Annotated in this window: 115 protein-coding genes and 3 tRNA genes (1 of these 118 running past the window's edge); 35 read left to right on the forward strand and 83 right to left on the reverse strand. The window is 43.5% G+C overall.

The genetic code is table 11. The features are described from left to right. Both DM09_RS11640 and DM09_RS00700 read right to left on the reverse strand, forming a co-directional pair. A partial coding sequence (locus tag DM09_RS11640; protein WP_198401633.1) for a type IV pilus modification PilV family protein occupies positions 1-518 on the reverse strand: 518 nt, incomplete at its 3' end. Positions 519-553: 35 nt separating this feature from the next. Then, a complete protein-coding gene (locus DM09_RS00700; protein ID WP_038246755.1) occupies positions 554-1,138 on the reverse strand; it encodes a prepilin-type N-terminal cleavage/methylation domain-containing protein in 585 nt (194 codons plus the stop codon). Here DM09_RS00700 and DM09_RS00705 point away from each other — a divergent pair. The 4 genes from DM09_RS00705 (at position 1,119) to DM09_RS00720 (ending at position 7,640) form a co-directional block, all read left to right on the forward strand. Beyond that, a complete protein-coding gene (locus DM09_RS00705; protein WP_051937861.1) occupies positions 1,119-3,488 on the forward strand; it encodes a penicillin-binding protein 1A in 2,370 nt (789 codons plus the stop codon). The genes DM09_RS00700 and DM09_RS00705 overlap by 20 nt on opposite strands. 10 nt (positions 3,489-3,498) lie before the next feature. Next, on the forward strand, positions 3,499-3,810 hold the full coding sequence (locus DM09_RS00710) for a pyrimidine/purine nucleoside phosphorylase (RefSeq protein ID WP_038246758.1): 312 nt from the start codon (positions 3,499-3,501) through the stop codon (positions 3,808-3,810). Positions 3,811-3,834: 24 nt separating this feature from the next. Beyond that, positions 3,835-6,648: an excinuclease ABC subunit UvrA gene (gene uvrA / locus DM09_RS00715; RefSeq protein ID WP_038247337.1), complete on the forward strand. Its 2,814-nt coding sequence runs from the start codon at positions 3,835-3,837 to the stop codon at positions 6,646-6,648. Between the two features lie 224 nt (positions 6,649-6,872). Continuing rightward, on the forward strand, positions 6,873-7,640 hold the full coding sequence (locus DM09_RS00720; protein ID WP_038246760.1) for an inositol monophosphatase family protein: 768 nt from the start codon (positions 6,873-6,875) through the stop codon (positions 7,638-7,640). A 1-nt stretch (position 7,641) separates the two neighbouring features. On the opposite strand, the gene mog is transcribed toward DM09_RS00720, so the two are convergent. The 18 genes from mog to nirB form a co-directional block, all read right to left on the reverse strand. Further along, positions 7,642-8,172, reverse strand: coding sequence for a molybdopterin adenylyltransferase (gene mog, locus DM09_RS00725; protein WP_038246762.1), 531 nt, complete (start codon positions 8,170-8,172; stop codon positions 7,642-7,644). Between the two features lie 264 nt (positions 8,173-8,436). Then, positions 8,437-9,681: a molybdopterin molybdotransferase MoeA gene (locus DM09_RS00730; RefSeq protein ID WP_038246764.1), complete on the reverse strand. Its 1,245-nt coding sequence runs from the start codon at positions 9,679-9,681 to the stop codon at positions 8,437-8,439. Next, positions 9,678-10,256 (reverse strand): molybdenum cofactor guanylyltransferase, encoded by a 579-nt coding sequence (gene mobA, locus DM09_RS00735; RefSeq protein WP_038246766.1) that lies wholly within the window; start codon positions 10,254-10,256, stop codon positions 9,678-9,680. Before mobA ends, DM09_RS00730 begins: the two co-directional genes overlap by 4 nt. After that, positions 10,249-10,746 carry a molybdopterin-guanine dinucleotide biosynthesis protein B gene (mobB, locus tag DM09_RS00740; protein WP_038246768.1) on the reverse strand — a complete coding sequence of 166 codons (498 nt, stop codon included), beginning with the start codon at positions 10,744-10,746 and terminating at the stop codon, positions 10,249-10,251. Before mobB ends, mobA begins: the two co-directional genes overlap by 8 nt. 39 nt (positions 10,747-10,785) lie before the next feature. Then, entirely contained in the window at positions 10,786-11,265 is a 480-nt protein-coding gene (locus DM09_RS00745; protein WP_051937966.1) for a molybdenum cofactor biosynthesis protein MoaE, read from the reverse strand. A 113-nt stretch (positions 11,266-11,378) separates the two neighbouring features. Then, positions 11,379-11,516, reverse strand: a complete 138-nt coding sequence (locus DM09_RS11495; protein WP_157753575.1) for a hypothetical protein — start codon at positions 11,514-11,516, stop codon at positions 11,379-11,381. Positions 11,517-11,545: 29 nt separating this feature from the next. Next, positions 11,546-11,767: a MoaD/ThiS family protein gene (locus DM09_RS00750; protein ID WP_038246769.1), complete on the reverse strand. Its 222-nt coding sequence runs from the start codon at positions 11,765-11,767 to the stop codon at positions 11,546-11,548. Next, positions 11,760-11,981, reverse strand: coding sequence for a hypothetical protein (locus DM09_RS11500; RefSeq protein WP_157753576.1), 222 nt, complete (start codon positions 11,979-11,981; stop codon positions 11,760-11,762). The genes DM09_RS00750 and DM09_RS11500 overlap by 8 nt, the downstream gene beginning before the upstream one ends. A 68-nt stretch (positions 11,982-12,049) precedes the next feature. Continuing rightward, positions 12,050-12,430, reverse strand: a complete 381-nt coding sequence (locus DM09_RS00755) for a type II toxin-antitoxin system VapC family toxin (RefSeq protein WP_038246771.1) — start codon at positions 12,428-12,430, stop codon at positions 12,050-12,052. Further along, entirely contained in the window at positions 12,430-12,657 is a 228-nt protein-coding gene (locus DM09_RS00760) for a type II toxin-antitoxin system Phd/YefM family antitoxin (RefSeq protein ID WP_038246774.1), read from the reverse strand. Before DM09_RS00760 ends, DM09_RS00755 begins: the two co-directional genes overlap by 1 nt. 77 nt (positions 12,658-12,734) lie before the next feature. Beyond that, positions 12,735-13,214, reverse strand: coding sequence for a cyclic pyranopterin monophosphate synthase MoaC (gene moaC, locus DM09_RS00765; protein WP_038247344.1), 480 nt, complete (start codon positions 13,212-13,214; stop codon positions 12,735-12,737). Next, positions 13,214-13,891 (reverse strand): ATP-binding cassette domain-containing protein, encoded by a 678-nt coding sequence (locus tag DM09_RS00770; RefSeq protein ID WP_081881028.1) that lies wholly within the window; start codon positions 13,889-13,891, stop codon positions 13,214-13,216. Before DM09_RS00770 ends, moaC begins: the two co-directional genes overlap by 1 nt. Next, the gene (modB, locus tag DM09_RS00775) at positions 13,888-14,553 is read right to left on the reverse strand and encodes a molybdate ABC transporter permease subunit (protein WP_038246777.1); all 666 of its coding nucleotides are present in this window, start codon (positions 14,551-14,553) and stop codon (positions 13,888-13,890) included. Before modB ends, DM09_RS00770 begins: the two co-directional genes overlap by 4 nt. Then, positions 14,546-15,238: a molybdate ABC transporter substrate-binding protein gene (gene modA / locus DM09_RS00780; protein ID WP_232507710.1), complete on the reverse strand. Its 693-nt coding sequence runs from the start codon at positions 15,236-15,238 to the stop codon at positions 14,546-14,548. The genes modB and modA overlap by 8 nt, the downstream gene beginning before the upstream one ends. A gap of 2 nt (positions 15,239-15,240) precedes the next feature. Then, positions 15,241-16,266 carry a GTP 3',8-cyclase MoaA gene (gene moaA / locus DM09_RS00785; RefSeq protein WP_038246780.1) on the reverse strand — a complete coding sequence of 342 codons (1,026 nt, stop codon included), beginning with the start codon at positions 16,264-16,266 and terminating at the stop codon, positions 15,241-15,243. Next, positions 16,263-18,947 carry a nitrate reductase gene (locus tag DM09_RS00790; RefSeq protein ID WP_081881029.1) on the reverse strand — a complete coding sequence of 895 codons (2,685 nt, stop codon included), beginning with the start codon at positions 18,945-18,947 and terminating at the stop codon, positions 16,263-16,265. Before DM09_RS00790 ends, moaA begins: the two co-directional genes overlap by 4 nt. A gap of 6 nt (positions 18,948-18,953) precedes the next feature. After that, the gene (gene nirD, locus DM09_RS00795; RefSeq protein WP_038246784.1) at positions 18,954-19,283 is read right to left on the reverse strand and encodes a nitrite reductase small subunit NirD; all 330 of its coding nucleotides are present in this window, start codon (positions 19,281-19,283) and stop codon (positions 18,954-18,956) included. Beyond that, positions 19,283-21,742, reverse strand: a complete 2,460-nt coding sequence (nirB, locus tag DM09_RS00800) for a nitrite reductase large subunit NirB (protein ID WP_038246787.1) — start codon at positions 21,740-21,742, stop codon at positions 19,283-19,285. Before nirB ends, nirD begins: the two co-directional genes overlap by 1 nt. Positions 21,743-22,044: 302 nt before the next feature. Between nirB and DM09_RS00805 the strand changes: the two genes are divergently transcribed. Together DM09_RS00805 and DM09_RS00810 are read left to right on the forward strand one after the other, a co-directional pair. Continuing rightward, positions 22,045-23,556: a NarK family nitrate/nitrite MFS transporter gene (locus DM09_RS00805; protein WP_038246789.1), complete on the forward strand. Its 1,512-nt coding sequence runs from the start codon at positions 22,045-22,047 to the stop codon at positions 23,554-23,556. A gap of 26 nt (positions 23,557-23,582) precedes the next feature. Then, complete coding sequence (locus DM09_RS00810) at positions 23,583-25,277, forward strand: bifunctional protein-serine/threonine kinase/phosphatase (RefSeq protein WP_038246792.1); 1,695 nt, start codon at positions 23,583-23,585, stop codon at positions 25,275-25,277. Positions 25,278-25,548: 271 nt separating this feature from the next. On the opposite strand, the gene DM09_RS00815 is transcribed toward DM09_RS00810, so the two are convergent. The 5 genes from DM09_RS00815 to DM09_RS00835 all read right to left on the reverse strand — a co-directional run bounded on the left by DM09_RS00815 (position 25,549) and on the right by DM09_RS00835 (position 29,413). After that, the gene (locus DM09_RS00815) at positions 25,549-26,238 is read right to left on the reverse strand and encodes an HPP family protein (protein ID WP_051937865.1); all 690 of its coding nucleotides are present in this window, start codon (positions 26,236-26,238) and stop codon (positions 25,549-25,551) included. Between the two features lie 30 nt (positions 26,239-26,268). Then, positions 26,269-26,754, reverse strand: coding sequence for a hypothetical protein (locus tag DM09_RS00820; RefSeq protein ID WP_051937867.1), 486 nt, complete (start codon positions 26,752-26,754; stop codon positions 26,269-26,271). A 107-nt stretch (positions 26,755-26,861) separates the two neighbouring features. Next, positions 26,862-27,461, reverse strand: a complete 600-nt coding sequence (locus DM09_RS00825) for an SCO family protein (RefSeq protein ID WP_038246797.1) — start codon at positions 27,459-27,461, stop codon at positions 26,862-26,864. A 1-nt stretch (position 27,462) separates the two neighbouring features. Continuing rightward, positions 27,463-28,902, reverse strand: a complete 1,440-nt coding sequence (locus DM09_RS00830) for a cbb3-type cytochrome c oxidase subunit I (protein WP_038246800.1) — start codon at positions 28,900-28,902, stop codon at positions 27,463-27,465. After that, entirely contained in the window at positions 28,889-29,413 is a 525-nt protein-coding gene (locus tag DM09_RS00835) for a cupredoxin domain-containing protein (RefSeq protein WP_038246803.1), read from the reverse strand. The genes DM09_RS00830 and DM09_RS00835 overlap by 14 nt, the downstream gene beginning before the upstream one ends. Before the next feature lie 149 nt (positions 29,414-29,562). Between DM09_RS00835 and DM09_RS00840 the strand changes: the two genes are divergently transcribed. The 4 genes from DM09_RS00840 (at position 29,563) to tatA (ending at position 33,229) form a co-directional block, all read left to right on the forward strand. Beyond that, on the forward strand, positions 29,563-29,958 hold the full coding sequence (locus DM09_RS00840; protein ID WP_038246806.1) for an RrF2 family transcriptional regulator: 396 nt from the start codon (positions 29,563-29,565) through the stop codon (positions 29,956-29,958). Positions 29,959-30,277: 319 nt separating this feature from the next. Next, entirely contained in the window at positions 30,278-32,206 is a 1,929-nt protein-coding gene (locus DM09_RS00850; RefSeq protein ID WP_038246812.1) for a tyrosine-type recombinase/integrase, read from the forward strand. Between the two features lie 126 nt (positions 32,207-32,332). After that, the gene (locus tag DM09_RS00855; protein ID WP_038246816.1) at positions 32,333-33,043 is read left to right on the forward strand and encodes a sulfite exporter TauE/SafE family protein; all 711 of its coding nucleotides are present in this window, start codon (positions 32,333-32,335) and stop codon (positions 33,041-33,043) included. A gap of 9 nt (positions 33,044-33,052) precedes the next feature. Further along, complete coding sequence (tatA, locus tag DM09_RS11265; protein ID WP_081881030.1) at positions 33,053-33,229, forward strand: twin-arginine translocase TatA/TatE family subunit; 177 nt, start codon at positions 33,053-33,055, stop codon at positions 33,227-33,229. Between the two features lie 56 nt (positions 33,230-33,285). On the opposite strand, the gene hypF is transcribed toward tatA, so the two are convergent. The 26 genes from hypF to DM09_RS00985 all read right to left on the reverse strand — a co-directional run bounded on the left by hypF (position 33,286) and on the right by DM09_RS00985 (position 58,681). After that, positions 33,286-35,598, reverse strand: coding sequence for a carbamoyltransferase HypF (gene hypF, locus DM09_RS00860; RefSeq protein WP_038246819.1), 2,313 nt, complete (start codon positions 35,596-35,598; stop codon positions 33,286-33,288). Beyond that, a complete protein-coding gene (locus DM09_RS00865; RefSeq protein WP_038246822.1) occupies positions 35,599-37,050 on the reverse strand; it encodes a nickel-dependent hydrogenase large subunit in 1,452 nt (483 codons plus the stop codon). Positions 37,051-37,057: 7 nt separating this feature from the next. Then, positions 37,058-38,065 carry an NADH-quinone oxidoreductase subunit B family protein gene (locus DM09_RS00870; protein ID WP_038246825.1) on the reverse strand — a complete coding sequence of 336 codons (1,008 nt, stop codon included), beginning with the start codon at positions 38,063-38,065 and terminating at the stop codon, positions 37,058-37,060. After that, entirely contained in the window at positions 38,062-39,408 is a 1,347-nt protein-coding gene (locus tag DM09_RS00875) for an ATP-binding protein (protein ID WP_038246828.1), read from the reverse strand. Before DM09_RS00875 ends, DM09_RS00870 begins: the two co-directional genes overlap by 4 nt. A gap of 13 nt (positions 39,409-39,421) precedes the next feature. Continuing rightward, the gene (locus DM09_RS00880; protein WP_038246831.1) at positions 39,422-40,915 is read right to left on the reverse strand and encodes a sigma-54-dependent transcriptional regulator; all 1,494 of its coding nucleotides are present in this window, start codon (positions 40,913-40,915) and stop codon (positions 39,422-39,424) included. Continuing rightward, positions 40,912-42,615 carry a hydrogenase maturation protein gene (locus DM09_RS00885; RefSeq protein WP_038246834.1) on the reverse strand — a complete coding sequence of 568 codons (1,704 nt, stop codon included), beginning with the start codon at positions 42,613-42,615 and terminating at the stop codon, positions 40,912-40,914. Before DM09_RS00885 ends, DM09_RS00880 begins: the two co-directional genes overlap by 4 nt. 6 nt (positions 42,616-42,621) lie before the next feature. Then, complete coding sequence (hypE, locus tag DM09_RS00890; RefSeq protein WP_038246837.1) at positions 42,622-43,665, reverse strand: hydrogenase expression/formation protein HypE; 1,044 nt, start codon at positions 43,663-43,665, stop codon at positions 42,622-42,624. A gap of 2 nt (positions 43,666-43,667) precedes the next feature. Then, a complete protein-coding gene (hypD, locus tag DM09_RS00895; RefSeq protein ID WP_038246839.1) occupies positions 43,668-44,837 on the reverse strand; it encodes a hydrogenase formation protein HypD in 1,170 nt (389 codons plus the stop codon). Next, positions 44,834-45,091: a HypC/HybG/HupF family hydrogenase formation chaperone gene (locus DM09_RS00900; protein WP_038246842.1), complete on the reverse strand. Its 258-nt coding sequence runs from the start codon at positions 45,089-45,091 to the stop codon at positions 44,834-44,836. The genes hypD and DM09_RS00900 overlap by 4 nt, the downstream gene beginning before the upstream one ends. 12 nt (positions 45,092-45,103) lie before the next feature. After that, positions 45,104-46,045: a hydrogenase nickel incorporation protein HypB gene (gene hypB, locus DM09_RS00905; RefSeq protein WP_038246845.1), complete on the reverse strand. Its 942-nt coding sequence runs from the start codon at positions 46,043-46,045 to the stop codon at positions 45,104-45,106. Then, positions 46,045-46,386 (reverse strand): hydrogenase maturation nickel metallochaperone HypA, encoded by a 342-nt coding sequence (gene hypA / locus DM09_RS00910; protein WP_038246847.1) that lies wholly within the window; start codon positions 46,384-46,386, stop codon positions 46,045-46,047. Before hypA ends, hypB begins: the two co-directional genes overlap by 1 nt. After that, positions 46,379-47,557 carry a nickel-dependent hydrogenase large subunit gene (locus DM09_RS00915; RefSeq protein ID WP_038246850.1) on the reverse strand — a complete coding sequence of 393 codons (1,179 nt, stop codon included), beginning with the start codon at positions 47,555-47,557 and terminating at the stop codon, positions 46,379-46,381. The genes hypA and DM09_RS00915 overlap by 8 nt, the downstream gene beginning before the upstream one ends. A 3-nt stretch (positions 47,558-47,560) precedes the next feature. Next, positions 47,561-48,310: a hypothetical protein gene (locus DM09_RS00920; RefSeq protein WP_038246851.1), complete on the reverse strand. Its 750-nt coding sequence runs from the start codon at positions 48,308-48,310 to the stop codon at positions 47,561-47,563. Positions 48,311-48,326: 16 nt separating this feature from the next. Continuing rightward, the gene (gene hybE, locus DM09_RS00925; RefSeq protein WP_051937869.1) at positions 48,327-48,935 is read right to left on the reverse strand and encodes a [NiFe]-hydrogenase assembly chaperone HybE; all 609 of its coding nucleotides are present in this window, start codon (positions 48,933-48,935) and stop codon (positions 48,327-48,329) included. Between the two features lies 1 nt (position 48,936). After that, entirely contained in the window at positions 48,937-49,164 is a 228-nt protein-coding gene (locus DM09_RS00930; RefSeq protein WP_038246854.1) for a rubredoxin, read from the reverse strand. After that, positions 49,157-50,023: a hydrogenase expression/formation protein gene (locus DM09_RS00935; protein WP_038246856.1), complete on the reverse strand. Its 867-nt coding sequence runs from the start codon at positions 50,021-50,023 to the stop codon at positions 49,157-49,159. Before DM09_RS00935 ends, DM09_RS00930 begins: the two co-directional genes overlap by 8 nt. A 10-nt stretch (positions 50,024-50,033) precedes the next feature. Further along, the gene (locus tag DM09_RS00940) at positions 50,034-50,465 is read right to left on the reverse strand and encodes a thioredoxin domain-containing protein (RefSeq protein ID WP_038246859.1); all 432 of its coding nucleotides are present in this window, start codon (positions 50,463-50,465) and stop codon (positions 50,034-50,036) included. A 5-nt stretch (positions 50,466-50,470) separates the two neighbouring features. Further along, positions 50,471-50,788: a HypC/HybG/HupF family hydrogenase formation chaperone gene (locus DM09_RS00945; protein WP_038246861.1), complete on the reverse strand. Its 318-nt coding sequence runs from the start codon at positions 50,786-50,788 to the stop codon at positions 50,471-50,473. Beyond that, positions 50,788-51,495, reverse strand: coding sequence for a HyaD/HybD family hydrogenase maturation endopeptidase (locus tag DM09_RS00950; protein WP_038246864.1), 708 nt, complete (start codon positions 51,493-51,495; stop codon positions 50,788-50,790). Before DM09_RS00950 ends, DM09_RS00945 begins: the two co-directional genes overlap by 1 nt. Before the next feature lie 251 nt (positions 51,496-51,746). Continuing rightward, on the reverse strand, positions 51,747-52,706 hold the full coding sequence (locus DM09_RS11465) for a DUF1186 domain-containing protein (RefSeq protein WP_038246866.1): 960 nt from the start codon (positions 52,704-52,706) through the stop codon (positions 51,747-51,749). A gap of 102 nt (positions 52,707-52,808) precedes the next feature. Beyond that, entirely contained in the window at positions 52,809-53,525 is a 717-nt protein-coding gene (cybH, locus tag DM09_RS00960) for a Ni/Fe-hydrogenase, b-type cytochrome subunit (RefSeq protein WP_051937872.1), read from the reverse strand. Positions 53,526-53,590: 65 nt separating this feature from the next. Then, positions 53,591-55,402: a nickel-dependent hydrogenase large subunit gene (locus DM09_RS00965; protein WP_038246869.1), complete on the reverse strand. Its 1,812-nt coding sequence runs from the start codon at positions 55,400-55,402 to the stop codon at positions 53,591-53,593. Continuing rightward, on the reverse strand, positions 55,402-56,481 hold the full coding sequence (locus DM09_RS00970) for a hydrogenase small subunit (protein WP_038247362.1): 1,080 nt from the start codon (positions 56,479-56,481) through the stop codon (positions 55,402-55,404). The genes DM09_RS00965 and DM09_RS00970 overlap by 1 nt, the downstream gene beginning before the upstream one ends. Before the next feature lie 479 nt (positions 56,482-56,960). Then, positions 56,961-57,278 (reverse strand): hypothetical protein, encoded by a 318-nt coding sequence (locus tag DM09_RS00975; protein WP_038246871.1) that lies wholly within the window; start codon positions 57,276-57,278, stop codon positions 56,961-56,963. Next, on the reverse strand, positions 57,271-58,452 hold the full coding sequence (locus DM09_RS00980; RefSeq protein WP_038246874.1) for a site-specific integrase: 1,182 nt from the start codon (positions 58,450-58,452) through the stop codon (positions 57,271-57,273). The genes DM09_RS00975 and DM09_RS00980 overlap by 8 nt, the downstream gene beginning before the upstream one ends. Beyond that, on the reverse strand, positions 58,445-58,681 hold the full coding sequence (locus DM09_RS00985) for a hypothetical protein (protein WP_038246877.1): 237 nt from the start codon (positions 58,679-58,681) through the stop codon (positions 58,445-58,447). The genes DM09_RS00980 and DM09_RS00985 overlap by 8 nt, the downstream gene beginning before the upstream one ends. A 190-nt stretch (positions 58,682-58,871) precedes the next feature. Between DM09_RS00985 and DM09_RS11830 the strand changes: the two genes are divergently transcribed. Next, on the forward strand, positions 58,872-59,078 hold the full coding sequence (locus tag DM09_RS11830; RefSeq protein WP_232507727.1) for a helix-turn-helix domain-containing protein: 207 nt from the start codon (positions 58,872-58,874) through the stop codon (positions 59,076-59,078). Between the two features lie 211 nt (positions 59,079-59,289). On the opposite strand, the gene DM09_RS00995 is transcribed toward DM09_RS11830, so the two are convergent. From DM09_RS00995 to DM09_RS01005, 3 genes are all read right to left on the reverse strand, one after another. Further along, positions 59,290-59,365: transfer RNA gene (locus tag DM09_RS00995), tRNA-His, on the reverse strand. A 25-nt stretch (positions 59,366-59,390) separates the two neighbouring features. Next, positions 59,391-59,467: transfer RNA gene (locus DM09_RS01000), tRNA-Arg, on the reverse strand. A 31-nt stretch (positions 59,468-59,498) separates the two neighbouring features. Beyond that, positions 59,499-59,575: transfer RNA gene (locus tag DM09_RS01005), tRNA-Pro, on the reverse strand. Between the two features lie 141 nt (positions 59,576-59,716). On the opposite strand from DM09_RS01005, the gene folK reads away from it, so the two are divergent. The 3 genes from folK to DM09_RS01020 all read left to right on the forward strand — a co-directional run bounded on the left by folK (position 59,717) and on the right by DM09_RS01020 (position 63,451). Beyond that, positions 59,717-60,226 carry a 2-amino-4-hydroxy-6-hydroxymethyldihydropteridine diphosphokinase gene (folK, locus tag DM09_RS01010; RefSeq protein WP_038246883.1) on the forward strand — a complete coding sequence of 170 codons (510 nt, stop codon included), beginning with the start codon at positions 59,717-59,719 and terminating at the stop codon, positions 60,224-60,226. Further along, a complete protein-coding gene (locus tag DM09_RS01015; RefSeq protein WP_038246886.1) occupies positions 60,208-60,858 on the forward strand; it encodes a deoxynucleoside kinase in 651 nt (216 codons plus the stop codon). Before folK ends, DM09_RS01015 begins: the two co-directional genes overlap by 19 nt. A 100-nt stretch (positions 60,859-60,958) precedes the next feature. Continuing rightward, entirely contained in the window at positions 60,959-63,451 is a 2,493-nt protein-coding gene (locus tag DM09_RS01020) for a glycogen/starch/alpha-glucan phosphorylase (protein ID WP_038246889.1), read from the forward strand. Positions 63,452-63,497: 46 nt separating this feature from the next. Here DM09_RS01020 and DM09_RS01025 read toward each other — a convergent pair whose 3' ends face one another. From DM09_RS01025 to glgA, 5 genes are all read right to left on the reverse strand, one after another. Continuing rightward, entirely contained in the window at positions 63,498-63,707 is a 210-nt protein-coding gene (locus tag DM09_RS01025; RefSeq protein WP_038246893.1) for a GDCCVxC domain-containing (seleno)protein, read from the reverse strand. Further along, positions 63,685-63,849, reverse strand: a complete 165-nt coding sequence (locus DM09_RS11505) for a mercury resistance system transport protein MerF (protein WP_157753577.1) — start codon at positions 63,847-63,849, stop codon at positions 63,685-63,687. Before DM09_RS11505 ends, DM09_RS01025 begins: the two co-directional genes overlap by 23 nt. A gap of 202 nt (positions 63,850-64,051) precedes the next feature. Then, entirely contained in the window at positions 64,052-64,447 is a 396-nt protein-coding gene (locus tag DM09_RS01030) for a heavy metal-responsive transcriptional regulator (protein WP_038246896.1), read from the reverse strand. A 47-nt stretch (positions 64,448-64,494) separates the two neighbouring features. Then, a complete protein-coding gene (locus DM09_RS01035; RefSeq protein ID WP_038246898.1) occupies positions 64,495-65,430 on the reverse strand; it encodes an ROK family protein in 936 nt (311 codons plus the stop codon). Then, positions 65,423-66,880, reverse strand: a complete 1,458-nt coding sequence (gene glgA, locus DM09_RS01040) for a glycogen synthase GlgA (protein WP_038246901.1) — start codon at positions 66,878-66,880, stop codon at positions 65,423-65,425. Before glgA ends, DM09_RS01035 begins: the two co-directional genes overlap by 8 nt. A 163-nt stretch (positions 66,881-67,043) precedes the next feature. On the opposite strand from glgA, the gene pgi reads away from it, so the two are divergent. The 3 genes from pgi (at position 67,044) to DM09_RS01055 (ending at position 69,390) form a co-directional block, all read left to right on the forward strand. Next, a complete protein-coding gene (pgi, locus tag DM09_RS01045; protein WP_038246904.1) occupies positions 67,044-68,687 on the forward strand; it encodes a glucose-6-phosphate isomerase in 1,644 nt (547 codons plus the stop codon). Between the two features lie 101 nt (positions 68,688-68,788). After that, complete coding sequence (locus DM09_RS01050; protein ID WP_157753578.1) at positions 68,789-69,034, forward strand: DUF6364 family protein; 246 nt, start codon at positions 68,789-68,791, stop codon at positions 69,032-69,034. Next, positions 69,031-69,390 carry a PIN domain-containing protein gene (locus tag DM09_RS01055; protein WP_051937873.1) on the forward strand — a complete coding sequence of 120 codons (360 nt, stop codon included), beginning with the start codon at positions 69,031-69,033 and terminating at the stop codon, positions 69,388-69,390. The genes DM09_RS01050 and DM09_RS01055 overlap by 4 nt, the downstream gene beginning before the upstream one ends. Before the next feature lie 57 nt (positions 69,391-69,447). Here DM09_RS01055 and malQ read toward each other — a convergent pair whose 3' ends face one another. The 5 genes from malQ to glgC form a co-directional block, all read right to left on the reverse strand. Then, on the reverse strand, positions 69,448-70,938 hold the full coding sequence (gene malQ, locus DM09_RS01060; RefSeq protein ID WP_232507712.1) for a 4-alpha-glucanotransferase: 1,491 nt from the start codon (positions 70,936-70,938) through the stop codon (positions 69,448-69,450). Next, on the reverse strand, positions 70,935-72,629 hold the full coding sequence (locus DM09_RS01065; protein WP_038246910.1) for a glycoside hydrolase family 57 protein: 1,695 nt from the start codon (positions 72,627-72,629) through the stop codon (positions 70,935-70,937). Before DM09_RS01065 ends, malQ begins: the two co-directional genes overlap by 4 nt. Before the next feature lie 111 nt (positions 72,630-72,740). Then, positions 72,741-75,122, reverse strand: a complete 2,382-nt coding sequence (locus tag DM09_RS10940; RefSeq protein WP_051937875.1) for a hybrid sensor histidine kinase/response regulator — start codon at positions 75,120-75,122, stop codon at positions 72,741-72,743. A gap of 7 nt (positions 75,123-75,129) precedes the next feature. Continuing rightward, positions 75,130-75,723: a cysteine hydrolase family protein gene (locus tag DM09_RS01075; protein ID WP_038246913.1), complete on the reverse strand. Its 594-nt coding sequence runs from the start codon at positions 75,721-75,723 to the stop codon at positions 75,130-75,132. A 115-nt stretch (positions 75,724-75,838) separates the two neighbouring features. Then, positions 75,839-77,116: a glucose-1-phosphate adenylyltransferase gene (glgC, locus tag DM09_RS01080; protein ID WP_038246917.1), complete on the reverse strand. Its 1,278-nt coding sequence runs from the start codon at positions 77,114-77,116 to the stop codon at positions 75,839-75,841. A gap of 156 nt (positions 77,117-77,272) precedes the next feature. Between glgC and DM09_RS01085 the strand changes: the two genes are divergently transcribed. After that, the gene (locus DM09_RS01085; protein ID WP_038246920.1) at positions 77,273-78,904 is read left to right on the forward strand and encodes an alpha-D-glucose phosphate-specific phosphoglucomutase; all 1,632 of its coding nucleotides are present in this window, start codon (positions 77,273-77,275) and stop codon (positions 78,902-78,904) included. Continuing rightward, positions 78,904-81,087: a 1,4-alpha-glucan branching protein GlgB gene (glgB, locus tag DM09_RS01090; protein WP_051937878.1), complete on the forward strand. Its 2,184-nt coding sequence runs from the start codon at positions 78,904-78,906 to the stop codon at positions 81,085-81,087. The genes DM09_RS01085 and glgB overlap by 1 nt, the downstream gene beginning before the upstream one ends. 74 nt (positions 81,088-81,161) lie before the next feature. Here the strand turns inward: glgB and pgl are convergent, their stop codons facing one another. The 10 genes from pgl to DM09_RS01140 all read right to left on the reverse strand — a co-directional run bounded on the left by pgl (position 81,162) and on the right by DM09_RS01140 (position 93,449). Beyond that, positions 81,162-81,845: a 6-phosphogluconolactonase gene (gene pgl, locus DM09_RS01095; RefSeq protein ID WP_038246922.1), complete on the reverse strand. Its 684-nt coding sequence runs from the start codon at positions 81,843-81,845 to the stop codon at positions 81,162-81,164. 10 nt (positions 81,846-81,855) lie between these two features. Then, positions 81,856-82,773 (reverse strand): phosphogluconate dehydrogenase (NAD(+)-dependent, decarboxylating), encoded by a 918-nt coding sequence (gnd, locus tag DM09_RS01100; RefSeq protein ID WP_038246925.1) that lies wholly within the window; start codon positions 82,771-82,773, stop codon positions 81,856-81,858. A gap of 2 nt (positions 82,774-82,775) precedes the next feature. Then, positions 82,776-84,776, reverse strand: coding sequence for a glucose-6-phosphate dehydrogenase (zwf, locus tag DM09_RS01105; RefSeq protein ID WP_038246927.1), 2,001 nt, complete (start codon positions 84,774-84,776; stop codon positions 82,776-82,778). Between the two features lie 126 nt (positions 84,777-84,902). Continuing rightward, positions 84,903-85,430, reverse strand: a complete 528-nt coding sequence (gene ppa, locus DM09_RS01110) for an inorganic diphosphatase (RefSeq protein WP_038246930.1) — start codon at positions 85,428-85,430, stop codon at positions 84,903-84,905. A gap of 63 nt (positions 85,431-85,493) precedes the next feature. Beyond that, entirely contained in the window at positions 85,494-87,596 is a 2,103-nt protein-coding gene (locus DM09_RS01115; protein WP_038246932.1) for an ATP-dependent helicase, read from the reverse strand. After that, positions 87,597-89,396 (reverse strand): chloride channel protein, encoded by a 1,800-nt coding sequence (locus DM09_RS01120; protein ID WP_081881034.1) that lies wholly within the window; start codon positions 89,394-89,396, stop codon positions 87,597-87,599. Positions 89,397-89,400: 4 nt separating this feature from the next. Beyond that, positions 89,401-89,883: a low molecular weight protein-tyrosine-phosphatase gene (locus tag DM09_RS01125; RefSeq protein WP_038246935.1), complete on the reverse strand. Its 483-nt coding sequence runs from the start codon at positions 89,881-89,883 to the stop codon at positions 89,401-89,403. After that, positions 89,880-90,518: a tRNA (adenosine(37)-N6)-threonylcarbamoyltransferase complex dimerization subunit type 1 TsaB gene (gene tsaB / locus DM09_RS10945; protein WP_051937880.1), complete on the reverse strand. Its 639-nt coding sequence runs from the start codon at positions 90,516-90,518 to the stop codon at positions 89,880-89,882. Before tsaB ends, DM09_RS01125 begins: the two co-directional genes overlap by 4 nt. A 19-nt stretch (positions 90,519-90,537) precedes the next feature. Further along, positions 90,538-91,779 (reverse strand): c-type cytochrome biogenesis protein CcsB, encoded by a 1,242-nt coding sequence (gene ccsB / locus DM09_RS01135; protein WP_038246937.1) that lies wholly within the window; start codon positions 91,777-91,779, stop codon positions 90,538-90,540. After that, complete coding sequence (locus DM09_RS01140; protein WP_099098478.1) at positions 91,776-93,449, reverse strand: cytochrome c biogenesis protein ResB; 1,674 nt, start codon at positions 93,447-93,449, stop codon at positions 91,776-91,778. Before DM09_RS01140 ends, ccsB begins: the two co-directional genes overlap by 4 nt. 155 nt (positions 93,450-93,604) lie before the next feature. On the opposite strand from DM09_RS01140, the gene DM09_RS01145 reads away from it, so the two are divergent. From DM09_RS01145 to DM09_RS01155, 3 genes are read left to right on the forward strand one after another with little or no spacing between them, the layout of a single operon-like run. Continuing rightward, entirely contained in the window at positions 93,605-94,045 is a 441-nt protein-coding gene (locus tag DM09_RS01145; RefSeq protein WP_038246939.1) for a GatB/YqeY domain-containing protein, read from the forward strand. 19 nt (positions 94,046-94,064) lie between these two features. Next, on the forward strand, positions 94,065-94,730 hold the full coding sequence (locus DM09_RS01150; protein ID WP_038246940.1) for an energy-coupling factor ABC transporter permease: 666 nt from the start codon (positions 94,065-94,067) through the stop codon (positions 94,728-94,730). Positions 94,731-94,751: 21 nt separating this feature from the next. Next, a complete protein-coding gene (locus tag DM09_RS01155) occupies positions 94,752-95,387 on the forward strand; it encodes a trimeric intracellular cation channel family protein (protein WP_038246941.1) in 636 nt (211 codons plus the stop codon). On the opposite strand, the gene DM09_RS01160 is transcribed toward DM09_RS01155, so the two are convergent. Further along, positions 95,388-96,422, reverse strand: a complete 1,035-nt coding sequence (locus tag DM09_RS01160; RefSeq protein WP_038246942.1) for an aldo/keto reductase — start codon at positions 96,420-96,422, stop codon at positions 95,388-95,390. Positions 96,423-96,561: 139 nt separating this feature from the next. Here DM09_RS01160 and DM09_RS01165 point away from each other — a divergent pair, with 139 nt between their 5' ends. Beyond that, positions 96,562-97,233, forward strand: coding sequence for an adenosylcobinamide amidohydrolase (locus DM09_RS01165; protein ID WP_038246943.1), 672 nt, complete (start codon positions 96,562-96,564; stop codon positions 97,231-97,233). A gap of 57 nt (positions 97,234-97,290) precedes the next feature. Here the strand turns inward: DM09_RS01165 and DM09_RS01170 are convergent, their stop codons facing one another. The 4 genes from DM09_RS01170 to DM09_RS01185 all read right to left on the reverse strand — a co-directional run bounded on the left by DM09_RS01170 (position 97,291) and on the right by DM09_RS01185 (position 102,288). After that, positions 97,291-99,144 carry a DEAD/DEAH box helicase gene (locus DM09_RS01170; protein WP_051937882.1) on the reverse strand — a complete coding sequence of 618 codons (1,854 nt, stop codon included), beginning with the start codon at positions 99,142-99,144 and terminating at the stop codon, positions 97,291-97,293. Between the two features lie 329 nt (positions 99,145-99,473). Then, entirely contained in the window at positions 99,474-100,202 is a 729-nt protein-coding gene (locus DM09_RS01175) for a metal ABC transporter permease (protein ID WP_038246944.1), read from the reverse strand. Between the two features lies 1 nt (position 100,203). Beyond that, positions 100,204-101,100 (reverse strand): metal ABC transporter substrate-binding protein, encoded by an 897-nt coding sequence (locus DM09_RS01180; protein WP_038246946.1) that lies wholly within the window; start codon positions 101,098-101,100, stop codon positions 100,204-100,206. A gap of 9 nt (positions 101,101-101,109) precedes the next feature. Next, entirely contained in the window at positions 101,110-102,288 is a 1,179-nt protein-coding gene (locus DM09_RS01185; RefSeq protein ID WP_038246947.1) for a porin family protein, read from the reverse strand. A 705-nt stretch (positions 102,289-102,993) separates the two neighbouring features. Here DM09_RS01185 and DM09_RS01195 point away from each other — a divergent pair. Next, positions 102,994-103,509, forward strand: a complete 516-nt coding sequence (locus tag DM09_RS01195) for a MarR family transcriptional regulator (protein ID WP_038246950.1) — start codon at positions 102,994-102,996, stop codon at positions 103,507-103,509. Then, complete coding sequence (locus DM09_RS01200) at positions 103,506-104,219, forward strand: hypothetical protein (RefSeq protein WP_038246951.1); 714 nt, start codon at positions 103,506-103,508, stop codon at positions 104,217-104,219. Before DM09_RS01195 ends, DM09_RS01200 begins: the two co-directional genes overlap by 4 nt. A gap of 9 nt (positions 104,220-104,228) precedes the next feature. On the opposite strand, the gene DM09_RS01205 is transcribed toward DM09_RS01200, so the two are convergent. Beyond that, a complete protein-coding gene (locus DM09_RS01205) occupies positions 104,229-104,651 on the reverse strand; it encodes a group II truncated hemoglobin (RefSeq protein WP_038246953.1) in 423 nt (140 codons plus the stop codon). 96 nt (positions 104,652-104,747) lie between these two features. Here DM09_RS01205 and DM09_RS01210 point away from each other — a divergent pair, with 96 nt between their 5' ends. The 5 genes from DM09_RS01210 to DM09_RS01230 all read left to right on the forward strand — a co-directional run bounded on the left by DM09_RS01210 (position 104,748) and on the right by DM09_RS01230 (position 111,703). Further along, entirely contained in the window at positions 104,748-105,161 is a 414-nt protein-coding gene (locus DM09_RS01210; protein WP_051937886.1) for a MerR family transcriptional regulator, read from the forward strand. A gap of 61 nt (positions 105,162-105,222) precedes the next feature. After that, a complete protein-coding gene (locus DM09_RS01215; RefSeq protein WP_038246956.1) occupies positions 105,223-107,445 on the forward strand; it encodes a heavy metal translocating P-type ATPase in 2,223 nt (740 codons plus the stop codon). A 97-nt stretch (positions 107,446-107,542) separates the two neighbouring features. Then, positions 107,543-107,833: a co-chaperone GroES gene (gene groES, locus DM09_RS01220; RefSeq protein ID WP_038246958.1), complete on the forward strand. Its 291-nt coding sequence runs from the start codon at positions 107,543-107,545 to the stop codon at positions 107,831-107,833. Positions 107,834-107,874: 41 nt separating this feature from the next. Further along, positions 107,875-109,512: a chaperonin GroEL gene (groL, locus tag DM09_RS01225; RefSeq protein WP_038246960.1), complete on the forward strand. Its 1,638-nt coding sequence runs from the start codon at positions 107,875-107,877 to the stop codon at positions 109,510-109,512. 163 nt (positions 109,513-109,675) lie between these two features. Further along, positions 109,676-111,703: a M3 family metallopeptidase gene (locus DM09_RS01230; RefSeq protein ID WP_081881057.1), complete on the forward strand. Its 2,028-nt coding sequence runs from the start codon at positions 109,676-109,678 to the stop codon at positions 111,701-111,703. A 7-nt stretch (positions 111,704-111,710) separates the two neighbouring features. Here the strand turns inward: DM09_RS01230 and DM09_RS11760 are convergent, their stop codons facing one another. The 3 genes from DM09_RS11760 to DM09_RS11835 all read right to left on the reverse strand — a co-directional run bounded on the left by DM09_RS11760 (position 111,711) and on the right by DM09_RS11835 (position 112,512). Further along, positions 111,711-111,938: a tyrosine-type recombinase/integrase gene (locus DM09_RS11760; RefSeq protein WP_269764220.1), complete on the reverse strand. Its 228-nt coding sequence runs from the start codon at positions 111,936-111,938 to the stop codon at positions 111,711-111,713. Next, a complete protein-coding gene (locus tag DM09_RS11765; protein WP_269764221.1) occupies positions 111,935-112,276 on the reverse strand; it encodes a site-specific integrase in 342 nt (113 codons plus the stop codon). The genes DM09_RS11760 and DM09_RS11765 overlap by 4 nt, the downstream gene beginning before the upstream one ends. Before the next feature lie 158 nt (positions 112,277-112,434). Next, the gene (locus DM09_RS11835) at positions 112,435-112,512 is read right to left on the reverse strand and encodes a hypothetical protein (RefSeq protein WP_232507728.1); all 78 of its coding nucleotides are present in this window, start codon (positions 112,510-112,512) and stop codon (positions 112,435-112,437) included. Positions 112,513-112,827: 315 nt separating this feature from the next. Between DM09_RS11835 and DM09_RS01240 the strand changes: the two genes are divergently transcribed. The 5 genes from DM09_RS01240 to yidC form a co-directional block, all read left to right on the forward strand. Next, entirely contained in the window at positions 112,828-113,508 is a 681-nt protein-coding gene (locus DM09_RS01240) for a type 1 glutamine amidotransferase domain-containing protein (RefSeq protein ID WP_038247385.1), read from the forward strand. Between the two features lie 773 nt (positions 113,509-114,281). Beyond that, positions 114,282-114,416 (forward strand): 50S ribosomal protein L34, encoded by a 135-nt coding sequence (gene rpmH, locus DM09_RS01250; RefSeq protein ID WP_038246965.1) that lies wholly within the window; start codon positions 114,282-114,284, stop codon positions 114,414-114,416. Further along, positions 114,413-114,748: a ribonuclease P protein component gene (gene rnpA, locus DM09_RS01255; RefSeq protein ID WP_318024120.1), complete on the forward strand. Its 336-nt coding sequence runs from the start codon at positions 114,413-114,415 to the stop codon at positions 114,746-114,748. The genes rpmH and rnpA overlap by 4 nt, the downstream gene beginning before the upstream one ends. 1 nt (position 114,749) lies before the next feature. Further along, a complete protein-coding gene (gene yidD, locus DM09_RS11275; protein ID WP_081881036.1) occupies positions 114,750-114,962 on the forward strand; it encodes a membrane protein insertion efficiency factor YidD in 213 nt (70 codons plus the stop codon). A gap of 44 nt (positions 114,963-115,006) precedes the next feature. After that, positions 115,007-115,343 carry the start of a membrane protein insertase YidC gene (gene yidC, locus DM09_RS01260; protein ID WP_038246969.1) on the forward strand. The gene runs 1,262 nt beyond the window's last position, so 337 of the gene's 1,599 nt are visible here — the first part of the coding sequence; its start codon is at positions 115,007-115,009; its stop codon lies beyond the right edge, outside the window.

The following is a 115,343-nucleotide window of genomic DNA, read 5'->3' on the forward strand; positions in this document are numbered from 1 at the left end:
GTTGTGCCTGTGGTAGGCGTTGTGCCTGTGGTAGGCGTTGTGCCTGTGGTAGGCGTTGTGCCTGTGGTAGGCGTTGTTGCCACTGGTGCTGCCGCCCCTGCTGAAGCAACAGTTATCCCTCCTGGCGCACTAATTGTATTACTATATATTTTTTGATTTTTCGTAACTTTTCCGGTTGCAATATCTGTAACCGTTGCTTCCAATAGGTATTTATCTTGTGCCAGCACCGTACAACCAACACTTACAACCTGTCCGGCTCTAGCTGAGTTCGAATTGTCACGCAGCTGCACTGGCATTAAGGCTACACAATCCGCTGCCGAGCCAATCAACAACGAAGCTTCTGTTAATAAGTTTTTCGCTAACGTCGCCCCTTCCATTCTAGCCTCACTATGACTATTTTGTTTCATGGTCACCAATAATAGCTGTGCCATCGCTAACAACCCCACCGATACGATCACCATCGATATCATCGCCTCCAGCAATGTAAATCCAGACATAACTTCCTTGTTTTTTAACATTTCCCTTCTTCCTTCACCCCTTAAAATAATATTTGTCATACTTGCTTAACCTGCACACGACCCGTTACATTGCTTACCGTTAGAACAAGCTTGTGCAACACAGATGTGTCCCCTGATTTTACAAGCACTGACCATGTAGATCCTGTCACAGTCACTTGCCCACCTGATTTAAAAGCAAATGTCTTTACTGCTGGCTGCGTAGCAGAGGGAACCCCTGCACTAGAGGCTTCCTGAAAACTCACATTCTCCACTGCTTCCCACACAATAGTCCCCCACACATCCGTAGCAGCATCATAGGCATTCGCATTGTTTTCATCATATACCGTACTTGCAATCATTTGACTGGTCAAATCCACACCTACATATTGCGTTTCACCTGTTGTTAGCGCTTTCATACGTGCCGCAACCATTGCACTTCTCAGTTTCTCAGCCGCAGCATCAACCTGTTTATCCGCACGAACAGTAGTCCACGAACCTGATGCGATTGTTACAAGAACACCCAAAATCGCAATCACCACCATCAACTCAATCAGCGTAAAACCAGCCTGCTTATAAGCTTGTGCTTGCTGCTTACATGGTGTTTCGCTTAGGTTTGGCGATATGCGTTGGTTTAAACTCATTTTAAAAATATCCCTCTCCCTAGCCTTTATTGCAGTAACCTGCATCACAGGCGGCATTTTTTATTTCTCCCAAGGCTTACCACAGCTTAGCAATCTTTCGACCTATCAGCCACCTTTAGTTTCGCGCGTATTTAACACCCAAGGCGAACTGATTGCTGAATTTGCCGATGAACACCGCATTTTAACGCCCATGTCAGACATACCCAAATTCGTGGTCAATGCCTTTCTAGCTGCTGAAGATGAGCATTTTTACGAGCACCCTGGCATCAACCCCGCACGTATCATAGCTGCCACCATCGCAAACCTGAAAGCAGGACATACTGTTCAAGGTGCATCTACCATTACACAGCAAGTGGCTAAAAACTTCTTACTCACCAATGAAAAAAGCTATATTCGCAAAGCCAAAGAAGCGATTTTAGCTTGGCGTATTGAGCAAAATTTCACCAAAGATGAAATTTTATACCTTTACCTCAATCAAATTTTTCTAGGGCGAGGTTCTTATGGGGTCACTTCAGCAGCTTGGCGTTATTTTCATAAAAACCTTGATGAATTAACCTTAGGCGAAGCTGCTATGCTTGCAGGCCTACCCAAAGCACCTAGCTCTTATGCGCCACATGCCCACCCTGAGCGGGCAAAAAAACGCCGAAACACCATACTAAGGCAACTCAAACAAACAGGTTTAGCTTCAGCCAGAGATGTTAATATCGCCTTACAAGAGCCTTTGATTACGACCCCCTTACCCAAACGAAAACTGAACAATGCGTATGAAAACTTTGTAACCAAGTCACTGATTAAACAATTTGGACGCAATGCACTACGCAAACAAGGGTTAACAATCATTGTACCCTTTGATGAAACCATTGAAAACGCATCCATCAAAAGTGTGCGCGATGGTTTGTTACGCCTAGAAACAACACAGCCTTACCGTATCCCAACCCATCATAAACCTGAAACATGGGAAACACTGCTCAGCACATGGGCAAAAGGAAGAGACGCTGAACACGATACACTTGCCAGCGACCAACTTCGCCCTGCATTGGTAAAAGACATTGCCGATGACGGCTCACTCATTGTGCATGATGGCATCAATCAATGGCAATTAAGCCCGCCAGCATGGGAATGGGATGAAAATGCAGAATACACAGAAGAACGTCCCAACCACTGGATTATTGGCGATGAAATTTTATTACGCGGGGATGATCAAGGCGGCGTAGCCCTCACCCAGCAACCCAGCATAGAATCAGCGCTCTACAGCGTGGACTTAAAACGCGGAACTGTACTTGCCCGCGTGGGTGGTTTTGATTTTAAATTTGGCGGTTTTGACCATGTGACAGCCAAACGCCAACCAGGTTCATCCTTCAAACCTTTCCTTTACACCACCGCCATTGAAAAAGGTTACACACCTGCCACAATCGTGATTGATGCACCCATTGTTTTTGATAGTCAATCCACCGATGATTTTTGGCGACCTGAAAACTATGGCAACCGATTTGCAGGCCCAGTCACCCTACGCAATGCTTTGGAACACTCACGCAATCTTGTCGCTATTCGTGTATTGCATGACATTGGCATCAACACCTTTTTGCGCCGCTTACGCGATTACCCCTTTGAACAAAAATTCCCCAAACAATTGGCATTGGCTTTGGGTGTTGCCGAAGTCACCCCTGAACATATGGTTGAAGCTTATGTGGTGATTGCCAGTGGCGGCCTCAAATATAAACCTGTTAGCATTCAACAGGTGCAAGACCGTACAGGGCAAACCCTGCACCGTGCTGTAGCAGGAAACCGCTGCCAAGTTTGTCATGTTGACCCTGTGTTGGCAGTGAATCAAACCATGCGCCCTGCAGAACGTATTGTGGATCCTGTGGATGCCTTTTTGGTGCAAAATATGATGACAGGCGTGGTTAAACGCGGCACAGCACGAAGAGCTGTTGGTCAACATTTTAAACGCCCCGCAGCTGGTAAAACAGGCACAACCAATAAACAAATTGATGCATGGTTTATGGGTTTTACACCGCAAGTGCTTACAGGTGTTTGGGTGGGCAAAGACAACCCAGCACCCATGGGCAGAAAAGCAACAGGTGGTGGTGCGGCAGCACCTATTTGGGTGCAGGCCATGAAAGTCATGCATCAAGGTAAACCCGTTGAAGACTTTCCCGTGCCCAAAGAGGGTATTGAATGGGCTAATATTGATTACAAAACAGGTTTATTAGCTGGGCCATCAACAAAATGGCCATTCTTAGAAGCATTTAAAGAAGGAACTGCACCGACAGAAGTTGCCACAGGTAGCAGCCCATCACAAAATAGCCCTGTGGATAATAAAAAAGATTTCTTCGATACTGAACTTTAAGGAGATTACCATGACTTACCCCAATGCAACCATCACCAAAAAAGCCAATGTTTATTATGATGGCGATGTCATCAGCCGCACCATTACCACCGAAGACGGACAAACCAAAACACTGGGATTTATGCAAGCAGGCACTTATCATTTTAAAACATCCGCTGCCGAAATCATGGAAATTTTACATGGTGAATGCCGCGTTCGCCTTGATGGCTCACAAGACTGGCACATTTATAGTGCAGGCGAATCGTTCAATGTGCCTGCCAACAGTGGTTTTGATATCGAAGTGGCTGATATGTTAGACTATATTTGCCATTTTGAGGATTAGACGCACACGTTGAAAAAAGAAAATATGATTCGTGTCCAAGGGGCGCGTGTTCACAATCTGAAAAACATCAGCTTGGATATCCCACGAAATAAACTTGTTGTCATCACGGGTGTCTCGGGTTCAGGCAAGTCATCGCTTGCATTTGATACACTTTATGCCGAAGGGCAACGCCGTTATGTGGAATCTTTATCGGCATATGCCCGCCAGTTTTTAGGCATGATGGAACGCCCTGACGTGGATGCGATTGAAGGTTTAAGCCCTGCGATTTCGATTGAGCAGAAAACCACCAGTAAAAACCCGCGTTCAACTGTGGGTACGATTACCGAAGTTTATGATTATCTAAGACTATTGTTTGCACGGGTTGGGCAACCGCATTGTTATCAATGTGGTGAAATGATTACATCCCAGCCTGCAAGCCTGATTATCGAACAACTGGAACACCTACCCGAAAACACCAAGTTACAGCTTCTCGCGCCCATTGCTCGCAACAAAAAAGGCGAATTCAAAAAAGAAATTGAGCAAGCCATCAAAGATGGTTTTGTGCGTATTCGTATTGATGGCGAAATTATGCCGTTAGAAGATGCACCCGATTTGGAAAAAAACATCAAACATAATATCGAATTGGTCATTGATCGATTAGTGGTCAAAAAAGGCATGCGCACTCGCCTTGCTGATTCTGTGGAAACTGCCCTTAAATATGGCGAAGGCATGTTGATTGCTTTGATTGACACCAAAGCAGATAAAGAAGAAAAATTGTTTTCAGAAAATTGTGCGTGCGCAGATTGTGGCATTTCTTATCCTGAAATTGAGCCGCGTTTGTTTTCGTTCAACTCACCTGCTGGCGCATGTTTACAATGCGATGGTATTGGCAAACAAACCATTTTTGACCCCTGCCTTGTTGTGCCCAAACCCGAGCTCACCTTAGATGAAGGTGCAATTGCACCCTGGGGCGGCAGGGAAACGTTCATGTACAAGCAAACCATAGAAGCCGTCGCCAAGTTTATGGGCACCGATATGTTTACCCCTTTCAAAGACTTGGGTTCAGAAGCACAAAAAGCAATTCTCTATGGTACAGGGCGAAAAAAAGTTGATTTTGTCTTTGAAACAGCCACCCAAGCGCGCACAGTCAGTCGTCCGTTTGAAGGTGTCATCCCCAACCTTGAACGCCGCTACAAAGAAACAAGCTCTGAAGATGTGCGTGAAGAGTTATCCAAGTATATCAATATGATAGATTGTCCTAAATGTGAAGGTTCGCGGTTAAACACCACCGCCCGCCACGTTTTACTGGGTGATTTGTCACTGCCCACCATTTGCAAACTTCCTTTACGTGAAACCCAACTTTGGGTGCAACAACTAAAACTTAACAAACAAGACCAAGAAATCGCTGAAAAAATCTTGGAGGAAATTGCCGCGCGTCTCGGTTTTATGATTGAAGTGGGTTTGGATTATTTAAGTTTAGACCGCACTGCAGGTACATTATCGGGTGGTGAAGCACAACGTATTCGTTTGGCAACCCAAATTGGTTCGGCATTGGTCGGCGTATTGTATATTTTGGATGAACCTTCCATTGGTTTGCATCAGCGGGATAACGATAGGCTATTAAATACACTCAAACGTTTAAGAGACTTGGGTAATTCGGTGATTGTGGTCGAACATGATGAAGATGCTATTCGCCATGCTGATTTTATTGTGGATATGGGACCTAAAGCGGGGGAACATGGTGGTGAAATCGTTGCCCAAGGTTCACTCGCGCAGATTCTGAAGAAGAAAACACTGACTTCCGATTATTTAACAGGGCGAAAGTCCATCCAAATCCCCAAACGTCGCCCAGTGCCTAAAAAACACCCCATGTTAGGCATTACAGGTGCATCAGAACACAACCTACAAAACGTGACTGCTGAATTTCCCATTGGTCGGTTCACATGTATCACAGGTGTTTCAGGCTCAGGAAAGTCGACCCTAACTTTAGACACTTTATACCGTGCTTTTGCCCACGCCAAAGGTTTAAAAACGGAGCGTATAGGCACACACACTGCATTGATTGGTGAAGATAAACTCGATAAAATCATCGACATCGACCAAAGCCCCATTGGCAGAACACCCCGCTCCAATCCTGCGACTTACACAGGGCTTTTCACACCGATTCGAGAATTATTTGCCGCCGTACCTGAAGCACGTGCTCGTGGCTATAAAATCGGGCGTTTTTCGTTTAATGTTAAAGGTGGACGCTGTGAAGCTTGCCAAGGTGACGGGCTGATTAAAGTGGAAATGCACTTTTTGCCTGATGTTTATGTCAGTTGCGAAACATGCCAAGGCAAACGCTACAACCGCGAAACCTTGGATATTCGTTACAAAGGTAAAACCATTGATGAGGTTTTAAACCTGACCATTGATGAAGGGTTTGAATTTTTTAGTGCCGTTCCATCATTGAAAAACCGCTTAAACACGCTGCAACAAGTGGGTTTGGGTTATATCAGGCTCGGGCAAGCAGCCACCACACTTTCAGGTGGTGAAGCACAACGCGTGAAACTGGCGAAAGAACTGGCGCGAAAAGCAACAGGTGACACATTATATATCCTTGATGAACCCACTACTGGGCTTCACTTTGCCGATGTGGATAAACTTCTCGATGTGCTTCATTCACTGGTTGAACGCGGCAACACCATGATTGTCATTGAACACAACCTTGATGTCATCAAAACCGCTGATTGGATTATCGACATGGGGCCAGAGGGTGGTGACAAGGGCGGGCAAGTGGTCGTCTCAGGCACACCAGAAACCGTTGCCCAATGCAAAACATCATGGACAGGAAAATACCTCAAACCACATTTGAAGTGACCAAGCGCTACAACATGATAGGTTGCGCCTGTTCTTTGAAAAGATAATTGATTTTTACGCAAAAAACTTTTGCATCCATTTTTCATTTTGGAGCGAGCCACGGCGAAAATGAAGAGCAACACCGCAGTTTAGCCCAGCTAAATGAGGATGTTGGTTTTCGTTTTTAACGCAGGCGCAGCCCAAAAGGGATATGGTGCGGAAGTTTTTCACACTGAGGTATTGTTATGCTATTTGTTGCCGTTCGCGCCGCCCGCCGCGCTGGAGACCTAATCCTTCGCCACTATGAAGATGCCGACTCGTATTCGGTTAAACAAAAACAAGACCGCGACTTTGTCACCGAGGTTGATAAACGCGCTGAAGAAATCATTATTTCTGAAATTCGCAAACATTATCCCAACCATGGCATTGTGGCTGAAGAATCTGCTCCCATTAATCCTAATGCAGACATTCAATGGTATATCGACCCTTTGGATGGCACCACCAATTTCGTACACGGTTACCCACATTTTGCAGTGTCCATTGCTGCATGGCAAAAAGGAAAACCTTTGCTTGCTGTGATTCATGACCCTATTCGTGATGAAACTTTTGAAGCTAAGAATGGTGGCGGTGCATTTTTAAACCGTCGCCGCATGCGTGTTAGCGAATGTAAACACGTTAAAAATGCATTGTTTGCATCGGGATTACCGCCTTATCAACGCGATGGGCTGGATGATTTCCAAAAACGCATGGATAACTGCATGCGTGCTGCTGATGGTTATCGCCGTGGTGGTTCTGCCGCACTTGATTTGGCATATGTTGCAGCAGGTCGCATCGACGCATACTGGGAAGCAGGCCTAAAATCTTGGGATATCGCAGCAGGTGTATTACTCATCCAAGAAGCAGGTGGCATTGCCACAGGTCTTGATGGAGCAAGCATTGATTTAGAAAAAGGTGATGTGCTTGTCGGCAACGATGCCATGCACCGTGGTTTTCAAAAGCTTATCAAGCTTTAAATCACTTCTTTTTGGGGCGGAAGACCTTGCATTGCGCGGGGGCTGCCTCCAAATAAGGACCTTCAATCAAATCAATACAGTAAGGCACAGCAGGAAACACAGCATTCAGGCAATCATCAATCGCCGAAGGTTTGCCTGGTAGGTTGATGATAAGCGTTTTGCCGCGAATACCTGCCGTTTGCCGTGATAAAATCGCGGTCGGTACAAACTTAAGCGATTCTTGGCGCATCAATTCACCAAATCCCGGCATCATTTTTTCACAAACAGCTTCCGTCGCTTCTGGGGTGACATCGCGAACCGCTGGACCAGTGCCGCCAGTAGTTACAATCAAACAACAGCCTTCATCATCTGCCAATGTCTTAAGCGCGTTTTCGATTTCTATCTGTTCATCGGGAATGACACGCGATACAGCTTGCCATTCGCTGGTCAACACCCGCTCAAACCACGCAAGCATGGCAGGTCCACCCAAATCTTCATACTCGCCACGGCTGGCTCTATCTGAAACCGTAATAAATCCAATTTTTGCTTTCATATTCTTCCTCTTATCCGTCATTCCCGCGAAGGCGGAAATCCATATGCTTTACGATATCCTTATGTCATTTCCCCCAGGAAATACTCTCTGGCTTCGCCATTCACCTCATCGACCGAAGCGGAAAATCTCCAAGATGCTTCGAGTGCGAAGCCTGCCCATGGTACTACATTCAGCATGACAAACCTTTAAATGTCATTCCCCACTTGATACGGAGTCCACGCTTGTTCAATGGATACCCACCTTCGCGGGTATAACGTATAAACATTAAATACCCAATTCCTCTTGGAAGTCCATATCTTGCAACAGTTGCACTTGTACCTTATCGCCTGCTTTAAGCCCTTCTGATTCCTCGGGTACCACCACAAAACCTTGGGCTATCGCCATACTCATCAATACACCACTACCTTGTGTGCCTGTGGATGTAGCCAGATAGCCTTGCTCATCTTTGCTCAAGGTCACACGCACAAAATGGGCTCTACCTTTCCTATCTTTTAAATCGTGTGACAGTTTTGCGGTGATGGTTCTGCGGCATATCTTTTCATACCCCATCATGCTTCGTAAAGCAGGTGATACAAATTCTTCAAAACACACCATGCTAGACACAGGGTTACCCGGCAATCCAAACACCACACCGCCCTGCTTGGTTGTACCAAAAGCAAGCGGGTGGCCAGGGCGCATCGCTACGCGCCAAAAGTGCATGGTAATGCCTAATGCATCAAGCGTAGACCGCACAAAGTCATGGTGCCCTACTGAGACCCCGCCACTGGCAAGCAACACATCATATTTCAGCCCTTCTTCAAGCTTGGCTCGAAGTTGTAGCGGATTATCTTTGGCAATGCCGAGCAATGTCGCCTCAATACCCAAAGCTTTGCACTGCGCGTACAAGGCATGGGAGTTTGCATCGGGGATTTTGTTTTCATCCACTGGCTCATCCAATGCTTCCAACTCATCACCCGTAGATAAAATCGCTACACTGGGTTTCGCAAACACGGGCACTTGTTTTTGTTTCACCATAGACAAAATTGCCAGCACCCCCGGCGTGATGCTCGTGCCTTTGCTTAATACTGTTTTTTCATTTTTTAGGTTTTCGCCCATAGGTCTGATATTTGCACCTTGTTTGGGTGGGGTAAGTATCAACACATCATGCCCATCCTCTTGTGTATCTTCCACCCGAATCACCGTGTCCACACCCTCTGGCGTTGGTGCACCCGTCATGATTCTAGCTGCTCTGCCTTGTAGCACCTTGATGCTTGGCATTTGCCCTGCCCGAATATCATCCACCACTTTTAAGCGCACAGGGTTTTCAGCGCTTACAGTCTCAATATCTGCAAAGCGCACAGCATAACCATCCATCGCCGACACATCATAGGGCGGATGATTGCGGTTCGCTGCCACATCCTCAGCCAATACGCGCCTCAAACTGTCATACAATGCGACATGCTCCACAGCCTTGCGGCTGATATGTTTTAACACTTCCGCTAAAGCATCACCTACAGATAAATAATTCATGCCTCACTCCAACCTTGTAAATCCTGCGCAGTGTCCAAGCTCACCACGCTGCGCAAGCCCGCATCATAAACAGATGCCTCATTTTCGGGTATCACCTTTGTATTCATAGCCATTAACAGATGTTTCAAACTTCGTTTATCCGCTCGAATATTTCGCTGCATGTGTGGCAAGCTTTTGCGATGATAAAAACAACATAAGGGCTGTAAAACGCCATCCACTTTTAATGTCACAGCATCAAAATCCTCTCGATTGGTGGTCATAAACCGAACTAAACTCGGCGCTACAAAAGGCATATCCACGCCCACCACAAACAACCAATCCGTATCCAAAGCTTCAAAGCATGCGGCAATGCCTAACATTGGCGCGCGGCTTTCAGATGTGTCTAATATTTGCAGAAGTTGGGTATCATTTCGCTTTTCTCGGCTGCTAACCACCACGCTTTGAAACAAAGGCGTGAGATTACTTTCTGCATGTTGAAGCAATGTTTTACCCTGAAACATCACCCCCGCCTTATCCCGCCTCATGCGTTTGGACTCACCACCTGCAAGAATCACTGCCGTACAATTTTTAATCATGTTTCAACCATTCTAAAACAAAGCGTGCAACTTCATCCGTGTGATTCAAATCCAACTTAGGCACTTCCACATCCAAATCAGGCATATCGGCCACCACAGCAATCAATTCATTTATATCACAACGCAAATCCGATGACCGCGCTTGTCGCACCACTTCAATTTTAGGGCATGGCATAGACGCATAACCTTCCACCAACACCAAATCCGCATCGGGGAAGTGTGTGTCGGCTAGTTGCTGCGGTGTTTGCGCTTGTGCCACATTTTTTACCATTAACATTTGCTCAGGGCCAACCAATAATGAGCCCGATGCGCCTGCCTGTTTATGTCGCCAGCTATCTTTGCCGGGTGTATCCATTTCAAGCTGATGATGTGAATGTTTGATACTGCACACGTTCAAACCGTGCGCTGATAATTTACTAATCAACTTTTCCATCAAGGTCGTTTTCCCTGAATTGGAATAACCAACAATAGCAAGCACTGGCACTGTCATACAATAAACCTCTGCGTACTCCGCATCCTCTGCGGTTCATTAAGGATGAGAAGTTACCCAAGTCTCACCATCAGGTGTTGTTTCGCGCTTCCAAATCGGCACGCGCTTTTTCAATTCATCAATCAACCATTCACATGCTTCAAACGCGGGCTTTCTATGCTCTGCACCCACCACAATTAACACGATTTGTTCACCCGCATGAACCCTCGTCACTCTATGCACCATACGCACACCCAAAATGTCAAACTTATCTAAGGCTTCATCCCGCAAGGCTTTCATCGCCTTTTCCGCCATACCTGCATATTGCTCAAAGTCGATAGAAAACACATCTCGCCCTTCTGAAAAATCACGCGCACAACCCAAAAACGAAACAATACCACCCATGCGTTTGCAGCTTTGTTTGATGGCTTGCACTTCTTCTTCCACAGAAAAATCCGCTTCTTGAATACTAACTCCCTCGCCCTGCAAGGGACAAAGTGCCCCGAGGGTAGAGGGTTGGGGTGAGGGTGTTTTACTCATACTTTTCACCACAAATACCGCCGTCATTCCCGCGAAGGCGGGAATCCATATTTATAAACTTGAAGTGGTGGATTCCCGCCTTCGCGGGAATGACAGATAAGAGAGTATTCACCTTAGTTATCTTCTACTATATCAAGGATGGTTTTATCAGAAAATCGACCTTGTTTAACATCATCAAGCCCACGCATAATATTTAAGGTAATTTCCTGATCTTCAACATCAATTGCTGATTCATTTAGGTTGTTGTTCATATCACACCTTTCGTGTCTCTGTGGTTCATTTATCCGCCCGAAAATGGTGGCATCAATGCCACTTCATCACCACTTTTTAATATCAAACTCAAATCATTCACTTGCTCTTGATTCACAGCAATCAACAGTGGTTTGATGTCTGCACACCCCAGCTCTGTAATCAACGCTTCAAGGCTTTGCCCTGCCCGCACTTGCATCAGCTGCTTACCCACTTCATCTGCCACCATTCCAAAAAACAGAACCTTAATCATTTAACCTCTGGCGTTCTTTATTATCCACAGTTTTCAGCACAACACAGCCATTTTCAACTGAAATATCGACAATACCGCCTACCCCACACTGCTCAAGCACCTCGTCAGGCAACACAACATACTTTTCACCATCTTGCTCAATTACTTCCAATTGCATGACAGCCCCTTGATTCGATGCCCTGCGGATTTCTCCTGCCGTTGACAAATCTTCCATACCCCTGCCAAGTCCTTAAATTCCTGTGACCATCTTTTATCCATGTCACCCACAAAACCTCCCCCAACTTACGGCTTAAAAGTCTCAAACTCTAAGGCTGTTAAAAAACGATAGTGCTTGGCATTCCCCGAAAGCAAAGATAACCCATGCTCTATGGCTGTGGCAGCAATCAAGGCATCTGCCATCAACATTTGATGACTTAAGCGCCATTCTTCCATCATAAATAAAGCGCGCTGGCTTATGGCTTCGCTTATGGAGTAACGCTGGAAATCATAACTGTCCAAAAACCTTCGCAAAGCAACTTGTTCTGCTTTATTTCGCAAGCCTTGCACCAGTTCCATCTGTGTCACTATCGAAATCGCAGGGGGGTTCATTTGCTTAATGGCATCTCGCGCCTTTTCATTGCCCCGCATATACCAAATCAGTACATCGCTATCGATTAAACACATTAAAACTGGCGACCCTTACGCATATCCCGCACATATTCTGCAACATCTCGCTCATCATCTGCCCAAATACCAAAAAAATCATCATCTTTAGATTTACTTACAGGCTCAATGCTGCTTAAACGCGCTACAGGTTTACCCCGCATACTAATGTTCACAACCTGACCTTTTGATGCCGCACTTAGATAATCGCTTAAATGTTGGCGTAGTTCTTTCGCATTAATTTGCATAAACCACCTCTAGTTCAACTTCGAAGTTAAACTTTAAATGTTTAGAAGGTTAAATTCAAGTGTTAAAAACCAAGCACTCATGTTTTTCGAATAAAATCGCCCGACTTACCACCTGTTTTTTTATCCAAACAGATATTGGTTAAAGTCATGCCTTTATCCACGGCTTTGCACATATCATAAATGGTGAGCAGGGCTGCACTCACTGCCGTCAACGCTTCCATTTCCACGCCCGTTTTCCCTTTGCATTTCACCGATACTTGCACCTTCAAACCACAAGTCTCCGTTAGCTCCGAGAAGGACACATCAATACCCGACAACATCAAAGGGTGACACATAGGAATAAAATCGGGGGTTTTTTTCGCACCCATAATTGCTGCCACATCGGCAATAGCGAGCACATCGCCTTTTTTCAGTTTACCTTGTTGGATATGTTCCAAGGTGCTTTGCAACATGTGGATTTCACCGCTTGCCACAGCAATACGTGTCGTCACTTCTTTATCAGACACATCCACCATACGCCCACGCCCTGCTTTATCGAAATGGGTTAAATCACTCATCATTCACACTCTCTATAGATTCCCACCTGCGTGGGAATGACGATTTTTGTTACGCTTGTTAGCAGTTTCCCTTCGCGCATATGCCAATGTTGATTCGCCAACACTTTGGCATCTTCTTTATCATGGCTGACCAACAACATGGGCACATTCAAGTCTTGCTGCAATGCCTGCAAAGCCAGTCTTAACCTTGCCCGAATATCAGGGGCTTGGGCTGAAAAAGGTTCATCGAGCAACAATAGACTTGGCTTGCCATACAACGCTCTTGCCAATGCCACGCGCTGCGCTTCGCCTGTGGAAAGCATGGCTGGTTTTCGTTTGAGCAGCGACACCACCTCTAAGCTCTCGCACACTTGAAAAAAGCAATTTATATCTTCATCTGCTACACCAAACTTGATATTCTTTTCCACATCCAACCACGGCAAAAGCACGGCATCTGCCCAAACAAAACCAAGCTTTCTCGCTGCTGTGGGTTTTGAAAATCCTGCCGCACTATCCAGCCAAAATTTTCCACCCACTTGAATCTGACCCGTGCAATCTTGCAAACCTGCCAAACAACGCAGCAATGTGGTTTTGCCTGCTCCATTTTCACCAGAAATAACAACGCACTGTGCTTCAAAACTGGCTTGCACATCAAGTTGCAAATTGCCCAATGTCGATTGAACACGAAATTGATTCATGATGCGCCAAACAAAGGTTTGCGATTGATGCTATACACCAAAGCCAACATCACAAACGAGACTGCCAACAAAATAAACGCCAGTTGCGCAGCCTCTGCCTGCTGCTGCACTTCTACAAATTCAAACAGCGCAATGCTTGCCACTTTGGTCTCCCCTGGAATTGAGCCGCCCACCATCAATACCACGCCAAACTCGCCCATGGTATGTGCAAAAGACAACGCTGCTGCGACCAACACCCCGCCTTTGGATGCAGGTAGTATCAATTGCCATAAGCTTTGTTTGATGTTCAAACCTTGCACCTTGGCAAGCTCCAACCAGTCATTCGGAATAGCACGAAAAGCTTGCTGCATGGGTTGCACGGCAAAGGGCAAAGAATACAATACCGAAGCAATCACCATGCCCGAAAATGAAAATGCCAAAGATGAATCAAATAGGCTTTGCCATACGCTTCCCAGCCAAGAATCAGGCGCAATCAAAACCAATACATAATAACCCAACACAGTCGGTGGAAGCACCAAGGGCAATGCCACGACCACTTCCAACACCGTGCGGCCCATAAATGATTTGAATGCCAATGCATACGCCAAAGGCAACGCGATAAGCAGCAAAAGCGTTGTGGTGGTGAGCGCCAGTTGTAGTGAAATGATAAGTGGATCAATCATCTGTTTCGTCCATTACTAACAGTTGATAAAAGCTTTCCGCTTTATCGGACAACAAAACAGCAGTGTAGGTTATGCTTGCCAAAGCACCTTGATTTGTATGCACAGGCACAAAACCTGCATCGATTAAACCTTGCTTCACCATCATGACAGCTTGCATGGCATTTTGCGCATAGACAAGTTTGGGTTTGATGACTTGCCACAACCCTGCTTGCTCTAACACCTGCTTAGCTGCTTTACCAAACGGGGCGACCTGCGGGTTGGCAATGGCGATATGTTGGATATCCGCTTGGGGTAATTGGGCTAAGCTTATTCGGTTTTGTTTCGTATCCATCAATCCCAAATAACTATAAGCAATGATTTTGGATGGGCGCTGAATTTTAGCAGCTATCGCTTTATCTGCGGCAATAAAAATATCGAAGGGAGCGCCTTGGCTTATTTGGTTAAATAATCTGCCTGTTGAACCTGATACCAAACGCACTTTTATATCGTGTGTGGCTTCAAATTGTGTGCTATACGCTTTCGCTTGCTCATAAAAGCTGGATGCTACGGCAACAGTTAAAATTTCCTGCCCATAAGACTGTGAACCACAGAGCCACAGAGATGCACATAGAACAATAGCATAAAATAGAACTTTTGTTTTTTTCTGCGTAACTCTGCGTTCTCTGTGGTGAAAAAAATAAAACAAAACTAACCACCAATATGAATCATAGAACGTTTATCGGCTTTGCCATCAAATTCATAAATACCAATTTCAGGTTTAATCAACGCAGAGCGCAGGAACACACCCCGAATATCCGCATCACTACCACCTGCGCGAATCACATCCCGAATATTCATCTGTTTATCGGCTGGCAGACAGGAGCGAAGCCCACCATCAGAAGTTAAACGCAAGCGATTGCAACCTTCACAAAATCGCTCAGACATGGGCATAATAAAACCCACTTCACCACGACCATCTTTGAGCGGTAAATAACGCGCTGCAGTATTGCCTGTTTGCATGGGTGAAATATCAACGCGGGCTTGCACATCATCACGCTGCAAAATCTCATCAATGCCAATATAATGTTTATCCCAGTCCATGCCCTGCTTCATAGGCATCAGCTCAATAAAACGGATAGTTGCGCCAATTTCTGTTGCAAAATCAATCAGGCTGGGCACTTCGTTTTCATTGATACCCTTCATCAACACGGTATTCAGTTTAAGTGGGAAAAGCCCTGCATCACTCGCAGCTTGAATACCATCCAACACAGGCTGCAATTCGCTACCTGTTAGCTTTTTAAAACGAAGGGGGTTCAAGGTGTCTAAGCTGATATTGATGCGGCTCAAGCCTGCATCTTTTAGTGCTTGCGCATATTTGGCTAAATATGTGGCATTGCTGGTCATCGCCAAATCGGTGATGCCATCAATCGCTGCAATCTGGGCAATCAGTGTGCTCAAATCTTTACGTACCAAAGGCTCGCCACCTGTAATTCGCACTTTATTGACGCCAAGCGATGCCGCAACGCGAACAATGCGGGTAATCTCTTCAAAGCTTAGTATATGCGAGCGTGGTTCAGCTTGATAAGCATCGGCAGAAGGCCTGCAATAATCGCAGCGCATATTGCATCTATCGGTGACCGAAATGCGCAGATAATTCAGCTTGCGCCCGAAGCTATCTTGCAAACCTTGAGCATGTTCTGCCTTGGCATAAAAGGTGATGGGGACGGCGTTCATGAACCCGACAATAGTCTTTTCATCTCAGGAACGCACGAACCACAACCCGTGCCCGCCTTGGTACAAGCCTTGAGCGTTTCCAAATCACCACAGCCACTTTCCATGACTGCAAGCAATTCAAGCTCGCCCACATTATGACAAGCGCAAATGATTTTACCCTTGGTGTCTTCAGTGTTGACCACGCTGCTCGGAGCAAGCAGGAATGGGCGCATATCACCCACATCCGTACCTTCCAGCATCAGTTTACGCAACCACTTGGCTTCAGAAATATCACCACCCACCCAACGCACTGCTACCAAGTGCCCATTGCTATCAATCCATGCTTTGCGATTGATACCAAGGCGTTTATCCGAATAAGTTAACACTTCAAATGCCTGACCTTGTTCTAAAATATGGTCTAGGCGTTTGTATTGTTCATCACGCAAAGGTTGCGTACAAGCAATATCAATAGAGGTCACAGGAAACTTTTGCCCCGCACACGCCACCACACCATACGTATACTCCACAATCATTTCACGACCCAAATCCACATGTTCACCCGCCATCAGCATCATGCCATGCCAAGCTGCTTGAAATGGTTGAATGCGCACTGCTGAATGTTTAAATTCAGGCTCTTTGGACAGAGGGTCAACTGATGTTTTTATCAAACTATTAATACGTCCCGCCCTCGCCATCATTTTACCCCAATGCATGGGGAAGAAAATCAAACTTTTGCGGATATCTTTGCTAATTTGCGCTGGCGCAATCACTTCACCACGGCGTGATGTAATCAACACCAGGTCTTCATCTTCAATACCATATGCTTTGGCATCATCAGGATGAATTTGTACCGTAGGCACAGGAATATGCTGCATCAATTGCGGCACAGCTCCTGATTTGGTCATGGTATGCCATTGGTCGCGAATACGACCTGTGGTTAATGAAATCGGATATTCCGCATCAGTAGGCTCAGCAACAGGGATATAATCAATATCCACAAAGTGTGCTTTTTTATCTGCTGTTTCATATTGATTATCTGTGTATAAACGTTTGATTTCGCCTGCTTTATCACCTTTTCGAAACGGCCATTGCTGCGGCCCAAATTCATCGAGCAGAGCATACGAAAGCCCTGAAATATCAATGTCTACACCTTGGGTTAAACCACAATGTTCATCAAATACATCGCCTGCTGTTTTATAGGCAAATGCTTTTGACCAATCTTGGCCAAGCTTTTCACCCAACACGATTCCGAAATCTGCGGCAATCTTCCAATCATCACGGGATAAACCCGCTTTAGGAATAGCCTGCTGCAAATGCGTGATGCGGCGCTCAGTGTTGGTAATCGTGCCTTCTTTTTCTGCCCAACCTGAAGCAGGAAACAACACATGCGCTAGCTTGGTTGTATCTGTGGGATGATAAGCATCGGATACCATTACCAATTCTGCTTTTTTCAGTGCCGCTTCGGCGCGTTTGGCATCGGGCATAGAAATAATCGGGTTGGTGCATGCAATCCAAACGGCTTTAACTGAGCCTTCTTCCAACGCGCTAAACAATTCTGTAGCCGTGAGTCCTGGCTTGGACGGCACATCATCTACACCCCAATAATGGGCGACTTCTTTGCGGTGTTCTGGGTTGGTATATTCGCGGTGTGCAGCCAGCATATTCGCCATACCACCCACCTCACGACCACCCATAGCATTGGGCTGACCAGTCAGTGAAAATGGACCACAGCCTTCTTTGCCGACAAGCCCAGTCGCCAAATGGAGGTTGATTAATGCATTGTTTTTATCTGTGCCCGATGAAGATTGATTTAAACCCATGGTCCAAAAGGACAACGTTTTACTTTCACCAAACCATCGCGCTGCTTGAATAATATCTTCTGGGTTTAAACCACATGTTTTTGCCGTTTCACCTAGATTAATATTTAAAGCTTTTTCCCGAACCTCAGCAAAACCAGCCGTGTATTTGGCAATATAATCTTCATCGGTAAAACCCTCTTGTAGCAACACATGTAATATCGCCTGATACAATAATACATCTGTGCCTGGTTTGAGTGGTAAGTGCAAATCAGCAATAGAGCATGTATCAGTGCGGCGCGGATCAACCACAATCACTTTTAAATCAGGATTGGCTTCCTTGGCAGCTTCTAGCCTACGAAAGACAATAGGGTGCGCATACGCAGGATTTGCCCCTGCAATAAAGAAACAGCTGGCTTTTTCAATATCATCATAACAAGTTGGAGGCCCATCTGCGCCAAAAGCGCGTTTATAACCTGCCACAGCGGAACTCATGCAAAGCCTAGAATTGGTGTCGATATTATTGCTACCAATAAACCCTTTCATGAGTTTGTTGAATACATAATAATCTTCAGTGAGCAGCTGACCAGACACATAAAACGCGACCGCATCAGGCCCGTGTTCTTTAATGATGTCTGCAAACTTCTGTGCGGTATGATTTAAAGCAGTACCCCAATCCACAGGTGCAAAAGGTGCATCCAAAGATGTACGCAACTGCGGCACCAATAAACGGTCTTTGCTGTTGACCGTGTGATGCAATTCTCGCCCTTTCGAGCACAGCTTGCCTTGGTTGGTAGGGTGGTTTATATCACCACTCAATGAAATGATTTTCTCACCATCAGTTTCCAAACGGATGCCACAACCTGTACCACAATAGGAACAGGCGCTATTTACAGTTGCTGTCATATAAGCTTAGAGGGCTAAGAAAACAGTGCCGTTTTCAACCTTCACAGGATAAGTTTTTACACAGCCTTCATCAGGTGCGGCAACTTGCCCATCATCCAAATGGATGCGCCAGTTATGCAAGGGACACAACACATCATCACCTGAAATAATACCATCCACCAACGGTCCATTTTTATGCGGGCAACGATTTTCCAAAGCTTTCACTCTATCATTGCTCAAACGAAACACAGCAATCACTGTGTTATCTGCACGCACTGTACGGGCTTGCGCTGGTGGGATTTCATCCAGTTTACATACTTCAATCCATTTTGGATTTAAATCATTTTTATCTGGCATTATACTGACTCCACACGAACAGGAATATCAATCGGTTTGTATTCCGTAAATTTTTCATAACCTTTATCCGCATCTTCAACACGCGCTTGCCAAGGGTCATGCGCTTGGGCATCAAGGTAAGTATGTAAACGTGCCACCAAAGCTTTTCGATTTTCAACATCATCCACTACGGTTGCTTTGATACTGTCCAAACCTACACGCTGTTGCCAAGGCGCAGTCCGCTCATTGTGGCGGCCTGTCTCACGATAGTGTTGCAAATAAGCTTTGGTAATTTCTTCAACTTCTGCTTCATTATCTACAATACAAAGTAACTCTGTCGCCACAACATGTACGCCGCCATTACCGCCTGTGCTGATTTCCCAGCCGCCTTCAACGCCAACAATACCAACATCTTTAATCGTGGCTTCTGCGCAATTTCGAGGGCAACCTGATACAGCCAATTTCACTTTGGCTGGGAACCAAATGTGGTCAAGTTGTTTCTCTAAATGAATGCCCAAAGAAGTGGAATCTTGGGTACCAAACCTGCACCATTCTGAACCCACACAGGTTTTTACCGTACGCAATGCTTTACCATAAGCATAACCACATGCCATATCCAAATCTTTCCACATCGGTGCTAAATCTTCTTTTTTTACACCCAATAAATCGATACGTTGACCACCTGTAATTTTCACGGTGGGTACATTATATTTCTTGGCTACGGTCGCAATTTTAATCAGTTCATCTGGCGTGGTCACACCGCCATAAATACGTGGAATAACTGAAAAAGTTCCGTCTTTCTGAATATTGGCATGCATTTTTTCATTGGCGATACGCGAAGTGCGGTCGTCTTCTGAATCTTCAGGCCAAATCATGCCGATATAATAGTTAATCGCAGGGCGACAAACTTGGCAACCTTCACCTTGCCAGTCCAACACATTCATCACTTCACGCACCAAGGTTAACTTCTTGGTTTTAATTTGTTCTTTCACTTGTTCATGGTTCAATTCTGTGCAGCCACAAATTGGATCATGCTCAGATTCAACAAACGCCGTACCCAATGTGGATGCCAAAATCTGATCAATCAGACCCGTACAACCACCGCACGAACCACCCGCCTTGGTACAAGCTGTAATTTCTTTGCGTGTGGTAAACCCCTCTTTAACAATAGAATCCACAATATCTTTTTTACTAATGCCATTACAGCCACAAACCACTGTGTCATCACTCATCGCCGATGCTAAATCTTCGCCTGAATGCCCCGAATCCCCCAGCCCCGATGCTGAGAATAGGATGCTAGAGCGCAGCTCGGAGATATCTTTGCCATCTTGCATCCATTGGAAGAAAGTTGGTCCATCAGCCGTGTCACCAAACATGACCACACCTTTGATTTTATCATCTTCCAAAATCATTTTCTTGTATACGCCGCCGTGTTTATCCAGAAGCTCAATCACATCCGCGCCCGGCGTGCCCATGAAATCGCCAGCAGAAAACACATCAATGCCTGATACTTTCAATTTGGTGGACACCACAGAACCTGTGTATGATTTTAAACCATTGCCTGTAATTTGATATGCCAACACTTTGGCTTGCTCAAATAACGGTGCAACAAGCCCGTATGCAATGCCTCTATGCTCAGCACATTCACCCACCACATACACAGATGCATCGGTAACCGTTTGCATATAATCATTAACCACAATGCCCTTGTTACAGAATAAACCACATGATTCAGCCAAAGTTTTGTTCGGGCGAATACCCACAGCCATCACCAATAAATCACAGTCTAATGTAGAACCATCTTTAAATTTCAGCCCTTCAACACGTTTGTCACCCAACACTTCCGTGGTCAGTGTAGACATTTTAAATTTCATACCTTGTGCTTCCAGCGAGGTTTTAAGCATTTCGCCTGCAACACTATCCAACTGCATATTCATCAAAGTGTCTTGGTCGTGCATCACAGTGGCTTCCATGCCGAGGTTTAATAAACCTTTCGCAGCCTCCAGGCCCAAAAGACCACCACCAATCACAGCCGCTTTTTTATATGTTTTTGCCGCTTCAAACATTTTATCGCAATCTTCAATGTCACGGAATGCAATCACACCTTCTTTGTCGTGCCCTGGAATCGGGATAATAAATGGATTCGAACCCGTTGCGATAATCAAGTTGTCATATTCTGCTGTGGTGCCGTCTTCTGCGGTGACCAAATTTTTGCCACGATGAATTTCCGTAACCTTCTTGCCCATATGCAATTTGATGCCGTTATCTTTATACCATTGTTCATCATTCAAGATGATATCTTCAATCGTGGTATCACCCGCAAGCACTGGAGATAACATAATACGATTATAGTTGGGATATCTCTCCGCGCCAAAAATCGTAATTTCAAACATGTCGGGATTGGCCTTTAAAATCTCTTCAATAGCACGTACACCTGCCATGCCATTACCAATCATTACCAATTTTTTCTTATCGCTCATTTCAACCTCGCGGGCATAATTCAATTTAATATTCTTTTTGATTGCACCCTATATAGCAATCTCTGTGCCTACATGCTTTTTCACGTTTCAGCACACAAAAAACAGTATGACCGGCACATTAAGCTTAAAATATAGGCTATATATGCATAATAATTAATCACACACTGACAAAAAGCCCCTTTCTTTACGGCAAACTGTTTCATTTGTAACATGGCACTTGCCTTGCTCCTAACGCAAAGTATGCAAAATCATTAATCGCAGAAATACGCGCATGCATTCAAGATAAGCGAGGAGAAAAACACATGGCCGCAACAGGTGTTGGCGTTGACCAAAGCAAAATAAACTTATTTTCCTTCACTGGCAAAATGAAAATTCTACACATGTCATGGCTGGCGTTTTTTATCAGCTTTATGGTGTGGTTTAACTTTGCCCCCCTTCTCGCATCCATCCGTGAAACTTTTGGCCTATCCGACCAAGAAGTAAAACTTCTACTTATCTTAAACGTCTCCCTCACCATTCCTGCCCGCATCATCATTGGTATGTTGGTGGATAAATACGGGCCTAAAATTACATTCTCAGTTTTGCTTGGTTTGGGTAGTATCGTTTGCTTCTTATTCGCTTTTGCAGAAACCTACACCGAGCTTGCCACCTACCGCTTTTTATTGGGTTTTGTGGGCGCAGGTTTTGTAATTGGCATTCGCTTGGTATCAGAATGGTTTCCTGCCAAACAAGTCGGTACTGCCGAAGGTATTTATGGTGGCTGGGGCAATTTTGGTTCCGCAGGTGCTGCCATCTTATTACCTACACTGGCTGCATGGATTGGTGGGGATGATGGCTGGCGTTGGGCTGTAGCCACGACTGGATTCTTAGCACTAGGCTTTTCAGTTGTTTTCTATTTTTCAGTGAGCAATAACCCCAAAGGTACCACCTACTTCCGCCCGAAAAACTTAGGTGCAATGGAAGTGACCAGCAAGGGTGACTTCTTTTTATATTGCGCCATGACCGCACCCCTTTATTTAGCACTTGGTACCTTGGCTTGGAAAGTTGGCCCAGCTAACCTTGATATTTTTTCAGCCAATATTACTTGGATGATTTACGCAGCTTTATTTGTACTCTACGCTTACCAAGTATCGAATATTTATAAAATCAATAAAGGTTTATTTGCCGCCAACGCGCGACCTGTACCTGAAATTCACCGCTACAAATTTAAGCAAGTTGCCGCCTTGAATTTTTCTTATATGATTACATTTGGTGCTGAGCTTGCCGTGATTTCCATGCTTCCTTTATTCTTCTTTGATACATTCAAAGACAGCGCAAATTTATCCGTGGCAGAAGCCGCTTTGATTGCATCGATTTTTGCAGGGTTAAATATTGTGATGCGCCCTATGGGCGGCTACTGGAGCGACAAATTTGGGCGTAAGCTCGTTTTGTCCATTACCCTGATTGGTGCCGCTGTAGGCTTTTTCTTGATGTCTCAAATCACCCCCGATTGGTCGATTCCTGCAGCTGTGGGCGTGATGGTGATTGCGGCTGTATTTGTCAACGCTGGTAATGGCGCAGTGTTTGCCGTTGTACCTTTGGTGAAGCGCCGCTTAACTGGTGGTGTTGCGGGTACAACGGGTGCATTTGGTAATGTCGGCGGGGTAACTTTCCTTACCGTCTTATCTTTTGTATCCTCAGACACCTTCTTTATGGTTATATCTGCGGCGGCATTTGCTATCTTCTTACTCGTCATGTTATTACTTGAAGAACCCAAAGGTTTTATGTACGAACAAAATGAAGATGGCAGTATTGAAAAAATAAACCTTCATTAATCATAGCAGGTAAGGGCGGCAAATGAATGGCAGACGTTTTACAAGTTAAAGCAGGGCAACACACCAGCGCGGGCATCAAACCCCACAATGAAGACTCCTGCGGCATTCATATTTCAAAAGGTGCAGCGCTTACGCACAAAGGCATTGTGGCTGTAACCGCCGATGGTGTTGGCTCATCAGAAGCAGGGCGCGAAGCCAGTGAACATTGTGTTAAAGCATTCATCGATGATTACCTTAGCACCCCCATGTCTTGGAGCGTACAAACATCAGGTGAACGTATTATCAAATCATTGAATTCTTGGTTATATAATCAAGGCCAAATTCGTTATGCCTCAGAGCTAAGTTTAGCAACTACATTGGCTATTCTTATCTTGAAATCAACAACAGCACATATTTTTCATGTTGGTGACTCCCGTGTTTACCGCATCCGAAATGGAAAAATAAAGTGTCTAACCAAAGACCATCGCTTAGTGATTGATAAAAATAAAACTTATTTAGCACGTGCTATGGGTGGTGAACATGATGTTCACTTTGATTATGCCAGACACCTTGTTGAAGTGGATGACACCTTTGTGCTCACCACAGATGGTATTCATGAATTTATTGATGATACAACCATCATGAATTTCGCTGTAGAGGGTGATGCAGAAGCTGCCGCACAACATATCGTCAACGCAGCTTTAGAATCAGGTAGTGATGATAACCTCACAGCACAAGTTTTACGCGTGACCCAACTGCCTAACCAAGATGAAAATGAGTATTATAAAAAACTAACTGCGCTCCCCTTCCCGCCACCATTAGAACCTGGACAAGAGCTTGATGGCTACAAAGTTATTAAAGAGCTGCATACCAGCAATACCATACAAGTGTATTTGGCGGAAGACATCGAAAGCGGTGAAAACGTGGTACTTAAAACGCCTTCCGTAAACTTTGAAGATGACCCCGCTTATATCGACCGCTTCTTGCATGAAGTGTGGGTAGGCAGACGCATTGATAGCCCACATGTGTTTAAAGTATTGCAACTTAAACGTGAACGCAGCTGCATTTATTATGTCACAGAATTTTTACAAGGGCAATCGCTCGCCCAATGGATATTAGACCATCCAAAACCCGACCTCGAAAAAGTTCGCGATATGATTGGACAAATGATTAAAGGTTTAAGGGCTTTTCACCGTAAAGAAATGGTGCATCAAGACATCAAACCTGAAAATATCATGGTTGACCAACACGGTACAATTAAAATTATCGACTTTGGCAGCACACGTGTATCTGGTTTAGAGGAAATCCACACTCCAATCAAACAAATGCATGTGGGAGGCACAGCCAATTACATTGCACCTGAGCTGTTTGATGGTTATGAAGCTACCCCAAAAAGTGATATGTATTCATTAGCCGTAACCATTTATGAAATGCTCAGCGGTGGTCATTTTCCTTATGGTAAACTTGAAGAAGCCAAACCACACAAACATTACGATTATATTTCTGTACGCAACTACAATCAAGATGTACCCATTTGGATGGATAGAGCCATTCAAAAAGCTGTAAGCAAAAACCCTGAACGAAGATACGATTCTTTCTCAGAGTTTCAGCATGATTTATCCAACCCCAACCCTGAATTCATGAAGGCAGGTGTGCCGCTTATCGAACGTAACCCCATTGGTTTTTGGAAAGGGCTGGCTATTATCTCCATTATTTTAAATGTTATCCTTATCTTAACCTAAGTAAAATAACATCGGTACTAGCTGCTAACGTCTGTACAAGCCTGTACTACCTACGGTTTAAAACACCGTTAATATGTAGGCAGTTATTTATTTTTCACAGGGGTGTTGTGCTTTGAATACAAAAACACGAGTTATTCAGATAACAAAATCCTTAAAATGGATAAAAGCAATGTGAAAGTGTGCGTTGAATCCACCCTACCTAAAGCTCAAGGCAGCAACTCTTGGACGGGGTAACTCCTATACAGCTACAAAAGGCAACTTGTTTTTATGCTTATTTCTTTTGGTCATAATCATTTGCTAGGTGGTATATCAGATTCAAATCATCTTCACTTATATCAATAAACGAATCAATCTGTCGTAAAGCATGCCTAATGCCCTGATGTGACAACTTATTTTCTGAAACCTTTGACTCAGTTGCTCTGCTATCCAATTTACCAAGGCATGCAGGGTAGCGCCTACCTTTTAAGAAGAAGTTAAACAGAAAAGCAACAGAAAAAATCACTAGCACATTAATCAATACAGGTGCAATAATATATTCAAAGCCCAATGCGGTCACCGAAGAACCACTCACCACAGCGGTAAGTGCTGTAGCGCCAGCAGGTGGATGAATGCACCTCAGATAATACATTGTAGTTACCGAAAGACCAACAGCTGCGGCTGCAGCCACATATATATCTGGAATGAGTTGGGCACAACTCACACCAATGAATGCCGACAACAGGTGACCACCGAATAACGGCCAAGGTTGTGAAAGTACCCCATGCGGCACAGCAAATAGTAGAACAGTCGCTGCACCCATTGAGGCTACTATTAAAAATGCACCATCTCCCAGTAAAAAATAACTGATATGATAAACAATAAAAATAGCCAAAAATCCACCAACCCCAGAGAGCAGTTTCTCAGCATGGCTAGTAGGGTCAACCTCTATAGCAATAAAGTTAACTATGGATTGTAGATTCATATTTACTCCTGTAACTATCGTATTTTATCTCTAATGCAGGTCGTCGCCTGTAGTAATAATGGGTTGTTTCCAACTACCAAAAAACAGAAATACAACCCAAAAAAATGCAATTACCAACGCTAATATCATGGCAGCATAACCAAACTCTTCTTGTTGGTTTACCAAGTAGTTATTACACACTCTTATGGGAGAAGATACATAAAGCCAGCCAACCACAACCAACATTGAAATGCCATTAGTCCATACAACAGCACGGGCAAAACCCGACATACGGAACCAACTCATGCCTAGAGGAATCCCAATCAATAGCGGAATAGTGGTAAACTTTAATATTTCCCAAAGTGTCTCATTTAGTGAGGCATCAAGCCAACGGGGTATCATCCAAAATAAGATAAACACGAGGCTAATAAAAAGCCCTGGCAAACCACCCTCATTCCAATCTTGCATCATATTCGACTTTAAATTTCGCCCCACAAACCAACCCGCCAAAATCAAAGTTGGAATCTGTATTAACATATGGAGAATTAAAGATGACTCTAAGAAGTTTCGAATACTTGGAAATAAAAGGACTAGAATGATCACAATCCCTATATAATAAGTACTTATTGAATTATCCCTCTCCATTACAAGCGCAGCACCAATTCTTTAATAATTTCTGAGTGTGGTTCTAAACTAACAATTTTATCCAATTTTACTGACTTATTCACAAAGTGAACTCCTGCATTATGCTCAAAGTCCCCCTTCTGGTCGGGTATTACTGTAATTCCAAATGTTTCCAATAATAATTTAAGCTCTTTTTTATTTTCTACTTTCGCAACCTTCCAAAAATCAGGAATGGTTCCATATCTATCACCATAACTCTTGAGATCTTCAACCGTATCACGTGGATCAAAGCTAATGCTTATCAAGTACACATGCCTTCCTTGTAGGTATGGCGGTATTTTTTCAGCCACATATTCAAATGTTTGACCCAGCTCATGACAAAGCGTCGAACAACGTGTATAAATAAACTCTACAAGTACATTACTCCCTTGGAAATCTTGAAGCTTAAAAAGTTCACCCCTTTGATCTCTCAAGGTTACTGGTGGAAGAGGCCTAGGCTGCTCTTCCACCAGTTTACGCCTTTCTCCTTCTGTTGTTAAAACTTTCAGGCCATCAGTCCCTACCCATAAAATACTAACTCCAATACTTAATATTATAAGAATGCTGATGACCTTGTTCATACTATGTTCTCACAGCCTTGCCAACACGGCTTAAGAAGCTTAACACGAATATAATAACACTCAGTATCGTCAAACCTGCAAAAACTGCGCCAATCGCATCAATCATCAACCATTCTGGTTGGTGCTCTGCAAAACGACGAGGAACACTCTCCTTACCTGCCCAAAGAAAAGTTAATATAAAGCCCAATCCCCCAACAATAAATGACAGCAGGGCCGCTCGGTCTAATTTACTACCTTCATTTTTAGTGATGTAATACATAAAACCCATAACCATTGGTACTAAACCTAGGAGTAAATAAGTATGAAAGTGACCTGGTACCCATTGGGTATTATGTAGAACCTGATTCACCACAATTGTACCATCAACAATAGCCGGAATTGAACCCACAGCCCACCCGAAAACTGCTAAAAACAAAAGACTTACAGGCATAGACCAATTGAGACCTGAGCGATGCACATAGGTTAAGGCACCAAAAGCAGTAACAACAAGTACTGGAATACCACTCAAATATGAAATGATTTGTCCCATAACCATCATCCAAGTTGGCATAGCGAAATCCATTAATAAATGGTGAGGGTAAACAATAATCACAAACAATGTTGAGCATGTCCAAGCAAGTAAAAAGGGTTTATTAGCTTTCCATGCACGACCAGTGTAATGCGGTACAATTTCATAAACAGCAATCACACTCATATAAATAGTAGCATTGATAAACACATGGCCAAAAAAGAAAATCATATTCTTGCCCAGTAACGGATCAATAGTAAACTCTGGAACAAGAATATTGATAATACTAATCACTAAAACTGCTGCGCCAGAAACCAAACCCAGCACATTAATAATTAGCACCATTGTAGAAGCAACAACCGTTGGTGGTGGTGCATCTGCAGTACTATTACCAAACAGTTGTGGCCAGCCCATCGCATTACTTATGCTGCCATACCTCTTTAGAATAGCCCACCCTGTATCTAGATGAAAAACTAGGAACCCTACCCCAATCAACAAAACACCACTTAAATACAATACCGCGGCACCTGCTTCCCATCCACCACCAGACATCGCAGGAAGAGGGTAAAGAAATGTCCATGCTGCAGCAAATCCACCCAAAAATATTGCACTGAGAATCATTACCACGCCAACTAAAAACAATACTAAGTTTAATATAAAGATTGGAGTACTTAGCTTCACGTACTGCCCAAGAAAATACCACATGATTGATGCGCCACATATTCCCGCAATCCCTACCATACCAATACCATGTGCCGTCATTAATTGATAAAATAGTTCGTCTGGAATAGACAATCCGCCTGACTGCGCAGTACGCATAGTTAACCCAAACAGCATCAGAAGTAACAATACCACCCCAGCTGTTGACAAATAAACGAGAACTGAATCCTTAGCACCTTTAGAAATTATATTCTTCACTTCAGACTCCTCCATTGCTTGTAACCGTAATTTCTTCAGACATCGTGTGATGTCCCATACCACAATATTCAAGACAGAGAATTTTATAGACCCCTGGCTTCGTAAATGTATACGTCAACACATTGGTATACTCTGGCATCGCCTGCGTTTGAGCTATCAATGTCATTGTATCATCATATATAGCAAAACCGTGAGTCACATCAGCTGAAGTAACATGAAATTCAACCGGTCTTCCTACCTCTATCTCCATAGGGCTAATATCCCAGTTGTATTGAGACCCTTCGATTTCTACTATTTGTATATTACCATCTGCCGACGTTGAATACGGTAACTTCTCCAATGTCAGCATACCTACTGGAACTCCTACAATAAGTATCAACCAAAATAAAATTGCCCTTATTTTTCCTGCTGGTCCCTGCACCGCTGTGGCATCTACCGCATCACCAGACTTTATGATAACGAATATAAATGCTGCTCCGAGCAGTCCCATTAGCCATATTGAAATGGCCCATGCAATATCCTGCATACTTTCCTCCTAATAGTTATATATTAAATACATCTTATAGGGTAAAAAAAATACACTTTTATAATGTATAATCTCATGCCTATAAGATGTATATAGGATGCACCTTATGAAGGGTTGATAAAGATGTCAATAAAATATATGTTACATGCATGCAACTAACTAAATATACAGACTACTCTTTGCGAACTCTCCTCTATTTAGGTACTCACCAAGACCGTCTTTCGACCATTTCAGAAATAAGTAAATACCATAATATTTCTCGCAATCACTTGGTTAAAGTTGTTCATCAACTAGGAACAAATGGGTATATATTAACCATTCGTGGAAAGAATGGAGGAATTCGTTTAGCGAGGAAACCGAATGAAATTCAGCTTAGCCAAGTTGTTAGGCTTACTGAGCCAAACATGGATATTCAGGAGTGTTTTTCCAAAGAAACAAATACATGCCCATTAATAGATGAATGTAAACTTAAGCATGTTTTCTATAGTGCTAGAGAGTCATTCATGAAAACCTTAGAGGAAAAGTATCTTAGCGACATTTTATAATCTTATGAGACTGATAGTTGTTTTCCACTACACATGAAGGTCAGTTGGTTGGACTGTATAGATTACCATCAAAAAGCCATCCCATTGGCATAAAAAACCAGCCCATAATTATTCAAAAAACCACCCAGTATTTTTTTTACACGGAATAGAGTATAGCAATGCACATCTTTCCTGTGTCCTCCAGTCCTGTACCCAGTAAACCACTCAACCTGATGGTGAAGACGTTTGACTTCATAACCTTTCAACATGAATAATACCAAGGTGGCTTTTTGAATAATTATGGGCTGGTCTACTCAATGGTTATACGTTGGCTTTTTGCATGTTATTTTATATTCAACATGGTTCATCATTTCACCGTACCCTTCGAATAAGTACTATCCGCAACTATGTTAGTCGCATATCTACCCGACTATACGGCACAATTGGTGACCAAGACCTAAGAACCTTTAATATCGAAGCTTTTGAAGACATTTACACACAAATTTTGGAGGAGGAAGATAAGTCTAGGCGAACCATTGCCCGTATTCTAAGCGAGTTTCACCATTACTTGGTCAAAGAACATCAATGCCCCGAACTCGACAACTCGGTTCTTGGCATTTCCCACACACTCACTTCAGTTGATGCCAATATTATCAGTGTTGATGAACTCTATAGAACCTTTACTTGCTTGAACCAAGGTGACTTGGATTTGATTCATCCTGATCTCACCACCATTGCAAAACTATTAACTACAATATCTTTCTTTTGTGGGTTGCGCCGTAGCGAAATCCTAAAACTGCGTATGATTGATGTGCATGCCTCAGTTGCACCAGAACTAATCATTCGCCCCCATGCTACACGGCGTTTAAAAACCAAAAGTTCCACTCGAAGGGTTCTTCTTTATTGCTTATTACCTAAAGAGCTACTTCAAGCATTTATGGACTGGCTTGAAAAACGAAAGCAACAAGAACAAAATAAACCCTATTCTGAATATGTTTTCAGTATTCCTGACAAGCAATACGCATTTGTACCTGAAGAACTTATTTTTCCAGCCATTCACCGAGCACTGCGCCAAGCTACAGGAGATGAAAGCCTACGCTTTCACAGCCTAAGGCACTCATGTGCATCATGGAACATATTGCGTTTGATGTGTGCAGAGCATGGGGTTCCACAACAGTTCTTCAACCATATGCCTTTTACCAAACAGTGGCTTGAGAGCGGCACTCAGTTTAAACAAAAACTATATTTGCATCAAAAACCAACTCGCAAACATTTATATACCATTACAGCTATGCTTGGTCATGCTAACCCAAGCATTACCCTAGAACATTATATCCATTGGTGTGATGTGCTCTTGCACCATAACCTACAGCACCACCTAAAACCTATTGAAAAACAAATCTGGGTGAATGCCACACAAATGAAACAAGCGACAGTATATCGTATCCTTAAAAGCGGTGGTTCGGATGCACTAATCACAAGGTTACGAAAAAAACATAAAGATAAACTAGTTTATCTTCAAAAAAGAGGGGAGTTGGAATATATTGACAATAATGAAACCTATAATGTTTACAGTAATTTATTAGATATTTGGAAACTACTTTACCTTTATAGCAAACATAGCCTAAACCTTGAAACTTTGGCTGAACGGTATGGACTAACCACGGATGAGACGAAACAAATTGTAGCCAATGCACAAAACCTTCAAGGCCTTAAAAGCAATGATCGACACAAAAGCCCACGCATCCGCTTTATGACCTCAAATGATGGTCGAGTCTTACTATGCCCAAGAAAACCAACCACCTATCAGGGGGATGCTCTTGCCAAAGACTTTGCGATTCGCCTAAACACACTCAAAAACGAAACACCTGAAGCATATACTTTTATGCTAGATTACTACATTCAACATTCTAGGCAAAAATCAAATGATTTAGTATTCCGAAATATCGAAAATGCGAACCGTTTTTATCAAGCATTGTTACAAATGGGGATTGTCAAAAAGCATATCATCTTCACTTGGCTCTATGGCAAAAATATAGATAAACTCAGTAATGCACAACGCAAACAACATTGGCGGAAAGGGCTTGCTCTCACCAAGCATCAAAAGTTGGGCGAAAAGAAAATCAATAACACCCGACCCCTTGGGAAATATGGGCAATTAAGCATTCGTATCCAAGATTACTTAAATAATCCATCGAACTTATCACAGTCCACCGAAGCATTTCGCTTTGTTTTCTTAGTATCCTCAATTTTCTCACAAGCTAGATAATAATTGTACAAACAAGCACTTTATAGTTCAAAATAGGGCTATCCTAACCATTTATAATCTCACCCATGAAGTTTGCTTGGCACATAAGTTGCATGTTGTTCACCATCAAACACATGGGGAGAAGGTATGCTAAGCATTTTAATTTTTGGTTTTTTATTAGGACTTCGACATGCCATGGAGGCAGACCATGTTGCGGCAGTGGCTTCTATGGCAACACGCAGTACATCATTAGCAGAAGGCATACGTGTAGGTGCAACTTGGGGTATAGGCCACACCCTCACATTATTATTGTTTGGCTCTATTGTAATATTCTCGCATTCACTTATTCCTGAAACCATGGCATTAGGCTTAGAGTTTACTGTCGGTATCATGTTGGTAACACTGGGCATTGATGTCATTTATAGAATGCGTAAAGAGCGCATACATTTTCACATGCATGAGCACGCTGATGGCATCAAGCATTTTCATGCTCATTCCCATGCCAATGAAGGTGCACATAGCGACTCAGCACATGAGCATGAACATAAAAAATTCTCTTTTCGTCCATTATTTGTGGGTATGATGCACGGCATGGCAGGCTCTGCAGCCCTGATTGCCTTAACCTTACAAACAGTTGAAACCCCAGCTTTAGGCTTTGTTTATATTCTTATATTTGGTTTAGGCTCTGTGCTGGGCATGGCAATCATGGCAACGATTATTATGATTCCTTTACGTCAATCTGCCAAACGACTAACCCATATTTATGGTCGCCTACAAACGACCATTGGTATCGCCACCCTTGGGCTTGGGCTTTATGTCATGTATGAAATTGGCATTGTGCAAGGGCTAGTGGTTTAAGGAGCGTATATGTTTGGCTTAGGTACAACAGAGTTAATACTTATTGTCGTGATTGTTTTGCTACTATTTGGTGCGAAAAAACTACCTGCTTTGGGTGAAGGTTTAGCCAAAGGTATCAAAAACTTTCGCACCAACTTATCAGGTAACACAGATAAATCAGACCCCGTAGAAGACAAAAAAGCCTAACCCTAGCATTGCATTCTATGAAAGCTTAATAGTCACTCATTAAGCAATATGGGATACTAAGTTTTCGATTTTGCAAGCGCAATCACCGCCTGCCCCAAAGCAAGTCCTCCATCATTCATGGGGTAATCTCGGGGGATTAAAACATCAAAACCTTGCGTTTGGAGCTGCTGTTGAACACCCTCTAAAAGCAACCTATTTTGAAAAACACCACCACTTAATACGACTTGGCTACACTTTTTAGCACAAGCCAGTTTCACAGCTTGTTTAGAGGCTGCATAGATAACAGTTTGATGAAACTTAGCTGCAATATCCGTAGCTAAAACATTGGCTTTCAAATCATTCAACAAGGCTAACCACATCGGCTTCCATAGGATTCGCCAAACGCCATCAAGCACCTTTATTTCAACGGGATAAACCTCAGTTTTCAGGCTCAATCTTTGCTCAGCCAATACTTCCAGAGCCATGGCTGCTTGCCCTTCAAAACTGACTTTTTCAAAACAAATATCCAATGCCGCTGCCACAGCATCAAACAAACGCCCCGTGGACGAAGCCTGTGGTGAATTCAAACCCTTGTTACACATCACTTGAAGATTGGCGACTGGCTTTTGCCCAAGTTTTTGTATCAGCGGCAATGCTGAAAAGTCATGCGCCACCTTATCCCAGCCCAAAGCTTGTAGTTGCGCAAAAGCATTACGCCAAGGCTCTTTCATGGCTTGGCTTCCTCCCAACATGGGTGCTTCCTGAATACTGCCCAATCGCTTGAATGAAGCATAGGACACATGTAGAAACTCGCCGCCCCAAAACGTGCCATCCTCCCCCATACCTAAACCATCCAAAGCAATGCCCAGCACCTCGCTACCCAACGGCAAACCGTGCTCTGCCATACATGCCACAATATGCGCATGATGGTGCTGCACTTGGGTCAGCTTCAAACCTTGTTCTTCGGCAAGATAAGTGCCCCACTGTGTGGAAAAATAGTCTTGATGTTTATCCACTGCGATATGCGTTGGTGTAAAGTCATACAGCTGCTGATACAAAGCCAAATTCTTTTGATAGTCCTCATGCACTGCCACATTCTCTAAATCGCCCATATGTTGCGACATAATCGCTTGCCCATACTGAAGCAAACAAAAGGTGTTTTTCAATTCACCACCCATAGCAAGCACACCATGCGCGTTTTCAAAACCTTGGGGCAATACCAATGCAGATGGTGAAAAACCTCTGGCACGGCGCAATATGCGTGGCGCATCTGCCATCACCTTTAATACCGAATCATCAAGACGGTTTACAATATCACGATTGTGCAACAAAAAACCATCCGCGATACCCGAAAGCCTTGCCACCGCATCATCATTATCAATACATTGCGGCTCATCACTTACATTACCTGATGTTAGCACGATGGAATGATCAAGCTTCTGCATCAATAAATGGTGCAAAGGGGTATAAGGTAGCATAAACCCTAAAGTTGATTGATGCGGCGAAACACTATCCGCAATCGTTGAGTCTTCTTTTGCCTGCAACACCACAACTGGTGCCGCCACGCCGATCAGTGCCGCCGTATCGTCTGCTGTGATGTGCGCATATTGATGGATTTGCCCAATATCTTTTGCCATCAGTGCAAAAGGTTTATCAAATCTGCGCTTTCGTTGGCGCAGCATATTCACCGCATGTTCATGAGTTGCATCACATGCCAAGTGAATGCCACCAATACCTTTGATGGCAACAACCAAACCTTGTTTGATTTGCCTGGCAGCTTCATCAAGCGCATCTTCAACATCCAACACTTCACCTGTCTTATCCAGCCATAAAAGCTGTGGTCCACAATCTGGGCAGGCATTGGGTTGAGCATGAAACCGCCTGTCTTTCGGGTTTTGGTATTCTGCCAAACAGGCATCACACATGGCAAAGGCAGACATGCTGGTGTTGGCACGGTCATACGGTACTTCACGAATAATCGAAAGTCTTGGTCCACAGTGCGTGCAGTTGGTAAATGGGTATTGATAATGCCTATCCTCTTGGTTTTGCACATCAGCCAAACATTCAGCACATGTGGCCGCATCAGCAGCAACACCCGTTGCCGTTTTACCTTGAATGCTGGTGATAATTTCAAAGCCTTTAAGATGACAGACTTTATCTAAAACTACGCTTTCAATATACTGGATTTTTGCCAACGGTGGTGCTGAGTCTTGGATGCTTTGCACAAATATATCCAACACACTTTTATCCGCCCAAGCCTGAATCAACACACCTTCCGCATCGTTCCAAACCTGCCCTTTGATATGCAAATCCTCAGCTAAGTTGGCAACAAATGGGCGAAACCCCACCCCTTGCACCACCCCACGAACACGAACTTCAATGCCAATCATTTAGTGGACAGTACACACCATGCAAGGATCAAATGAGCGCACAATATGCTGCACGGAAACAGGTGTGTCTTCGCCCTCTCGAACGGGCGCTCCCAATAGTGCTTGCTCCAGTGCGCCAAGCTGCCCGTGTATATCACGCGGGGCAAAATTCCAAGTGGTTGGCGCTATAATTTGATAGTTTAAAATACGACCATTTTTCACCTGCAACCAATGCCCAAGGCTACCGCGTGCTGCTTCCATCATGCCTGCGCCTTCAGCCTCATCAGGCATAGATGTTAAGTGGTAAAAAGGTTCATCAGGTTGCACTTCTTTGACCCACTTTTCCATTTCCACCACCACCAAAGCAAGCTCTAACAATCGGGCAACGATACGATTGCGAACATTGCCGCCAGACTCAGCAACCAAGCTTTGAATAAGAGGATGACCATTGACAAGTTGACGCGCCAACGCCCCAACTTCAACCACATCACCGCCCAAACGCGGTGCTTTGCACCATGTATATCCATCTTTCATATCAGGATCGGGTATGGTGACTCCCTCACGCGGATGTTTAGGCTCACTGCCATTTTTCATCCAACTGTGCGACACATCTTCCTTGATGGTTTCAGGCTGCAAGGGCGAGGCAATCCCATCTTGCCATACCCCAGCATCAAATAACTTTTTACCAGCAACGGGGTATACACCAAAGCTCATGAAATGATCTGTGGCATTGCCCATGGCTGCTAAATTCAAACTGTCTGCAATGGTTAAGAATGCACCAAAATCACTTTGCCGATGTTCATTTTGCATCACCCATGCTTGCAAATCTTTGCTGGAAGATAGATTGGCAATGTGCTCTAACTTATCACCAAACAGGGTGTTTTCTAAGAAGCTTCTAAACTGATACAATATACCCAACAACCGCACCTTTTCCACAGCAGTAATGGCCCGCGAAGTTCCACCAGGTTGAATGGATAGGGTGTGTGGCCACTTGCCCGCCAACATACCCATCATATGCATAAATTGAGCTCTGGCAGGCAGCATATCTTTGGCAGCCGTACCCTTGACTGGGTAAAACCGTGTTTTCATGGTATCAAACCAAGGTTCATTTTGATACACATCTCGCGTAAAGTCAGGCATGAAAAACATATAAAAATGAGTGAGGTGGTCGGCCAAATTTTCATTGGCTAAAATAAGATTCGTAGCTAACTCACCATTTTTAGGCATTTGAATACCTTGTGCATCAGCAATGGCATAAGCTGCGGCAACCGATTGTGCAACAGAGCAAATACCACAAATACGCGGCACATAAGTCATAGCATCTGTTGGGTTTTTACCATGCAACATTTGTTCAAAACCACGATACATGGGCGATACCACCCAAGCATCATTAACCTGCCCGTCTTCAATATCCAACTGCACTTCCAAGTCGCCTTCAACGCGGTTAAATGGTCCAATAATTCTTCGACTCATAACAACCTCATCGTTTGTTCTTTAGGTGAATACTTGGTGCCACTTCAATATGGTCGGCCACTGCATTTTTCTTTAATCGTTCAGGTGTTGCTGCTTTGGATAAGGATGCCAAGGCAACAAACCATGCTTTAGGCATATCTGTTGGTAAACCCACAGGGATACCTGCAATTTTGGGTGTTTGGGTAAAATTATGCCCAGGTTCTTCAAAACCTGGTGCTGTGCAGTTAATACACGCATAGCCACCGCGAATACATGAACCTTCGCCATTCCAAAGCCTTGTGTTACAATCAGCATGCGCTTGCGTTCCTACACACCCCATGTGCTCCATCATACAACCCAAATCCGAGGGTTTCTCAGCACTGGCTTTAAACTCATAAAACTCATTCCGTGTGCAACCATGATGCACCAATTGGTCAGCATAACTGCGTGGCCTACCCAAGCTATCCATATTGGCTTCGCTAAAATCACCCAAAGCAATTTCAGCCAATGTGTCTGTCACCCAGTTGGGATGGGTTGGGCAACCTGCAATATTGACCACAGGCATGTTTACCTTGGAGCGAAAATCAGCCCCCAAAAGCCCACCTTTTTTTTCACCGTCATATTGCATACCACAAGCATCGGATGGGTTGCCACCTGCTGCGGTGATACCGCCATAAGCCGCACATGTTCCAACTGCAACAACATATTCAGCTTGTGCTGACAGTCGCTCAACCCAATGCATCATGGGTTCTCCCGTACCTGCCAACATGTGAAACTTACCCGTATTATTCGGGCCACGAATCACCGAACCTTCCAAACACAAAATATCCAGTTTAATTTTTCCAGCAGCAATATCATTTAAAATATTGGTGACTTGCAAACCTGTTTCTAAGCTTAACGATGGATGCCATAAAAGGTTGATGCCCGCCATATCCAAGCAGCCTAATACATCAGGCGACTCCGCATTCAGCAATGACATGGTACAACCACCACAGCCCCCTGATTGAAGCCATAACAAATTGAGTGGGTCGCTCATGTTTCATCCGCTTGGTAAGGCAAAGCAATGGTAAACACCGCACCACCGTCCACATGATTATCTGCCATCAAACGCCCTTCACACTGCTCTACAATCAAGCCATAGCTGATATATAAACCCAGCCCCGTGCCTTTACCCACCTCTTTGGTGGTAAAAAAGGGATCAAATATTTTCAATTTATCCTGCTTGGAAATACCTGCACCATAATCTTTCACTGTAATCACAGCCTCATGACCCTGCTGAAAGCAACGAACATCAATGCGAGGTTCATCTTTATCTTCCATAGCATCCAAGCTATTTTGAATCAAATTCACCAACACTTGATGCACAAACCCTTCATAACTATGGATACGCAGGTGCTCACCTTCAATGGATAATTTGGCGCGTGTTTTTGATGTTTGCGTCACCCACTTGGCAGCATTACTCACCACATCCAGCACATCAAACTCTGTTTTTTCTTCGCGATGTGAACTGGAAAAACGGCGCAAATCTTGAACAATGGTGCTGACACGCATGGTACCCTCTAAGCCACCATCAACTAAGGATGGAATATCATCCAAAATACGGTCAATTTTTAACCGTTTGCGTAAATCCTTATCAAGCTTATCACCCAATTTCTCATGCAATGCCTCAATATATTCACGCAAACGATACCCATACTTCTTAATGGCAAACATATTACTATGCACAAAGCTAATCGGATTATTCAACTCATGCGCCACACCTGCTACCAAACGCCCCAGTGATGCCATCTTTTCTGATTGCACCAGTTGCGCTTGCGCTTGCTTAAGCTCGGTATGCGTTTGGTTCAAATCATTATATGCTTTGCGCAACTCACCCACAGGGCGACCAATCAAAACCATGCCAACCAATATACCTTCATGGTCATATCGAGGTGAGCAGCGAATCACGAGGGGCGATGCCATACCTTGCGCATCAGTCATGCAAACTTCTATTTCTTCTGTCGCACCCTTACGAATACGCTCCAAACATGTTTCAATTTTCACTTGTGAAGATTCATCAAATAATGTTGTTAGTGCAACACCAGTACAGCCACTTTCACTGCACCCTAAAAGTTGTGATAGCGCAAAATTAGACTGTTGTACGTTGCCTGATAAGTCACAAACAATCAGCACATCCGTCATTGAAGATAAAACACCACGAATAAACTGCTGCGCCTCTTCTAACTCCGCATTTTTCTCTTCAAGTTCAACCTGATACCGCAATAAATCTGCATACACCACATCCATTTTTTGGATCACTTCAATCCACATCTCTTCATTACCTTGTGTCATCGCATGGGTTGCGGTGTTGGTAATTTGCTGAGAAAGAGCTTGCGGCATGGCTATAATTTACTCAACTTTCTACGACTTGCAATGTATCATCAGGTGAGTCCAAGGTTTCAACTTTTTCTAAACCATACCGTTCGAGTTTATTGCGTAAGCCCACACGGGATAGCCCCAGTTCTTTTGCCGTTTTACTTTTATTCCAACGATTGCGAATCAATGCTTCCTTCACAATCTTAGCTTCCAAGCTATCCAATCGTTCACGCAATGAGCCCTCTTGTGTCATCAGCCAGTCTAACTCTGCTTCATCCTCTTGGGGCGCTGCTCTTAATACTTGTGGTGACAACAACTCTGCACCCAAATAGTCACCTGTTGACATCACCAACATCCGTTTGACTTCATTTTGCAATTCACGCACATTGCCTGGCCAATGGTAAGCCTGCATACACGCTAAAGCCTCATCGCTAAAACCTTTCACCTTTTTGCCCAATTCTCGCATCGCATCAGTCAAAACTGCTTGCGCCAACAAAGGAACATCTTGCAGGCGTTCAGACAGGGGTGGAATCATAATTTTGAATGTTGAAAGCCTATAATATAAATCTTCACGGAATCGCCCTTCACGGACTTCTTGCTCTAAATCTTTATTGGTGGCTGCAATAATACGCACATTGATTTTTTTACGTTCATTGCCACCCAATGGACGAATTTCACCTTCTTGCAGCACACGCAGTAGTTTGACTTGAAAGGCAGGCGTAGTATCACCAATCTCATCCAAGAAAATTGTACCCCCATCCGCCTCTTCAAACAAACCTATACGACTGGTGTTTGCACCCGTGAAAGCACCTTTTTTATAACCAAATAGTTCACTTTCAAGTAATTCATCAGGCAATGCAGCACAATTCTCTGCAATGAACGGTTTATCTGAGCGTAAACTCCCATAATGTAAAGCCCGCGCTGACAACTCTTTACCCACACCCGAAGCACCCATCAACAATACCGACACATCAAATGTTGCGACCTGACGAATCACATCACACACTTGGTTCATACAGCTATCTGGCGCACGCACAATACCATAGTCCACATCATAAGAGTTTATCAGACGTTGACGAATTTCTTGTAAACCTTCTTCAACAGAAGTTGGTAACATTTTTAGCTCTGTTGATAATTGTTGGTTTTCCCGGTGCAGTTCAAACAAACGCACAGCATTGCGTACTGTTAGCAACAAGTTATTAGGATCCCAAGGTTTGGTAATATATTGATGAATACCCGCCTCATTGATGGCGGTGATAATATCTTCAGAGTCGGTGTATCCAGAAATGATAATGCGAATCACTTCGGGGAAACGCCCTCGAACCTCTTGCAAAAATTCAACACCTGTCATCACAGGCATGCGTTGGTCAGAAATAACCACTTGAATCCACTCATCTGTCATCACCATCATGGCTTCATCAGGAGAAGTAGCGATGTGCACATCAAAATCATCTTCCAGCAAACGTTTCAGCGATTCTAAAACACGGATTTCATCATCCACCAATAAAATGGATGGTAATATTTCACTCATGCCGCCCTCCTTGTTTGCATTGCCCTTATGTTACGGTGACTAGCTAGTGTTAACGGGGTACGCGACTTACAGACTTTATAAACAAAGTTATATCTTGCCACATGGTAGCTAGGGTCAAAGCCATAAAAGTTCTTTTTCATGCGCCTTAGTTCTTCTTCGCGATAAACTGCCAAAGGTTTGGCAGCTTCATCTTGTTGACGTTGCTTTCTCTTCTTACGTAAAAACAACTTTAAACCTTCACTGCTCGCTAAACCTCTTGCTTTTTCCCTGACCCTAGCCTGCATACAACCTTTTTCACCCACCATAACATCATCCACCAAGCCTAAGTCCTTGGCTTCAGCGACCCCCATAGGTAAGCGGGCTTGAGTAATTCGCTTAGCATGCGCTTCGCCGCAATACTTAGGTAATAAATAAGTCCAATATTCAGAGCCAAATAGGTTGCCCATATCTTTATAATGCGGGTTCAAAATCACATGCTCATGCGCCCAAACTTCATCAGCCGCGCGTGCTAGAAACACGCCACCAGCTCCAGCATTCCCCTGCATAGCAGAGATAACCATATGCGAAGTCGTTTGAATAATCGCTTCAGATAAATCATTCATGGCATTGATATTTGCCCATGATTCATCCGCAGGACTTTTTGCCGCCTCAATCATATTTAAATGAATACCATTGGACCAAAAGTCAGAGCCACCCATCAATACAATCACCTTGGTTTTTCGTTGCGTAGCTTCCTTATATGCCTTAAGCAAGTCTTTGCATTGCTGAGTGCTCATTGCACCATTATAGAATGGGAAGTGGATATAGCCCACACCCATATTTTCCTCATACAAAATCTCTTGATAACCTTCACTGGATGGGACTTCGTATAAGTCCTTGCATTGCGCTTTAAATAAAAGGGTTGCTGGCAGCTTAAAGGGATGCTCCTGAGCTTTGTCTTTAACATGTCCAACCCAGATAGCACCATCCATGGTTGCCTTGCAAACTGCAAGTCCAGACTTGGCAATAACCTCACCTGCTTTGCCCCGTAAACCCTTGGCAATGTGTGCATCATAAATCAACACTTCCCGACCAAATAATTCATCACGCACACCTGGAAAACCATCCGCACACCTGATTTTGCGTAATACCGTTTCGGTATCATCCTGCTGCCAATTGATTCGTCGCACATTTTGCGCCATCAAAGGGCGCAGCTTTCCTTTGGCAGATAAAAGCTTTTGTTTTAAGGGTGTTGGTTTAAATTCGGAGTCTTTAAAATGTTTAACCGCTTGTTGCACAGCTTGTACGGCGACCGTGGTCACTTCATTGCGGTAAATACTGGCTTTGGTGGCATCACGCATCTCAAATTCAATACTTGCCCAAATATCGCCCGCATCCATCTCGGCATTGGCTTGAAGCACAGTGACACCCCAAGTTTTTTCTCTATTGATAATCGCCCAGTCCAAAGATGAAGGGCCTCTATCGCCCACAATGCCAGGGTGAACAATCAAACATGTATGATTTTGCCAAATCGAATCGGGAATGGCTCGCTTCAAATAAGGTGCAACAATCAAGTCAGGCTGAAACAAATCAATGGCTTCTTGCGCTGTTTCATCATTGATGTCGAACTCGATGGTGACCTCATGTTTATCCTGCTGCAATGCCACAAACAGCCTTTGGGTAAGGCTATTAAAAGCGTGGGTCAGCAGCAAAATTCGCATAGTACCTTAGCAAATCCTAGGTAGCTGTTCGCCAGCCAACCAATCGACAATGCGTGAGCCACCAAATGTGGTTTCCATTTGCACAAAACCGTGCTCATCTTCCACCACTTTGCCAACAATGGCTGCATGTTTACCATATTCATGGTTTTGCATCACTTTGAGCAAGGTATCCGCATGTTCAGGGGCACAAATGCAAATCAACTTACCTTCATTGGCAACATACATGGGGTCTAAACCCAACAATTCACATGCAGCTTTCACATCTTCATGCACAGGCACATCATCTTCGATTAACTGCATACCTACACCCGATTGCTGGGCAATTTCATTTAAGGTTGTAGCCAAACCACCTCGGGTCGGGTCTCTTAAACAGTGAATTTCAGGCACAGCTTCAACCATTTCAGTAATCAAACCATTCAATGCCGCAGAATCAGATAAGATTTCAGTTTCAAACTCTAAACCTTCACGGCTAGACATAATCGCTACACCGTGGTCGCCCATCGTGCCGCTAACCAAAATCACATCACCAGCTTGCGCCTTATCGCCTGAAATATTGACACCTTCAGGCACAACGCCAACACCCGTGGTGGTGATAAACACGCCATCACCTTTACCACGCTCAACCACTTTGGTATCACCTGTGACAATCATAACACCTGCTTTCTTCGCCGCCGCAGCCATGCTTTCCACAATACGGTTTAGGTCTGCCAATGGATAACCTTCTTCGATGATAAAACTCGCAGAAAGATAAAGTGGTTTTGCACCAGACATCGCAACATCATTGACGGTGCCATGCACCGAGAGCGAACCAATATCACCACCTGGAAAAAATAAAGGTGAAATCACATGCCCATCACAACTCATCACCATACGCCCAGCATCCACATGGAACAAAGCTTGGTCGTTGCCTTGGTTGAGCAAGTCATTGTTGAAGTGTTTGACAAAAATTTCTTCAATCAACTGCGCCATGGCTCTGCCGCCACTGCCATGTACCATTTCAACTTGACCATTTTTGAGGTTAAGCTTCATAGGAAATCGTTTTTCTGCCATGCTTATGCCGCCTCTTTCTCAATCTTAATCACTTTGCCACCTTTCACATCAGGCTGGCGGAAGCGACCATACGACCAATATGCAGCACATGCGCCTTCGGATGAAACCATACATGAGCCCATTGGGTTTTCAGGCGTACACACTGTGCCAAACAATTTACAATCGGTTGGTTTTTTCACACCCCTAAGAATCGAAGGGCATTCACAACCTTTTACATCATACGCCACGATTTTAGGGACGGAGAAACGCACTTCTGCATCAAATTCAGCAAACTCTTCTTTAATCGACAATGCTGAATAAGGAACCATACCCAAACCACGCCATTCAAATTCACGGCGTAATTCAAACACTTCAGCCACCAAAGCTTGAGCTTTGAGGTTGCCTTCGCGTGTCACCACACGGGTATATTCATTTTCAACTTCGGAACGACCTTCATTAAGCTGGCTAATCAACATCAAGGCAGATTGCATCACATCCAAAGGTTCAAATCCTGCAATCACCACAGGGCGTTGGAATTCTTCTGCAAAAAATTCATACGGTTCTGTACCAATCACCGAACTCACATGCGAAGGGCCAAAGAACCCGTCAATCGAAACAGCACCCATTTCACGCACTTCAGGCGACTGCAAAATATGCTGAATCGCCGCAGGTGTTAACACATGATTACAGAAAACGGTGAAATTCTTCAAGCCTTGAGCTTGCGCTTGTTTAATAGCCACAGCCGTTGGTGGCGTGGTGGTTTCAAAACCAATGGCAAAGAAAATCACTTCTTTATCGGGAAACTCACGCGCCAATTTCAAGGCATCTTGCGTAGAATACACCATGCGCACATCTGCACCCGCCGCTTTGGCTTTGAGCAGGCTTTTTCGACCAGAAGCAGGCACACGCATCATATCGCCATAGGTGCAAAGAATGGCATCATTATCTTCAACCAAAGCAATGGCATTATCAATACGCCCAATGGGCAATACACAAACAGGGCAGCCTGGACCATGCACGAATTTGACGTTCTCAGGCATCAAGTCTTGCACACCATAACGGAAAATCGCATGGGTATGTCCACCGCAGAACTCCATCAAGTTATAAGTGCGATTGTCATCAGCTTCTTGTGCAATGGCTTTGCTAAGTTTGCGGGCTAATTTCCCATCACGGAATTCATCAACATATTTCATGGTGCAACCTCAGTTGTCTCGCCTGTAAATTCTTCCATCAGCTCAACTTCATCAAACATTTCAAGTGTGCGTGCCGCTTCTTCTTCAGATATTTTGTGCAGGGCATAACCCACATGCAGCAATACATACTCATCCACTTTAACATCTTCAATCAAAGCAATGGAAATATCTTTTTTGACATTGCCTAAGGTGACGGTTGCCATATCTGTGGCTTCATCAATGGCAACAATTCTTGCTGGAATCGCTAAACACATATCAATGCTCCTTTATGCTGCTTTGGCATCTGCATCCACAGAAGCAAGCTTGGGTTGATAACCAATCATGGCGATTTGATGCGTGGCTTGAATCCATTGATACCATGTGTCCATACCTTCACCCGTGGTGGCTGATACTTGGATAATTTTAATGCTCGGATTAACGCGGCGTGCATATGCCATGCACTTCTCAACATCAAAGTTCAAATAAGGAAGCAAATCAATTTTATTCAAAATCATCAAATCTGCGGCATAAAACATATCAGGGTATTTCAGCGGTTTATCTTCACCTTCAGTCACCGATAAAATCGCAACCTTATGCGCTTCACCCAAATCAAATGCGGCAGGGCAAACCAAATTGCCCACATTTTCGATGAACAATACACTCTTATCTTCAGGCGCAAGTGGCTCCATGGCATGACCCACCATGTGCGCATCCAAATGGCAGCCTTTGCCCGTGTTGATTTGCAATGCTTTGACACCTGTTTCACGGATTCTATCGGCATCATTGGCGGTTTGTTGGTCGCCCTCAATCACAGATAAAGCTAATGTACCTTTTAAGTCGGTTAATGTTTTGGTGAGCAATGTTGTTTTACCCGAGCCTGGACTTGAAACAAGGTTGAGTGCCAAAATCGCATGTTCTGCAAAATAACTGCGGTTTTCATTGGCATATTGATTGTTTTTACCCAAAATATCTTGCTCAATTTGCACCATGCGGCTTTGACTTAAGCCAGGTGCATGAGCATGGGCTGGACCTTGTCCGTAATCATGTGTTTTATCATCATGGTGATGATGCTCATGATCGTGAGAGTGTCCTTCATGGGTGTGGTCATGGGTGTGGTCATGGGAATGGTCATGACTGTGGTCGTGTGGGTGTTCATGATCATGACTGTGGCTGTGTGCCGCTCCTTCAATGGTTGTTTCACCTTCACTGCATCCGCAAACTGTACACATCACTCCACCTCCAATTCTTTAATCCGCAGCTCATCGCCACTGGATATTTGTAACTGATAACTACCACAAGACGGGCATGGTTCACCCCGACCTGTAATTTCAACTTCATTCATACACTGCATACACCAAGCCTGCGCTGGTAGTTCAATAATTTCCAGTGTTGAACCATCAGCAACCGAACCTTTGACCACCACATCATAACTGAACAACATGGCTTCATGTTCCACACCCGATAATACGCCAATTTCTAGCCAAACTTTTTTAACTTTTTTAAACCCTTGTTGCTTGGCGCTATCTTCCAAAACGGTTAACACGCCTTCGCACAGTGACATTTCATGCATGGCTCACCTCTAATTCAAATGCAACACAAGGGTCCATAGCATGAATCAATAGTTTGGCTTGTTGTTCAATGGATTTAGCATCACCTTGCAACGTTTCCAATGCTCGTTTTAACACACCATCAGGATGGAAGTTCCACTCCGTTGGCGCAACGATTTGGTAAGTTTCAACCTTGTTTTCAGCATCCAAAACAACCCTGTGTAGCAGGCGACCACGCGCAGCTTCCACTGCACCAAAACCCGTCTTATCAGGCGCACTTCCCACCGCATCACATCTGGATTCAGACTGCATCAATGCCTTTTCTAAATCCAAATACGTCTTGGCAAGTTCCAATAAAACCGCTGCAAAACGAGTCAGTAGACCCACGCCAAATTTCTGCTCCAATTCCACAATCAATGGGTGTGACCGTTGTCTTGCATAGGGTGTACTTTCATAAGTTTTAGCATCAATGCTTGGAGCCTGCATAAAGCCATCAGCATAATCGGATGACAAAACTTGTTCTAACCATACTGTTTCAAATGCAGGCAAGGCTTGCGTATCCGTTGAACCTGAACCCTGCCAAGCTTGTGTGACCAAGTATTGTATAAGTTGCGGTGCATTTAACTGTGTGTACTGCGCCCACAGCAAAAACTCTTCTGCTCCCTTACACTCAAAAAAAGCTTTGGGTGGCATATAAAACACCTGTTCTTTGAGCAAGGTGCCTAACTTCATGGCAACCTTGGATGCTTTGCTTCTTGATGGTTTAACCACATCTTCACCACAAACAAAGGCTTGTTTGTTTGCATCCAAACAGGTTTCCCAATCTTTATCTAAACCCAACACTTGTTTCATCAACGCATGGTTAGCAGAAAGCCCCCTAAGCACTGGCCAATCCAAACAAATACGCCATAAATGCTCACGCATTAATTCCATACGCACTAACTGCGCCCGTACACCACAAGCCTCACGAAACGATTCTGTTTGCATCGCTTGCTCAACCGCAAACGCCGCTGCTGAGGCTTGAGCTTTTGCGCACAAGTTAAACACCATCCCAACCTTTTGTGGTGCTTGCTTTGCATTCGTACCAGCAAGAAGCGCTTGAGCCAGTAATGGTCGTTGCGACTTCACCACTGCTTGCTGAACACCTTGGTTCGCAAGCAACAGTGAAATAGATACATTGCCTTCTAAACCCATCAATCAATGCTCATCAATGACAGATGAATCCTCGTGTTTTCTAAACCACATCTCATATACTGAAACAAACCACATAAAGGCAAATGCTAAACCCATGCCGCTACCACCAATCATAACCAACCATGCAAACACAGGGTCAAACTTGGTTAGCCACCATGATGAAATATCCATAATTTGTGATACAAAAGGCATAGCAATTGCCGCTGACTTCAACCAAACAGGCACACTGGTCGCAAAGACAAAAATTGCGCCTACAAAGAAAAAGATAAAGGCAATACCAAACAAGTGAATATGCGAAACTCGTGTTAGCGATTTAACACTTGCACCAGTATCTTGCTTTGCGCGTTCTTTAATGTTTTCAAACTTTGTAAAATCAGGAAGACCCATGCCTGCTTCTTCAGAGTGACAGGCAATACATGTATTTTCAAACACCATTTTGGCACCGCTGGACTCAAAAGTTGATTCTTTAGCACCATCACGAACCCATTTGATAATCGTTACCCTATCTGGCTCATCTGCCATATCTTTCATCGAACCATTCAATTTGTTTTCAATCAATGTGCCCGTACGATTACCATAATAACTGTATACAATATCATCCACAGACAAACCAAACTTGCCATCAGCCATACCATGCGTTAATAAAATTTGTGTGACTGCCATCAGATAGCCAATGCCAACTACACATAAGTAACTGGTAAACAATACCTTCAATGGTGTACCAATATTCGTAAGATTATAGCCTTTCATCATTGTGCCATACTTCCTTTTAAGTTTTATTTTTTACATTTCTAAAAAAACCACCGCGCAGCAATTCGCGACGCGACATGGGTTTTTCTAAACTTTCTTTAGCTACAGCGCCTACTGTTTGCACGCCATCCAGCACCGTTTCGACCATGCTCGAACTTTCTTTACTTGCAGACTCATGTTGTTCATCCCAAGGTTCTGAGCCTAACACCTCTTTGTTTTCCGCATTGAACATACCAATAACAATCGCCTCGGCTGTTTGTACAGCCGCTTCATGGTCTACAAACTCAAACATGGGTGAAAACATGGAACAGCTCATGTATTTACCTAAGCGTTCTTCTTCTCCCACAATAAATTCAAATGAACCTGCTTCAAATGTATAACTATGCTTACTTCCTACACCATAAGTTGACCAGTCCGTATTCTCAGTAGGTAGTAACATCAGGTTCATAAACCATGGTGTAATTAACACACCTAACACATGTTGATTCCACTCACGGAACCCCACAGCTTGCACTTTTAATTTATCATTCAATATGGGAATATCTGTCATTCGATTTACTCGAATATCATCATACAGTTGTTCCAAGTGATACGCCGCACCCATAGGCGTTAAAGACTTGAGCTGCATCTTATTTATCCCTTAACACAACCATAAAATCTTCTTTTCTTCCGTCACATTCTGGACACTTCCAATGTTCAGGAAGTTCTGAAAAAGGTGTGCCCGGCTCAATTTGCCAGTAATCATCACCTTCATCAGGTTTATATTGGTACCAGCAAATCTTACACTCTAAAATGGCATCATCTGCGATTTTCCCACTATCTCCACCATACGAGTTAAAAAAGGTATCATCACTCATTATCGTAGAGTTCCATCACTTCAACAAACCTGTCATAACTATCTCGAATATCTTCTTGGGCAGCACAAGCCACTTCAGGAATGGTACTAATTTCAAGGGTATCCAATATCAACTTATCTTCTGAGTTAAAATATTTGACCCACCATACATTTTTAGTCTCTGTACAGGCGATACGGCAATTGCCATAGCCACGAGATAAGATAACCACAGGACCTGAGCCCAACAGCTTATCCAAAAACACCAAGTCTTCTTCTGTTTGCGGCAGCAAGCTGAAATTAATAACATGCGGCTCATCACCTTCTTTCCATGTTGCAACTTTGTCATTGAGTTCTGTAATCAATGCAGGAGCATTCATCACACGCTCGGGTAAATTTGCGGGGTCATATTCAAGTTTAGTTTTTGCTTTAACAAATGATGAATTCACCACAATTTCAGGAATACTGGCAATTTCAATAAAGTCTTTAACGATATTTCTATCAGCGTCCAAATAAATAATACGCCAAACACCTGCAAACACGGACTCTTGGATTTCAGTACGCATTCCACCTTGATAAATTACGCTCACTTCACCATGACCTAGCATAGTGTTAACCCATGCGCGATTTTGATCATCCAAACCTGTAATATCAATCATAGTCAACTTATCATTCAATTTATAATTCTTCAGCGCATCTCGCACCAAGCGAAGCGCCTGCATACCTTCTTGAAGATTGGCAACATCCTCTGGTTCGGGCATATTCGACACTTCAAATACACTCATCTCATGTGGCATAGGGATAAATTCTAGCGTTTTACCATCTGTACTTTCAGGCTGTGAACCAACACCAATCATGGCAATAGGAATATGAATATCTGTCATGTTAAGCTCCTTAAACTTTAGCTGGCGCGGAGCCAGGGCAAACATTATCTAAATCAAATGCAGGTGGCGGGGTTGGTGCTGTTGCCAACATGGTTTTAAACTCATCAATATATTCAAGCCAGTCCCGCACTTTTGAAATCGTACCTACATATTCACCATCACGCAGAAACACCAATGCTGGATAACCTTTAAATCGATACTTACGCTGTAATGGGCGTTCACTCTCACGGCTAATCACTGCAGGCATTAATTGACCCTCAAATACTTTCATAATTTCAGGAAGAATAATTGCCACATCATTACTTTCAGGGTAATTGTTTGCATTCTCAGTGAAAAACAACACCACATCTTTATGTTCCTTTTGAAAGTCTTGCAGCGATTCTTCTGTCAGCACGGGATAACCATGTTTCTCAATCATTTCATCAATTAATGGTGTATACATTTAAACTACTCCTTCGTTACTTCGGTTTGCAGATGTGGCGGAAGCTGTGGCCCTCTATCAATAATATCTGCAAATAATTCATCGATACCAGTCGCATCGCTGCCCATAGCCAAATTCACAGCCTCAAGTGCATTCGTCACCTGCAAAGCCTTATCTTCATCAACCACTTCTCGTGCAGCATCAAGAAATGTCATCACCCACGTTCCCACGGGCTGCTCACCGACAAGGCTCATATCAATATTTTTTTGTTTCCCCATACCTTGGCAATAAGCGACATGTTCACTTAGCACCGTAACAACTTGCATTGGAATACCAAGGCACATTAGCGGTATTTATCCAAGTGGTGATCCACATCAACTTGCACTGGGCTATCACCCACCTTTGCTAACTCAGGCTCTGTCACACGAAACTCATCTGAAGCCAGGACTCTGTCATCACCCATACGACACGCCTCAACTTCGCTTGGGCGGCCTTGTTCATAATTATTCATAGTAAGAATAGCATCTTCACTAAAATCACTGGGGACAAAAGGCTCGGCTCGCTTGGTATAGCCAATACCATTGGCATCCATAAATGCTAATGCTTGTTCAACGGCAGGCTCTATTTGTGCTTTCACAACAGGCCGCAAACTTCCACCAAAATCTTCAATATACTCAGGCTGGACACCAATAAGGATAATTTGTTCAGGATAGTCGCCCATCATGTCTGCCAAGGCTAAAACTTCTTGGAACCCCGTTTGATGCAAACTTACTTTTTTTGCACCCATAAACTTAGGTACATCTTCATTCTCAATAATTTTTAGAGTTCCAGGCTCAAGCCCATAATCAATCGCATCAAAAACAATTAGAATGTCAGCATCTCTCACATCTTGAACCAAATATACGCCTTGCGTGCCGCCATCCAAAAGGGTTACATTTTCTGGAAACTCATAATGACTTTGTAAATACTCAAGCGCACGTACACCAAAACCTTCATCTGCCCAAAGAATATTACCTATACCTAAGACCAAGACCTTTTTCTGTTCGCTCACTCATTCCTCCATAACCAAGCATTCCACTCAAGTATATAAAGCACAGCCCCTGCCAATTCACTGAACAGGAATTATACCTTTGTTTTATTGGATTTTTTTAAGGTTCGTAAAGATAATTTAACCACAAAGTGGACACTAAATTTTCCATAGTTACCTCATGTGAATACTTAGTATCCATATAGACAATAATTCGCCACTTGTTAGCGTATATAAATACTAAAGTCGCAAATAAAGTTTGCATAAACAGTCTCTTATTGATTCAGACAACACTTTTTATATTTCTTACCACTGCCACACAAACAAGGCTCATTTCGTCCTAACTTCTTGGTGCCACGAACAACAGTCGCTGAACGCCAACCCATAGGCGAAACCCGCTCACCAGGGATCACATCTTTATCTACAATAGGCACATCCAAAGCCTCATAATCCTTACCTTTTTGCAGTAACTTCCTATCTGGGTATAGCCACCAACTCAACTCCTCAAATGGAGACTTCATAAACCCATCAACCACATTATCCTTTAACTTTAAAGCATCCTGAAAAGGCTGAGCCAAACAATCCGCTAAAGACAGGTGGCTAAGCACAACGGGCTCTATAAGCTTATCTTCAATGGCTTGAGTAAGCTGCCGCTCCAACTCCTTAGGATGCAAGTCATATGCAATCAACGCTACAGCATCCCAAACATAACTAGGATTTCGCTCTAACTTGTTCGTTAACAACTCACCAAGGTATTGCATCACTTCAGCCCTACTAATGACATCCTCTTTCCACAACACCATAAGCGAATCCAAAGCTCCTGCTCGAATCCAAGGGTTTAGCTTCTGATTTTCAACCACGCTTTGAATACTTTTAATATCACCATGATACATCGAAGCAAGTAGTCGCCCTAAGGCTTCCGTTAACACTTCACCTGTTAATGTTAATATCAATTTATTCTCAAGAGAAACAAGCCGAATAAGTTTAGAAAAAGCAGCTTTCTCTCGAAAATATGCAAGTAAAAATATTGATAAAATATGCCGTATATATGATCTTCCCTTAGCTTCAATCGATAATGGATCTTGAATAAACGCATCCATCTCATGCAGTAAATATGGTGTTAGCTCACGTTGATTCGCAACCATTTTCTCAAAATCTTCTTGGCTCGGTGGTGCATCAACCGACATGAGTGCATTAAATAACTTTTCAATTTTTACATTCTGTTCACTGGACATCTCAACCCCTATCAAATAGTTCTAAACTTAAAGCATTAAAAAAGGCGGCATGAAAATCATGCCGCCCCAATTGAACATCAGGAGGAAGTTCAAATTTTTATATCAAGGGCGATTATCCTTGAACATACGCCAGCCACTAATCATGGTACTCACCATACTTTGTCGTGACATAATATCTTCACGAATCGCTGCATAAACATGCGCCATAATAAATATGATTAAGAACCACATACCTAAGTGATGGAATGTATGCACATCTTGGCTTTGCCCAAACAACGGAATCACCCATGATGAGAACATATTATATTGCCACGAACCCATGCCCGTACCTTCACCATACAAAGCAAACCCTGTGATAATCATAAAGAATGTTCCAAACACAAACATCGTAAACATAGCTGCCTGCGCCAAAGGGTTATGACCCACACATTTGACAGACTCTTTTTCTAAAAAAGCGTACCAACGTGTCTCATGAATCATACCTTTAATGTGCTCCTTCGTAACAGGAGGAATAAACAATTGTTTCGCATGGTGGTTGCCCACAAATGCCCAGTATATTCTTCCCAACATACCAACAGCCAACACATAACCTGATGCAAAGTGAGCAAAGCGAATATACCCCATCAGGTAGCTTGAACTCGGATCACCTGGCATTGTCGGCAGTGGTGCCCCAATAAAGTAGCCCGTTACACACAAAACAGTAATTGCCAATGCATTAACCCAATGCCAAATACGTACTGGAGCTTCATACACATATACTGATTCCGTATGTTTAACGATTTCATGCGATCTATTATTTGAAATTGATGCATCAGACATAATCAGTTCTCCTTAAACTTTGGCAGATGGTCAAAAGACCATCTGCTAATAAATACGAGCACATATTAGCGCACCTTAGCACTGACAAGCTCTTCACCTTCTTCACTCATCACATGCGTCGAACATGCAAGGCAAGGGTCGAAGCTGTGTAAGTTACGCAGAATTTCCACTGGCTCTTCAGCACGCTCAACTGGTGTACCAATCAAACACGCCTCAAAAGCACCAATGTTTCCAGCTGGATCACGCGGTGAGCCATTCCAAGTTGTTGGAACCACACATTGGTAATTTTCAATTTTACCATCTTTAATGCGAATCCAATGACCAAGACCGCCACGTGGAGCTGCTGCAGTACCAACACCTTTACATTCTTTAGGCCATGTAGATGGATCCCACTTCTCCATATTAGCAGTAGCTGTATCACCAGATTTAATATTATCCATGAGTCTATGCCAATCATCTACCATCATATCTGAGCAATATTGTGACTCAAGTGCACGCGCCAAAGTACGACCAATGGTTGATTGCAATATGGGTTTTGCGCCCAAATCCGTTCCTGCCAATGCATTAAATGCTGCAACACTTTTATGAACTTGGTCTTGTACATACTCAACACCTTGAGCATAAGCCAAGGTGTAACGCGACAATGGGCCAACCTCAACAGCATGCCCACGCCAGCGCGGTGCTTTAATCCATGAGTACTTCGCATTTTCATCAATTTCTTCAATGTTCGTACGCGTACCTTTAGCAGAGCTAACATCATAATTAGGATCAGTAATGCCATCCCAAGGATGCAAACCTTTGCTTTCATCAGGATATTTATACCATGAATGGTTCACAAACTCTTGAACTTGCTCTGGATCACGTGGGTCAACTTCCATAACGTTATCCCAATTGTCATCAAGAATCACACCGCCTGGAAGTTGATCAGTAGATTTGTCATAATTGACAGTTGGGTAGGCACCATAATCCATAACATTTTTCGCACCAAGACCACCACCCCACAATTGCTTCTTGTAGAAACTGGCAATCGCCAACACATCAGGAACATACACATTATCATTAAACGCTTTCATTTCATCAATACGTGCTTTAACGAAGTTTAATCGCTCCATATTCAATGGTGCACCAGCAGCCATATCTCCATCCATATTAATAGCACAAGGAACACCACCAACCAAGTAGTTTGGATGTGGATTCTTACCACCAAACACGGTATGAAGCTTCACGAATTCTTTTTGTAAATCCAATGCTTCAAGGTAATGTGTTACTGCCATCAAATCTGCTTCTGGACTTAATTTGTATGCTGGATTATCCCAATATCCATTTTTAAACGGACCAAGCTGACCTGACTCAATAAATTTACGAATGCGGGTTTGCACATCTCGGAAATAGCCTGGACTAGAATTCGGATGATTAGGGCCAGTCAATTGTTGAAGCTTAGATGTGGCCTTAGGGTCTGCTTTGAGTGCATTCACAGGGTTTACCCAGTCTAATGCATGAAGATGATAGAAATGCACCACATGGTCATGAACTTGCAATGTCTTCGCCATCATTTCACGAATCAAGAATGCATTGTATGGAATTTTAATATCTAGTGCATCTTCCACTGCGCGAACAGAGGTCAAGGCATGACAACCTGTACACACACCACAAATACGCTCCACAAATGCCCAAGCATCGCGAGGGTCACGCCCTTTAAGAATCACTTCTAAACCACGCCACATGGTTCCTGTCGAGACTGCATTGGTAATAACATTGTTTGCATCCACATTGACTTCACAACGCATGTGTCCTTCAATGCGTGTCACAGGGTCAACAACAACACGTTGTCCACCAGTATCTAAAGTATACCCATTCGGAGTTGTTGTTACGCTCATTATTTGTCTCCTTGATCTGCTTTATTGGTTGCAGATTTAATTGCTGAGGCTGCTGCATGCACAGCGATTGCACCACCTACAATGGCAGCGGCGGTTCCACCCACTTCATCGGCATTGGATTCAATACCAAACTGGTGAATCCCTGATAAACGGTCATAAAAGCTACCTTTATCCCAAAATCCATCTTCCGAACAACCAATGCAGCCATGACCTGCTTGAATAGGGAAGGAAGTGCCTTCATTCCAGCGAATGGTTGAACATGCATTGTATGTCGTTGGACCTTTACAACCCACTTTATATAAGCAATAACCTTTACGCGCATATTCATCATCAAACTCTTCAACAAATTGACCTGCATCAAAATGCGGGCGGCGGTAACATTTGTCATGGATACGCTGACTATAAAACATTTTTGGACGACCTTGGCGGTCTAAAGAAGGAATCTTGTCAAAGGTAATCATGTATGCAATAACAGCAGTCATCACCTCTGCAATTGGAGGGCAACCAGGAACTTTAATAATCGGCTTATTGGCAATACCAGGATGTTTATGTGTTGGTACAGCATGTGTTGGGTTTGGTGCAGCTGCTTGTACACAACCCCATGATGCACATGAACCCCAAGAAATAATCGCTTTACAGTGTTTGGATACATGATTCAATTGCTCAGAGAACGGCTTGCCCGCAATAATCATGGACATCCCATCTTGGTTTAGCGGTGCATTCCCCTCAACAGCAAGCAAGAAGTTACCATCATATTTTTTTATCGTTTCTTCAATAATTGATTCTGCCTGATGCCCTGCAGCAGCCATGATGGTATCATCATAATCAAGTGACAGCATCGAAAGAATCACATCTTTTGCCAAAGGGTGAGCTGAACGGATAAATGATTCAGAGCAACATGTACACTCAAGCCCATGTAACCACAACACGGGAAGCCTTGGTTTTGTTTCCATTGCATGTGCAATTTTTGGTGCAAAAGCGGGGCTCAACCCCAATGATGCTGCCGTAAGGCTACAGTATTTCAGGAAACTACGTCGTGTAATCCCTTGTCTGCGCATCACTTCATAAAACGTTTCTATCTTTGCCATAGATGCTCCTCTTTAAATTTAAACCTGACAGGAAACAGGAGAATATCTGTTGCCCATTAACAGGCTTAAATAGAGCAGACCTTATGCCAACGCATCAATATACATAGAAAACAACAACTTAAGCTATCTTAAATGTTTTTTAATGCCACCTTCATTTATAGTTGATGCTTGAGTATGACAACTTGGTTTACATCATCCTCCTTAAATTACAATGCCTTTACTCCATTAAGCTTATCCCCCCCTAGCGGTCAGCAACTACAGACACCTTTCTTGTATCAAAATACACTTGGTTCAATTCATACATTTGATTGAATAAATCACCCGCCATTGCTCGAATTCGCGCTTGCTTCTCAAGCTTATAATATTTGATGTAATTCGATCGCACTCAATCTTGGACAACTTCATGATTACCCTTGATGTTCACATCCCGTTATCACTTGAAACATCAAGGGCAAATGAAATTAATCTTACTACTGATTAGGATATTCAGCGACGCGCTGCCAATCTCGATGTCCATAATAGTCGGTAATCGTTAAGTTAATATCCAATGCCATTTTACCAGACAAACAAAACAGCTCAGATGATGATGTTGGTGCCGTACTGGTGTAATGAACCCAAAACACCTCAACCCATAGCGCAACTGCCTCTGTGCCTGAGCGAGCTTGAGGAAAACCAAGTGCAGCTCCAAAATTAAAAATAGGTGAAGCGTGTAACGATAACATTATGCTTGCTGTCAAATCTTTCACCAATTCATAATGGTCTTGATATTTTTCTTTATATTCATTCATGGCTGTTCTCCTCTGTACTGTGTTGCGCCAATAATCGTTCAAAAGCTGATCCATCTTGTCGAGTCAGGTTAGGGATATATCTGGAGTATGTGCGAAACAGCATCTCACTGGTGGTATGCCCCATCTGTCTAGCAATCCATTCAGGGCTTTCACCTGCTGCTAGCCACAAGGTCGCTGCTGTATGCCGTGTTTGATAAGGTCGCCTAGCCCTTAGCCCTAAGTGTCTAAGCAGTGGATGCCAGACACGACGCGTAACATTGCGGTGCATTAAAGAACCACCCTTACTGTTGCAAAACACAAAAGGCATATCACCCGTGGCTTCTTGCTGTTGCTTTAACGCTTGAAAAACTGTCTCCGACATATCAATCGCCCGATATGAGCCATCATTCTTGGTATAAATCAGCTCATCCATCACCAAGGCTTGGCGAATAAGAATTTGTCGCCGCTCAAAGTCCACATACTGCCATTGCAGCCCATCAATTTCTGATGTTCGCATGGCTGTGAAGAAACGAACCGTATAATAATTCTTAAAGTCAGGGCGGACATGCTTTAAAATCAACATCACTTCTTCAAGTGTAAACGGTTCAACATCCGTGCGTGGAACTTTGAGAGACTTGATTCCATGATAAGCCGAGCTAAACTCAAACCTGTTAGCTGCTTCATTGAGTATCATGCGCAATGGCGTCATGATATGGTTAATTCGTGATGCTGACAGAGACTTTCCACTTCGGTTCTGAACTTTGGCGAGAGAAGACCGAAATGCGAGAATATCTGTTTTGGTGATGCAGCTAACGCCTTTTTCTCCAAACCATTCTAATAAATACTGGTCTAAAATATCTTTTACCCCAAGCTTATGGGTCTTGCGCCACTGAATACTCATTTCATCATACCAAAGTGCCGCAAACTCTTTGAATGTTGGCGAATTTGACAGACGCGTTTGGATTCTACTTTGCTGATGTTCAAATTGTTGAACACGCGGACTATTGGGAAAATAATCAGCATAATTAAATGTTCCCAAAGTCATCTCAGCTTCCATTTTATCCAAAACCCGCTGAAGTTTCTTACGGTTAGCGGGAGTATCCGTGAGTTGTGTATATTCCCTGCATCGCCGACCCATATATTGAAAATCAAAAAAAAGTTTTTTGTTATTACTCCGAGCTCTCACACTAGCCATGACAAACACCCCCATTCCCCATAGGGATCATATTAGCCTGAGCGTTGGATTGACTAAACATATCCTGTTCAATCGTTTCCCAAATGTATAAAATCTTTCTGCCACCAAATGGACGAAAATAATGAACACCTTCGAGCAGCACAGAATCTTTAAGGCTGTCGCGAATCGTTCTTGGGTCATATTTTATCCTTTGTGATAGTTCTTCTGTTGTTAAGTATGTTTCATTCATCATTGACTCCAATGTAATTAGTATTCATATGAATGTTTATTTATTCATATATGAAATATTGTATCACATAATTCCTTCGTGTCAAATGTGATATTAATTATTCTTATATGAATAATTTTGACACATTACTAATTAATTATAATTATGTGACTTGTTAGAGGTAACTATGATTAGAATTCGATTAACTCAAATGTTGGATGACAAAGGCTTTTCTGAAAAAAGAAAAATACCGCTCAAAGAGGTAGCAAAAAAAACTGGGCTGTCACAACCTACGCTTTCGAGAATATCCAATATCCCTGGTTATAATACAAACACGGATACAATAAACGCATTATGTAAATACTTTGAGTGCTCTCCAGGTAAACTATTGGAATTTTATCCAGACGAACCAGAGTAGGCGTTGGAGCCTTAATTTATCAACAATAGAGTTTAAAATTGTAGGCTAATACTCAAGTTGTTTGCTCAGGTATTATTAAAGCAATGATTTTTGGGCTCTATTAGGGCCCTGCTAAGGCCCCAGCGAAAAAGCATAAAAAAGAGCATTCTTTGACAGATGCCAAAAAACGCTATAAGTTAATGATTATAAAGAATTAAATGAGAACAGAAACTGGGGTGGACGACGGGGCTCGAACCCGCGACCACCGGCATCACAAGCCGGGGCTCTACCAACTGAGCTACGTCCACCATAGTTCTTGAAACGGTTGCCGAATGGCGCGCCTAGCAGGATTCGAACCTGCGGCCTACGGATTAGAAGTCCGTTGCTCTATCCAGCTGAGCTACAGGCGCTTAATTCCAGCAGACCAAGGTTGTTTTTAAATGGTCGGGGCGGGGTGATTCGAACACCCGACCCTCTGGTCCCAAACCAGATGCGCTACCAGGCTGCGCTACGCCCCGACATTTAAAACTTCTCCCAACTTTGGAAGGCGGCGAAACTTAGGGATTAATTACCTATCCGTCAACCGCTTTTTATCCCTTGCAATATCCAGCGCGATTATGAATAGTCAGTCTCACTGATTAATAAAGGAGAAGTTCTCTGTGAACAGTGCTTTTATTGCCTTGGGTGGAAACCTTGGCGATGTAAAACAAACATTCCAAACAGCTTGTGATGCATTAAAGGAAACATGCAACATTATTGCAATATCTAAACTTTATCACACACCTGCCTTAACCATGCCAAACAGCGACCCTCAACCAGACTATTGGAATGCAGCGATTCATGTGCATACGCAACTGCCTGCCCCCACCCTACTGGCTGAACTGCATCGGATTGAAGCCTTGCATCATCGCAAACGCATTGAACACTGGGGTTCACGAACATTAGACCTTGATTTAATTACTTATGAACAGCGCATATCAACACAAGCCGACTTAAAACTACCCCATCCTGAAACACAATCTCGGCTGTTTGTCTTACAGCCACTCATGGACATTGCGCCATTCTGGGTACATCCTGTCACTGGGGAGAGTCTCTCTACAATGATAACAAACCTTACGGATGCGGGTGAAAAGCTGCACAAAGGAGAAGCATGGCAACTTCAGCATTAAACCTCAACCACATTGCTATTGAAGGTGGTATTGGTGTAGGCAAAACAACTTTAGCCCAAGGATTAGCAAACAAACTCAATGCAAGCTTGCTGCTAGAAGACATTGATGACAACCCCTTTTTGGAGCTGTTTTATCAAGATCCTGAGCGACATGGTTTGTCCGTTCAGTTATCTTTTTTATTTTCTAGGCTCAAGCAATGGCAAAGTTTAGCCCAGCAAAACCTCTTTCAATCCATGATGATTAGTGATTATATTTTTGCCAAAGACAGGCTTTTTGCCATGACCAACTTATCTGATGAAGAATTCACCTTGTATAACCAAGTGGCGCAAGCTGTAACCATTGATTTGCCCAAACCTGACCTCGTGGTTTACTTACAATCTTCACCTGAAGTTGCCCTTAAACGCATACAGCAACGTAATCGTAACATGGAGAAAGGTGTGAACTTGGACTACCTCAAACAAGTCACAGAGACTTTTGATAAGTTTTTCTTTCACTACCAAGAAACACCTTTATTGGTAGTCCAAACCGACCGTATTAATTTTTCTGAACACCCAGAAGCATTGGATATGTTGATTGCACGCATCCAACACATGGGTAGAGGCACAGAATTTTGGGCTGATTACACCGATTAAAGCATTGTCTAACTTATCAAGTCACCTTTTCTTTTGACTTGCACCATCAGCTTAGACAGCCTGTCAGCCCTCATTTATAGGCATGATAAAGGAAACCACTATGTCAAAAGCTCAACCTCACATCCGCTCCATCACTGAAGTTCCCCGCGTTGGTCAAAGCAGTGATGACTTAATCCAAGGAATACAACGTCATTTCTTGCGCACATTAGGCTTAAGCGAAGCGTGTATTTCAGATCATTATAAGTATCAAGCCTTGGCTTTAACAATCCGTGACCGCTTGATGGAAAACTGGCGCGACACCAAAGAAGCAGTGCAAGAAACCAATGGTAAACGAACTTATTATTTGTCTTTAGAGTTTTTGATAGGCAGAGCTTTGGGCAATGCTATTTTAAACCTTGGTCTAAATGAGCAAACCACCAAAGCCTTACATGACTTAGGTATTAATTGCGAAGAAATGATTGAAGCTGAACATGATGCAGGTTTGGGCAATGGTGGTTTAGGTCGGTTGGCTGCATGTTTTATCGATAGCTGTGCTACCTTACAACTGCCAGTGACAGGTTATGGTATTCGCTATGAATATGGCATGTTTCGTCAAAGTATTGTCAATGGTTTTCAACAAGAAGCTCCCGATCACTGGTTGCGTGAAGGTAATATCTGGGAAATGGAACGCCCTGAATATACACAGGCTGTGCATTTTGGTGGTTATTCAGAAACATACCATGATGACAATGGAAATATGCGCTTACGCTGGGTAAACACCAACGATGTATTGGCAGTACCCTTTGATACCCCCATACCAGGCTACAAAAATGGTACCGTAAACACACTACGTCTTTGGAAATCTACTGCCACTGACGAATTTGATTTGGGTGAGTTTAATGCAGGTGATTATGCGGGGTCTGTGGCACAAAAAAATAATGCCGAACATATTTCCATGGTCTTATACCCCAATGATAGCAACGAAAATGGTAAAGAATTACGCCTGCGCCAGCAGTATTTTTTGGCATCGGCAAGCATTAAAGATGTGATTCGCCAATGGGTGGAAGTCAATGGCGAAGATTTCACTCACTTTGCAGCTAAAAACTGTTTTCAACTCAATGATACCCACCCTACGGTATCGGTAGCCGAATTGATGCGAATTTTGATGGATGATTATTGGTTAACATGGGATGATGCATGGGAGATTACCCAAAATACCATGGCATACACCAACCATACTTTGCTTCCCGAAGCTTTGGAGCGTTGGCCCGTACATTTATTTAGCCGCTTATTGCCACGTGTATTGGATATTATTTATGAAATCAATGCCCGTTTCCTTCAAGATTTAGCAAAAAAATACCCTGGTGATGTTGCGCGCCAACGCCGTATGTCTATCATTGAAGAGAGTGATGTGCAGCAAGTGCGCATGGCATATTTGGCGATTGTTGGTTCTTTTTCAATCAATGGTGTGGCGCAATTGCATTCAGATCTGTTGGCAGAAGGTTTATTCAATGATTTCTACCAATTATGGCCTGAAAAGTTTAACAACAAAACCAATGGTGTGACCCAACGCCGTTGGATGGCATGGTGCAATAAACCATTGAGCAAGTTGATTACAACACATATTGGTGATGGCTGGATAACCCAATTGGATGAATTAAAACAGCTTGCACCATTGGCTGATAAACCTGCATTCCGCAAACAATGGGCTGCATGTAAACTTGAAAACAAAGAACGTTTGTCTGCTGTGGTTAAAGATGTTTGCGGGGTTGCTTTTAGCCCGACTGCTATGTTTGATATTCAGGTCAAACGTATCCATGAATACAAACGCCAGTTGTTGAATGTATTACATGTGATTCATTTGTATGACCGCATCAAACGCGGTGACACGGATAATTGGACCAATCGCTGTGTATTGATTGGGGGCAAAGCTGCACCTGGTTATTACATGGCAAAACAAATCATCAAATTAGTGAGCAATGTTGCCGATGTGGTGAACAGTGACCCTGATGTGGGTGACAAACTTAAAATGGTTTTCTTCCCAAATTACCGTGTATCCGCGATGGAAGTGATTGCACCTGCTGCCGATTTATCTGAGCAGATTTCAACTGCGGGCAAAGAAGCATCGGGCACGGGCAACATGAAGTTTATGATGAATGGTGCATTAACCATTGGTACATTGGATGGTGCAAACATTGAAATTCGTGAAGAAGTTGGCGATAAAAACTTCTTCTTGTTTGGTTTAACTGCCGAAGAAGTCGAAGCCTCACGCGGTAATTATAATCCCAATACTATTATTGAAGCTGATGATGACTTTAAGCGGGTGATGAACTTGATTGAATGTGGGCATTTCAGCCAATTTGAACCGGGTTTATTTACTTCCATTACAGGGGCAATTCGTTGCAATGATGACCCATGGCTCACGGCTGCAGATTTCCGCTCATACATTGAAGCCCAACAAAAAGCATCCATGGCATATCAAGACAAAGAGCAATGGACAAAAATGAGTATTTATAACACTGCATACAGTGGCAAATTCTCAACAGACCGTACCATGCACGATTACAATCGTGATATTTGGAAGTTGAAGCCCGTCAAACCACAAACGTCCTGAACCAACCCCACAGGTTAAGCATAGTTAACTCAATACTTCAAGCAGCTTAACAAGCTGCCTGTTGCTGTATGGGCGGGCATGGCACATCGCCATAAGAGCAGTATACACAGCAGTCCCCTACTTTGGGTTTAAGCACAACATGGCAAGCCGTACACTCATAAAACCATTGGCAAGCATCTGTTGGCATGGTTTCCTGTTTACTAAAGCCACATTCTGGGCATGTAATGGTTGAATTAGGAATAATTTCTTTTGTCATGATCATTCTCCTTTGATGAACCTTTGTTCCATAAAACATACAAAAACAAAGCTGTAAAAAATACCGATAAGGGTAATAAAACAACATCCAAGTAACCCACCCAAACTGAAAGAACAATACCTGCCAATAGCATAATTGCCATAACAGCCCGTACCCAAAACCATGTTACTTGGGGAGGTATACAACCCTGGTCAGCGCATCTTTTTTATGATTGCCCATGCTGCCAGCCGAGCCAAAACAACAAAACAAAGGACGAAACGGTTCAAAAAGCATAAAATACGATGCTAAGCCCCCTGCAAAAACAGCCCCAAACAATGATGTTTTCTGGCTGGATACCGTGTGAATTATTCATGATCGTGCGCCATCGCATTTAAAATCGGACACAAATCACCCTTATCTTTTTGCTCACATTGCTCTGCAAGTTCGAGTAATACATGCTGCATGCGTAAAAGACTTTGAATACGCAAAGCAATTTCACCCGCTTTGTTCGTAGCAATTTGGCGCACTTCTTCACAATTGCTTTCTCCCGAACGCAATGACAAAAGTATTTTGATTTCTTCAAGGGTAAAACCAAGTGTTTTAGCATGTACAATAAATAATAATCGTTTGGCATCTGCTGCCGAATAAATACGGTAATCTGATGCTGATCGCTTAGGTTTGCTTAATAAACCTCGCCTCTCATAATAACGAATAGTATCAATATTAACGTTTGTTTTTTTTGCTAGCTCACCAATTTTCATGCTGCAATGATAAACCATAAAGTATGGTCAAGGGTCAACCTATTTGTTTAAACCCTATATTTTATTAAAGAAGAAGCTCCCAAAAGACCTGCATTATCTTTAAGTGCCGAAGGCAAAATGCGTACTTTGTTTTGTTGCGGTGGAATGAGCTGTGCATTCAGTGCATTCATCATGCTTGGGTGCAGCATGTCCCATGCGCCAATCAACCCTCCACTGATGGTGACGGTATGAATATCTAAGAGTTTGATGGCTTCGGCAATGGCTCGCCCAAGATAAGTGCCTGCGCTTTCGATGATGGCCTTGGCTTCTTTGTTTCCCTGCATGGCGCGTTCAAAAACGACTTTTGTTTCAAGTTTTTCACCTGAAATCTCAGCATATCGTGTGCTGATTGCTGTGGCTGAGGCATAAGCTTCAACACAACCATGATGACCACAGCCGCAAAGCCTTGCATCGTCATCATGCTCCACGCGCAAATGCCCAAACTCCATCGCCATGCCACTTTCACCTGTGTAAGGCTGATTGTTGAGGATTAAACCACCACCAATGCCTGTGCCAAGTGTGATATGTAATAGGTTATTCATGCCTTTGCCTGCACCAAAACTTTGTTCGCCAATGGCAGCACATAAGGCATCATTTTGCGCAAATACAGGCATGCTGAGCTGTTGGGATAATGATTCGGCAAGCTTGAAATTGTGCAGTTGTGGAATATTGGGTGAGCTGGCTAAGATACCTGAATCACCCATGAAAAATCCTGGGAAACCGATGCCCAAACCAATGATATTCACATCCAACAGTGGTTTAGCAGCTTGGCTGATGGTATTCACAATAGCTTGCGCTGCTGCTTCACTGGAAAGCCCTGACAGTTGGCTAAACTGGGTTTGCACACGGACTTCTTGCACGATATGACCACCCGCTTGCACTCGCGCCAAACGTAAATTCGTGCCGCCAATGTCTGCGGCAAGTACATCACCCGCATTAGTCATCCAAAAGCTCAGTGTATAGCTGCACATAAGCCTCTGCTGAAGCTTGCCATGATGAATCACGTTTAAGCGCACGGCTGCGAATACGTGCCCATGTTGCTGGTTTCTGGAATACAGCAACAGCTTGTTCGACCGCAACATCAAATGCTTGCGGGGTGGCATCTTCAAAATGAAAACCTGTGCCTTGCTTGGCATTTTGATTGTAGTCCACCACGGTATCTTTTAAACCGCCAGTGGCGCGAACAATAGGGATATTTCCGTAGCGCATTGCCATCAATTGCCCAAGTCCACACGGTTCAAAACGCGATGGCATGAGAAACATATCACCCGCCGCATAGATTTCGCGGGCAACACTTTCGCTAAACCCTTGATAAAAATACATTTGCGTCGGATTGGCAGCGGCAAGTGCTGTGAGTGCTGCTTCGCTACCTGTATCACCTGAACCAAGAATAGCCAACTGATAACCACGGTCTAACCATGTTTGGATGTTGGTAAGCAACAAATCAATGCCTTTTTGCTCAGCAAGGCGTGAAATCAAGGTTAATAGCGGTACTTTGGCATCCACAGTTAAACCCGTTTGACTTTGTAATGCTTTTTTACATGCCTTTTTGCCTGTAATTTTACCCGCACCAAAGTTACTGTATATCACAGTATCAGTTTGAGGGTTCCAAGCATCCAAATCCAAACCATTCACAATACCCGATAATTTATCCGCATGATGTTGTAAAAAACCTTCAAGCTGACAACCATATTCAGGTGTCATGATTTCTTTGGCATAAGTAGGGCTAACTGTGGTTAGCGCATGGGCAGCTTCAATACCTGCTTTCATGCAGTTGATTTGACCATGAAATTCATAACCATCCATATGAAAATATTGGCTAGGTAAACCCAAACGATGAATCCATTCAGGTGGGAATATGCCCTGATAAGCAAGGTTATGAATCGTATACACCGTCTTGGCGCGGCTTAAGTTGGGATGATGAATATATTGTGTTTTTTTGAGCAACGGAACCATACCTGTTTGCCAATCATGACAATGGATAATATCCACAGGAGCATCCATTTTAGCAATGGCTTCAAGGGCAACACGGTCAAACAAGGTAAAACGAAGCAGGTTGTCTTCATACGCACCACCTGCAAGGCCATAAATGCCTTCGCGGTCAAACAAATCATCTTGCTCAACCAAAATGAACCTAAGTTTATCTACAACGGTTTCATGCAGTGGACACTGACGCTGAAAACCATCCACCCACATTTCAATACTGATGTTGAGTGGTTGGGTTGCAACATTGTTTTGATTTAGGTGTTGACGATAAAATGGTAGAATCACCGTCACCTGATGCCCCAAACTTTGCAACGCCAGAGGCAAGGAACCTGCCACATCCGCAAGTCCTCCTGTTTTAGCAAGTGGTGTTGCTTCAGATGCAATAAATACAATGTTGAGTTGCCCCATGTTTACCTCCAAATCCTTCAATGACAAACGCACTTTAACAGATAAGTTTATTTTTTTCTTCTATCTATTACTTACATCAGAAAGGCTTTATAAACATTAGCTTTTATCTCTGTTTTAAGCTAAGTTGCACCTGTGATACAGTTTTTTTATTTGGAGGAACGGGATGTCTAAGTTAACACAAATGGCAAGCTGGAAAGCATTGGAAGCGCATGCACAAGAGATGAAAAAAGTACACATGCGCGACTTATTTGCCCAAGATCCCCAACGCTTTGAGAAATACTCCTTAAAACTCAATGATATCTTGGTGGATTATTCCAAGAATATCATGAACGAAGAAACTAAAACCAAACTTTTGGATTTGGCGCGTGAGCGTAATCTCGAAAGCTGTATTGAACGTTTATTTTCCGCAAAAAAAGTTAATATCACAGAAAACAGATTGGTACTGCACACAGCTCTGCGTAACCGCTCCAACCGCCCTATGATTGTTGATGGTGAAGATGTGATGCCTGATATTAATCGTGTACTGGCGCGTATGCGCAAACTTGTGGATACCGTGCGTTCAGGTGAATGGTTAGGCAGCACGGGAAAACCCATTACAGACATTGTAAACATTGGTATTGGTGGCTCAGATTTAGGGCCTGTGATGATGACAGAAGCACTCAAACCTTATGGGCGGGCTGGCGGGCTGGATATTCACTTTATCTCCAATGTCGATGGAACACATGCCGTTGAAGTATTGCGCCATTTACACAGGGAAACCACGCTGTTTGTCATCGCATCCAAAACATTCACCACCCAAGAAACCATGACCAATGCAAGAACGGCCCGCGATTGGTTTCTAACCCGTGGCGGCACATTACAAGCCGTATCCAAACACTTTATTGCCGTATCCGCCAACACCAAAGCCGCGACCAACTTTGGTATAGACCCTGAAAATATTTTTGAATTTTGGGATTGGGTAGGTGGTCGCTATTCATTGTGGAGTGCAGTGGGTTTATCCACAGCATTGTATATTGGTATGGACAATTTTGAGGCATTGCTTGAAGGCGCACATGAAATGGACGAACATTTCAGAACCGCCCCCTTAGAAGAAAATATACCTGTGATACTCGCCATGCTTGGCATTTGGTACAACAACTTCTTTGATGCAGATTCCCATGCCTTATTGCCGTATGACCAATATATGCATCGTTTTTCTGCTTATGTACAGCAATTGGACATGGAAAGTAATGGTAAAAAAGTCACCACCGACGGTGAACAAGTGGATTACTCCACAGGGCCAATCATTTGGGGTGAACCAGGTACCAACGGGCAACATGCCTTCTATCAACTGATTCACCAAGGTACCAAACTTGTACCTTGTGATTTTATTGCTCCGATTGAAACCAAAAACCCAGTCGGTCGCCATCATCCTATCTTATTAACCCACTTCTTTGCCCAAACAGAAGCCTTGATGCTGGGTAAAACTGAAGAAGAAGTACGCCAAGATTTAAGAAATAAAACAGAAGAAGAAATCGAAATGTTACTGCCGCACATGGTCTTTGAAGGCAACCGCCCCACCAACTCCATCTTATTCCAAATGTTAACCCCCAAAACATTAGGTAGCTTGATTGCCATGTATGAACAAAAAGTGTTCGTACAAGCCGAAATCTGGGGCTTAAATGCTTATGACCAATGGGGTGTTGAGCTTGGCAAAGTATTAGCGAAGAAAATCTTGGCAGAACTTGATGATTACGATGAAGTGACCAGCCATGATTCATCAACCAATGGTTTGCTGAACTATTATAAAGATAATCGTAAAGAATGATTGTTTAAATGTTTGGCTGCATATAAAAAAACACATACTTTATACGTATGTATATTTGGCATGATACGTGTATATTAGTAATATTGTAGTTATGGAGATTTATGATGGCTACGAAGTTAACACTTTCTCTCAACGAACAAACCATAAAAAAAGCAAAGGTTTGGGCAAAAGAACATCATGCCAGTTTGTCTGGGCTTGTTGAAAACTACTTTGAATCATTGGTTTCGAATCAAGCTGACTTGCCGCCTATCGCCCCAAAAACAAAGGCACTTTCAGGCATGTTTAAGGCAGATGATGAAGGGTTGTCATATAAACAGTTGGTACAAAAATATAAAGGCAAGCCATGAAAACTTATGTTGATTCCGATGTGATTTTAGATGTACTGCTAGGAAGAGAGGTATTCTTGATTGAATCCAGTCAAATTCTTAACCTTTGCGAAACACATGAAATAACAGGCTGCACCACCACGCTAGCTATCGCAAACATCTATTATATTTTAACCCGTTATGATTCTAATTCAGCAAAGACAGCCATCAAGTCCTTGCGTGAAATACTACAGGTACTTCCCGTTACTGATGAAGACATTGGCAAGTCATTACACTCTAAGTTTAAAGATTTTGAAGATGGTGTGCAAAACTTTGTCGCTGAAAATCATGCCTGCAACTGCATCATTACACGAAACAAAAAAAGACTGTGCTCATAGCCATCTAAAAATTTTTACACCCAAAGAATACTTATTAACCCATACTGAAAGTAATCATTAACAACGGTCATACGTCTGATTAAGCCGCAAGCTCTTTTGCCAACATGCATGCTTCATGTCTGGGATATTTTTTAATCGCCAAGACCAATTTCCTTCCAGTGTACCAGGTGTATTAAGTTTGGCTTCTGTGCCCAGTTCTAATAAGTCTTGCATGGGAATCACGCTTAAAAGTGCAGGTGAAGCCAAGGCTGCCTCAATCAATGCCCACGGCATATCTTCAGCTGTGGCGTGTAACACGTCTAAAGCGTGTTGTTGCACATGCGGCTCACTATGCTCAAACCAACCCATCGTCGTATCATTATCATGCGTTCCTGTATAAACCACACTGTCTTCTTCGTGGTTTTCAGGTAAATATGGGTTGTCGCTGTCGCCACCAAAGGCAAACTGTAGGATTTTCATGCCAGGCAACCCAAACTTTTTGCGAAGGGTAGTGACTTCATCAGTGATGATACCCAAATCTTCGGCAACTAAGGGCAGTTTACCCAGTTCATTCTGCAAGGTTTGCAATAAAGCATCCCCTGGCACAGTGCGCCATTTGCCAATCAAACCTGTGTCGCTATCGGCGGGAATCACCCAGCACGCTTCCAAGGCGCGGAAGTGGTCGATGCGTAACATATGCATCCATTCCAACTGACGAGAAACTCGCCTTACCCACCACTTAAAACCATCTTGTTGCAATACGTCCCATTGGTACAAAGGGTTACCCCAGCGTTGCCCTGTTTCTGAGAAATAATCAGGGGGTACACCTGCAACTTCGGTGCATTCACCTTGTTCATTGAGGGTGAAGAATTGCGGGTTTGCCCAAACATCAGCCGAATCATGTGCTACATAAATGGGCAAATCGCCAAAGAGTTGCACACCTTTGCTTTCGGCATAGACCTTGATGGCTTGCCATTGTTCGGCAAAGATAAATTGCTCAAAAGTGACTTGTTGAATGCGTGTTTGATGTTCATTTCGCGCGACTTTTAACGCTTGTTCATCACGGTTACGTAAATCATCAGCCCATTGCCACCAAGCAGCACTATTGGTGGCTGATTTAAGCGCAGAAAACAAAGCGAAATCATCCAACCAGTAAGCTTGTTGTGTTTGGAAAGCTGCGACTTGCTCGGCTAGCCCTGTATTATTCAGTACCTCTTGCCAAAACGATTGTGCAGCTTGTTGGCGGTATGCGGCATGTTGTTCAGCCGATACATTTTTTAACATGATGCCTTGGGGTAACCAGCCTGCAGCTAAACATGGGCGCAAATCAATCAATTCGGGATTACCTGCAAAGGTGGATAAGGATTCATAGGGTGAACCATGCCCGTGGGTTGGCCCTAAGGGTAAAAACTGCCAAACGCGGAAACCACCTGCACTTATGCTGTCGATAAAGGTTAACGCTTCTTGCCCCAATACACCTTTATGAAAAGGACTTGGTAAGGATGTGATATGCAATAACACTGCAGAGCTGCGGCGGTCTATCCACTGGCTTTGCATAGTTAAACTCAACTACCTGCCCCGCCTCGGCGCATGGCTCCACCACCTTCTGCATCACCACCACCTGAAGAAATCGATTCATCCAAAGATTGAGGTACTGCATGCCCGAGCAGTTGATACAACTTTTTCAAATGGGTACGATAAAGTTGGTCGAAATCACGCACCGCATTGCTGGGGTTGTAGTCGCCAAACCACCAACACCAATCCGAACCTTCGCAAATACGCAATTGTTCAATGGCTGCTTCTTGGGTGTCATGACTTAAACTTTCGTAGTGTGCATCAAAAGCTTTTTTGGCTTCAATCAACAATTCCCAAGCGCGTGTTTTGGCATGGTCGCCAATCCAAGTGGATAAATTGCCATAGACCCAAGAACCTGCGGTGAGGTTATCAAGTTTCTCTGTGGCTGGATGCTGCTCGAGATAATCACTGAATGTGGTGAGTTCAAATTCAGGGTGTTCAATCACTGCCTGATAAAGTTTGGTTAAGAAAGGTAAGGCATTCTCATGGTAATGTTCCCAAGCATTTTCACCATCCATGATGATGGCAACCACAGGGGCTTCCATACCTTGGGTGCGATGACGAATGCCTGCCAACTCATGCATAAAGTTGTTGATGGCATCATCGGTATTCCATTTGCTGTATTCAAAACCCAACAAGTCGGACAACCTATCATCTCGAAAAAAACAACTGATTTGATTCTCGCCTTCGCCCACCAACCAAGGGTGGTAAAGGTCGCGGTTGCCTTGTTGTTCGCGCAAATTGGTTTTGAGTGAATGATGCAATACAGCTTCACCCGTAGCGCACCAGTCAAAACCGGATTGCCCCAGCAAAGCAAGGGTATCATTACACACAGCCCCTTCCGCAGGCCAGCAACCTTTGGCTTGATGCCCAAACACTTGTTCATGGCTTTGTTGAGCTTTGTGAATATGGTCAAGCGCGCGTTCTTTACCACCTGGATATGGCTCATCAGGAATCAAAGCATCAGCCACAGTTTGATGCGCCGATTCAAAATCGAGCATCAAAGGCATGATGGGATGAGCATAAGGTGTAGTGGTGAGCTCTAACTTACCTGATTCCACAAGCCTACGATGCAAAGACGGAATATTTTCAAGTAAATCTGTAATAAGTGCAAGCAAATCATGGCGGTCTTGGGAGCTGAAATCACCTGCTTTTTCAATCAGGCGGCGGGCAACAAAGTTGTTTTGGCGCACTGTTTCACCCAGCCAAGCAAGATGATACCAAGTGACCAAATCGGTAAAGAAATTATCGCCCAGGTAATCAATTGTATTGATATTTTTTGCATGTTCTGCCATATGAAAAAGACTGGAATATGCAGTGTAGCGATGCATATTTCTATCGTGATTTAAACGAAAACATGCATCTAACAAATAAGTTCGTGAAACCTTATCAAAACTTTGTTCCTGTGCCAAAAATGCCAATAAAGGGTCATTAATTTCTGTTGTTTTCCCATCCAAAAAATCGCGCAAATGTGCCGCATAATCTTTAATTTGATGGGTTAATGAGGGTACATAATTCATCACCGCTTTGGCATGAGGGATTTGCAGTAAAATTTCTGCCATATCGGTATAATCTTTCATGGCATGCAGATAAACCCACGGCAAATGATAGCGCCCAGTATCCGCCTCGCGGTAGAATGGCTGATGCATATGCCAGTAAAAAATAACGGATAATGGTTGGCTCATAGTGTTCCTTTGCATGGAATTTGAATCATTTGAAAGCAGCTAGGCTGCATGATGGATTATGCAGCGTCCACCACATCGGCTTTTTACAAACTGAAAGCACCCAAATATATCTCAACTTGCCAGCACTTCCGTAAGTTTGGACAACAATTCATCTGGCATATATGGCTTTTGCACAAAACCCGCCAAACCTTTGCCAGTAAAACGTTGGGTTGCTATTTGCTGATTGTATCCCGAAGATAAAACAACTTTAATCTCAGGGCAAATACGGCGCATTTCTGTAAATGCATCTTCACCACCCATACGTGGCATGGTCATATCCAGAAGCACACAGTCCACTTCATTGGCATGTTGCTTTAGCTTTTCAACAGCATCAAGCCCATCCACTGCCGTAATCGTATGATAACCCACATCTTCAAGCATTATGGATGCTATTTCTCGAATTGATTCTTCATCATCGACAATTAACACCGTTCCACAATGTTGGTCTTCTTGCAGTTTTGTTTCCCTTTGTAAGGGTACAGCCTCTTGGTCAACGACTGGGAACAGGATTTTCAGGGTTGAGCCTTTACCCTGCTCAGAATATACCTTGATTACCCCATGATGCCCTCGCACAATGCCTAAAATAGCACTCATGCCTAGCCCCCTGCCTGTAAACTTGGTTGTGAAAAATGGTTCAAACAAACGCTTTTTGGTTTCCTCATCCATGCCGCAACCCGTATCACTCACTTCTAGGTAAACATAACGTCCCAATTTAAGCTGCTCTTCCTGCAAATAAGTGCTTTGTAGGTAATCTTCATCTGCCCACATTACCCCCGTGGCAATACTAACATTACCACTGCGCTCACCAATTGCTTCATTGGCATTGATAACTAAGTTCATAATCACCTGTTGCATTTGTGCCAAGTCTGCCTCAATAGCAGGCAGATTGGGTGTCATTTCATAGCGCATGACCACGCTTTTATGAATCGAGACTTCAAGCAAACGAATCATTTCCTCAACCAACTCAGAGAGGTTCACAGGCTGCACAACAAATTTACCCTTACCGGAATATGCCAGCATTTGTTTGCATAAATCTGCAGCCCGTTGACTGGCTCCCTCAATAGCTGCAAGGTGTTCTGTCGTTGTATTTGTTACATCTGATTTACCTTTAGCTATAGCTGAATGTCCCATAATAGCTGTCAAAATATTATTAAAATCATGCGCAATGCCACCAGCCAACACACCAAGTGATTCTAATCGTTGTACATGCTCCATCTTCTCTTGTTGCTGTCGTTCTTCGGTAATGTCTCGCACTGTACCAATGGAATATAGTGGCTTGCCCGCTTCATCAAATGTTGTTTGGCAACGCTCATGTACAAATTTGATGCGCTCTTTACCGCTATCATCAACAAACTGTAAACGATGCGTCAAGTCATATGGAACCTTTTCCTCAAGGTGTTTGGTAAACGCAGCATCCAACATGTCACTGTCTTCGGGGTGAACGCTTTCAAGAAACGCATCATAAGAAGCGGGGCTTTCATCACTATCGATTTCAAAAATACGGAAAACTTCTTCCGACCACCATAACTTATTGTTTGCAGAATCAAGCTCCCAGCTCCCAATATGTGCTACCTTTTGGGCTTCACGTAAGTGTTTTGCACTGCGTTCAGCAGCCTGCATGAGATGCACCATTTTTTCTTGTGATGCTTTCAAAGCTGAAATATCTCGAATGACGACCAATACACCACGCTGCTCACCAAACTCAACCGGCTCAGAAACCACCGTCCCAGTAAAAACCTCACCATTTTTACGCAAAAACCGTTCTTCTATCTCAGAAATAGGCTGACCTGTTTCTATAACTTGTTGTTTGCGTTGAACAGCAAGTTTGCGGTCATCTGGATGTATATAGTCTAACATAATAGTACCAATAATTTCATCAGGGCTCTTAAATCCCAACATCATAGTTAATGCTGGATTCGCATAAACAAGCTTGCCACCCACATTAACGCCAATGCCATCAGGCAAAAAATCAAGCAGCTTTCTGAACTTTGTTTCCGACGCTAGCTTTAACTTTTCTGCTTTTTTCACCTCCGATAAATCAGTAACCACTGCCTGTAATTCATAATGATCACCAACTTGGATAAATGAAAGTTGCACATTAGCTGGAAACTCAGAGCCATCCAAACGCTTATGTACCCATTCAAAAGAGGTTTTCCCTTGTTCCACCGCAGCCTTCATATGCATGTCAGCTGCTACTTGAGATTCTGCACCATCTGGCTGAAGCTCAGGCGATAGCTGTGCTGGTGTAAATTGATAAAATATTTGTTTGGATGAAAAGCCAAACATATCCAAAGCAGCTTGGTTACAGTCAACAAAGTGTTTATCCTTCAATGTCATAATGGCAGCACCAGAAAACTGAAAAAGTGCTTCATACCGTTTCTTTGTCGCTTCCAAAGCTTCAATCAAACGATAGTTCTGCTGTAGCTGCAGTTCCTCTTTGCTTGAATAGCTCATAGTGCGCTCAAGTGACTTTGGATATAAAGGCTTGGTGGTTCATCACATTGGCATACAACGGAAAAATCTCATCACAATAAAACTGTTGCTCCATATCAGTGCGCCCTGCAGTGACATCAGCAAGCACATGTACACGAAACCCTCGCTCATGTGCAGCGCGAGCTGTGGAATCAATACAAATTGAAGTCACAACCCCAGCAAGTACAACATCTTCGATATGGTTCTCTCGCAACACTTGCTCCAAATCAGTCTGAGCAAAAGCATTCAAGCCACGCTTGCCTGGTACTTCTATAATATGCTCGCCAAATTTCGCCAGCTCAACAATGGTTTGACTACCCGTTGAATTCTTCTTAAAAGCGCCAGATTCTTTAATAGCAGCAAGAATACCTACTGGCTCGATAAGCTCATGGTAATCATCGGTAAACAAAATTGGCGTGGATACCATCAACACCTTTGTATGCTGCAAGGCATGGAGTGTGTCTAGTGTGTTTGCAAGCACCCTATCGGCATCAGACTCAATCACACTTCGCAAAATCCCATCTTTTGCAAAATAATCATTCTGATAACCAATCATGATCAACGTTGTGGTATCTGCCCTCATATGCGGCCCCTTTGTTATGATTATAACTCACATGCTTCTGAAACCATAACCATTACTTTCTTATCTGTGTTTTAAGAGATGCAAGCATAATGCCAACATCGTCTAGCAGGCTCCTTTATAGCTCGTGTAACTTTTGCCCCAGCATTTCAGGTGTGACCAAGACAATACCTTTTTCAGACACATAAAAACGTTTGGCATCATCTTCAGCATTCACGCCAATTTCTGTGCCCGCAGGAATCACTGAACCTTTATCAATCACACAACGTTTAATGGTGCATTTTTGATGAATTTCCACATCAGGAAGAATCACTGAATCTTCAACATTGCTGTATGAATGCACCCGAACATTGGAAAATAATACAGAACGGCGCACCGTTGAACCTGTAATTAAACAACCTCCTGAAATCATAGAATCAACTGCCATACCACGACGTTTATCACTATCAAAAGCAAACTTTGCCGGTGGCAACTGATCGTGATACGTCCAAATTGGCCAATTATTATCATACAAATTTAATTCAGGTTCAATCTCGGCCAAATTGATATTGGCTTCCCAGTAGGAATCAACGGTTCCTACATCTTTCCAATAACCCGATGCACCTGTATTGGCATCCAAAAATGGAAAAGCAAATGCATTCGCATGTTCAATAGCATGCGGAATAAGGTCATGCCCGAAATCGTGGGTAGATGCCTCATCTTTGGCATCTTTAATCAAACGCTCACGCAAATATTGGGCACTAAACACATAAATTCCCATGGATGCCAGCGCCTGACTTTCGTCACTGGGCATAGGTTTGGGTTGCGATGGTTTTTCGGCAAACTCCACAATACGCGATTCATCATTGATTGCCATCACACCAAACGCTTTGGCTTCATTCAAAGGTACTGGGATACAACCCACGGTAATATCAGCACCTTTGGCAACATGAGCTGCAATCATTTTACCATAATCCATTTTGTAAATATGATCACCTGCAAGAATCACCACATACTCTGGATTGTACTGACGGATAATATCCAAGTTTTGATACACAGCATCAGCAGTGCCTGTATACCAACCCTCACCCATACGTTGCTGAGCAGGAAGCACTTCTACAAACTCCCCAAACTGACCCGACATAAAGCTCCAACCACGCTGTAAATGGCGCTGCAAGGAATGCGATTTGTATTGGGTGAGCACGGAAATACGGCGAATACCTGAGTTAATACAATTGGACATAGGAAAGTCAATAATACGAAACTTTCCACCAAATGGCACAGCAGGTTTAGCACGCCATTGGGTTAAAGCTTTCAGCCTAGAGCCCCGCCCGCCAGCGAGCACCAAAGCCACGGTATTGGCAGTAAGCTTACTAATATTACGTTCTACTATTACAGTTTGAGGTTGTTCTGACATCGGATATTGCTCCCAAGAAACCATTAATATTTTTTAATAAAGCAAGACGGAGGTTAACAGTTTCTGTATGCTTTCGCTATCAAAGGATATTCATGCCGTGGTTTCGCTTATGGTAACATTGCTTTAGCCTAGCCCACAGAAAAAGGAGAGCTTTTCATGCCTATCAAATCCATTTCAACGCAACCCATTCAAGGGCAACGCCCCGGCACTTCTGGGCTAAGAGCCAAGGTAAAAACCTTTCAACAACCGCACTACCTTGAAAACTTTGTGCAAGCTGTGTTTGATTCCATTGGTGACATTCACGGGCAAACCTTGGTTTTGGGTGGTGATGGTAGGTTTTACAACCGCGAAGCCATTCAAATTATCCTCAAAATGGCAGCGGCGAATGGGTTTGCCAAAGTATTGGTGGGGCAAGCTGGCATTTTATCCACACCCGCCGCATCGTGTGTGATTCGCAAGTATAAAGCCTTTGGTGGTCTCATTTTATCAGCGTCGCATAACCCAGCTGGTCCTAATGAAGATTTTGGTATTAAATATAATATTGGCAATGGCGGCCCCGCCCCTGAAGGCGTGACCGAAGCCATCTATGCGCGCACCTTAAACATCACAGCATATCAAATTGCAGACTGTGCAGACATTAATCTGGATAAGCTTGGCACGTTTGAAATGCAGGGTATGCAGGTGGAAGTAATTGATGCGGTAGCAGATTATGCTGAGCTGATGCAATCGATTTTTGATTTTGATGCGATTCGAGAGCTATTGGCGCAAGACTTCTCATTGACCTTTGATGCCATGCACGCAGTGACAGGACCTTATGCCAAAATGATTTTGGAAGATATGTTGGGGGCACCACAAGGCACAGTGATGAACGGTGAGCCCAAAGATGATTTTAATGGCGGGCACCCCGACCCGAATTTAACCTATGCACACGAGCTTGTAGATATTTTGTATGCCGATGATGCACCTGATTTTGGTGCAGCATCAGATGGCGATGGCGACCGTAATATGATTTTAGGCAACCATTTCTTTGTAACGCCAAGTGATTCTTTGGCAGTGATGGCAGCTAATGCCACATTAGTACCTGCATACAAGAACGGCATTGCAGGTGTTGCGCGTTCTATGCCCACTTCGGGGGCTGTAGATAGAGTGGCAGAAGCTTTAGGTATTGATTGCTTTGAAACGCCAACAGGCTGGAAGTTTTTTGGCAACCTAATGGATGCTGGTAAGGTAACATTGTGTGGCGAAGAATCATTTGGCACGGGCTCTAACCATGTGCGTGAAAAAGACGGGCTTTGGGCAGTATTATTTTGGTTAAACATTTTGGCCGTTCGCCAAGAATCGGTAGAAGGTGTACTGGCTGATCACTGGGCAAAATACGGACGTAACTTTTATTCACGGCACGATTATGAAGGTGTGGATTCGGCAGCGGCAACACAAGTGTTACAAAATGTACGCGATCAATTTGATAACCTACAAGGTAAAACCTTGGCAGGGCGAGTAGTGAAGCTGTGTGATGACTTTGCATATACCGACCCGATTGATGGTAGTGTCAGCACCAACCAAGGCGTGAGAATCTTATTTGAAGATGGTTCACGCATTATTTTTAGGCTTTCAGGCACAGGCACAAGCGGGGCAACGATTCGTATTTATTTGGAATCCTATGAAGCAGACACAAGTAAACATGGTTTGGATGCACAGCTTGCCCTTGCTGACATGATTGAAGCAGCCAACACCGTATCCAAGCTGCCCGAGCTGACAGGCAGAAATAAACCAACGGTGATTACCTGATGATCGCGCCTACTTTATCCCCCGAAGCTTGGGCAGTGGTTGAAGCACGAAGCCACGACCCTTTTGCTTGGTTGGGCAGACATGAACATCCCGATGGCGGGGTAATCATCCGCACCTTAAAACCACAAGCAAAAAAGATGTGGCTTGTGCCCAAAGGTGGGCGCGCCCAAGCCATGACGCGCATTGAAGGCACGGATGTGTTTGAGAAGCATTGGAAAAAAGGTAGCTTTGATAAGCACTACACTCTGCGCATTGAAAATCGCGAAGGCCATGTTTGGCAGCAAGAGGATGTTTATCGCTTTTCACCCATGTTGGGTGATATGGATTTGCATCTGATTGGTGAAGGCAACCACTTTGAGAAGTATCGTATTTTGGGTGCACATGTGCGTGAGCATGAGGGCATCCAAGGTGTTGGTTTTGCTGTGTGGGCGCCTGCTGCCGAACGTGTGAGTGCGGTGGGTAATTTTAACCACTGGGATGGTAGAGAACATCAAATGCGAGTGCGCGGTTCATCGGGAATTTGGGAAATATTTATTCCTGAATTATGCGAAGGTGAGACCTATAAATTTGAAATTCGTGCAAAAAATGGCGATGTGTTCCAAAAAACCGACCCGTATGCCCAACAAATGGAGCTACGCCCTGCCACAGCATCGGTAGTACATAATCCCAAGCATTATGTGTGGCAAGATGCCGATTGGGTAAACAAACGCCCTGAAACGCAAGCTTTGGATAAACCCATGAGCATTTATGAATTGCATCTTGGCTCGTGGCGCAGAGAACATGGCACGTATTTAAACTACAAAGATTTAGCGCATCAGGTGGTCGAATATTGTAACTGGATGGGTTACACGCATATTGAATTGATGCCGATGACTGAGTTTCCCTATGATGGTTCGTGGGGTTATCAAACGGTAGGATATTTTGCGCCCACCAGTCGTTTTGGTTCGCCTGATGAGTTCCGTTATTTTGTCGATTATTGTCATCAGAATAATCTCGGCGTGTTCCTTGATTGGGTGCCTGCACATTTCCCTAAAGATGCGCATGGTTTGGCGCGATTTGATGGCACACCATTGTATGAACATGAAGACCCACGCCTTGGCGAGCATAAAGATTGGGGCACGTATATCTTCAACTTTGGGCGCAATGAAGTGCGCAATTTCTTGATTGCATCGGCATTGTTTTGGTTGGATGAATATCATATCGATGGTTTAAGAGTAGATGCCGTAGCATCTATGTTATACTTGGATTATTCACGTGAAGAAGGCGAGTGGTTGCCCAATAAACACGGCGGCAGAGAAAATCTCGAAGCCATTGAATTTTTGAAACAATTCAACTGTCTTGTGCATGAGCGATTCCCTGGTGCGGTGACCATGGCAGAAGAATCCACATCTTTCCCTATGGTTTCACGCCCCACCTATTTGGGTGGATTGGGTTTCACCATGAAATGGAATATGGGCTGGATGAATGACACACTTTCTTATTTTAAGGAAGACCCGATTAACCGATCTTACCATCATCATGCGCTGACATTCTCCGCCGTGTATGCGTTTACGGAAAACTTTATCCTTCCATTTTCACACGATGAAGTGGTGCATGGCAAAGGTTCTATGCCTGAAAAAATGCCGGGTGATGATTGGCAAAAATTTGCCAACCAACGTTTATTGTATGCATATATGTATGGCCATCCGGGCAAAAAACTGCAGTTTATGGGTTTAGAGTTTGGGCAATGGCCAGAATGGGATTTTGATAGTTCACTGGCTTGGGAGCAGTCCAACTTTATGCCACATCGTGGTTTGCAATTGATGATGCGCGATTTGAATCATGTGTATAAAAATGAGCCTGCACTGTATGAAGTGGATTTTGATGGCGCTGGTTTCCAGTGGATTGATTGCAATGATGCCGCGCAATCGGTGCTGAGTTTTATTCGCCGTGATAAAAATGGTGGTGAAGTGATTGTAGTGATGAACTTAACGCCAGTTCCGCGTGAGCATTATCGCTTGGGTGTTCCACAAGCTGGGCATTATCAAGAAATTATAAATACCGATGCGTATACGTATGGTGGTTCAAACCTTGGTAATACAGGTGGTGTACAATCAGATGCACAGCCTTGGATGGAACAAGGACATTCGATTGAGGTTACCTTGCCGCCATTGGCTTGTGTGATATTTAAGCTGAAAAGTTAATAGGGAGAATATGCCTACGGCATAGTAAGTATACAAACTTCTTTTCTTCGTAATGAAAATATCAGCGTAGAAAATTAAGAAGTCTGCCAGGCAGCGTTATCAACCACCCATACAGCATTTTCGATATGGGTAACAGGTAAATCAGCACCGTTTTGAATAGCTTGAAGGGGTTCTTTTTTTGATGCACCAGTTGCTAAAATAAAACACTGCTTATGATTGTTTAAAGCTTTAAAACCCATGCTCACCCGCTCGGATGGGGGTTTGGGTGAATCAAATTCAGCTATAGTTAAATCGTTGCTTTGCAGTGTGTCATGGTTTGGAAATAAACTAGCTGTGTGTCCATCTTCGCCCATACCAAGCATGACCAAATCAAAACCATCAATGCCTGCAATATCGTGAGCATAAATTGATGCGGCAGCTTGTGTACCGTTAGCAAAATCAATGCTATGAATATTTGCAGCAGGAATAGCTACACCATCTAATAGCGCGTTTCGTGCCATGGTTTCATTTCTATCGGCATGCCCTAAAGGAAGTGCGCGTTCATCACCAAACCACACATGTACTTTAGCCCAATCCATATCTGCATCACGCAATAAGCGATAACATAATTCAGGTGTGCTACCACCTGCCAAAACCCAATGAAACACACCGCGTTCAGCAATGGATTTTGCACAAGCTCTAACTACTTCACCTGCCACAAAACTTGCGGCTTCTTCACCCGTAGCGAAGTGTTTTAATGTTTGTGGATTGAAAAACATGTAAATTAGCTTATTTCTTCGCAGGTTTGATTTTATGACCACCAAAACCAGCACGTTGAGCATTCACGATTTTACCTGCATAAGCATCTTTCTGTCGGCTTCTAAAACGCATTTGCAAAGCCAATGTTAACACTGGGGCTGGGATACCCAAATCAATGGATTCATTCACTGTCCAACGCCCTTCACCTGAGTCATCCATCCAATCGGACAATGATGAAAGCTCCACATCTTGCTCTAGAGCATCACCCGTTAAATCCAATAACCACGAACTCACCACAGAACCATGTTGCCAAACACGAGAAATTTGAAACATATCCAAATCAAATTCTTTTTTGGCTTTCATGATGTCATAACCTTCGGCGAAGGCTTGCATCATGCCGTATTCAATGCCGTTATGAACCATTTTCACGAAATGCCCAGCGCCGATTGGCCCCATATGCCCCCAGCCTTTGCCATCATCAGAAGCTAACGTGGTTAAAGCAGGTGCAATCAAATCAATGGCTTGTTTTTCGCCTCCAATCATCAATGAGTAACCATTTTTCAAGCCCCAAACGCCACCTGAAGTGCCGCAATCGGCAAACAAGATGCCTTGTTCTGCAAGCTCAATGCCACGGCGTTGCCCTTCTTTGTAGTTGGAGTTTCCACCATCAATGATTAAATCGCCTGCTTCAACGCCTGCTTCAAGTAAATTGGCAATCGTGTCATCCACATATTCATGGGGAACCATCACCCAAAGCACGCGAGGAGTTGGAAGCTTGGTAATCACATCTTTTAAGTCGGATGCGGCTTGTACGCGGTCAAACTCAGCTTCTAAAGCCTTGCCGGGCGTGGCATCAACATCATAAGCCACCACTTCATGCTCGCCCTGCATCAAACGTTTGACCATATTGCCGCCCATACGACCCAAACCAATCATTGCTAATTTCATGTCTAAACTCCTTCCATACTTTCTGTTGCTGCAGAATCCACCCAATCTTTAGTATCAACAATGATATCATAACGCTCGCGCGCAACTTGCATCATACGCTCCGCAAACATGGGGTTATCCATAACCACGCGACAAAAATCGCGTTTACTCATGGTATATAATGCACAATATGTTTTGGCATATGTGTTGGTGCTTAACTGCTCAGCACTCAGTAAACTTAACTCACCAAAAATATCGCCTTGCTGTAAGGTTTTGAGCAACTTGTTTTGTTTATTGCGCACTTCCACCATACCAATACGAATAATAAACAGCTCATGTGCCTCACTTTGCGCATCAACAATTTGGTCGCCTGCATCAAATACCACCGACTTCAACATAGAAGAAAATGCACTCAACATGGTTTCATCGCTGCCTTCAAACATGGGAATGCTTCTTAATGCCAACTTGGATGAGCGGGTTGGCCAACGGCGTTTACAACGCGGTGACAACAAATCAAATGAGGCTTTAGGCCCCCACGAACCAAAGGGGTAATTGGGTAATGTTTCATCTTTTTCTTTGCCCCATACATCCAAGATAGGCTGCACAATTTTCCAAGATGTTTCCACCAAGTCAGAACGTGAGAACAGCGATGCATCACCACGCATACAATCAAACAACATGGTTTCATAACCCAAACCTGGTTGGGTGGTAAAAGCTTCATCATACTCAAAGTTCATGCTTACTTTGCGTAAGTTCATGGACGGTCCAGGACGTTTGGCTAGGAAATGCAATTCAATGCCTTCTTTGGGTTGAATACGAAAAATGAGCTGGTTGGCTTCGAGCTGCTCTGCTGCGGGCGTACCTCTAAATGTGAAGTCGGGCGCTTGTTTAAACTGCACCACGATTTCTGTGGATTTCCTGCTCATACCTTTACCTGAGCGTAAATACACAGGCACCCCATCCCAACGCCAGTTATCAATGCGAAGTTTAATGGCAGCAAAGGTTTCAGTGTTGGAATCTGGCGCGACATGAGGTTCATCGCGGTATGCTTTAGCAGGCGTACCATCAGGGTTAAAACCGGCATCGTATTGCCCGCGCACAGCATGGGTATGTACTTCTTCATGTTTTAAAATGCGAACCGTATTCAGTAGTTTATGTTTTTCATTGCGAATGGCTTCGGCATCAAAAGAAGTGGGCGGTTCCATGCATAAATATGCCATCATTTGAAACAGATGATTTTGAATCATATCGCGGACAACACCCGCGTTATCATAATAACCACCGCGCCATTCCACACCAATTTGTTCATTGGCTGTGATTTGTATATGGTCAATATGAGTATGGTTCCACAATGGCTCAAACATGCCATTGGCAAACCTAAACGACACAAGGTTTTGCACTGCTTCTTTGCCTAAATAATGATCAATACGATAAATCTGGCTTTCATCCCAATAGGTGAGAATAGCTTTGTTCAAGGCTTGGGCAGAACTTAAGTCATGACCAAATGGTTTTTCAACCACAATACGCCGCCAGCCTTCGTTTTCCTGGTTTAAACCAGCCTTTTGCAGACCTTCTGAAATCATACTTACAATACTGGGCGGCGTTGCCATATAAAATAGGACATTACCCTCAGTATCATACCGACCATGAAAGGCATCAAGAAAACGATTGAGATTAGCATAAGTTTTATGGTCTTCAAACGAGCCTTGTAAATAATGAATATTTTCACAGAACTTATCCCAGGCCGCTTCATCAAACTTTTCTCTGCGTGAATGTTTATGTACATCCACACTGATTTTTTGGCGAAATGACTCCGTGCTAAAGTCGTCAAGCGACAAACCCAAAACCACAAAACTCTCAGGCAATAAACCATCACTATAAAGGTTAAACAACGATGGAATAAGCAACCGCTTGGTTAAGTCACCCGATGCTCCAAAAATGACAAACACACATGGGTCTGATGCTGAAACACGACCGCCTAAGGCGGGAAAGGAAGGTGAAGAATCTAGCGGTTTATGTATCATATATTTTCGCTTTTGCCATTTTCAAAATTCATGTTGCTGCCACAAGATAACAGTTTAACAGTATAAGGTCACTGCAAATAAAAAAGGCTCCGCTTACTGCAGAGCCTTAATCAACAAAAGAATCAATTAATCATTATAACGCGCAATTGAATCCATAATTTCTTTTTTAGCTGCGGCAGCATCTGCCCAACCTGTAACTTTTACCCACTTATTCGGCTCCAAGTCTTTATAATGTTCAAAGAAATGTTCGATTTGATTAAGCAAAAACTTGGGTAAACCTTCTGGACCTGTTACATCTTTGTACACAGGGGTCAGCTTTGTAATCGGCACTGCCAATACTTTTGCATCTATGCCCGCTTCATCTTCCATTTGCAACACTGCCACAGGGCGACATGCCACCACACAACCGGGCACCAAAGCAAACTCAGAGACCACCAATACATCTACAGGGTCACCATCTTCCGACAATGTATTGGGCACAAAACCATAGTTGCATGGGTAATGCATGGCTGTATGCATAAAACGGTCAACAAACACCGCACCAGAATCTTTATCCAACTCATATTTGATAGGGTCGGCATGCTGTGGCACTTCAATCACCACATTTACTTCTTCGGGGGCATCTTTACCCGCTGGGATTTTACTGAGATCCATAATATACTCCTAAAACACTTTGCCACGCATTGTAAGAAGCTTTACATATAAAGAAAGCCTAGATTACAATACTGTAAGAGCTGCGTACTTAAGCATCAAGCGTTTTAAACCCACGGCATCAAACTCAATAGCTACACGCACTGCATCCCCATCACCTTCTAAGTCTACAATCAAACCATCTCCAAAGCTTGGGTGATTCACATAAGCACCCACAGCAATCCCTTGAACTGCTGACGCAGCTTGCGCTTGTTTAAACATATTTGGCTGCTTCACTTTTTCCGACTTAAACAATACACCATCATCCAAATCAGCAATAAAACGACTTGGCATAGGGTAAGTCATATCACCAAAAATACGGCGCAACCTTGCTGAAGTGAGATGTAAAATATTTTCCGCCCGCGTCACCCCTACATACAAAAGCCTGCGTTCTTCAGCAATACCAGCTTCGCCTTCATCCAACGCCCGCTGGTGTGGCAACATACCATCTTCCACACCTGCCAAGACTACGGTATCAAATTCCAAACCTTTGGCTCGGTGTAAACTCATCAAATTAACCGCATCTTCATCATCATTATCTTCTTCACCACTGACCATCAAGGCTGCTCTGTCCATAAATTCAATGGGCGTGATACCCGATGCCAAAGACAACTCGATATAATTTTGTAATGTTTTGATGTTTTCCATGCGCGATTCACCTTCCACATCACCCAATGCTTTAAGGCTGTCGATATACCCCGTTTTTTCCAGCAATAACATCAGCCCTTTATCGGGCATATCCTCACTTTCAGATTTCATAGCGTGAATCAACTGCAACAAAGGAAGCAGCTTTTTCATAGGTGCAGGCATGGATGTTGCCTGTAACATACTCGCTATCCAGTCTACCACCCTTAAACCACTTGCACTTAACAAAGCAGCAATGGTTTCTTGCCCCTTTGCACCAATACCACGCTTGGGTTTGTTACAAATGCGTAACAAGTGCATGCTATCAGCGCAGTCATTAAGCATTGCCCAAAATGCCAAAGCATCTTTGATTTCCATGCGTGCAAAAAAACTTAAACCACCAATGATACGGTATGGAATGTCTTCCTCTCGGAATATCTGTTCAATGGCTAAAGATTGACGATTTGAGCGATACAACACCGCCATCTTTGACCACTGCACGTTGGCATAACGCGCATTAAACAATTTTGCCATATGCCGTGCCTCAGCATATTCATCCACGCACACATGAAATTCAGGTGTTAAACCACCTTCTCGGGTTGCATGAAGCGTTTTGGCATGTCTATCTTCATTATTGCAAATAATTGCATTGGCAAGTTTGAGTATTGCTTCAGTGGAGCGGTAATTTTCTTCTAACCTATGCACCTTTGCATTGTGCCACACACGTTCAAAATCTAATATATGACGCACATCAGCACCACGCCAACCATAAATGGACTGGTCATCATCACCAACAACAGTGAGATTTTGATGCTCTTGGGCAAGCAGACACAACCATTCATGTTGCAAAGGGTTGGTATCTTGGTATTCATCCACCAAAATATGGTCAAAGCGGGTAAACATGGCTGTCGCCACATCTTTATAATCTCTAAGTAATACCACGCAATTAAGAATTAAATCTGAGAAATCCATACGCTCAAGCGTTTTCAGCTCATCTTGGTAAGCGATGTATAAATCTTTGAGGTCTAAACCGCTCCATAACATAGACTCAGCTTGTTCAGGTAAATAACCTGCATTTTTTTGTTGCTCAATCCAGCTGCTCAGAAACGAAGGATGCAGTCTATCAGAAGGGATATTACGCGCTTTTAAAATACGCTTGATCAACGTTTTTTGGTCATCACTATCAATAACTTGAAAACTTTTTGGATAACCCAATACATCAGCATAACTTCTCAGAAAACGCAGTGAAATCGAGTGGAATGTGCCTGAAATAACACCACCGCCACCATCACCAATCAAATCAGATAAACGTTGCTGTAATTCTTTGGCTGCCTTGTTGGTAAACGTAACAGCTAAAATCCGATGTGGTGCATAACCGCGGTTGGCAATCAAATGCCCAATGCGATGCACCACGGTACGTGTTTTCCCAGAACCTGCCCCTGCCAAAATAAGCTGGGGGCCATCTTCAGCTTCAACTGCGGCTTGTTGTGCTGTATTTAAACTCAATTACCAGCTCTTGGTGGCGTGATCTTCACCATGTTTCACAATCAATTTATGGTACGTAGAGAACACCGCATTACGGGATACAATGCCTAAAACTCTTTTGGGATTATCTGCATCAGTCACAGGCATTTGTTCAAAAGCAGCCCGGTCTAAAATATCAATAGCATCAAGTAAACTGTCATTTTCTGATAAACTAATCACATTTTTATTGGCGACCTCTTCAGCCACCACTACTTGATCGAGTGAGGAATCGAGAAGCCACTTTTGTAAATCGAAAAAGGTAACCATGCCCACCATTTCCCCTTCATCATTGGTCACAATCACACAACCTTTACCCGATGAAATATATACTTTCTTCAACACTTCTAATTTATCTGATACATGAACTGACGGCACAGAACGCCATGGTAATCGCGATACAGGAACTGCACGCATCCATGAGCGCTCAAGTGACCATTCGGTATTCACACCTTTTTCCGACAACACTTCTGTTAAAATGGAATCACTACCAAATGCGCGTTTGGTCAGTGCTGCAACAACACATGCGGTCATCAATGGCACCATAATATGATAATCATTGGACAGCTCAAAAATCATCAGAATAGAACTCATCGGTGCTTGAATCGTAGCAGCCACCATCGCACCACATGCAACCAATGCATATGCACCATACGATTCTGTCCATGTGGGAAACATACCATGCACAAGCCCACCATAAAGTGCACCTGCCGTTGCCCCGATAAACACAGATGGACCAATCATACCGCCACCAAACTTACCACCTGAACAAATAATGCTGACAACCAATTTCATCACCAATAAAATACTTAAAAACAGTATCAAGGGTAAATGCTGACCGACCATGTTGGTTTCCACATTTTCCAAGAGAATGCCATCCACAGTACCATAACCAATGGACATAATTTCTGGAATCACCAATGCACATAAACCCAACAACAAACCTGCCACAGCAGGTCTTGCAATTGGAAATGAGATATAACGCTCATACATATGTCGCGCAGTAGGCACACCTTTCACAATCAGCGTTGCCAATAAACCACAAAAAATACCTAGTCCAATATAAGCAGGGATTTCCCATGATGAAACAAGACGAAATTCAGGAATCGTAAACATGGGGAAATTTCCCAATTCAGAGCGAGTAATCACCGTAGCAATCACTGCTGACATGACAATGGGTGTAAATGTGGCAATCGCATAATCAGCAAGAATCACTTCTAGGGCAAACAATACCCCTGCAATCGGTGCATTAAAGGATGCTGCGATACCACCTGCTACACCGCAGCCAATAAGTGTACGTATTTGTTTTTCCGACAACTTAAACCATTGCCCAATCAATGAAGACAAAGCCGCACCGAGCGCCACGGTTGGTGCTTCACGCCCCATCGATGCACCACTTCCCACGGACAAAATATTGGCAACAAATTCACCACTACTCTTACGAAATGATATTTTACCGCCCCGCTCTGCCAACGCTTCAATCACGCCTGGAATCACCCGTTCTTCAGTCACAGGTAACCAACGATTATTAATCCAGCCTACAATCAAACCAGCAATTGATGGTGCGAGAATAAAAATAGACCAATGGATTTCATGTAAACCTTCAGACCATGATGCTTCACCTGTCCAAATTCGGCTCACCCACTCAATGCCAAAACGCACCAATAACGCGCCATAACCCGCCAAAACACCCACAACCAAGGACCAAAGCCCCAAATACAGTGTATCATGGTTACGTAGCCACTTGGGCATCATACGCAAACGTATATGTAATTGACGCAACATCAGCTTAATTTTGTTGTTTGAATTGTTGTAAATATTGAAGCAGACCTTGCGCATTCAATATTAACATTTGGTATGCATCTTCAAAACCTGAAGCGCCACCATAATAAGGGTCTGGCACATCGGGTGCTTGTGCAGTACCTTCAAAAGCTCGCATCATCACCACTTGTTCAGGTTTTGCCCCCATCGCAATCAAATTGCGTTGGTTTTCGCTATCCATAGCGACAAATATATCCCAATCACCAATATTTTTTCGTGTAATTTGTTGGGCTTGATGATTTTCTAAACTTAAACCTTTTTCCAAAGCTTTGCTTGCTGAACGTGGGTCTGCACCTTTTCCCACATGCCAATCACCAGTACCCGCCGATTCAAAATGAAACTGATGCAATAACCCCTGTTCTTGGGCAACAGATTTGACCACCACTTCTGCCAGTGGTGAGCGACAAATATTACCTAAACAAACAAAAAGAACACGTAATGGTTGGCTCATACTAAATTTTTCTCCGCTTGCGAAGGCTGTAAATATAGCGGTTCAACCCACATTTTAGCATCCATTTCGGGTTGAAGTTGACGCACTTGGGCGATTAACGCTTGCTCACGCATTTGCTGTAAAGGCAACGCCTTCCAACCTGGCAAATCAAACGTAATCTCTGATAAAGCAATATATTGCGCAGCGGGCAATGTTAAGAATGCTTCCCAAGTTAAACATTGTGGCGGCACAATACATTGACCTGCTGAAAACTTGGCTGCATAAACCAGCCCAGAACGCGCATCTTCAATTGCCCACAGCTCATCTTCTACCAAAGCTTGTTGTGCCGTAATAGCTAAAGAAGACAAAGCGTACACAGGTTTATGCAACGATGCATTCATGCCTGCAATGGTTGCACATGCTACCCGCAAACCAGTGAAAGAACCTGGTCCTGTACCAACAGCAAATGCACCAATATCCTGCCACTGCAAACCTTGCTTTTGTACAACCTGCTCCAACAGCGGAAGCAGCTCACGCGAATGCGCACGCGGTGTGTTCATGTTTGCAGAAACACTTTCTCCATCTGGAAAAAATAAACACACTGACGCACCCGCCGCTGTATCCAAAGCTAAGATAGGTTTAGAAAACAGCGACATAGAAAAAAGACAGTTTAAATCAGGTAAGCTGACCGTATGAATGCAAACCAGACAAATACATGTTTACACCCACGAAACAGAAAATAGTCACCAAGAAACCTAACACAGCCCACCATGCCAAGGTTTTACCCTGTAAACCATGCGAGAAACGTGCATGCAAATATGCGCCATACACAAGCCATACAATCAATGCCCAAGTTTCTTTAGGGTCCCAAGACCAGTAACCACCCCAAGCTTCTGCTGCCCAAGCTGCACCCAAAATAGTTGCCAAAGTAAATGCTGGGAAACCAATCGCAACAGCTTTATATGCTAAGTTATCCAATTGTTTTAATGATGGGAATACAGACAACAATCTTGATTGCGAACCACTTTCTTCCAAACGATTACGGAACAACCAAGCCATACCCGCAGCACAAGCCACCGCAAATGAGCCATAACCCACAAAGTTTAGTGGTACATGAATCTTCATCCAGTAGGACTGTAATGCAGGTACAAGTGGTTTGATATCCGATTGTCCAATCGACTCTAACCAGATAGAGAAGAAAATACCTGCTGCCACAATCGGCATTACAAATGCACCAAGACCACGCGCATTATGGCGGCTTTCAAGGGTTAAATAAATTACACAAATCACACAAAACAATAAGATGAACACTTCATACAAGTTTGATACAGGTGCATGACCAATATCACCACCCATCAACAAATACGATTCATACCAACGCAATAATAATGCAGAACCACCAGCATACACACCAATCCAAGCAGTTGCTGTACCCAATTTACCAATAAATGAATCAGGTGCAAAAAGGTATGCAATATAACACAATGCTGAAAATAACATCACCACATTCATGGTCATAACCACATTGCCTGAGAATAAGTTGGATTGATCTTCATAGGTAATCATCGCTTCAGACGGTTCAAATAAGGTATATAATCCCATCAATGCTACCATCAACACTGCACCATCAAACCAAGGCACTAAAATTTCAGAAAAACGAAATGCGCGGAACTTGGATTCTGATGTTGTGAAGGCATAACCCATACCAACCACAGCACCACCAGCCATCCACTTCACACCTTCAAGGCTAAACATTTGGAATACAAAGTTATCTTCTACATAACCACCACCTGCAAACATGGCCATCGCCGCCAGACCTGCCAGTAAACCCAAATAAGCCCAGTTACGTACATGGGCGATCCGCCCTTTATACATCGAACTGGTAAAGCTAACTTTATCTGCTGTTATCGCTGTCATACTTTCACTCCTTGTTCATACGCAGTTTTGATTTGTTTTTCTAAATCATCAAACTCTTGTTCAAAAGCAACAGGATTACGATTACTTAAACCGGTGACTTCTACTTTCACTTGACCGTCTTCTTGCTCTTGGATTTTCACCCATACTTTACGGTGCGCGACATAGAACATAATGCACAAGCCGCCAACAAGCAACCCACTGCCAATCCAAACCACATCCATACCAGGGTCTTTGGCAAGTTGCAAACCTGTATAATATGTTTGATCATAATCTTCTAACACGGGCACAAATGGCCAAGGCATATCAGGCAACACTTTCAACGCTTGGATAACGCGATTACCCAACATAGGTAAATCACTCGGTCTTCCCTCAGGGTAAACTTCATCCAAAGATGCGCGGAATGCATTCAAGTTATCTTCTTGTGTTGCACCTTGTTGTGTTGGTAAACGGTGTACAAATGCCTGAAACAACTGCCATTCTTTAGGCTCTGAAAAATCCAAGCCCAATAAAAATGTTTCAAAATCACGCGCATCGCCCGTTTTTGAAATCATCATATAAGAACCCTGGTTTTTACCATTGATGATGAAAGGATTCATAAAGCTGCGCACCAATACTGGCGTCAAACCCTTACCACGAATCACAAAGTCAACCGATGGACCCATGTCCTTAAAGTCTTTAGGTTCACCTGCAGCTGCCATATTTTCAATATTATACGGACGGAAATCTTTTAACTCTAAGCTCACATCAGAATATGGATCTTCAAACATGCTGTAAACTCTAGCTTTGGCTACATCAACATTACCCTTCTTATTTAAGCGATAAAGGTTCAATGTAATCGCCGAACCACCATCACCAAAAGATGCTTGGTAAATGCGCACACCTTTATACAACAACGGTTCATTCACGATAATATCTTTGGTCATCATTTCTTTACCATTTTCAATAATGGTTAGCGTACTACGAAACTCAGATGGTGCACCTGTGGAGAAAAAGTTAATACTAAAATCATCACAGCGAATTTCAAATGGCATCTTCAAGTATTCGATGCCTGTGCCTTTAAGAAAAGATATTTCACTTTCTTTACCACCTTCGGGCACTGCCATATTACCACGGAAACCAAATTGAACACTCATCCAGCCACCAATCAAAATGACCAACATGGCAGCATGAACGGTAATATAACCCCACTTATGGAAACGCCCTTTATCCCCACGTAACCAAAGCACATCACCCACTTTGGTTTCCATCCATTTCCAATCAGGTAACGACTCTTTAATACTCGCTACTGCTTTTTCTTTATCATCAAAGGTCAAATCAAACTTATGTTCAATATGTTTGCGTGCATTTTCATTCATGGTGCCTTTACGATTTTTCATTTCTTGCAAGAAACGTGGTGTATTGCGCAGCAGACACGCTGCCAAAGAAAACATCAATAAACCCAGAATGGTTAAGAACCACCAAGTATGGTACATATCGAACAGACCTAAAGCGCGGAACGTCCAATACCATGTTGGCCCAAACTGATGCAAATAGTCGGCTTGATCTTGGTTTTGTTGTAATACTGTGCCAATCACGGATGCAACGGACAATAGTAATAGTAGTAGAATCGCGACGGGCATAGAGCCAACACGATTAAGAATGGGTTTGAGTGTATGGTGATAGAATATCATGGTGGCGTAGCATAGCCACATCAAGATAAAGATTACATTAAAAAAAAATACCCTTAATTTTAACATATATATTATACGCTCAAAGTGTTTTGCTTGCATGGTTTGATAACACCCTTAATATCTCTGCCCTAAACTACATTAAAGGTGTTAAACTTATGCTGATTCAACAAATTACAGACGATATGAAGACCGCTATGAAAGCAAAAGATAAAGTGGCACTCGGTGTTATTCGCATGCTTAGGGCTGCAATTAAAGATAAAGAAATAGAGCTGGGTATAACTTTAGAAAACACAGAAACACTTGCTGTTATCGGAAAACTTATCAAACAACGTAAAGACTCAGCAAGCCAATACCGTGAAGCAGACCGCCCTGAATTGGCTGAAAAAGAAGAAGCCGAAATTAAAGTATTAGAAGTTTACTTGCCTGAACAAATGAATGATGCTGAAATCAAGCAACTGGTTGCTGATGCCGTTGCAGAAGCAGGTGCAACATCGATGAAGGATATGGGCAAAGTGATGGGTATTGTCCGCCCTAAAGCACAAGGCAAGGCAGACATGAGCAAAGTCTCCGCCGAAGTGAAAGCTGCGCTTCAATAGACAACACTTAATGTAAACCATGCATATCCCAGCGGGCTTTTATCCAGACTTTCTCCTCATATTAGGTAATACCATTACTATTCCCTTTATTTTGATTGCCATTTGGCGAACAGAAACACGGTTTTGGTCGGGTTGGTCAGAAGGTTTACAAATTTCCGCTATTTTTGTCGCGCTTACTGGTCTGTATATGCTTCAAGCCGACATCAAACCAGGTATGGCAGTGCACTGGTTAGGCGTTATGCTGACGGTGATGATGATTGGCCCCTGGACTGCCATTGTGACCTTATCCGCCGTCCATTTATTTCTTCTTATTGCGTTTGGTATTGGTGATATATCCACATTAGGTTTTAATATCAGCACATCGGTATTGCTTCCTGTCGCTATTGCTTCAGCTATTCATTTACTTTTCTATTATAAATTCCCACGCATTGTTCCAGTATATTTTGCCAAAGTCGGTTTTGGTGACCTGCTCTGCATGTGGGGCGTGGATGCTGTGCTTACCTTATGCTTATTAACATGGTCAGATTACCCATCTTTTCATATTTACCAGGACTTCACCTTGGTTTTAGCCTTGATGGGTGGCATGGAGGCTGTAATTAGCACATGGGTTGTGGCAGGTTTAGTCTGTTACTTTCCTACCTGGTTGGTTACTTTTAACGATGAAGAATATATCAACGGCAAATAATATGAGAACATTTCACGCTTGATGACTTTAGAAATAACCCCGCTTCTCCTGCAAAACCTCTACTGGATAACATTGCTTGCCGTGATTGTATCCTCAGCATCGGGTGTGCTCAAAGCAGGATTTAAACAATTTGATTTATTTGGTGTTATTATGATTGCGGTCACCACAGGTTTGGGTGGCGGATCTTTGCGCGATATGCTGCTCGACCGTGATGTTTTTTGGATTGCTGACCAAGTCTTTTTTATCGCATCTATAGGTAGTGCTATTGCCATCTTTATAGCAGCACGATTCATCATTATTTCACCCAAATACTTTCTTATCGCTGATGCTGCTGGTTTAGCCACCTTTGCCATTGCAGGCACATTGGTTTCATTGATGTTAGGCACATCACCCTTGGTTGCCAGTTTTATGGGGGTCATCACAGGCGCAATGGGTGGTGTATTTCGTGATGTGTTATGCAATGAAACACCCGTTGTCTTTTCTAGCTCGCTTTATGCGACAGTATCATGGTTGGGTTCTTTGCTTTTTATCGGGCTGCTCGCCTTCGGAATTGAAACCACCTACGCCGCTACCATTGCCGGTGTAAGTATCTTTATTGCACGTCTACTTGCCATTTATTACAAACTAAAACTGCCACGATTCCGTTTTAAAGCTTAATCATGGTGCTGGATTAGGGTATTGTTGGTGTACCGTCTCAATTCTATGCAATGTTTCATCACTTAATACAACACTTACACTGCCTAAATTTTCTTTGAGTTGTTCCAAGTTGGTTGCGCCAATAATAGTGCTGGCTGTAAACCACCGACTGCGCACAAATGCCAGCGCAAGTTGTGTGAGTGTTAAGCCTGCATCTGCTGCAACGTCCGCATAAGCTTGCAAGGCTTCAGGCACATTCACTTTGCTGTATCGCTGGGTGAATTGAGGAAATTGTGTTACCCGCCCTTGGGTTTGTGGATTTTCAAGGTATTTTCCTGATAAATGTCCAAAAGCAAGCGGACTATACGCCAACAAACCTACCTGTTCATGCCGACAAGTTTCAGCAAGCCCTGCTTCAAATGTGCGGTTTAATAAATGATATGCGTTTTGAATGCTTACAATGTGCGGCAAACCCAATGTTTTGGCATATTGATTGAATGTACTCACACCATAGGGTGTCTCATTGCTCAAACCAATATAACGCACTTTCCCTGCATCCACCAAAGCAGCCAAAGCCTGCAACTGTTCCACAATTGGCGTGGTCTCATGTTCTTGTGTGATATCATAACTGGTAGCACCAAACATAGGCACATAGCGGTCTGGCCAATGAATTTGATACAAATCCACATAATCGGTTTGCAGGCGTTTTAAACTTGCATCAATCGCCTCATTGATATGTTCCACAGTGATTCGAGGGCCACCTCGGATCCATTCAAACCCACGCGAAGGGCCTGTGATTTTAGTGGCAAGAATCAACTTATCCCGCGGCCGATCTTTCAGCCATGAACCCACATATGATTCCGTTCTGCCTTGGGTCTCCGCACGCGGTGCAACGGGATACATTTCCGCCGTATCAATAAAATTTACACCATAATCGATTGCCATATCCAGTTGGGCATGGGCATCACTTTCACTGTTTTGCTCGCCAAATGTCATGGTTCCCAAACAAATTTCAGATACTTCTAAATCGCCGCTGCCCAGTTGGTTCTTTTTCATGGTGTCACCTCTTGGGCAAGCTTATAGGTTTCCCTGCACATTTTGAACCACCATGAACATAAGGCGGTGTGCATAAACACAAGCACTATTGCCTTTCCCAACTTAAGCACCTTACAATCTCGAACCTATGAGCATAACGATGAACACTTTTACCAAACTAGAACACAATGATGACCATATCCACCTCGCCTTTTCATCTCCACAGCGGGTCATAAGTTCTGCTATTTTGAACGGAGGTTTGATAAAAGCCGACCATATTGTAAATCGAAAAGTACCCAAACATTCATCCTCTTGTGAAGCTCCTGAAAAAAGCCTAAGCGACTATGCCAAGGCTCGAGGCTGGCAAGGTCATGTGGTTGGTATGATGACAGCCGCTTCAATGTCTTCATTGCGTATTGAGCAGGCTTGTGTTGAAGGCATGAATATAACTGTGCTCGTCACCACAGGAATAAGCAACGCACGGCGTGCTGGCGACAAAGCGGATATACAAGAATTATTAGGCACAACAGGTGAGGTCGGTACAATTAACCTTATCCTCATATTTTCAGCGCAATTAACGGATGCTGCATTGGTAGAAGCCATGATGATTGCCACAGAAGCCAAAGCCGCAGCCTTGCAAAATGCTAAGGTTTTAAGCCCTGTCTCTGGTTTCTTCGCCACTGGAACGGGAACCGATGCTATCGCTGTCGTCTGCAGCGATGATACGCAAAAAATAAAATTCTGTGGCAAACATGTCTTACTCGGTGAGTGGATTGGGCGCTTGGTTATCAAAGCTGTGACCCGTTCATTAAAAGCCGAGGCTTCTGTGTGATATAAAAAAATAGCCTTGATGCTTTCACATCAAGGCTAATATTATTTTAAAGGTTAATTAACGTCCGCGTCTTGGTGCACCGCGACCGCGACCACCACCTGAGCGTTCACCACCACCGCTTCTGCTACCACGGTTATTACCCGGGCGACCTCTACCACCACCGCTGCGTCCGCCTCTATCACCACCACGACCGCCGCCTCGGAAGTTACCACGGCGTTTACGCGGCTCATCACCACCAAATTCCACTTCAACCTGTTCCAAATTAATCGCTTTGCCTGCAATACGTGTTTTCTTCAGTGTCTTGAAAATTGAATCGGGCATACCTTCAGGCAAATCAACCGTTGAATGGTCATCACGAATCACGATATTATTGATAAACTCACTATCAATACCCGCTTCATTGGCAATCGCACCCACGATATTACCAGAGCGAACATCCAAATCAGAGCCCACTTCTAAACGGTAACGACTAAAACCTTTCGCCAACGGTTTATCATGATATTCACGGTTGCCACCATGGCTACGCAAGTCTCTAGGTTCATCGCGTCCAGCACGAACCTTTGGCATATCTTTCAGCAAGAAAGGCTCAGAACCTTGTACCATTTTTGCCAACGCTGCCGCAATTTCTTGGGCTGGAATATTGTGTTCTTCTTCATATTCTTCAATGATTTTAGAAAACAACTCCAAACCATTGGCTTCCAAGGTTGTTGTGATTTTTTGTTTAAAGTCTTCAATGCGTTTATTGTTAATATCTTCTGTAGAAGGCATCACATACAATTCAACGCGTTGGTTGGTTGCGCGCTCAATGGCATACAACATACGCTTTTCACGCGGTGCAACAAACAAAATCGCTTCACCCGAACGACCCGCACGACCTGTACGACCAATACGGTGAACATAAGACTCCGTATCATGCGGTACATCATAGTTAATCACATGCGAAATACGCTCAACATCCAAGCCACGCGCTACAACGTCTGTACCAATCAGAATATCAATTTGACCTTTTTTCAGTTTGTTCACAATTTGTTCGCGCTGATTTTGCGCAATATCACCATTAAGTGCTGCCGCAGAATAACCACGCGCTTGAAGCTTCTCAGCAAGCTCAACCGTTGCCGTTTTGGTGCGTACAAAAATGATAATACCATCAAATGTTTCCGCTTCTAAAATGCGGGTTAATGCATCCAGCTTATGGCGGCCGCTAACCATCCAATAACGCTGACGAATGGTCACCGCAGTGGTTGCTTTGCCTTTAATGGTAACGTGCACAGGTTTGTTCAAGTAATTGTTGGTGATTTTACGAATTTGGGTAGGCATGGTTGCAGAGAACAATGCAATTTGACGCGTTGGTGGCGTTTGCTCAAGCACCCACTCTACATCATCAATAAAACCCATGCGTAGCATTTCATCTGCTTCATCAAGTACCAGTGTTTTAAGGTTGTCCAACTTCAATGTTTTGCGACGCATATGATCCATCACGCGCCCTGGTGTACCCACCACAACATGTACACCGCGTTTTAACTGACGTAATTGTCCATCATAACTTGAACCGCCATAAATCGGTAGCACATGAAAACCTTTCATATGTTTTGCATATTTTTGGAATGCTTCTGCAACCTGAATTGCAAGTTCACGCGTTGGTGCAAGCACCAACACTTGTGGCGTTTTAATGCTCATGTCGATTTTAGATAGAATCGGTAGTGCAAATGCAGCCGTTTTACCCGTGCCTGTTTGCGCTTGACCCAACACATCTCTACCCGCACTCACATGCGGGATAATTTCTGCTTGAATCGGTGATGGTTTTTCATAACCCACATCGTCCAATGATTTTAGAATCTCTGGGCTTAAGTCCAAATCCTTGAAGGTAATCTCTGAAGGTGTTTCTGGGTTAATTTCTGTAGTTTCTGTCATTATTTTTTCCTAACTTCTCGTCTTTTATTAAAATTCAAGGGAAATCAGGTTATCGCCTAAACATATATCAGCGCAGAAGCCAAAAGCTCTGCAACTTCGTTATATTTAAGGATACATGTACAAAGGGTTTGAACCTGTATCTCCACGTGTACGCCACAACAAATCATACCTTAACGGTTATGTTTTGTGTGTTTACGTGAAGACCAGGATTGAATATTTATATCGCTATTTCACATGCGCACAACAAACTTGAACGCCCCAATATAACGAGCTAAAGCCATATAGCGAGAATAAAATTATTAAAAAACTTTCATTATTCGGCACTTCAATCACTTTTGTTTGCTAATATTCCAAATAAACATAGGTGCACCACATATAAATAGGGCTAAGACAACACTGGATGAAGGTGGAAGATCAAGAAATTCAGCAGCCATAACTCCCGCCACCGCCCCAAACATTCCTACGAGTAAAGCCTGCCATACTGGGCCATTATTCTCTCCCTGCCACGCTGCCAAAGCAGGAAGCAGCAACATACCAAACACCAGCACAATACCAACAGCATGAATAGCGGGCACAACGGCTAGTGCCAATGCCATATAAAACATGACACGTTGTATATAGGTATCATTTCCAGCAAAACGAAGCATAATAATCGCAAGTAGTCCCAAAGCAGCCAATACAGCAAGGTCGAAATAACTTGCCCCAAGCAATGACCCAAACATCAAGTCTGTCATATGCCCTTCAGCATGTGGCAATTGCGTTAGAACAACCATTCCCGCTGCGGCTGCCACCGCGTACATCGCTCCCATCACAGCTTCCTTGGGTAGCTTGGAAGCATAGGGTAATGCTGCAAAAGCCAGCACAGCGACCACCGTAATACCGCCTGCCCATAATGGACCAGAGGTATCCGAAGCCAAGCCAATGGCATAACCCGTTGCTGCAAATTGTGCCAGTGCCAAATCGACAAATACAATGCGTCGCTCCAGCACGCGCCTTCCTAAAAAAGGCATTACACATGCCAGAATCATACAGGCTATTAAACTGGTTAATAAAAACATATTATTCCCCTCCAGAAGCAAGTAAATCAAACATGCTTATATAAGCCTCAAAACCTTCTCCTTTGACTGCATCAGGCATCAAACGACATGAAGTATGGGTTAGTTCGCACAATTTTCTGGCAATTGGGCCATCATGATAAGGTTCAAGCCATACACCCTGCACATCATTTTGTTGAACATTTGACACCAGTGCATCCAAGTGGAATGTGGAAGGTTCGATACCTGGTTTAGGCTCAACATAATCTATCACTTGTAGCCCAAAGCGTCGCGTGAGATATAAGTAAGAATTGTGATACGCAACCAATGGACTGAGCTCCTGAAAAGATATTTTCCATTGAGGCATACGTTGTTTGATTTGTTCTGTAAATTTTGACGCACGTTTGCGATAAACCTCAGCGTGTGTTGGGTCAAGTTTTGATAACCGTTCCGCAATAATCTCAGCAAGTCTCACCCCATTAAGTGGATCCATCCACCAATGTGGGTTTCCTTCTGGGTGAATATCACCCAACTCCCTCGTAATTTTACCATGGGGTTTACCAAGCACCTTTGTGAGTATACTCCTACCATCCAAATATCCTTGGCTACCTTGTCGAATATTATCGTTGCGCGATGCATCAACCAAAGGTGGTAACCAACCTATTTCTAGACCAAGACCAGCTGCAATCAACAAGTCAGCACGCGCAAGATGGCGGGCTAAAGTTGGCTTAGGGGGAACAAAATGTGGGTCTTGTCCAACATGCGCCAACACCTTCACCTCAGCAAAATCACCCGCTACCCCCTGAGCTATTTGACCCAAGGCAGGTAAGCTAGCGACAATGCGTAAATCACCTGCCATCGCAGTTGTTTGTGCAAGTATAAGTGTAATAGTTAATATCAATAATTTTTGTAAATACTTCATAAGTTCTCCTTAATAACTATGAGGGCGATGTGGTCCAATCGCCACTACCCATCTAAAAAACACTTCGTTGGCACTTTCTCCTAGCCCAATGCTTAGATTGCTTGCTGTCTGCGTAAGTGCATTGCTTGTATGTTTATATTGCAGGGTAATACTTTGAAACTCACTTAGCTTCCAGCCAACTCCTGCGCTGTAAGCATGTTCGTTATTAACAATTCCAGTCATGCCACTAAAATCATAACGCGCAAAAGCAAGCCAATTACGATTAAAGTCATATTCACCAAGTAGGTATGCCCCATCTGTAAAGTTCTGGCTGACACCTTTATCGATTTTATTACGATTCCATTCACCTTGTAGTGACCAGCCACTATGGTCAAATTGACTATTTTTAATGGCAAAGTGCCCACCCAGAATATCACTTCGGCTGCTGCCCGATATACCATTGCGAGCACGAATAAAGGTGCTTCCCAGCTCCAAGGTAGTGGCATCATCCATATCCCACATACCAGTCCAACCAAGCATAGCACCAAAACGATTGCTACCCGTTGGGTCAAACGCCACATCATTCGTATTTTGAAAGAAACCAAATAATAACGAATGTGCTGAATCCCCAATGTAAAGCGGACGATCAATAAATGCCCCTTCACCAATCAGCTTTTCACCACCAAATAGATTAACCAAACCATTGGGAGTGTCCGCATAAACTAGGGCATGTGGGTGTACACCATTGGCACGACCAAGCGGTATAAACTTGCGCCCAACCCGTAAGCGGAATCCATCAGGTAACTTGGATGTTAAATAACCTTCTTCTATACCCATACTACCATTGGCGGCTGTAACGGTGACATCCAGACGCGTATGTGCATCAACGGCTGCACCAAAAACAAATTCGCCTTCTGACAATGGTAAAAAGCTGTCTGAATGTGCTCCATTCTCACCACTCATAGATGACCCTGCAAAAGTGCCAATAACAGAGATAGATGGATTACCTGTATTTTCTGATGTTGTAGGCATGAATTGTTGCATGGATGTTCCATCAGTATTTGTTTGTTTACTTTCTGCTACCTCAATACGTTGCATAAGCAGTTTAACTTGTGTTTTCAAAACATTGATTTCATCGCTTTCTGCCGCATGAGCAGGCAATGCATTGATTAGGCATGGCAATAGCCACAGCAGTTTTCGTGTGTTCATCTTCAAACTCCTTCAAGAACCCTATAACCAAATGTTATGGGCAGGCTTGTTAAATAATTATTTTAGTTAGTGAAGTTAAAAGATGGCGGAGCGCGAATAGAAAACAATTGAACATCTGAGAATATTCCATCCTCTGCCTGCCAATTATCTAAAGTTAGAAGCTGCCATGTCATTGTAGGCAAAACAGCAGCATGTGGGATGAAGAACCCACTTGCGATAGGCTTTTCTAAAGAACATGTAACACACTGAGCAGATAGGCCTTCTTGATGTTGATGCAAATCTATGTTTGCCCACATAGCCCCAAGCAAAGCCAAGGTAACCATGACAAAATGCAAACGCGAATACCCTTGACTTAAAGTGTGTTTCATCCGTCATATGTTTGCTTGTCTTTAATGCAAGTCAAGCGTGTGTCACAGTTTTAAATACAAATTGAAAACATGTCTACACTATATATTCAATGGCTAGATAATTAATTGTTTAGTTCCGAACTCTTATAGCTTTAATTATAGTTTCCTAAAAGGAGTTAATTTATGGGAAGTATACAGCATGTACTAACGCCAAGACCACGGCGGCTGGTAAAGCAAAATAGCAGCGCTATTTGCAAGACAGACAACACAGGTATCGATGCTTTTAGACACATCAAAAGCTACATACACTTGACATTCTGTATTCCAGATTCAAGAATTCAGAATAACAGGTGCTAAAATGGAATTAAAACCACAAGATATTTATATTGCTTCAAAGTTGTTTGTTCTGAGGAACGAGCCTTGGTCTATGCAGCGGCTGGGGGAATCTTTAGGGCTTAGTGCATCCCAAATTCATAGTTCAATCCAAAGATTGATAAAAGCACAGCTTATTCGTAAAGACAAGGGCTATAAAATTATCTCTGCCAACCTCAAAGAATTTCTTGTGCATGGTATTCGCTTTGCGTTTGTTCCTGAACTGGGAGAGCCATGCCGAGGTATGCCAACAGCATCCTTTGCACTTCCCCTTAACCAATTTTTTGTGCAAAATCAAGAGTTGCCCCATGTATGGCCAGACCCTCAAGGTGAAGTTCGGGGCATATCCTTTTCACCCTTACACAAACATGCGCCCAAAGGAGCACGAAATGATGTTAAACTTCACGCATTTCTTGCGCTTATTGATGCCGTGCGTGGTGGTCGTGCTCGTGAAAGAAAAATGGCTATTGAGCATATTCAACACATATTATCTTCAGCATGAATCATAACCATCCAAACATAGCAATGTTGAAGCAGGTTGCTACAGGGCTTGGCTCTCTGGTTGATGACGTTGTTTTTCTTGGCGGATGTACCACAGGTTTATTAATCACTGACCCTGCATCACCCACCATAAGAGAAACGGATGATGTGGATATGATTGTTGAAATCAGCACCCATCATGCTTACCACGACTTTACAAAGCAGCTCAAAACCAAAGGCTTTAAAGAAGATACAAGTGAACATGCACCGATATGTCGTTTATTGTACGGGTTACTCAAGATCGATGTGATGCCTACACACGAAGATATCCTTGGGTTTACAAACCTATGGTATGCAGAAGCCATGACTCATGCCGCAAAAATCCAGCTATCAAACCAGCTTCATATTCAAATGGTGACAGCGCCCTACTTCTTAGCCACTAAACTCGAAGCATTCTATAACCGTGGTCAACATGACTACATAGCTAGCCATGACCTTGAGGATTTGGTTGCCGTGATTGATGGACGAGCTTCTATTATTGAAGACATTCAGGGCAGCTCCAAATCATTACAGGATTATTTAGCACATGAATTTAACAACTTAATACATGTTGATGATTTCCAAGACGCTCTTTCTGGTCACTTACCCCCTGATGCAGCAAGTCAAGCACGGTTGCCATTGCTGCAAGAGCGGCTAAAGCAAATATCCCAACTTAACAGCAGTAGCTGTTAGCATCCTTTCCTAGTTTGTATGACCGTGCGCCATTTGGCTCACTTGATTGATACGATTGGCAGGAAACGCCAACTGCTCCATCAAATAATCTTTTAAAGATTGCGGGTAGTCGGATTTATCCAAAGCTTGCTGCATGCATGTTAACCACGCTTGCGCATCTTCAGCCGTGATTTTAATGTGCTGATGTGCCATAGGTAAACTTAAACCTTTGCCATATTTTTCAGGGTATATGCGTGGTCCACCTGTCCAACCTGAGAGAAAATAAACCAACTTATCTTTTGCCACTTCCAAATCGTCAGGGTGCATGTCTCGAATACGCTTGGCTTCAGGCAAAGTATCCATCACATCATAAAAATCATCCACCAGCTTCACCAAGCCATCATAGCCGCCTACTGCTTTATATGTTGTATCTTCAAATCCGTATTTACTCATAACCTTACCTTTAACATGGAATAAGAGCGCAACATACATGACAAGTAAGTATGATACGAGTATCATTTTTTTGATTCTTCAAGCCAAGAGGTGATGATGTTTACGGTTAGCCAACTTGCCAAACACTGCAATGTAACACCTGAAACAGTCCGTTTTTACAGTAAAAAGAAACTTTTAGAGCCAACCAAGAACCCAAGCAATGGTTATCAAATGTTTACCATAGATGATGTGCCTAAGCTGAAGTTCATTCGTCAGGCAAAATTACTCGGATACACTTTAAATGAAATCGAAGAAATCCTACATCATAGCATGCAAGCCAACTCACCTTGCCCTATTGTGCGCGAATTTCTTGAACGTCGCATTGCCGATAACCAACAAAAGATTAAAGACTTAATAGCCTTACAAAAACGAATGGAAACTGCTCTAAAAGACTGGAAAAACAAACCCGATAGCATGCCTGATGGCAATTCGGTTTGTCACTTGATTGAATCTTTTTCAGAAGACACTTGACCTAGGTGTTACACTTAGGTTTTAGTATTCGCCAGCAAGCATCAAAAGCAGGAGATAAGGCATGAAAAACCAAGAGATTCGTTTATCGATTGAAGGCATGGGCTGCGCATCATGTGTGGGCAAGATTGAGAAAAAGCTGGCTGCTGTGGATGGTATTGTGTCGGCAAATATCAATTTGGTGGACAGAACGGCAAGGGTGGAAGCCCGCCCAGATACTTCGGGAACAATCGAAGCCAATATCATTGATGCCATTGAATCAGCAGGTTCATACCATGCGAAAATCTTGGTGTCTGCAGCCGATGAATCCAAGAAACATGAAGCCGAAGCAGCACACCTTCAATATCGTATCAAACAAAGCGCCCTAGCCATACTTACTGGTTTCCCACTGATGGCTGCCAGCATGTTAGATTTACTACCCAGCCTAGACGCGCAAGGTTTTTGGTTATTAATTACCGTGGCAACACTTGGTGTTATGGCATATTCAGGTTCCCATTATTTCCAAGGAGCTTGGAATGGTTTGAAACATAAAAATACCAGTATGGATACGCTGGTTGCTATGGGTACAGGGGTTGCATGGTTATATTCCATGGCTGTCGTTGTATTTCCAGAGCTTATCCCTGAAGCCAGCCGTCACGTCTATTTTGAAGCGGCACTTATCGTCATTGCACTGGTCAATATCGGACATGTTTTAGAAGCACGCGCACGTGGAAAAACCAACCAAGCCATTGAAAAACTACTATCATTGCAAGCCAAAACCGCACGCGTACTTAGAGATGGTAAAGAAGTTGATATTCCTATTGAGGACGTGGCAATCGGTGATGTGGTGCGCGTACGCCCTGGCGAAAAAGTTCCCGTGGATGGTAATATCATTGAAGGTTCATCTTTTATTGATGAATCCATGCTTACGGGTGAACCCATGCCTGTAGCCAAGTCAATCAATGACGAAGTGATTGCAGGCACCATGAATGATAGTGGCACATTTTTATACACTGCCACACGTATTGGTGCTGAGACCACACTTGCGCAAATCATTGAAACTGTGCGCCGCGCCCAAAGTGCCAAGCCTGATATTGCACGTTTGGTTGATAAGGTTGCATCCATTTTTGTACCTATCGTGTTAATTGTCGCTTTATCTACAGCCCTATTTTGGTGGTTATACATGGATAATATTACCTTGGCATTGGTGACCAGCATGAGTATTTTACTGATTGCCTGTCCATGCGCCTTGGGCTTGGCAACCCCCATTTCTATGATTGTGGGTATAGGTAAAGCCGCTGAATTTGGCATTCTTATTCGCAAAGGCGAAGCACTAGAACGCGCATCTCACGTGACCACAATCGTGTTGGATAAAACAGGGACAATCACTGAAGGTAAACCGCAAGTCACTGATATTATAACAGAGGCAATCAGTGAGGATGATGCTTTGCTATTTGCCGCAGCAGTGGAAAAAGGCTCAGAGCACCCGTTGGGCAAAGCCATTGTCCAAGCTGCTGAACATAAAGGATTAAGCATTGCCAACGCTGAAAACTTTGAAGCCAGCTTTGGTGGTGGTGTATCAGCAAACGTGGATGGCGCAAACATCCTGATTGGAAATCAGGCATTCTTACGTGCAAACAGCATAAAAATAGATGAAAACTGGCAGAACCATGCTGAAAAATTAGCAAAACAAGCCAAAACACCCGTTTTTCTAGCCAAAGACCATCAAATCGTAGCTATTATCGCTATTGCTGATCCTATCAAATCTGATGCTAAAGCAGCGATTCAAGCCTTGCATCATTTGGGTTTAAAGGTGCAAATGCTAACGGGTGACCATCAACAAACCGCCTTGGCAGTTGCAAAAGAAGTCGGTATTGATGATGTAACAGCCGAAGTAAAACCCGATGACAAAGACAATGTGATTGCAAAACTGCAAGAACAAGGCGAAACCGTAGCTATGGTAGGCGATGGTATCAACGATGCCGCAGCTTTAGCCCGCGCTGATGTTGGTTTTGCCATTGCCCATGGCTCTGATATTGCGATTGAAAGTGCCGATGTGGTATTAATGCGCTCTAGCCTTACCGCTATCCCCGATGCCATTCGTATTTCATCAGCCACCTTGACCAATATCAAACAGAATCTACTTGGTGCATTTATTTATAACACTTTAGCAATTCCTATTGCTGCAGGTGTTTTATTTATACCTATGGGCATTTTGCTAAACCCCATGCTTGCAGGAGCTGCTATGGCGATGTCATCTGTGACCGTTGTCTCCAACGCAAATCGCTTACGTTTCTTCAAAGTTTAACAGATTAGGATAAAAAAAATCACCAAGGGGTTGAATTCCTGATTCCGCGTTCTTATATAGAGCATACTTTTAGATTCTTATAAGAAGGAGAAACAAAATGGCAAACATTCGCCCATTACACGATCGTGTTATCGTTCGTCGCTTAGCTGAAGAAGAAAAAACTGCAGGCGGCATCATTATTCCTGACGCAGCAAAAGAAAAACCATTACAAGGCGAAATCATCGCTGTTGGTAAAGGTAAACTATTGGATAATGGCGACCTTCGCGCATTGGACGTTAAAGAAGGCGATACTGTTATCTTCTCAACTTACGCTGGCACGGAAATCAAGATTGATGGTGAAACACTTCTCTTGATGCGTGAAGACGACATTCTTGGCGTTATCGCTTAAACACACAATCATTCTAATTTTATAATTAAGGAGTTTTAAACATGGCTAAGGAAATTCAATTCGGAGACGAAGCTCGCGCAAAAATGCTTGCAGGCGTTGATAAATTAGCAAACGCAGTAAAAGTAACATTAGGCCCCAAAGGTCGTAATGTTGTGCTTGATAAATCTTGGGGCGCACCAACCATCACCAAAGATGGCGTATCTGTAGCCAAAGAAATCGAGCTAGAAGATAAATTTGAAAACATGGGCGCACAGATGGTCAAAGAAGTTGCGTCTAAAACTGCGGACATCGCAGGTGACGGCACAACAACGGCAACTGTATTGGCACAAGCCATTGCAAAAGAAGGCAACAAAGCGGTTGCAGCAGGCATGAACCCAATGGACTTGCAACGCGGTATCGACCAAGCCGTTGCAGCTTTAACAGCAGAGCTTGCCAATCTATCCAACCCCGTGAAAAACCAAGAAGAAGTAGCACAAGTCGGCACTATTTCTGCCAACGGTGATGCTGAAATTGGTAAAATCATTGCTGATGCAATGGAAAAAGTAGGTAAAGAAGGCGTAATTACTGTAGAAGAAGCCAAAGGCTTGGAAACAGAACTGGACGTGGTTGAAGGTATGCAATTCGACCGTGGTTATTTGTCACCTTATTTCGTGACCAATGCAGACCGCATGGAAGCGGAATTAAAAGACGCATACATTTTGTTCTTCGAGAAAAAAATCTCAAACATGCGCGACCTACTTCCAGTCTTGGAAGCTGTAGCTCGCTCTGGTAAACCTTTGATGATTATCGCTGAAGACATTGAAGGCGAAGCCTTGGCAACATTGGTTGTGAACAAAATGCGTGGCGTGATGAATGTTGCGGCCGTGAAAGCACCTGGTTTTGGCGACCGTCGCAAAGCCATGATGGAAGACATGGCTATTTTGACCAATGGTAAAGTCATTTCTGAAGACCTTGGCTTAAAATTGGAAAATGTAACCTTGGAAGACTTGGGTCAAGCGGGCACTGTCCAAATCACCAAAGACACAACCATTATTGTTGATGGTGCGGGTGATAAAGATGCCATCGCTGCTCGTGTAGCTTTGATTCGTAAACAAGCTGAGGAATCCACTTCAGATTACGACAAAGAAAAACTACAAGAGCGCCTAGCTAAATTGGCTGGTGGTGTTGCAGTAATTAAAGTTGGTGCGGCTACTGAAGTTGCGATGAAAGAGAAAAAAGACCGTGTGGATGATGCATTGCATGCAACACGTGCAGCAGTTGAAGAAGGTATTGTTGCAGGTGGTGGTGTTGCACTTATCCGTGCGAGCAAAGCATTGGCTGACCTTAAAGGTGCAAACCACGACCAAGATGCAGGCATCAATATTGTTCGCACTGCAATCGAAGCACCTTTGCGTCAAATCGTAAGCAACGGTGGCGGCGAAGCTTCTGTAGTTGTGAATGAAATCGCAAAATCTAAAGATGCAAACTTCGGTTATAACGCTGGCACTGAAGAGTATGGCGATTTGGTGAAAATGGGCGTAATTGACCCAACCAAAGTGACCCGTACCGCACTTCAACATGCAGCTTCAATCGCTGGTTTGTTAATCACAACTGAAGCCATGGTTGCAGATATCCCTGAGCCAGCAGCTCCTGCTGCACCAGATATGGGCGGCATGGGTGGAATGGGCGGCATGATGTAGATTGCTTACTTTGTCATATCGAGCGTAACCGAGACATCTCCACTTCATTCGATGTGACAGCGAGCAAACGCGCAACCCTTAGCAACACAAAGCAAAGGCGACTTCTTTATGAAGTCGCCTTTTTTATTTGTTTTCATCATCATTTACCTGCAAACTTATGACCATGAATATCATTGCAAACCAACTCCCCCCTTTTGACGTACTCGACCCTAAAAATAACATCCAAACACTTGAGCAAACACTTGCCGATGCTAAACAACGCATCGATACTTTAGCAGCCCAATCCACACCCACTTGGGAAAGCCTCATGTTGCCCTTAGCAGAGATTGACGAGAGCATTTCAAGGCTATGGAGCCCCGTGTCTCACCTGCATTCAGTGTGCGACACCGAAAGCATTCGCCCGGTGTATGAACAAGGTGTACAAATCATGACCCAATGGGGCACTTGGATTGCAGGGCATCAAGATTTATTCAAAGCCATCCAAGCTTTAAGCCAAAGCGCCAGTTTTAAAGACTTGAGCGAGCCACAACAAACAGCCATCACCAATACGTTGCGCGATTTTAAACTGGCAGGCTCTGCACTGGAAGGCGCTGACAAAAAACGTTTTGCTGAAATCAAAATGCGTTTGGCTGAATTGGGCACATTATTTTCACAACATGTGCTCGATGCCACCCAAGCTTTCACCTTACACATTGAAGATAAAAACAAGCTTGCAGGTTTACCTGAGTCTGCCATAGATGCTGCTGCACAACGTGCCCAAGATGATGGTAACCAAGGTTATCTATTCACCTTAGATATCCCATCTTATTTGCCTTTAATGCAATACTTGGACGACTCAAACATTAGAGAAACCATGTATAAAGCTTATGTGACCCGCGCCAGTGAAGGTGAGTTAGATAATACGCCAGTCATTGAAGAAACCTTAAAATTACGCAAAGAAATGGCACAGCTTCTAGGTTTCGATAGTTATGCCGACTACTCACTTGCCGATAAAATGGCATCCAGCGTGGATGAAGTGAGTTCGTTTTTGCGCGATTTAGCACATAAATCGAAGAAAATGGCAAAAAAAGACCTAAAAGAACTACGAAACTTTGCCGAAAACACCTTAAATATGCAAAAACTTGAAGCATGGGATATTCCTTACGCCTCTGAAAAGCTACGCCAAGAAAAATACGCCATATCCCAAGATGAATTAAAACCGTGGTTTCCTGAATCATATGTTAAACAAGGTATGTTTACCTTGGCTGAAAAGTTATATGGCATTCAAATTGTGCCAGCTGATTCACCTGTATGGCATGAAAATGTGTGTTATTACGATGTGCTTGATAAACAAGGCAACAAAAAAGCAGGTTTTTATCTCGATCCTTATGCCCGCAAAGGTAAACGCGGTGGCGCATGGATGGATGAAGCTTTGGTGTCATGGCGTTTTGCCGATAACACATTACAACACCCTGTGGCTTATTTGGTGTGCAACTTCGATGCACCCGTCGGCAATAAACCTGCATTATGGACGCACGATGAAGTCATCACCCTATTCCACGAGTTTGGGCATGGTTTGCATCATATGATGACGGCTGTGGATGTACGCGAAGTGTCAGGCATCAATGGTGTGCCTTGGGATGCTGTGGAATTACCAAGCCAATTCATGGAAAATTTCTGTTGGGAACGCGAAGTACTCGACTTATTCGCCAAACATTATGAAACGGGCGAACCGTTGCCTCAAGCCATGTTTGAAAAAATGACCGCCGCAAAAAACTTCCAATCTGCCATGCAAATGCTGCGTCAGATTGAGTTTTCGTTGTTTGATTTATTGCTTCATACTGATTTTGACCCCGAGGGCGAACAAACGGTGCAAGACAAGTTGGATGAAATCCGCGCAGAAGTGTCGGTACTTACCCCGCCATCGTTTAATAAATTCCAAAATAGCTTCTCGCATATCTTTGCAGGTGGTTATGCCGCAGGATATTTCAGCTACAAATGGGCGGAAGTATTGTCTGCCGATGCGTATGCTGCATTTGAAGAGGCATCGCTTGGCAAAAGTATCATCAATACTGAAGTGGCAAGCCAATTCCTTGATGAAGTCTTATCGCGTGGCGGCAGCAGAGATATGATGCAAAGCTATCAAAGCTTCCGAGGCAAAGCCCCAACGGTGGATGCCCTGCTTAAACACAATGGTATTCAGACGAACTAAAATATGTCTAAGGGCTAACCATAGCCCCTAAATTCTGCTGCAACACATACGTATAAGTCTCTGTCGTTTTCACATCCGCATGACCAAGAAGCTTTTGCACCACCCGAATGTTCGTACCAGCTTCCAACAGGTGCGTGGCAAAGGAATGGCGCAGCGTATGCGATGTTACCCTTTTGTTGATGCCTGCTTTTTCTTTTGCGCTTTTTATTGCTTTTTGTAAGTTGGATTGATTCACATGGTGACGACGAACCTCTCCATTCTCAGAGTCTTTTGATAGCGTTTTGGGTGGGGAAATAAATTGCCATGCCCACGTTCTTGGCGCGTTCGGATATTTTCTTGCCAAAAAATCAGGCAGCCAAACATTGGCAATCCCATGCGATCAAATAAAGTTCGAATAACATGCAGCTGCGCTTTTAAGTCGTCATACAAAGCCTTCATTAACAAGCTTGTACGGTCTTTATTTCCTTTGCCTGCGTGGACAGGTAAACAACCGTAGTCACAACCAATATCCTGAACCCGCAAACGAAGCAGCTCATTCAGACTCAACCCCACACGATACATCAGACGTGCCATCAACAGCATTCCCCCCTTGCATGGCATCGAAAAGATAACTTATTTCTTTTTAACATAACGAGCAAGCGCGGTGACCTTTTCGAGCGAACCGCAGTAATATCATCAGCAAAGGGTAAATGAAGAACATTTTCATACAAAAAAAGCAGTGCATTAAACGCCTAATTTTGCGTTGATACAGCAACATGTTTCTCTACCACCAAATGACTCAAATAAGATTCAACCTCGGGCTTCCCCATATCTTTTGGATGTCGTTTTTGATGAAAAATATAAAGTCTTTAATCCAATAAGTAATATGCCTCTTCTGTGCGCTTCCCATAATGATAATAGGCATGACCTCACTCACCTGATCCATCAAACGCACAGCTTGAGAACGAAAAGATGATTAACCTTGACCTTAGATGAGTATGTCGGCATTGTAGTTCCTGCTCCACTTTCAATCTTTAATATGCAATATAGTGGAAACATTGTCCACCTATAAGAGTTTATAATGAGGAATGATGCTTACTCCTATTCGGATAGTTAGGCAATACGGAATCAAAAAGGGAACCTACATGAAAATACTCCTTGTACTTACATCACATAATCAACTTGGAAATACAGGACAGAAAACTGGATTCTGGCTAGAGGAGTTTGCTACGCCTTACTACATATTCAAGGATGCAAATGCAGATATCACACTTGTCTCTCCTAATGGAGGGCAACCACCTCTGGATCCCAAAAGTGACGAGCCAGACTTCCAAACAGAAGCAACTGAACGCTTCAAGGGGGACGATGACGCTCAAGCGGCGCTAGCAAATACGTTGAAACTATCAGATATTTCACCTGATGATTACGATGCTGTATTTTATGCTGGTGGACATGGTCCACTGTGGGATTTGGCCGAAGATCGTAACTCTATAGCCTTAATTGAAACAATGTATACCTCTGGGAAACCGGTTGCTGCAGTTTGTCACGCACCTGCGGTACTCCGTCATACCAAAACCCCGGATGGTTCCCCCTTAATAAAGGGCAAGTCTGTAACTGGTTTTAGCAACACTGAAGAAGACGCTGTTCAACTTTCAGAGGTTGTGCCGTTTCTGCTGGAAGATGAGTTAAAAGCGAAAGGAGCAAGCTATTCAAAGGCCGACGACTGGCATCCATATGCCATTACTGACGGCAACTTGATAACCGGCCAAAACCCGGCCTCATCAGATCCTGTGGCGAGGGCTGTGCTAGAGAAATTAAAACAATAAATGCCTAACAAACTCATCCAGCGGGACTTTCATAAGGTTCACAATTTTGGGCATTCGTAAAAATCGTGCCCCTTCTGAAAGCCCCTAATGAGGGCGTTATATGCAATAGGGAGTTACAATATCATCTGACGCATACGAAGAGCAAAAAGCATCAAGTGGTTCACTAGCTACGATAATTTTTATAATTTCTGGCCTATATCTGTTCATAGATAATCTTGGCTTTGGTTCATTGATATCACTAAGAGCATTAAGCTTTTTCGTTGTTGGTATGTTTGCTGCGGCAATTATAATCGGTGTGCCGGCTTATTTACTACAACGAGCTGTAGGAAAAGTTCTTATAAAAACGGTGTCAGATCCATATTCAGAAGCTGCAATTAACAAAATCAAATTAATCGGCGTGGCTTTATTGCTAGTTCAGGTAATGGTCATCTTCGTAATCACGAAGCTTGCGTTCCAGTGGTTAATGCTATGAGGTCGCATACAACAAATCAATCAAGTACGCCTGCAAAAATCAGGTCTTGATGCAGGGTAAAATGCATTTCTTGACAGAGGTTCTCAAGAAAGTATCTGACCCCTATCTTCATTTAAAGGAGACTAAGGGTAGCCTAAAATATATCATGAAGTCATCATCTTCAGATGTTGATACTCCTGAATGGCATCTTTTAAGCAGCTCTAAGAAAGGCTGGCGCTGATACAAGTTCTTATGAATCATTGACACCAAAGATGCGCCGATTATGATGCGCTTCCTTTTTTCGGATTAGTAGGAGTTTCAAATGAGTTTTACATACAAACCAAGTCGTATTCGTCGCGCTCGCACATGTGGATTCCGTGCTCGCATGGCAACTCGTGGTGGTCGCGCTGTACTTAACCGTCGCCGTGCTAAAGGCCGCAAACGTCTATCTGCATAAAAACAGATTTCCCTCGTGAATTCCGTTTAATCAGTAAAACTGATTTTGCGCGAATGAAACAAGGCAAACGTTTTAGAGTTTTAGGATTGAATTTGATAGTGGCCCCAAATGCTTGTAATCATGCACGTTTGGGGCTTGCTGTATCTACAAAGTATGGCAACGCTGTGCAACGCAATCGGCTCAAACGATGTCTAAGAAGTGCATTTCGCCAACACCCAATTCGTAATAAACACATGGATATATTGGCCATACCAACACCACAATTACAAAGCAACCAGGTCTCAGAACAGACCATGAATACTTGCTTTGATAAGCTACTTAGTCGCATTTAATATGCAGTGGATTTTAATCAAAATAGTACAGTTCTACCGCTATATTATTTCACCCATGTTGCCTTCGCGCTGTCGTTTTATGCCCACTTGTTCCGAGTATGCACTTGAAGCACTGCAAAAATACGGAGCCATCAAAGGTGGTTGGTTGGCGCTCAAACGTATTCTACGTTGCCATCCGTTCTCATCATGTCATGGTTACGACCCGCTGCCGTAGGCAGCAACCTTTTTTAACACATTTAAACATATAGGATTTATCGAATGGACAACAAAAACCTGATTTTAGCTTTTGCACTTTCCATGTTTGTTCTCATGGCTTGGGGCTGGATGTTTCCGCAACAAGAAGTTATAAAACCTGTGACACAACAGGATGTTCCAAGCCCAATCGATGCTGAACACACCATAGCGCCACTTACCGCTACAGCCCAAGCACCAAACAATGCTACACAAGCAACCGTCACCAAACCTGCAACAAGCAAAGAGGTTTTAGCAACCAACATTATTTCTGAATTTGGCAATGATGTGTTATCCTTGAAAATCAATGCCCGCGGTTGGTTAACTGAAGCCACACTGCTTCAATACCAACAAGCACTCGACA

Origin of the sequence: Ghiorsea bivora (assembly GCF_000744415.1) — a bacterium.
Classification (GTDB): Bacteria; Pseudomonadota; Zetaproteobacteria; order Mariprofundales; family Mariprofundaceae; genus Ghiorsea; species Ghiorsea bivora.

Excerpts from the sequence above, each read along its gene's own strand:
- hypB (WP_038246845.1), bottom strand. The coding sequence starts at position 46,045 with ATGTGTACAGTTTGCGGATGCAGTGAAGGTGAAACAACCATTGAAGGA.
- ccsB (WP_038246937.1), bottom strand. The coding sequence starts at position 91,779 with ATGACAGCGATAACAGCAGATAAAGTTAGCTTTACCAGTTCGATGTAT.
- DM09_RS01165 (WP_038246943.1), top strand. The coding sequence starts at position 96,562 with ATGAACACTTTTACCAAACTAGAACACAATGATGACCATATCCACCTC.
- DM09_RS01015 (WP_038246886.1), top strand. The coding sequence starts at position 60,208 with ATGGCAACTTCAGCATTAAACCTCAACCACATTGCTATTGAAGGTGGT.
- DM09_RS01185 (WP_038246947.1), bottom strand. The coding sequence starts at position 102,288 with ATGAACACACGAAAACTGCTGTGGCTATTGCCATGCCTAATCAATGCA.
- DM09_RS00730 (WP_038246764.1), bottom strand. The coding sequence starts at position 9,681 with ATGAATTATTTATCTGTAGGTGATGCTTTAGCGGAAGTGTTAAAACAT.
- DM09_RS01075 (WP_038246913.1), bottom strand. The coding sequence starts at position 75,723 with ATGAGGGCAGATACCACAACGTTGATCATGATTGGTTATCAGAATGAT.
- tatA (WP_081881030.1), top strand. The coding sequence starts at position 33,053 with ATGTTTGGCTTAGGTACAACAGAGTTAATACTTATTGTCGTGATTGTT.
- DM09_RS11765 (WP_269764221.1), bottom strand. The coding sequence starts at position 112,276 with ATGGCACGTCTGATGTATCGTGTGGGGTTGAGTCTGAATGAGCTGCTT.
- DM09_RS00935 (WP_038246856.1), bottom strand. The coding sequence starts at position 50,023 with ATGACAGATATTCATATTCCTATTGCCATGATTGGTGTTGGTTCACAG.
- DM09_RS00985 (WP_038246877.1), bottom strand. The coding sequence starts at position 58,681 with ATGAATGAAACATACTTAACAACAGAAGAACTATCACAAAGGATAAAA.
- DM09_RS01035 (WP_038246898.1), bottom strand. The coding sequence starts at position 65,430 with ATGACTAATGCGGGTGATGTACTTGCCGCAGACATTGGCGGCACGAAT.
- DM09_RS00855 (WP_038246816.1), top strand. The coding sequence starts at position 32,333 with ATGCTAAGCATTTTAATTTTTGGTTTTTTATTAGGACTTCGACATGCC.
- DM09_RS01025 (WP_038246893.1), bottom strand. The coding sequence starts at position 63,707 with ATGACAAAAGAAATTATTCCTAATTCAACCATTACATGCCCAGAATGT.
- nirB (WP_038246787.1), bottom strand. The coding sequence starts at position 21,742 with ATGAGCGATAAGAAAAAATTGGTAATGATTGGTAATGGCATGGCAGGT.
- DM09_RS00870 (WP_038246825.1), bottom strand. The coding sequence starts at position 38,065 with ATGAGCGACCCACTCAATTTGTTATGGCTTCAATCAGGGGGCTGTGGT.
- DM09_RS01195 (WP_038246950.1), top strand. The coding sequence starts at position 102,994 with ATGGAATTAAAACCACAAGATATTTATATTGCTTCAAAGTTGTTTGTT.
- DM09_RS00755 (WP_038246771.1), bottom strand. The coding sequence starts at position 12,430 with ATGTGTTTAATCGATAGCGATGTACTGATTTGGTATATGCGGGGCAAT.
- rpmH (WP_038246965.1), top strand. The coding sequence starts at position 114,282 with ATGAGTTTTACATACAAACCAAGTCGTATTCGTCGCGCTCGCACATGT.
- moaA (WP_038246780.1), bottom strand. The coding sequence starts at position 16,266 with ATGAACGCCGTCCCCATCACCTTTTATGCCAAGGCAGAACATGCTCAA.
- DM09_RS00915 (WP_038246850.1), bottom strand. The coding sequence starts at position 47,557 with ATGGGTTTAGAAGGCAATGTATCTATTTCACTGTTGCTTGCGAACCAA.
- pgi (WP_038246904.1), top strand. The coding sequence starts at position 67,044 with ATGTCTAAGTTAACACAAATGGCAAGCTGGAAAGCATTGGAAGCGCAT.
- DM09_RS01240 (WP_038247385.1), top strand. The coding sequence starts at position 112,828 with ATGAAAATACTCCTTGTACTTACATCACATAATCAACTTGGAAATACA.
- DM09_RS01155 (WP_038246941.1), top strand. The coding sequence starts at position 94,752 with ATGACTTTAGAAATAACCCCGCTTCTCCTGCAAAACCTCTACTGGATA.
- DM09_RS00745 (WP_051937966.1), bottom strand. The coding sequence starts at position 11,265 with ATGAGTAAAACACCCTCACCCCAACCCTCTACCCTCGGGGCACTTTGT.
- DM09_RS01230 (WP_081881057.1), top strand. The coding sequence starts at position 109,676 with ATGAATATCATTGCAAACCAACTCCCCCCTTTTGACGTACTCGACCCT.
- mobB (WP_038246768.1), bottom strand. The coding sequence starts at position 10,746 with ATGACAGTGCCAGTGCTTGCTATTGTTGGTTATTCCAATTCAGGGAAA.
- mog (WP_038246762.1), bottom strand. The coding sequence starts at position 8,172 with ATGAAAGCAAAAATTGGATTTATTACGGTTTCAGATAGAGCCAGCCGT.
- DM09_RS01120 (WP_081881034.1), bottom strand. The coding sequence starts at position 89,396 with ATGTTGCGTCAATTACATATACGTTTGCGTATGATGCCCAAGTGGCTA.
- DM09_RS01065 (WP_038246910.1), bottom strand. The coding sequence starts at position 72,629 with ATGAGCCAACCATTATCCGTTATTTTTTACTGGCATATGCATCAGCCA.
- DM09_RS00975 (WP_038246871.1), bottom strand. The coding sequence starts at position 57,278 with ATGAATGAATATAAAGAAAAATATCAAGACCATTATGAATTGGTGAAA.
- DM09_RS00835 (WP_038246803.1), bottom strand. The coding sequence starts at position 29,413 with ATGCAGGATATTGCATGGGCCATTTCAATATGGCTAATGGGACTGCTC.
- mobA (WP_038246766.1), bottom strand. The coding sequence starts at position 10,256 with ATGATTAAAAATTGTACGGCAGTGATTCTTGCAGGTGGTGAGTCCAAA.
- DM09_RS01140 (WP_099098478.1), bottom strand. The coding sequence starts at position 93,449 with ATGATATTCTATCACCATACACTCAAACCCATTCTTAATCGTGTTGGC.
- uvrA (WP_038247337.1), top strand. The coding sequence starts at position 3,835 with ATGATTCGTGTCCAAGGGGCGCGTGTTCACAATCTGAAAAACATCAGC.
- DM09_RS00830 (WP_038246800.1), bottom strand. The coding sequence starts at position 28,902 with ATGGAGGAGTCTGAAGTGAAGAATATAATTTCTAAAGGTGCTAAGGAT.
- DM09_RS11505 (WP_157753577.1), bottom strand. The coding sequence starts at position 63,849 with ATGGCAATTATGCTATTGGCAGGTATTGTTCTTTCAGTTTGGGTGGGT.
- DM09_RS00750 (WP_038246769.1), bottom strand. The coding sequence starts at position 11,767 with ATGATTAAGGTTCTGTTTTTTGGAATGGTGGCAGATGAAGTGGGTAAG.
- hypE (WP_038246837.1), bottom strand. The coding sequence starts at position 43,665 with ATGGCAGAAAAACGATTTCCTATGAAGCTTAACCTCAAAAATGGTCAA.
- DM09_RS01200 (WP_038246951.1), top strand. The coding sequence starts at position 103,506 with ATGAATCATAACCATCCAAACATAGCAATGTTGAAGCAGGTTGCTACA.
- DM09_RS00810 (WP_038246792.1), top strand. The coding sequence starts at position 23,583 with ATGGCAGACGTTTTACAAGTTAAAGCAGGGCAACACACCAGCGCGGGC.
- DM09_RS00720 (WP_038246760.1), top strand. The coding sequence starts at position 6,873 with ATGCTATTTGTTGCCGTTCGCGCCGCCCGCCGCGCTGGAGACCTAATC.
- gnd (WP_038246925.1), bottom strand. The coding sequence starts at position 82,773 with ATGAAATTAGCAATGATTGGTTTGGGTCGTATGGGCGGCAATATGGTC.
- DM09_RS00770 (WP_081881028.1), bottom strand. The coding sequence starts at position 13,891 with ATGAATCAATTTCGTGTTCAATCGACATTGGGCAATTTGCAACTTGAT.
- DM09_RS01020 (WP_038246889.1), top strand. The coding sequence starts at position 60,959 with ATGTCAAAAGCTCAACCTCACATCCGCTCCATCACTGAAGTTCCCCGC.
- DM09_RS00865 (WP_038246822.1), bottom strand. The coding sequence starts at position 37,050 with ATGAGTCGAAGAATTATTGGACCATTTAACCGCGTTGAAGGCGACTTG.
- DM09_RS01170 (WP_051937882.1), bottom strand. The coding sequence starts at position 99,144 with ATGACAGAAACTACAGAAATTAACCCAGAAACACCTTCAGAGATTACC.
- DM09_RS11465 (WP_038246866.1), bottom strand. The coding sequence starts at position 52,706 with ATGTCCAGTGAACAGAATGTAAAAATTGAAAAGTTATTTAATGCACTC.
- zwf (WP_038246927.1), bottom strand. The coding sequence starts at position 84,776 with ATGATACATAAACCGCTAGATTCTTCACCTTCCTTTCCCGCCTTAGGC.
- hypA (WP_038246847.1), bottom strand. The coding sequence starts at position 46,386 with ATGCATGAAATGTCACTGTGCGAAGGCGTGTTAACCGTTTTGGAAGAT.
- DM09_RS00980 (WP_038246874.1), bottom strand. The coding sequence starts at position 58,452 with ATGGCTAGTGTGAGAGCTCGGAGTAATAACAAAAAACTTTTTTTTGAT.
- glgB (WP_051937878.1), top strand. The coding sequence starts at position 78,904 with ATGATCGCGCCTACTTTATCCCCCGAAGCTTGGGCAGTGGTTGAAGCA.
- DM09_RS01150 (WP_038246940.1), top strand. The coding sequence starts at position 94,065 with ATGCATATCCCAGCGGGCTTTTATCCAGACTTTCTCCTCATATTAGGT.
- DM09_RS00920 (WP_038246851.1), bottom strand. The coding sequence starts at position 48,310 with ATGATGAAAGGCTATAATCTTACGAATATTGGTACACCATTGAAGGTA.
- hypD (WP_038246839.1), bottom strand. The coding sequence starts at position 44,837 with ATGAAATATGTTGATGAATTCCGTGATGGGAAATTAGCCCGCAAACTT.
- moaC (WP_038247344.1), bottom strand. The coding sequence starts at position 13,214 with ATGAGTGATTTAACCCATTTCGATAAAGCAGGGCGTGGGCGTATGGTG.
- DM09_RS00710 (WP_038246758.1), top strand. The coding sequence starts at position 3,499 with ATGACTTACCCCAATGCAACCATCACCAAAAAAGCCAATGTTTATTAT.
- glgC (WP_038246917.1), bottom strand. The coding sequence starts at position 77,116 with ATGTCAGAACAACCTCAAACTGTAATAGTAGAACGTAATATTAGTAAG.
- DM09_RS11835 (WP_232507728.1), bottom strand. The coding sequence starts at position 112,512 with ATGGGGAAGCCCGAGGTTGAATCTTATTTGAGTCATTTGGTGGTAGAG.
- hypF (WP_038246819.1), bottom strand. The coding sequence starts at position 35,598 with ATGATTGGCATTGAAGTTCGTGTTCGTGGGGTGGTGCAAGGGGTGGGG.
- DM09_RS01050 (WP_157753578.1), top strand. The coding sequence starts at position 68,789 with ATGATGGCTACGAAGTTAACACTTTCTCTCAACGAACAAACCATAAAA.
- pgl (WP_038246922.1), bottom strand. The coding sequence starts at position 81,845 with ATGTTTTTCAATCCACAAACATTAAAACACTTCGCTACGGGTGAAGAA.
- DM09_RS00885 (WP_038246834.1), bottom strand. The coding sequence starts at position 42,615 with ATGCGAATTTTGCTGCTGACCCACGCTTTTAATAGCCTTACCCAAAGG.
- DM09_RS01085 (WP_038246920.1), top strand. The coding sequence starts at position 77,273 with ATGCCTATCAAATCCATTTCAACGCAACCCATTCAAGGGCAACGCCCC.
- nirD (WP_038246784.1), bottom strand. The coding sequence starts at position 19,283 with ATGCCAGATAAAAATGATTTAAATCCAAAATGGATTGAAGTATGTAAA.
- hybE (WP_051937869.1), bottom strand. The coding sequence starts at position 48,935 with ATGCAGCTCAAGTCTTTAACGCCTATGGGTGCGGCGTATCACTTGGAA.
- DM09_RS01210 (WP_051937886.1), top strand. The coding sequence starts at position 104,748 with ATGTTTACGGTTAGCCAACTTGCCAAACACTGCAATGTAACACCTGAA.
- DM09_RS01125 (WP_038246935.1), bottom strand. The coding sequence starts at position 89,883 with ATGAGCCAACCATTACGTGTTCTTTTTGTTTGTTTAGGTAATATTTGT.
- DM09_RS00930 (WP_038246854.1), bottom strand. The coding sequence starts at position 49,164 with ATGAGTGATGATACCTTTTTTAACTCGTATGGTGGAGATAGTGGGAAA.
- DM09_RS01030 (WP_038246896.1), bottom strand. The coding sequence starts at position 64,447 with ATGAAAATTGGTGAGCTAGCAAAAAAAACAAACGTTAATATTGATACT.
- cybH (WP_051937872.1), bottom strand. The coding sequence starts at position 53,525 with ATGTCTGATGCATCAATTTCAAATAATAGATCGCATGAAATCGTTAAA.
- DM09_RS00840 (WP_038246806.1), top strand. The coding sequence starts at position 29,563 with ATGCAACTAACTAAATATACAGACTACTCTTTGCGAACTCTCCTCTAT.
- DM09_RS00820 (WP_051937867.1), bottom strand. The coding sequence starts at position 26,754 with ATGTTAATACAGATTCCAACTTTGATTTTGGCGGGTTGGTTTGTGGGG.
- DM09_RS00850 (WP_038246812.1), top strand. The coding sequence starts at position 30,278 with ATGTTATTTTATATTCAACATGGTTCATCATTTCACCGTACCCTTCGA.
- DM09_RS00900 (WP_038246842.1), bottom strand. The coding sequence starts at position 45,091 with ATGTGTTTAGCGATTCCAGCAAGAATTGTTGCCATTGATGAAGCCACA.
- DM09_RS00790 (WP_081881029.1), bottom strand. The coding sequence starts at position 18,947 with ATGACAGCAACTGTAAATAGCGCCTGTTCCTATTGTGGTACAGGTTGT.
- DM09_RS00940 (WP_038246859.1), bottom strand. The coding sequence starts at position 50,465 with ATGTATACACCATTAATTGATGAAATGATTGAGAAACATGGTTATCCC.
- DM09_RS00965 (WP_038246869.1), bottom strand. The coding sequence starts at position 55,402 with ATGAGCGTAACAACAACTCCGAATGGGTATACTTTAGATACTGGTGGA.
- DM09_RS11830 (WP_232507727.1), top strand. The coding sequence starts at position 58,872 with ATGTTGGATGACAAAGGCTTTTCTGAAAAAAGAAAAATACCGCTCAAA.
- tsaB (WP_051937880.1), bottom strand. The coding sequence starts at position 90,518 with ATGTCGCTGTTTTCTAAACCTATCTTAGCTTTGGATACAGCGGCGGGT.
- DM09_RS00805 (WP_038246789.1), top strand. The coding sequence starts at position 22,045 with ATGGCCGCAACAGGTGTTGGCGTTGACCAAAGCAAAATAAACTTATTT.
- DM09_RS00760 (WP_038246774.1), bottom strand. The coding sequence starts at position 12,657 with ATGCAAATTAATGCGAAAGAACTACGCCAACATTTAAGCGATTATCTA.
- DM09_RS01175 (WP_038246944.1), bottom strand. The coding sequence starts at position 100,202 with ATGTTTTTATTAACCAGTTTAATAGCCTGTATGATTCTGGCATGTGTA.
- DM09_RS00880 (WP_038246831.1), bottom strand. The coding sequence starts at position 40,915 with ATGAGTGAAATATTACCATCCATTTTATTGGTGGATGATGAAATCCGT.
- groL (WP_038246960.1), top strand. The coding sequence starts at position 107,875 with ATGGCTAAGGAAATTCAATTCGGAGACGAAGCTCGCGCAAAAATGCTT.
- DM09_RS00700 (WP_038246755.1), bottom strand. The coding sequence starts at position 1,138 with ATGAGTTTAAACCAACGCATATCGCCAAACCTAAGCGAAACACCATGT.
- DM09_RS01205 (WP_038246953.1), bottom strand. The coding sequence starts at position 104,651 with ATGAGTAAATACGGATTTGAAGATACAACATATAAAGCAGTAGGCGGC.
- DM09_RS00945 (WP_038246861.1), bottom strand. The coding sequence starts at position 50,788 with ATGTGCCTTGGTATTCCAATGCAAGTTGTTACGGTGCTAAGTGAACAT.
- DM09_RS00815 (WP_051937865.1), bottom strand. The coding sequence starts at position 26,238 with ATGAATCTACAATCCATAGTTAACTTTATTGCTATAGAGGTTGACCCT.
- DM09_RS11500 (WP_157753576.1), bottom strand. The coding sequence starts at position 11,981 with ATGGAAGATTTGTCAACGGCAGGAGAAATCCGCAGGGCATCGAATCAA.
- DM09_RS01180 (WP_038246946.1), bottom strand. The coding sequence starts at position 101,100 with ATGAAGTATTTACAAAAATTATTGATATTAACTATTACACTTATACTT.
- ppa (WP_038246930.1), bottom strand. The coding sequence starts at position 85,430 with ATGGATCTCAGTAAAATCCCAGCGGGTAAAGATGCCCCCGAAGAAGTA.
- groES (WP_038246958.1), top strand. The coding sequence starts at position 107,543 with ATGGCAAACATTCGCCCATTACACGATCGTGTTATCGTTCGTCGCTTA.
- DM09_RS00825 (WP_038246797.1), bottom strand. The coding sequence starts at position 27,461 with ATGAACAAGGTCATCAGCATTCTTATAATATTAAGTATTGGAGTTAGT.
- DM09_RS10940 (WP_051937875.1), bottom strand. The coding sequence starts at position 75,122 with ATGAGCTATTCAAGCAAAGAGGAACTGCAGCTACAGCAGAACTATCGT.
- glgA (WP_038246901.1), bottom strand. The coding sequence starts at position 66,880 with ATGGGGCAACTCAACATTGTATTTATTGCATCTGAAGCAACACCACTT.
- yidD (WP_081881036.1), top strand. The coding sequence starts at position 114,750 with ATGCAGTGGATTTTAATCAAAATAGTACAGTTCTACCGCTATATTATT.
- DM09_RS01215 (WP_038246956.1), top strand. The coding sequence starts at position 105,223 with ATGAAAAACCAAGAGATTCGTTTATCGATTGAAGGCATGGGCTGCGCA.
- DM09_RS01055 (WP_051937873.1), top strand. The coding sequence starts at position 69,031 with ATGAAAACTTATGTTGATTCCGATGTGATTTTAGATGTACTGCTAGGA.
- modB (WP_038246777.1), bottom strand. The coding sequence starts at position 14,553 with ATGATTGATCCACTTATCATTTCACTACAACTGGCGCTCACCACCACA.
- DM09_RS01145 (WP_038246939.1), top strand. The coding sequence starts at position 93,605 with ATGCTGATTCAACAAATTACAGACGATATGAAGACCGCTATGAAAGCA.
- DM09_RS00875 (WP_038246828.1), bottom strand. The coding sequence starts at position 39,408 with ATGCCGCAAGCTCTTTCTCAGCAAATTACCAACACCGCAACCCATGCG.
- DM09_RS11495 (WP_157753575.1), bottom strand. The coding sequence starts at position 11,516 with ATGAACAACAACCTAAATGAATCAGCAATTGATGTTGAAGATCAGGAA.
- DM09_RS00705 (WP_051937861.1), top strand. The coding sequence starts at position 1,119 with ATGCGTTGGTTTAAACTCATTTTAAAAATATCCCTCTCCCTAGCCTTT.
- DM09_RS01160 (WP_038246942.1), bottom strand. The coding sequence starts at position 96,422 with ATGAAAAAGAACCAACTGGGCAGCGGCGATTTAGAAGTATCTGAAATT.